This window comes from Lacticaseibacillus baoqingensis (assembly GCF_003946165.1).
Taxonomy (GTDB): Bacteria; Bacillota; Bacilli; order Lactobacillales; family Lactobacillaceae; genus Lacticaseibacillus; species Lacticaseibacillus baoqingensis.
Window position 1 is genome coordinate 57,012 of record NZ_RHOI01000001.1, and the last position, 110,331, is coordinate 167,342.

The 110,331-nt window shown below is 51.7% G+C and carries 101 protein-coding genes and 1 tRNA gene (1 of these 102 cut by a window edge); 82 read left to right on the forward strand and 20 right to left on the reverse strand.

Features of this window, described 5'->3' with window-relative positions; all coding sequences use genetic code 11:
* The 13 genes from ptsP to nrdG all read left to right on the forward strand — a co-directional run.
* Positions 1–160, forward strand: the end of a protein-coding gene (gene ptsP / locus EKM91_RS00270) for a phosphoenolpyruvate--protein phosphotransferase (RefSeq protein ID WP_125747913.1). The gene continues 1,562 nt to the left of window position 1, outside the view; the window shows 160 of its 1,722 coding nt (coding positions 1,563–1,722); the start codon falls outside the window, past its left edge; its stop codon occupies positions 158–160.
* Positions 161–594: 434 nt separating this feature from the next.
* Positions 595–1,080: a 5-(carboxyamino)imidazole ribonucleotide mutase gene (purE, locus tag EKM91_RS00275; RefSeq protein ID WP_379895945.1), complete on the forward strand. Its 486-nt coding sequence runs from the start codon at positions 595–597 to the stop codon at positions 1,078–1,080.
* Complete coding sequence (gene purK / locus EKM91_RS00280) at positions 1,073–2,191, forward strand: 5-(carboxyamino)imidazole ribonucleotide synthase (protein WP_125747916.1); 1,119 nt, start codon at positions 1,073–1,075, stop codon at positions 2,189–2,191. Before purE ends, purK begins: the two co-directional genes overlap by 8 nt.
* The gene (purC, locus tag EKM91_RS00285) at positions 2,191–2,910 is read left to right on the forward strand and encodes a phosphoribosylaminoimidazolesuccinocarboxamide synthase (protein ID WP_125747919.1); all 720 of its coding nucleotides are present in this window, start codon (positions 2,191–2,193) and stop codon (positions 2,908–2,910) included. Before purK ends, purC begins: the two co-directional genes overlap by 1 nt.
* 29 nt (positions 2,911–2,939) lie before the next feature.
* On the forward strand, positions 2,940–3,191 hold the full coding sequence (purS, locus tag EKM91_RS00290; RefSeq protein ID WP_125747921.1) for a phosphoribosylformylglycinamidine synthase subunit PurS: 252 nt from the start codon (positions 2,940–2,942) through the stop codon (positions 3,189–3,191).
* Complete coding sequence (gene purQ / locus EKM91_RS00295; RefSeq protein ID WP_125747924.1) at positions 3,188–3,871, forward strand: phosphoribosylformylglycinamidine synthase subunit PurQ; 684 nt, start codon at positions 3,188–3,190, stop codon at positions 3,869–3,871. Before purS ends, purQ begins: the two co-directional genes overlap by 4 nt.
* Positions 3,858–6,065 (forward strand): phosphoribosylformylglycinamidine synthase subunit PurL, encoded by a 2,208-nt coding sequence (purL, locus tag EKM91_RS00300; protein WP_125747928.1) that lies wholly within the window; start codon positions 3,858–3,860, stop codon positions 6,063–6,065. The genes purQ and purL overlap by 14 nt, the downstream gene beginning before the upstream one ends.
* Positions 6,050–7,504: an amidophosphoribosyltransferase gene (purF, locus tag EKM91_RS00305; protein ID WP_125747931.1), complete on the forward strand. Its 1,455-nt coding sequence runs from the start codon at positions 6,050–6,052 to the stop codon at positions 7,502–7,504. The genes purL and purF overlap by 16 nt, the downstream gene beginning before the upstream one ends.
* Positions 7,501–8,502 (forward strand): phosphoribosylformylglycinamidine cyclo-ligase, encoded by a 1,002-nt coding sequence (gene purM, locus EKM91_RS00310; RefSeq protein ID WP_125747934.1) that lies wholly within the window; start codon positions 7,501–7,503, stop codon positions 8,500–8,502. The genes purF and purM overlap by 4 nt, the downstream gene beginning before the upstream one ends.
* Before the next feature lie 3 nt (positions 8,503–8,505).
* Positions 8,506–9,078, forward strand: a complete 573-nt coding sequence (purN, locus tag EKM91_RS00315) for a phosphoribosylglycinamide formyltransferase (RefSeq protein WP_125747937.1) — start codon at positions 8,506–8,508, stop codon at positions 9,076–9,078.
* Positions 9,075–10,601, forward strand: coding sequence for a bifunctional phosphoribosylaminoimidazolecarboxamide formyltransferase/IMP cyclohydrolase (purH, locus tag EKM91_RS00320; protein ID WP_125747940.1), 1,527 nt, complete (start codon positions 9,075–9,077; stop codon positions 10,599–10,601). The genes purN and purH overlap by 4 nt, the downstream gene beginning before the upstream one ends.
* A gap of 33 nt (positions 10,602–10,634) precedes the next feature.
* Positions 10,635–11,870, forward strand: coding sequence for a phosphoribosylamine--glycine ligase (purD, locus tag EKM91_RS00325; RefSeq protein WP_125747943.1), 1,236 nt, complete (start codon positions 10,635–10,637; stop codon positions 11,868–11,870).
* Between the two features lie 95 nt (positions 11,871–11,965).
* Positions 11,966–12,574, forward strand: a complete 609-nt coding sequence (gene nrdG, locus EKM91_RS00330; protein ID WP_125747946.1) for an anaerobic ribonucleoside-triphosphate reductase activating protein — start codon at positions 11,966–11,968, stop codon at positions 12,572–12,574.
* Positions 12,575–12,646: 72 nt separating this feature from the next.
* Here nrdG and EKM91_RS00335 read toward each other — a convergent pair whose 3' ends face one another.
* Positions 12,647–13,708: a sensor histidine kinase gene (locus tag EKM91_RS00335; protein WP_125747949.1), complete on the reverse strand. Its 1,062-nt coding sequence runs from the start codon at positions 13,706–13,708 to the stop codon at positions 12,647–12,649.
* 13 nt (positions 13,709–13,721) lie between these two features.
* Entirely contained in the window at positions 13,722–14,396 is a 675-nt protein-coding gene (locus EKM91_RS00340) for a response regulator transcription factor (protein ID WP_125747952.1), read from the reverse strand.
* A gap of 106 nt (positions 14,397–14,502) precedes the next feature.
* On the opposite strand from EKM91_RS00340, the gene EKM91_RS00345 reads away from it, so the two are divergent.
* Both EKM91_RS00345 and EKM91_RS00350 read left to right on the forward strand, forming a co-directional pair.
* Positions 14,503–15,279, forward strand: a complete 777-nt coding sequence (locus EKM91_RS00345) for an ABC transporter ATP-binding protein (protein WP_125747955.1) — start codon at positions 14,503–14,505, stop codon at positions 15,277–15,279.
* Positions 15,257–17,287: an FtsX-like permease family protein gene (locus EKM91_RS00350; RefSeq protein WP_125747958.1), complete on the forward strand. Its 2,031-nt coding sequence runs from the start codon at positions 15,257–15,259 to the stop codon at positions 17,285–17,287. The genes EKM91_RS00345 and EKM91_RS00350 overlap by 23 nt, the downstream gene beginning before the upstream one ends.
* A gap of 77 nt (positions 17,288–17,364) precedes the next feature.
* Here EKM91_RS00350 and EKM91_RS00355 read toward each other — a convergent pair whose 3' ends face one another.
* Positions 17,365–17,907: a hypothetical protein gene (locus EKM91_RS00355; protein ID WP_125747961.1), complete on the reverse strand. Its 543-nt coding sequence runs from the start codon at positions 17,905–17,907 to the stop codon at positions 17,365–17,367.
* 58 nt (positions 17,908–17,965) lie between these two features.
* Here EKM91_RS00355 and EKM91_RS00360 point away from each other — a divergent pair, with 58 nt between their 5' ends.
* The 3 genes from EKM91_RS00360 to EKM91_RS00370 all read left to right on the forward strand — a co-directional run bounded on the left by EKM91_RS00360 (position 17,966) and on the right by EKM91_RS00370 (position 20,257).
* Positions 17,966–18,703: an MBL fold metallo-hydrolase gene (locus EKM91_RS00360; RefSeq protein WP_125747964.1), complete on the forward strand. Its 738-nt coding sequence runs from the start codon at positions 17,966–17,968 to the stop codon at positions 18,701–18,703.
* A gap of 263 nt (positions 18,704–18,966) precedes the next feature.
* On the forward strand, positions 18,967–19,368 hold the full coding sequence (gene spx / locus EKM91_RS00365) for a transcriptional regulator Spx (RefSeq protein WP_125747967.1): 402 nt from the start codon (positions 18,967–18,969) through the stop codon (positions 19,366–19,368).
* A 223-nt stretch (positions 19,369–19,591) separates the two neighbouring features.
* Positions 19,592–20,257 carry an adaptor protein MecA gene (locus tag EKM91_RS00370; RefSeq protein ID WP_125747970.1) on the forward strand — a complete coding sequence of 222 codons (666 nt, stop codon included), beginning with the start codon at positions 19,592–19,594 and terminating at the stop codon, positions 20,255–20,257.
* 62 nt (positions 20,258–20,319) lie between these two features.
* Here the strand turns inward: EKM91_RS00370 and EKM91_RS00375 are convergent, their stop codons facing one another.
* Positions 20,320–21,261, reverse strand: coding sequence for a dihydroorotate oxidase (locus EKM91_RS00375; RefSeq protein ID WP_125747973.1), 942 nt, complete (start codon positions 21,259–21,261; stop codon positions 20,320–20,322).
* A 159-nt stretch (positions 21,262–21,420) separates the two neighbouring features.
* Positions 21,421–21,822: a hypothetical protein gene (locus EKM91_RS00380; protein ID WP_125747977.1), complete on the reverse strand. Its 402-nt coding sequence runs from the start codon at positions 21,820–21,822 to the stop codon at positions 21,421–21,423.
* A gap of 240 nt (positions 21,823–22,062) precedes the next feature.
* Between EKM91_RS00380 and EKM91_RS00385 the strand changes: the two genes are divergently transcribed.
* From EKM91_RS00385 to EKM91_RS00395, 3 genes are all read left to right on the forward strand, one after another.
* Positions 22,063–22,133 (forward strand) — tRNA-Gly (locus tag EKM91_RS00385).
* A 304-nt stretch (positions 22,134–22,437) separates the two neighbouring features.
* Positions 22,438–24,120: an arginine--tRNA ligase gene (gene argS, locus EKM91_RS00390; protein ID WP_125747980.1), complete on the forward strand. Its 1,683-nt coding sequence runs from the start codon at positions 22,438–22,440 to the stop codon at positions 24,118–24,120.
* Positions 24,121–24,165: 45 nt separating this feature from the next.
* On the forward strand, positions 24,166–24,621 hold the full coding sequence (locus EKM91_RS00395) for an arginine repressor (RefSeq protein WP_125747983.1): 456 nt from the start codon (positions 24,166–24,168) through the stop codon (positions 24,619–24,621).
* An 84-nt stretch (positions 24,622–24,705) separates the two neighbouring features.
* Here the strand turns inward: EKM91_RS00395 and EKM91_RS00400 are convergent, their stop codons facing one another.
* Positions 24,706–25,542 (reverse strand): RluA family pseudouridine synthase, encoded by an 837-nt coding sequence (locus EKM91_RS00400; RefSeq protein WP_125747986.1) that lies wholly within the window; start codon positions 25,540–25,542, stop codon positions 24,706–24,708.
* 155 nt (positions 25,543–25,697) lie between these two features.
* Between EKM91_RS00400 and EKM91_RS00405 the strand changes: the two genes are divergently transcribed.
* From EKM91_RS00405 to EKM91_RS00415, 3 genes are all read left to right on the forward strand, one after another.
* On the forward strand, positions 25,698–27,719 hold the full coding sequence (locus EKM91_RS00405; RefSeq protein ID WP_191987977.1) for a PBP1A family penicillin-binding protein: 2,022 nt from the start codon (positions 25,698–25,700) through the stop codon (positions 27,717–27,719).
* Between the two features lie 32 nt (positions 27,720–27,751).
* Positions 27,752–28,096 (forward strand): YlbF family regulator, encoded by a 345-nt coding sequence (locus EKM91_RS00410; RefSeq protein WP_125747992.1) that lies wholly within the window; start codon positions 27,752–27,754, stop codon positions 28,094–28,096.
* Positions 28,097–28,208: 112 nt separating this feature from the next.
* Positions 28,209–29,177: a 3'-5' exoribonuclease YhaM family protein gene (locus tag EKM91_RS00415; RefSeq protein ID WP_125747995.1), complete on the forward strand. Its 969-nt coding sequence runs from the start codon at positions 28,209–28,211 to the stop codon at positions 29,175–29,177.
* A 60-nt stretch (positions 29,178–29,237) separates the two neighbouring features.
* Here EKM91_RS00415 and EKM91_RS00420 read toward each other — a convergent pair whose 3' ends face one another.
* The 3 genes from EKM91_RS00420 to EKM91_RS00430 form a co-directional block, all read right to left on the reverse strand.
* On the reverse strand, positions 29,238–30,158 hold the full coding sequence (locus EKM91_RS00420) for a peptidylprolyl isomerase (protein WP_125747998.1): 921 nt from the start codon (positions 30,156–30,158) through the stop codon (positions 29,238–29,240).
* A gap of 96 nt (positions 30,159–30,254) precedes the next feature.
* A complete protein-coding gene (locus tag EKM91_RS00425) occupies positions 30,255–30,605 on the reverse strand; it encodes a YtxH domain-containing protein (RefSeq protein WP_125748001.1) in 351 nt (116 codons plus the stop codon).
* A gap of 1 nt (position 30,606) precedes the next feature.
* Positions 30,607–31,035: an HIT family protein gene (locus EKM91_RS00430; RefSeq protein WP_125748005.1), complete on the reverse strand. Its 429-nt coding sequence runs from the start codon at positions 31,033–31,035 to the stop codon at positions 30,607–30,609.
* A gap of 125 nt (positions 31,036–31,160) precedes the next feature.
* On the opposite strand from EKM91_RS00430, the gene EKM91_RS00435 reads away from it, so the two are divergent.
* The 4 genes from EKM91_RS00435 (at position 31,161) to trmB (ending at position 34,721) form a co-directional block, all read left to right on the forward strand.
* The gene (locus EKM91_RS00435) at positions 31,161–31,892 is read left to right on the forward strand and encodes an ABC transporter ATP-binding protein (protein WP_125748008.1); all 732 of its coding nucleotides are present in this window, start codon (positions 31,161–31,163) and stop codon (positions 31,890–31,892) included.
* Positions 31,892–33,103, forward strand: coding sequence for an ABC transporter permease (locus EKM91_RS00440; protein WP_125748011.1), 1,212 nt, complete (start codon positions 31,892–31,894; stop codon positions 33,101–33,103). Before EKM91_RS00435 ends, EKM91_RS00440 begins: the two co-directional genes overlap by 1 nt.
* A gap of 134 nt (positions 33,104–33,237) precedes the next feature.
* Positions 33,238–34,014 carry a phosphotransferase family protein gene (locus EKM91_RS00445; RefSeq protein ID WP_125748014.1) on the forward strand — a complete coding sequence of 259 codons (777 nt, stop codon included), beginning with the start codon at positions 33,238–33,240 and terminating at the stop codon, positions 34,012–34,014.
* 47 nt (positions 34,015–34,061) lie between these two features.
* On the forward strand, positions 34,062–34,721 hold the full coding sequence (trmB, locus tag EKM91_RS00450; RefSeq protein ID WP_125748016.1) for a tRNA (guanosine(46)-N7)-methyltransferase TrmB: 660 nt from the start codon (positions 34,062–34,064) through the stop codon (positions 34,719–34,721).
* On the opposite strand, the gene EKM91_RS00455 is transcribed toward trmB, so the two are convergent.
* A complete protein-coding gene (locus EKM91_RS00455) occupies positions 34,683–34,985 on the reverse strand; it encodes a hypothetical protein (RefSeq protein ID WP_125748019.1) in 303 nt (100 codons plus the stop codon). The genes trmB and EKM91_RS00455 overlap by 39 nt on opposite strands.
* 116 nt (positions 34,986–35,101) lie before the next feature.
* On the opposite strand from EKM91_RS00455, the gene EKM91_RS00460 reads away from it, so the two are divergent.
* The 16 genes from EKM91_RS00460 to rplT all read left to right on the forward strand — a co-directional run bounded on the left by EKM91_RS00460 (position 35,102) and on the right by rplT (position 52,876).
* The gene (locus tag EKM91_RS00460) at positions 35,102–35,422 is read left to right on the forward strand and encodes a thioredoxin family protein (RefSeq protein ID WP_125748022.1); all 321 of its coding nucleotides are present in this window, start codon (positions 35,102–35,104) and stop codon (positions 35,420–35,422) included.
* A gap of 45 nt (positions 35,423–35,467) precedes the next feature.
* Complete coding sequence (gene ytpR / locus EKM91_RS00465; protein ID WP_125748221.1) at positions 35,468–36,109, forward strand: YtpR family tRNA-binding protein; 642 nt, start codon at positions 35,468–35,470, stop codon at positions 36,107–36,109.
* A 117-nt stretch (positions 36,110–36,226) separates the two neighbouring features.
* On the forward strand, positions 36,227–38,566 hold the full coding sequence (locus EKM91_RS00470; protein WP_125748025.1) for a DNA translocase FtsK: 2,340 nt from the start codon (positions 36,227–36,229) through the stop codon (positions 38,564–38,566).
* 36 nt (positions 38,567–38,602) lie between these two features.
* Entirely contained in the window at positions 38,603–39,928 is a 1,326-nt protein-coding gene (murC, locus tag EKM91_RS00475; protein ID WP_125748028.1) for a UDP-N-acetylmuramate--L-alanine ligase, read from the forward strand.
* Between the two features lie 59 nt (positions 39,929–39,987).
* Positions 39,988–40,695 carry a Bax inhibitor-1/YccA family protein gene (locus EKM91_RS00480; protein ID WP_125748031.1) on the forward strand — a complete coding sequence of 236 codons (708 nt, stop codon included), beginning with the start codon at positions 39,988–39,990 and terminating at the stop codon, positions 40,693–40,695.
* A 90-nt stretch (positions 40,696–40,785) separates the two neighbouring features.
* Entirely contained in the window at positions 40,786–43,425 is a 2,640-nt protein-coding gene (polA, locus tag EKM91_RS00485) for a DNA polymerase I (protein ID WP_125748034.1), read from the forward strand.
* An 11-nt stretch (positions 43,426–43,436) separates the two neighbouring features.
* Positions 43,437–44,285 (forward strand): DNA-formamidopyrimidine glycosylase, encoded by an 849-nt coding sequence (gene mutM, locus EKM91_RS00490; RefSeq protein ID WP_125748037.1) that lies wholly within the window; start codon positions 43,437–43,439, stop codon positions 44,283–44,285.
* On the forward strand, positions 44,282–44,878 hold the full coding sequence (coaE, locus tag EKM91_RS00495; RefSeq protein WP_125748040.1) for a dephospho-CoA kinase: 597 nt from the start codon (positions 44,282–44,284) through the stop codon (positions 44,876–44,878). Before mutM ends, coaE begins: the two co-directional genes overlap by 4 nt.
* Positions 44,879–44,933: 55 nt before the next feature.
* The gene (gene nrdR / locus EKM91_RS00500; RefSeq protein WP_125748043.1) at positions 44,934–45,407 is read left to right on the forward strand and encodes a transcriptional regulator NrdR; all 474 of its coding nucleotides are present in this window, start codon (positions 44,934–44,936) and stop codon (positions 45,405–45,407) included.
* Between the two features lie 45 nt (positions 45,408–45,452).
* Positions 45,453–46,817, forward strand: a complete 1,365-nt coding sequence (locus tag EKM91_RS00505; RefSeq protein WP_125748047.1) for a replication initiation and membrane attachment family protein — start codon at positions 45,453–45,455, stop codon at positions 46,815–46,817.
* On the forward strand, positions 46,814–47,734 hold the full coding sequence (gene dnaI / locus EKM91_RS00510) for a primosomal protein DnaI (protein WP_125748050.1): 921 nt from the start codon (positions 46,814–46,816) through the stop codon (positions 47,732–47,734). Before EKM91_RS00505 ends, dnaI begins: the two co-directional genes overlap by 4 nt.
* Before the next feature lie 313 nt (positions 47,735–48,047).
* Complete coding sequence (gene thrS / locus EKM91_RS00515; protein ID WP_125748053.1) at positions 48,048–50,018, forward strand: threonine--tRNA ligase; 1,971 nt, start codon at positions 48,048–48,050, stop codon at positions 50,016–50,018.
* Positions 50,019–50,132: 114 nt separating this feature from the next.
* Positions 50,133–51,470: a polysaccharide deacetylase family protein gene (locus tag EKM91_RS14040; protein WP_225419418.1), complete on the forward strand. Its 1,338-nt coding sequence runs from the start codon at positions 50,133–50,135 to the stop codon at positions 51,468–51,470.
* A 189-nt stretch (positions 51,471–51,659) separates the two neighbouring features.
* Positions 51,660–52,187 (forward strand): translation initiation factor IF-3, encoded by a 528-nt coding sequence (gene infC, locus EKM91_RS00525; RefSeq protein ID WP_164508403.1) that lies wholly within the window; start codon positions 51,660–51,662, stop codon positions 52,185–52,187.
* Between the two features lie 28 nt (positions 52,188–52,215).
* Positions 52,216–52,416 carry a 50S ribosomal protein L35 gene (gene rpmI, locus EKM91_RS00530; protein ID WP_054718570.1) on the forward strand — a complete coding sequence of 67 codons (201 nt, stop codon included), beginning with the start codon at positions 52,216–52,218 and terminating at the stop codon, positions 52,414–52,416.
* Between the two features lie 103 nt (positions 52,417–52,519).
* Entirely contained in the window at positions 52,520–52,876 is a 357-nt protein-coding gene (gene rplT / locus EKM91_RS00535) for a 50S ribosomal protein L20 (RefSeq protein ID WP_125748057.1), read from the forward strand.
* Positions 52,877–52,979: 103 nt separating this feature from the next.
* On the opposite strand, the gene EKM91_RS00540 is transcribed toward rplT, so the two are convergent.
* The 4 genes from EKM91_RS00540 to EKM91_RS00555 are packed head-to-tail and all read right to left on the reverse strand — an operon-like array spanning position 52,980 to position 56,309.
* The gene (locus EKM91_RS00540; RefSeq protein ID WP_125748060.1) at positions 52,980–53,924 is read right to left on the reverse strand and encodes an NADP-dependent oxidoreductase; all 945 of its coding nucleotides are present in this window, start codon (positions 53,922–53,924) and stop codon (positions 52,980–52,982) included.
* Between the two features lie 3 nt (positions 53,925–53,927).
* Positions 53,928–54,530, reverse strand: coding sequence for an alpha/beta hydrolase (locus tag EKM91_RS00545; protein WP_164508402.1), 603 nt, complete (start codon positions 54,528–54,530; stop codon positions 53,928–53,930).
* Positions 54,527–55,453: a VOC family protein gene (locus EKM91_RS00550; protein ID WP_125748066.1), complete on the reverse strand. Its 927-nt coding sequence runs from the start codon at positions 55,451–55,453 to the stop codon at positions 54,527–54,529. The genes EKM91_RS00545 and EKM91_RS00550 overlap by 4 nt, the downstream gene beginning before the upstream one ends.
* A complete protein-coding gene (locus EKM91_RS00555) occupies positions 55,446–56,309 on the reverse strand; it encodes a VOC family protein (protein ID WP_125748069.1) in 864 nt (287 codons plus the stop codon). Before EKM91_RS00555 ends, EKM91_RS00550 begins: the two co-directional genes overlap by 8 nt.
* A gap of 189 nt (positions 56,310–56,498) precedes the next feature.
* Here EKM91_RS00555 and EKM91_RS00560 point away from each other — a divergent pair, with 189 nt between their 5' ends.
* The 25 genes from EKM91_RS00560 to EKM91_RS00680 all read left to right on the forward strand — a co-directional run bounded on the left by EKM91_RS00560 (position 56,499) and on the right by EKM91_RS00680 (position 85,848).
* Positions 56,499–57,023: a YqeG family HAD IIIA-type phosphatase gene (locus EKM91_RS00560; RefSeq protein WP_125748073.1), complete on the forward strand. Its 525-nt coding sequence runs from the start codon at positions 56,499–56,501 to the stop codon at positions 57,021–57,023.
* Positions 57,016–58,143, forward strand: coding sequence for a ribosome biogenesis GTPase YqeH (yqeH, locus tag EKM91_RS00565; protein ID WP_125748076.1), 1,128 nt, complete (start codon positions 57,016–57,018; stop codon positions 58,141–58,143). The genes EKM91_RS00560 and yqeH overlap by 8 nt, the downstream gene beginning before the upstream one ends.
* A gap of 15 nt (positions 58,144–58,158) precedes the next feature.
* On the forward strand, positions 58,159–58,470 hold the full coding sequence (locus EKM91_RS00570; protein WP_125748079.1) for a YhbY family RNA-binding protein: 312 nt from the start codon (positions 58,159–58,161) through the stop codon (positions 58,468–58,470).
* Positions 58,471–58,484: 14 nt separating this feature from the next.
* Entirely contained in the window at positions 58,485–59,141 is a 657-nt protein-coding gene (locus tag EKM91_RS00575) for a nicotinate-nucleotide adenylyltransferase (protein ID WP_125748082.1), read from the forward strand.
* Positions 59,128–59,730 (forward strand): bis(5'-nucleosyl)-tetraphosphatase (symmetrical) YqeK, encoded by a 603-nt coding sequence (gene yqeK / locus EKM91_RS00580; protein ID WP_125748085.1) that lies wholly within the window; start codon positions 59,128–59,130, stop codon positions 59,728–59,730. The genes EKM91_RS00575 and yqeK overlap by 14 nt, the downstream gene beginning before the upstream one ends.
* On the forward strand, positions 59,731–60,090 hold the full coding sequence (rsfS, locus tag EKM91_RS00585) for a ribosome silencing factor (protein ID WP_125748088.1): 360 nt from the start codon (positions 59,731–59,733) through the stop codon (positions 60,088–60,090).
* Positions 60,090–60,827 carry a class I SAM-dependent DNA methyltransferase gene (locus EKM91_RS00590; RefSeq protein WP_125748091.1) on the forward strand — a complete coding sequence of 246 codons (738 nt, stop codon included), beginning with the start codon at positions 60,090–60,092 and terminating at the stop codon, positions 60,825–60,827. Before rsfS ends, EKM91_RS00590 begins: the two co-directional genes overlap by 1 nt.
* Before the next feature lies 1 nt (position 60,828).
* Positions 60,829–61,965: a nucleotidyltransferase gene (locus EKM91_RS00595; protein WP_125748094.1), complete on the forward strand. Its 1,137-nt coding sequence runs from the start codon at positions 60,829–60,831 to the stop codon at positions 61,963–61,965.
* 13 nt (positions 61,966–61,978) lie between these two features.
* Positions 61,979–62,533, forward strand: a complete 555-nt coding sequence (locus EKM91_RS00600) for a YceD family protein (RefSeq protein WP_125748098.1) — start codon at positions 61,979–61,981, stop codon at positions 62,531–62,533.
* 96 nt (positions 62,534–62,629) lie between these two features.
* On the forward strand, positions 62,630–64,054 hold the full coding sequence (gndA, locus tag EKM91_RS00605) for an NADP-dependent phosphogluconate dehydrogenase (protein ID WP_125748101.1): 1,425 nt from the start codon (positions 62,630–62,632) through the stop codon (positions 64,052–64,054).
* A gap of 425 nt (positions 64,055–64,479) precedes the next feature.
* On the forward strand, positions 64,480–65,166 hold the full coding sequence (locus EKM91_RS00610) for a response regulator transcription factor (protein WP_125748104.1): 687 nt from the start codon (positions 64,480–64,482) through the stop codon (positions 65,164–65,166).
* Positions 65,166–66,731, forward strand: a complete 1,566-nt coding sequence (locus EKM91_RS00615; RefSeq protein WP_125748107.1) for an ATP-binding protein — start codon at positions 65,166–65,168, stop codon at positions 66,729–66,731. The genes EKM91_RS00610 and EKM91_RS00615 overlap by 1 nt, the downstream gene beginning before the upstream one ends.
* A 189-nt stretch (positions 66,732–66,920) precedes the next feature.
* Complete coding sequence (locus EKM91_RS00620) at positions 66,921–70,295, forward strand: YhgE/Pip family protein (protein WP_125748110.1); 3,375 nt, start codon at positions 66,921–66,923, stop codon at positions 70,293–70,295.
* Positions 70,296–70,352: 57 nt separating this feature from the next.
* Positions 70,353–70,805, forward strand: a complete 453-nt coding sequence (locus tag EKM91_RS00625; protein WP_125748113.1) for a MarR family winged helix-turn-helix transcriptional regulator — start codon at positions 70,353–70,355, stop codon at positions 70,803–70,805.
* A gap of 585 nt (positions 70,806–71,390) precedes the next feature.
* Entirely contained in the window at positions 71,391–72,410 is a 1,020-nt protein-coding gene (gene trpD / locus EKM91_RS00630) for an anthranilate phosphoribosyltransferase (protein ID WP_125748116.1), read from the forward strand.
* Positions 72,407–73,189, forward strand: a complete 783-nt coding sequence (trpC, locus tag EKM91_RS00635) for an indole-3-glycerol phosphate synthase TrpC (protein ID WP_125748119.1) — start codon at positions 72,407–72,409, stop codon at positions 73,187–73,189. The genes trpD and trpC overlap by 4 nt, the downstream gene beginning before the upstream one ends.
* A complete protein-coding gene (locus EKM91_RS00640; protein WP_125748122.1) occupies positions 73,186–73,770 on the forward strand; it encodes a phosphoribosylanthranilate isomerase in 585 nt (194 codons plus the stop codon). The genes trpC and EKM91_RS00640 overlap by 4 nt, the downstream gene beginning before the upstream one ends.
* Positions 73,767–74,963 (forward strand): tryptophan synthase subunit beta, encoded by a 1,197-nt coding sequence (gene trpB, locus EKM91_RS00645; protein WP_125748125.1) that lies wholly within the window; start codon positions 73,767–73,769, stop codon positions 74,961–74,963. Before EKM91_RS00640 ends, trpB begins: the two co-directional genes overlap by 4 nt.
* A complete protein-coding gene (trpA, locus tag EKM91_RS00650) occupies positions 74,956–75,729 on the forward strand; it encodes a tryptophan synthase subunit alpha (protein ID WP_125748128.1) in 774 nt (257 codons plus the stop codon). Before trpB ends, trpA begins: the two co-directional genes overlap by 8 nt.
* Before the next feature lie 270 nt (positions 75,730–75,999).
* Positions 76,000–77,865 carry a 1,4-alpha-glucan branching protein GlgB gene (gene glgB, locus EKM91_RS00655; RefSeq protein ID WP_125748131.1) on the forward strand — a complete coding sequence of 622 codons (1,866 nt, stop codon included), beginning with the start codon at positions 76,000–76,002 and terminating at the stop codon, positions 77,863–77,865.
* Positions 77,866–77,868: 3 nt separating this feature from the next.
* Complete coding sequence (locus tag EKM91_RS00660; RefSeq protein ID WP_125748134.1) at positions 77,869–79,011, forward strand: glucose-1-phosphate adenylyltransferase; 1,143 nt, start codon at positions 77,869–77,871, stop codon at positions 79,009–79,011.
* A complete protein-coding gene (gene glgD / locus EKM91_RS00665; protein WP_125748136.1) occupies positions 79,008–80,177 on the forward strand; it encodes a glucose-1-phosphate adenylyltransferase subunit GlgD in 1,170 nt (389 codons plus the stop codon). Before EKM91_RS00660 ends, glgD begins: the two co-directional genes overlap by 4 nt.
* Positions 80,170–81,609, forward strand: a complete 1,440-nt coding sequence (gene glgA / locus EKM91_RS00670) for a glycogen synthase GlgA (protein ID WP_125748139.1) — start codon at positions 80,170–80,172, stop codon at positions 81,607–81,609. Before glgD ends, glgA begins: the two co-directional genes overlap by 8 nt.
* Before the next feature lie 67 nt (positions 81,610–81,676).
* Positions 81,677–84,064 (forward strand): glycogen/starch/alpha-glucan phosphorylase, encoded by a 2,388-nt coding sequence (locus EKM91_RS00675; protein ID WP_125748142.1) that lies wholly within the window; start codon positions 81,677–81,679, stop codon positions 84,062–84,064.
* A 17-nt stretch (positions 84,065–84,081) separates the two neighbouring features.
* Positions 84,082–85,848 (forward strand): alpha-amylase family glycosyl hydrolase, encoded by a 1,767-nt coding sequence (locus EKM91_RS00680; protein WP_125748145.1) that lies wholly within the window; start codon positions 84,082–84,084, stop codon positions 85,846–85,848.
* A 90-nt stretch (positions 85,849–85,938) separates the two neighbouring features.
* On the opposite strand, the gene EKM91_RS00685 is transcribed toward EKM91_RS00680, so the two are convergent.
* A complete protein-coding gene (locus tag EKM91_RS00685; protein ID WP_125748148.1) occupies positions 85,939–86,625 on the reverse strand; it encodes a beta/alpha barrel domain-containing protein in 687 nt (228 codons plus the stop codon).
* 184 nt (positions 86,626–86,809) lie between these two features.
* Between EKM91_RS00685 and tig the strand changes: the two genes are divergently transcribed.
* The 7 genes from tig to EKM91_RS00720 all read left to right on the forward strand — a co-directional run bounded on the left by tig (position 86,810) and on the right by EKM91_RS00720 (position 98,585).
* The gene (gene tig, locus EKM91_RS00690; RefSeq protein ID WP_125748152.1) at positions 86,810–88,093 is read left to right on the forward strand and encodes a trigger factor; all 1,284 of its coding nucleotides are present in this window, start codon (positions 86,810–86,812) and stop codon (positions 88,091–88,093) included.
* Between the two features lie 96 nt (positions 88,094–88,189).
* Positions 88,190–88,630 carry a GNAT family N-acetyltransferase gene (locus EKM91_RS00695; protein ID WP_125748155.1) on the forward strand — a complete coding sequence of 147 codons (441 nt, stop codon included), beginning with the start codon at positions 88,190–88,192 and terminating at the stop codon, positions 88,628–88,630.
* A 69-nt stretch (positions 88,631–88,699) separates the two neighbouring features.
* Positions 88,700–89,641, forward strand: coding sequence for a DMT family transporter (locus EKM91_RS00700; RefSeq protein ID WP_125748158.1), 942 nt, complete (start codon positions 88,700–88,702; stop codon positions 89,639–89,641).
* A 213-nt stretch (positions 89,642–89,854) separates the two neighbouring features.
* A complete protein-coding gene (locus tag EKM91_RS00705; RefSeq protein WP_125748161.1) occupies positions 89,855–95,503 on the forward strand; it encodes an LPXTG cell wall anchor domain-containing protein in 5,649 nt (1,882 codons plus the stop codon).
* A 327-nt stretch (positions 95,504–95,830) separates the two neighbouring features.
* Positions 95,831–97,087 (forward strand): ATP-dependent Clp protease ATP-binding subunit ClpX, encoded by a 1,257-nt coding sequence (gene clpX / locus EKM91_RS00710; RefSeq protein ID WP_125748165.1) that lies wholly within the window; start codon positions 95,831–95,833, stop codon positions 97,085–97,087.
* 614 nt (positions 97,088–97,701) lie between these two features.
* Positions 97,702–98,301: a ribosome biogenesis GTP-binding protein YihA/YsxC gene (gene yihA / locus EKM91_RS00715; protein ID WP_125748168.1), complete on the forward strand. Its 600-nt coding sequence runs from the start codon at positions 97,702–97,704 to the stop codon at positions 98,299–98,301.
* A complete protein-coding gene (locus tag EKM91_RS00720; RefSeq protein WP_125748171.1) occupies positions 98,301–98,585 on the forward strand; it encodes a nucleoside triphosphate pyrophosphohydrolase family protein in 285 nt (94 codons plus the stop codon). Before yihA ends, EKM91_RS00720 begins: the two co-directional genes overlap by 1 nt.
* Positions 98,586–98,644: 59 nt before the next feature.
* Here the strand turns inward: EKM91_RS00720 and EKM91_RS00725 are convergent, their stop codons facing one another.
* The 4 genes from EKM91_RS00725 to EKM91_RS00740 all read right to left on the reverse strand — a co-directional run bounded on the left by EKM91_RS00725 (position 98,645) and on the right by EKM91_RS00740 (position 102,851).
* Positions 98,645–99,790 carry a cation:proton antiporter gene (locus EKM91_RS00725; protein WP_125748174.1) on the reverse strand — a complete coding sequence of 382 codons (1,146 nt, stop codon included), beginning with the start codon at positions 99,788–99,790 and terminating at the stop codon, positions 98,645–98,647.
* A gap of 161 nt (positions 99,791–99,951) precedes the next feature.
* Positions 99,952–100,677: an SDR family NAD(P)-dependent oxidoreductase gene (locus EKM91_RS00730; RefSeq protein WP_125748178.1), complete on the reverse strand. Its 726-nt coding sequence runs from the start codon at positions 100,675–100,677 to the stop codon at positions 99,952–99,954.
* A 164-nt stretch (positions 100,678–100,841) separates the two neighbouring features.
* Positions 100,842–102,026: an RNA-guided endonuclease InsQ/TnpB family protein gene (locus EKM91_RS00735; protein WP_125748181.1), complete on the reverse strand. Its 1,185-nt coding sequence runs from the start codon at positions 102,024–102,026 to the stop codon at positions 100,842–100,844.
* A gap of 258 nt (positions 102,027–102,284) precedes the next feature.
* Positions 102,285–102,851 (reverse strand): cadmium resistance transporter, encoded by a 567-nt coding sequence (locus tag EKM91_RS00740; RefSeq protein WP_125748184.1) that lies wholly within the window; start codon positions 102,849–102,851, stop codon positions 102,285–102,287.
* A gap of 245 nt (positions 102,852–103,096) precedes the next feature.
* Here EKM91_RS00740 and nrdJ point away from each other — a divergent pair, with 245 nt between their 5' ends.
* The 6 genes from nrdJ (at position 103,097) to EKM91_RS00770 (ending at position 109,365) form a co-directional block, all read left to right on the forward strand.
* Entirely contained in the window at positions 103,097–105,304 is a 2,208-nt protein-coding gene (nrdJ, locus tag EKM91_RS00745; protein ID WP_125748187.1) for a ribonucleoside-triphosphate reductase, adenosylcobalamin-dependent, read from the forward strand.
* A 443-nt stretch (positions 105,305–105,747) separates the two neighbouring features.
* A complete protein-coding gene (locus tag EKM91_RS00750; protein WP_125748190.1) occupies positions 105,748–106,134 on the forward strand; it encodes a DUF4430 domain-containing protein in 387 nt (128 codons plus the stop codon).
* Positions 106,135–106,166: 32 nt separating this feature from the next.
* Positions 106,167–106,652, forward strand: a complete 486-nt coding sequence (locus EKM91_RS00755) for a hypothetical protein (RefSeq protein ID WP_225419419.1) — start codon at positions 106,167–106,169, stop codon at positions 106,650–106,652.
* Positions 106,646–107,236 carry a cob(I)yrinic acid a,c-diamide adenosyltransferase gene (locus EKM91_RS00760; protein ID WP_125748196.1) on the forward strand — a complete coding sequence of 197 codons (591 nt, stop codon included), beginning with the start codon at positions 106,646–106,648 and terminating at the stop codon, positions 107,234–107,236. The genes EKM91_RS00755 and EKM91_RS00760 overlap by 7 nt, the downstream gene beginning before the upstream one ends.
* 47 nt (positions 107,237–107,283) lie before the next feature.
* Positions 107,284–108,234, forward strand: a complete 951-nt coding sequence (locus tag EKM91_RS00765) for a diacylglycerol/lipid kinase family protein (RefSeq protein WP_125748199.1) — start codon at positions 107,284–107,286, stop codon at positions 108,232–108,234.
* A 48-nt stretch (positions 108,235–108,282) separates the two neighbouring features.
* Positions 108,283–109,365: a YncE family protein gene (locus EKM91_RS00770; RefSeq protein ID WP_125748202.1), complete on the forward strand. Its 1,083-nt coding sequence runs from the start codon at positions 108,283–108,285 to the stop codon at positions 109,363–109,365.
* Between the two features lie 66 nt (positions 109,366–109,431).
* On the opposite strand, the gene EKM91_RS00775 is transcribed toward EKM91_RS00770, so the two are convergent.
* Positions 109,432–110,331 (reverse strand): IS3 family transposase (locus EKM91_RS00775; RefSeq protein ID WP_125748205.1); only part of this gene is annotated, 900 nt, incomplete at its 5' end.

Here is a 110,331-nt window from a genome sequence, read left to right on the forward strand (position 1 = left end):
CTTGGATGAATATTCCATGTCTGCTACTTCTGTGTTGAAAGTACGCAGCCTCATGAAGAAGCTGTCCACCGCCGACATGAAGGCCTTAGCCGATAAGGCGATCACCGAATCTGTGACCAATGAAGATAATCAAAAGTTAGTCGCAGAATATACCAAGTAAGTCCTCAAAAGCTGAAGCGATCGCTTCAGCTTTTTTTGAGGCTGAGACATAAAGCGGTTTTAGCCAATAACGCAAGCGGCTTTGCGCCCCGATTCGGACTTTGAATCGCGGTGCAAAGCCGTTTGTGTTGTTTGGCGTTGCTTTATGGAACGCGATTATGTGACTTATGTCTCGCCCACTGTTTTTTGTTTCTCACGCCTGGTGCCTCACTGTCAGCTTCAGTGACCGCTAGGCGTTTTTTGGTGTCCGCCAAAAAGGCGAACGTTTTGCGCGCGTCAGCGCCTAGTGCAGCCGCGGAAAATCTGAAAATTCGCACAATATGCGTAAAACACGAACGATATAAAGATTTCAATTAGATTTCGTGCGTAAAACGGGTTGTTTTTCAAAAATTCCCGTGCTAGACTCAAGTTATCTTGAGAAAGCGGGTGACGAATTTGAAAGTCGCAATCGTGATGGGTTCCAGTTCAGATTGGCCGACGATGAAATTAGCAGCAGCGCAATTGACGGCATTAGCGATACCGTTTACAAAGCACGTCATTTCAGCACACCGGATGCCAGCTGAATTAACGCGGTTTGGGCAACAAGCACGAGCTGAAGGAGTTTCGGTGATCATTGCCGGAGCTGGCGGCGCGGCGCATTTGCCGGGGATGCTGGCCGCTAATACGACCTTGCCGGTAATTGGGGTGCCAATCAAAACCCGAACGTTAAACGGCGTCGATTCCTTGCTTTCGATCGTGCAAATGCCTGGCGGCGTGCCAGTGGGGACGATGGCCATTGGTGATGCTGGCGCCACCAATGCGGCTTTGTTTGCCGCTTCAATCTTGAGCATCGACTCACCGGCAGTCGCAGCAAAGCTTGCGGCTTTCCGTGACGCGCAAACGCACCAAGCAGAAGAAAGTGAGGCGCTGTTAGATGAGTGATCCCATCATCCCACCGGCAACCATCGGTATCGTCGGCGGCGGCCAGCTGGGGCGCATGTTGGCGCAAAGCGCCAAACAAATGGGCTACACGGTCGGTGTTTTAGATCCCACGCCTGACGCACCAGCGGCGCAAGTGGCTGATTTTCAGCTCCAAAGCGCCTATGCCGACACCGACGCCTTGATGCAATTGGCCAAGCGCAGTGATGTGTTGACATATGAGTTTGAAAATGTCGACCTTGACGCGCTGACTCAGGCCCAAGAATATGCGGCTTTGCCCCAAGGCACCCAGCTTTTGGCGTTGACGCGTGAGCGGATCACCGAAAAAACGTTTCTTCGCGATCACGGGATCCCCACCGCAAACTTTGCCGCGGTGGCAGACGCGCAAGCGGTGGTGCCTGCGATCCATGCAGTCGGCGTGCCAGCGATCTTAAAAACCACTACAGGCGGCTATGACGGCCATGGACAAGTGGATGTCAATGGTTTAGACGACGTCGCCAAAGCACAAGCGCTGGCAGCCAAAGGCCCGTGTATCTTAGAAGAGCGCTTGGCTTTTAGCCGCGAGCTGTCGGTCATGGTCACCCGCGATGGCAATGATGCGGTCAGGGTTTTCCCAGTCGTTGAAAATCGGCATCAAGACCATATCTTGCATACCACCATTGCTCCCGCGCCTCACTTGACGGCTGCCAGGCAGCAGCAGATCGACAGATTAGCGACCACGATCGCCAATGCCCTAGCACTGCGCGGGGTGTTGGGCATCGAGTTGTTTGAAACGGATCGCGGCATCGTGGTCAATGAACTGGCGCCGCGGCCGCATAATTCAGGACATTACTCGATCGAAGCCTGCAATTTTTCGCAGTTTGACGCCCATATCTTAAGTATTTGCGGCTTGCCGATCCCGCCGATCACGCAATTGACGCCGGCAGTGATGCGCAACTTGTTAGGCTCAGACCTCACCGCTGCGCGCGCTTTGTGGCCAGCACATCCTGAGTGGCATTTTCATGATTATGGCAAAGCGCAGATCCGCCCTCAACGCAAGCTGGGACATTTGACCGTGTGTGGACCGGACATCGCACAACTACTTCAACAAGTGCAATTGGAGGATGAAGACTAGTGGAAAAAACAACTGTATTGTATGCCGGCAAAGCCAAGCAAATGTTCAACACCGATGATCCCGATGTGTTATGGGTCGAATACAAGGATCAAGCCACGGCATTGAATGGGAAGAAAAAAGTCCAGATCGCAGGCAAAGGCGAATTGAACCGCAAAATTTCCAGTTTACTGTTTGCAGAGTTGAATGCCGCAGGGTTGCCAACGCATTATCTCAAGACCCTCGATGCCACGACCATGTTAGTCAAAAAATGCACGATGATCCCGCTGGAAGCTGTGGTCCGCAATTTTGCCTCAGGCAGTTTTGAACGCAAATTCCAAGTCGCGCACTTGCGCCCGCTAGTCCCAGCGGTGCATGAATTTTTCTACAAGAGTGACGCTTTAGACGATCCCTTCATCAATGATGAGCAAGCGATCGCCTTAGGATATGCCGATCAAGCGACGATCCAAGCGATCCATACCTTGTCAGATCAGGTGAATGCCTACTTGAAAGAACGCTTCGCCCAATTAGGCATCGATTTGGTGGACTTCAAGTTAGAATTTGGCCGGCTGAGCGATGGCACCTTGGTGTTGGCGGATGAATTGAGTCCGGATAACATGCGCCTGGTCGATCAAGAGTCTGGTAATTCCTTAGATAAAGACGTTTTCCGCAAAGATCAAGGCCCACTGACGCCGGTTTACGCGCAAGTGCTTGAACGGTTGCAAAGCGTCGTTAGCCGCTAGTCATTCACTATTCAAAAAGGAGCCCACACATGTATAAAGCCAAGATCTTCGTCAATTACAAGCAAAGCGTCTTAGATCCTAAAGCAGAAGTGATCAAGCATACCTTACACCGCTTGGGGCAAGATAACGTGCAAGACGTCACCGTCGGCAAATATTTCGAAGTGTTGCTTGAAGGCGCCCATGATGCCGTGGCAGCACAAGTCGATACGCTTTGTGATCAAATGTTAGCCAACGTCAACATGGAATCTTATCGGTTCACCCTTGAGGAGGTCAGCCAATGAAAGCTGCGGTGTTGACGTTTCCCGGTTCGAATTGTGATGCGGATCTGCTGTGGGCGGTGCAAGAGATCGCCGGCCAAGAAGCAGCCTTAGTATCTGCAAACACGGAAGATTTGACTGGTTTTGATCTGGTGTTGGTCCCAGGCGGGTTTTCTTATGGGGATTACTTGCGCAGCGGCGCGATCGCAAAGTTTGCCCCGGTGATGGGCGCATTAAAGACGTTTGCGGCCAATGGCGGCTATGTTTTAGGCATTTGCAATGGCTTTCAGATCCTGACTGAAGCCGGCTTGCTGCCAGGGGCGCTGCAAGTCAACACCAGCTTGGAATTCATTTGCGAACCGGAACCGCTGATCGTGGCCAACCACCAAACGGCGTTTTCCAATCAATATGCCGCCGGCCAAACCATTAGCTTGCCGATCGCGCATGGGGAAGGCAATTATTATGCCGACCCTGAGACTTTAGCCAGTATCGAAGCCCATCAGCAAGTGGTGTTCCGCTATGCCGAAAACCCCAATGGCAGCTTGAATGACATTGCCGGGCTGACCAATGAAGCCGGCAATGTGTTAGGGATGATGCCGCATCCGGAGCGCGCGGTGGAAGCCTTATTAGGCGGCACTGATGGCTTAGGGGTATTTGAATCATTGATCGCCGCGACGAAAGGAGCCGTCCATGTTGCAAACTGAACCAACGCCAGAACAGATCCGCGACCAAAAACCCTACTTGCAATTAGGGTTGACTGAAGCTGAATATGCGCTGTTTACCAAGCGTCTCGGCCGGCTTCCTAATTACACTGAAGTGGGCTTGCAGTCCGGCATGTGGAGTGAACATTGTGCGTATAAGTATTCCAAGCCGATCTTAAAGACCTTTTGGACCAAAAACGAGCGCGTCTTGATGGGACCTGGTGAAGGCGCCGGGGTGATCGCCATCGGTGAAGGCAAGGCCGTCGTGTTCAAGGCTGAAAGCCATAATCACCCCAGCGCCGTTGAGCCTTATGAAGGCGCAGCGACTGGTATCGGCGGGATCATCCGCGATATTTTCTCCATTGGGGCAAAGCCTGTGGCGAGCCTGGATTCATTGGCATTTGGCACGCGTTTTGATGCGCATAACCAAAACTTGATCGATCAAGTCGTCGCAGGCATTGGCGGTTATGGCAACGCCATTGGGATCCCAACGGTTGGCGGGGAGATCCAATTTGACGCGTCTTACCAAGATAATCCGCTGGTCAATGCGATGTGTGTGGGCGTGATGGATGAAAAAGACATCCAGCGCGGCCAAGCCGCCGGCGTTGGCAATGCAATCATCTATGTGGGCGCCAAGACTGGCCGTGACGGCATCAATGGGGCGTCGTTTGCTTCGGCGCAGTTTTCTAAAGAAGAAGATGCCGATCGCTCGGCGGTGCAAGTGGGCGATCCGTTCATGGAAAAATTGCTGACCGATGCATGCTTGGCAGTCACGCAAAAGCATCAAAAGGCTTTGGTGGGGATGCAAGACATGGGCGCTGCCGGCTTAGTGTCCAGTTCTGCGGAAATGGCCAGCAAAGCAGGGTTTGGCATGACGTTGGATCTGGATTTGATCCCGCAGCGCGAACCGGGGATGACGCCATTTGAGATCATGCTGAGTGAATCGCAAGAGCGGATGCTGTTATGTATTCGCACCGGTTTTGAACAAGAGATCTTAGACCTGTTTGCCGGGTATGATTTGGATGCAGTGGTTTGCGGCCGCGTCGAAGCCGGACACCAATACCGGCTGCTGCATCATGGCGCAGTGGTGTGCGACATTCCAGTAGGCCTATTGACCGACGCGGTGCCAACTTATACCACCACGCCTAAACAACCGGCCCGGCTGGCTCATCCGGCGCCCGATTTTACCCCAACGATCACCGACATCGACCAGACGCTGCGCGCATTGCTGGCTTTGCCGAATATTGCGTCTAAGCGGTCATTGTTCAAGCGTTATGATGCGCAAGTGCAAACCAATACCGTCATCGCCCCAGGCGGGGATGCCGGTGTGATCCGCGTGCGCGGCACCCACCGGGCGCTGGCGATGACGGCTGATTCTAATGGGCGGCTGTTGGCTTTAGATCCAGAAATCGGCGGGGCCATCACTGTTGCTGAAGCGGCGCGCAATCTCGTCGCCACTGGCGCAGAGCCATTAGGGATCACCGATTGTTTGAATTATGGCGACCCGAGCAAGCCAGAAGTCTATTATGAATTGCAAGCATCTGCCAAAGGGATCGTCGAAGCGACTAAAGTGTTCAACACGCCTGTCATTTCCGGGAATGTGTCGTTGTATAACGAAACTTCCGGCGTCGGGATTCACCCGACGCCAATGATCGGCATGGTCGGGTTGATCACTGATTTAGACGCGATCACCACCGTGGCATTTAAACAAGCGGGAGACGTCGTTTTCTTGGTCGGGGCGACCGGCGATGATTATAACGGCAGCAGCATCCAGTATTTACAAAACGGCGCTTATGCCGGCCGCTTGACCGGCTTTGATCTGACTCAGGAAAAAGCCATTCAAGACAAGATGTTAAAAGCAATCCAGGCGCATTTGGTCAATGCCTGTCATGACCTGGCAGATGGCGGTTTGGCGGCTGCTTTAGTCGAAATGGGCACCGCAAACCGCCTCGGTATCAAAGGCAGCACCGCGTTATCTGCGGCGCAGTTTTTTGCCGAGACCCAAGGCCGCTTTTTAGCCGCGGTGCCGCCAGCTCAGCAAGCGGCGTTTGCCGCGCAAATGGGCAAAGACGCCGTGGTATTAGGGACGGTGAGCGATGGGGAATTTGTCCTTGACTTGGCAGATGCCAAGCTCGACACCACGATCGCTGATCTAGCGGCGATCCAAGAGGAGGCGTTAGCATGGCAGCTGAAGTAAAGAGTCTGAATGAAGAATGCGGGGTTTTTGGGGTGTGGGGTGATCCGCATGCCGCTGTATTGACCCATTTAGGCTTGCATACCTTACAACATCGCGGCCAAGAAGGCGCCGGGATCGTCGGTTTGACGGATCATGGGCTGCATCGCCACAATGGCTTTGGCTTGGTGTCTGAAGTGTTTGCGGATCCGGAATCCTTGCGGCAATTGGCTGGCACGGCGGCTTTGGGCCATGTGCGCTATGCCACGGCAGGCGGCCGGATCTTAGAAAACATCCAGCCGTTGTTGTTCCGGTTTTCCAATGAATCGATCGCTTTGGCGCACAATGGGAATTTGACCAATGCCTTGAGCTTGCGGGCCAAATTAGAAGCCGATGGGGCGATTTTCCAGTCGACATCAGATACGGAAGTCTTGATGCATTTGATCCGGCGCAGTCATGCTGCCGGCTTTCAAGCGCAGTTATGTGAGGCTTTGAATCAAGTCCATGGCGGGTTTGCCTTTGCGCTGTTGACCGAACACGCGTTATATGCCGCCAGCGATCCTAATGGCTTCCGGCCGTTGGTGGTCGGCCAATTGCCCAGCGGCGGCTATGTGATCTGCAGTGAAACTGCCGGCTTGAATGCCGTCGGCGCTGATTTTATCCAAGATGTGCAACCGGGGCAGTTGGTAGTCGTCGATGAGTTGGGGCTGCATGTGAGTCAATACACCACTGATACGCAATTAGCGGTTTGTTCAATGGAATATGTCTATTTTGCCCGGCCGGACTCTGAGATCCATGGCGTTTCGGTCCATCAAGCACGGGTGCGCATGGGTGAGCGCTTGGCCAAGGAACAACCTGCCGCTGGGGACATCGTCGTCGGCGTCCCGAATTCGTCTTTATCGGCCGCTTTAGGGTATGCGCGTGCCAGCGGGATCCCTTATGAAATGGGCTTGATCAAATCCCAGTATGTGGCACGCACGTTTATCCAACCGACCCAAGCGCTGCGTGAGCGCAGTGTGCGCATGAAGCTGTCGCCGGTGCGGCCAGTGGTGGCCGGCAAACGGGTGATCTTAGTGGATGATTCGCTGGTGCGGGGCACCACGGCGATCCAGCTGGTTCAATTGCTCAAAGATGCAGGTGCTAAAGCAGTGCATTTGCGCATCGCCAGCCCGCCGCTGCGCTTCCCATGTTTTTATGGGATCGATATTCAAACCACCCATGAATTAATGGCCGCCAATCACAGTATCGCCGAGATGCGCGATTTGTTAGGGGCAGACAGTTTAGGCTTTTTGTCCACGCAAGGGCTTGAAGACAGTGTCGGCTTGCAAACCACTGCCCCCAATGGCGGCTTGTGTGTGGCGTATTTCACCGGGGAATACCCAACGGCACTTGATGACTATGAACAGACGCTAGAAGCTGAGTTGGCCAAATTACAGATCAATATTCCGGAGGTATCGGCATGAGTTTAGACTATAAAAGTGCCGGCGTCGACGTCGACGCCGGTAATGAAGTGGTCCGGCGCATCGCCCCAGTGGCTAAAGCCACCCAAAACGAGCGCGTCTTAGGCGACTTAGGCGGCTTTGCCGCTGCCTACCGCTTGCCTGCAGTGCCGCAGCCGGTGTTGGTTTCTGCTACCGATGGGGTGGGCACCAAGTTGTTGTTAGCTTTGCAATGTGACCAACATGATACGATCGGCATCGATCTGGTCGCCATGGTGGCCAATGACCTCGTGGCTGATGGCGCGACACCATTGTATTTTTTAGATTATTTAGCCACCGATGCGCTGGATCCAGCGCGGGTAGAAACGATCGTGCGCGGGATCGCGTATGGCTGCGCGCAAGCGGGCATGGCGTTGATCGGCGGCGAAACTGCTGAAATGCCTGGCATGTATCCGCAACATCACTATGACCTGGCAGGCTTTGCCGTGGGATTAGCCTCAGAAGACAAGCTGTTGCCCAAAGGGGTGCAAGCTGGGGATGTTTTGATCGGTTTGGCCAGTTCTGGCGTCCACTCTAACGGGTTTTCATTGGTGCGCCGCTTATTAGCGGAAACGAACCTGGGCAATACCCCGTTATCAGATGGCACGGAGATCACCACTGCGCTGCTCACGCCGACACGTATCTACGCTCAAGCGGTCTTGCCCTTGATTCAAGCCGGCTTGGTTCATGGGGCGGCGCATATCACCGGCGGCGGTTTTATCGACAATGTCCCACGGATGCTGCCTAAGCCGCTTGCGGCTGAAATCGATGCTGCCGCTTGGACTTGGCCGGAATTGTTTCAACGGCTGCAACAAGCAGGAGACTTGAGCTTAGAAACGATGCGGCGGACCTTTAACTTAGGTATCGGCATGGTCTTGGCGGTGGCGGCACAAGATGTCGATCAAGTGTTGGCGGCCACGCCGCACAGCAAAGTGATCGGCCGCGTGATCCCGCGCGAAACGGCTGCGATCAAATGGAGGTAGCACATGAAGCATATCGTTGTTTTTGCTTCTGGCAATGGCAGTAATTTTGCCGCGTTGGCGCGCTATTTTGAAGGCGGACGGCACGGGGTCGTGATCGATCTGCTGGTTTGTGATCACCCTGGTGCGTATGTGTTGACGCGCGCAGCGGAGTTTGGGATCGCGACTTTTGCGATCGATTATCATGCATATGCTGATAAACAAGCGGCGGAAACTGCGATCTTGGCGCAGCTGCCGCCTTGCGATATGATCGTCTTAGCGGGGTTCATGCGCATCATTGGCGCGACGTTATTAGCGGCGTTTCCTGAGCGCATCGTCAACTTGCATCCCGCGTTGCTGCCGAGTTTTCCTGGGCGCAGCGGGATCCAAGATGCCTATGCCTATGGGGTCAAAGTGACTGGGGTGACGGTGCATTATGTCGATGCCGGGATCGACTCTGGGCAGATCATTGCCCAAGAGCCGGTGCGGATCAACCCAGAGATGACATTGGCGGAATTGGAGACTGCGATCCATGCAGTCGAACATGACTTGTTACCTAAAACGGTAGCGGACTTATTGACAAAGGAGAAAATAGCTTGAAAAAACGGGCATTGCTAAGTGTATCGGATAAAACTGGATTGGTCGACTTTGCCAAAGGCTTAAGCGCTCGCGGTTTTGAATTGGTGTCCACTGGCGGCACCCACCGCGTGTTAGCAGATGCTGGGTTAGCCGTGACGGCAGTCGAAGCGGTCACTGGTTTTCCAGAAATGCTGGATGGACGGGTGAAGACGCTGCATCCTAAGATCCATGCCGGGATCTTGGCCAAGCGCGACGTGCCAGCGCATATGGACGCGTTAGCAGAACATGAGATCACCCCGATCTCAGTGGTGTGTGTCAATTTATACCCCTTTGCCGAAACCATCCAAAAACCCAATGTGACGCGTGCTGAAGCCATCGAACAAATCGATATTGGCGGACCCAGTGCGTTGCGCGCCGCGGCCAAAAACAGCGACAGCGTTTGGGCAGTGGTCGATCCAGCCGATTATGCGGCAGTTTTAGCAGGGATCGACGCCGATGATGCGGCATTGCGCCAAACATTAGCCGCCAAGATCTTTGCGACCACCGCCGCTTATGATGCGCAGATCGCCGCTTATTTGGATCCTGAACCATTTCCTGATCAATTTACCCCGACTTATACTAAGAAGCAGGCCTTGCGTTACGGGGAAAACTCCCATCAACAAGCCGCTTTTTATGCGGCACCAGACGCACCTGAGTCCAGTTTGGCCAATGCCAAACAGCTGCACGGCAAGGAATTGTCGTATAACAACTTGAAAGATGCCGATGCGGCGTTGACGATGGTCAATGAGTTCACCCAACCCACAGTGGTGGCAGTTAAGCATATGAACCCTTGCGGCATTGGCAGCGCCGACACCATTGAAGCGGCGTGGGATAAGGCGTATGCGGCAGATTCGACGTCGATTTTTGGTGGGATCATTGCGTTGAATCGGCCGGTTGATCTCGCCACGGCGACGAAGATGCACGCCTTGTTTTTGGAAATCGTCATGGCACCAAGTTTTGACGATGACGCGTATGCGATTTTAGCCAAAAAGAAGAATCTGCGCTTGTTGACGGTACCGTTGGCTGCCGCCACTGAAGTGCCGCATGTCGAAAGTGTTTCTTTGGTCGGCGGGCTGCTGCGGCAAACCAGCGACGACGCAGTTGAAACGGCTGCTGATTTGACTGTCGTGACCAAAGTCCAGCCGACTGCTGAGCAGATCGCGTCGTTATTATTCGCGCAGCAAGTGGTCAAACATGTTAAATCCAATGCCATTGTGATCGCTAAAAATGGTCAGACCTTAGGGATCGGGGCTGGGCAAATGAACCGGATCGGTTCAGTCGAAATCGCCTTGACCCAAGCCCAACAAAATTCAGAATTTGCCGGTGCGGTGATGGCTTCTGACGCCTTTTTCCCGATGGATGACTGTGTTGAGTATGCCGCCCAACACGGTATCCGGGCGATCATTCAACCAGGTGGGTCGATCCGCGATCAAGATTCGATCGCGATGGCCGATAAGTATGGCATTGCGATGGTCACCACTGGGGTGCGCCACTTCCGCCATTAAACCTGAAGACATGTTTGACCAAGGGAGGTTATTATGGGCAATGTTTTGATCATTGGCAATGGCGCACGTGAAAGTGCCTTAGGCCAAGCCTTTTTACGTTCGCCACAAGTCGATACCGTGTATGTGGCACCTGGCAATGCGGGGATGCCGTTATTAGGGTTGCAGGTGCTGCCGGTGGCTGAAGATGATTTTGCCAGCTTGCTGCAGTTTGCCCGGCAAAATGTGGCGTTAACGTTCATTGGCCCTGAAGCGCCGTTAGCGGCAGGGATCGTGGATACCTTTCAAAAAGCGCAACTGCCAGTATTTGGACCAACGCAAGCACTGGCCCAGCTGGAATCAAGCAAGCAATTCGCCAAAGCCTTCATGCAGCGTCATCATCTGCCCACTGCCAAAGCGCAAGTGGTTACTTCCCAAGCCCAAGCGCAAGCTGCCGTTGCTGAATTCGGCGTGCCGGTCGTGATCAAAGTCGATGGCCTGGCGGCAGGCAAAGGGGTGACTGTGGCCCAAACCCAAGCAGAAGCCACCGGTGCCATCACGCAGTTATACGCCCAGCAGCCGCACATGGCGGTGTTGATCGAAGAATGTTTAGTGGGCCAAGAAGCGTCAGTCATGGCCATGTTCAACGGGATCTCGCGGGTGGTGTTTCCATTATCCCAAGACCACAAGCGGCGTTTTGACCATGATGCCGGCCCTAACACCGGCGGTATGGGGGCATTTGCGCCAGCGCCCCAGTTTTCACCTGAGCAACAAGCCCAAGCGCAGGAATTGGTCGATCAAACCCTTGCCGGTATGGTCGTCGATGGGCTTTATGGCAACGGAGTCTTGTATATCGGCGTGATGTTTACAGCAGCTGGTCCCAAGATCCTTGAATATAACTTGCGCTTTGGCGATCCAGAGACTCAAGTGCTGCTGCCGCAAGTCCAAAATGATTTCTATCAGCTGGTTTTAGACCTGTTAGCCGGACAAGCGGTTGACTTACAGTTAGACGGCTTGACCTATTGCGGCGTGGTCGCAGCCAATCCAGGGTACCCGCAAGATACCAGTGCGAGTTTGCCGGTGATCATTCCAGATGAGACCCAGCGGCAATATTGGTATCCAGCTGGGATCGTGCAAGGCACGGATGGGTTGCGCTCACATGGGGGGCGGATCTTTACCATCGTCGGTGCCGGCGCAGACTTAAAGCAGGCGCAAGCCCAAGCTTATTTGCGGCTCAAGGCGCTTAGCGGGCGCTTGGCTTATCGTGAAGACATCGGTTGGCACGCATTATAAGCGGCAACAATGACTACCAGATATTGTAGGGTAGTCATTTTTTTTGCCCTATTTTGTGGTAGCATAGAGCTATCGCAAGAATGGAGTGAGTCTGAATGTCTGATCGATTACACCTTGACCAACAGCAGCTGCAAGCCGCTTTACCCAACGATCCAGCCCCGCAAGCATGGTTGGCCCAAGAGTTGTCCCAGCAGTATGTCGCCAGTTATAAGCCGTTTAATTTTGTGGATGGTGAAGGGGTGCGCTGCAGTTTGTATGTGTCTGGCTGCAAGTTTAATTGTCCAGGCTGTTACAACAAGGCTGCGCAGAATTTTCATTATGGCCACCCTTATACGCAAGCCTTGGAAGATCAGATCATGGCTGATCTGGCGCAGCCTTATGTGCAAGGCTTGACGCTTTTGGGAGGGGAACCGTTTTTGAATACCCAAGTCTGCTTGCGCTTGGCCAAGCGCATCCGCGCAGAATTTGGGCATGACAAAGACATTTGGAGCTGGAGCGGCTACACCTGGGCAGAGTTGCAGCAAGAGTCGGCAGACAAACTTGAATTGCTGCACCTGTTGGACATTTTAGTCGATGGACGTTTTTTAGCCGCCCAAAAAGACCTGACGCTGCAATTTCGCGGCAGTGCCAACCAGCGGATCATTGATGTGCAGGCCAGCTTGGCTGCCGGTCAGGTGAAGATCTGGCCAAAGTTGACGCATTGATGCGGCAAAAAAAGGGACCATGGCAAAGGTCATGATCCCTTTTTTTTTGGCCTGTCAGGCGGCTGCAGGCGCTTATTTAGCCAATGGTTGCGGTGTTAAGGTGGCGCCGCTGTCGCCATAATAGTCCAAATGGGTAAAATGGACGGTCACCGCAGTGCCTGCGCCGACGGTGGATGTTAAGGTCAAGTGGTGGCCGAGGCGTTGGGCCAATTGCGCGGCGAGATACAACCCCAAGCCCGTCGACTTTTGATTGGCATTGCGGCCATTGGTGCCGGTGAATCCCTTTTCAAACACGCGATGTTGTTCATCGGCCGGGATCCCAATGCCAGAATCTTGGATCGTCAGTGTTGCTTCATGCTCGCCATGGGCTAATAACGCCTTGATCGCACCGCCTGCAGGGGTATATTTGATCGCGTTGGCCACTAATTGCCGCAAGATAAAGCGCAGCCACTTGTCATCGGTGGTGACGGTGATCGCCGGGCCGACCACTTGAAAACTCAGCTGCTTGGCAATGAAACTGTTGCGCTGGTCGACGGCCACTGCATTCACGACTTGTTTGAGGTCATGATCGCGCAAGAGGTAATCGCGGCTAAAACTGTCGAGGCGTGAATAATATAAGACTTGTTCGACGTCGTGGTCGATCTTGTCCAGTTGCAAGCTCAGTTGCGTTAATTTTGTCTCATCGACTTGCCCATCTAAACTATCGACGATCAAGCTGATCGCCGCTAACGGGACTTTAGCTTCATGGACCCAGCTGTCCAAATAAGCGCGATAGTCTTGTTGCGTCGTCAACACTTGCGTCATCGCTTGGCGATGGGCTTGCAGCAGCTGGTTGACCGCTTGGGTGATCACAGCCTGTTCATGGTTTTGCGCTGGTGCCAGCGGCCAGTCAAGTGCATCGGCGCCGGCATTGATGCGTGCTTGCCAATCGGATAGCCAGCGTTTGCGCCGGCGATAAGCTAATGCCATGATGGCCATGGCAAACAAAGTGATCAAACTGGCCATATACAACAGCGTGTCGGCATGCACCCGGTGGCTTGGGTCCAGCCAAAGGCCGCCACAAAACAAGCACAAGCCGAATAAGTAGGCTGTGATCTGCAAGCGATGATCAAGTAAATACGCTTTAAGAGTCATCCAAACACCTCCGTCAAGGGATGATATAACCAAGGCCAACGCGAGTTTGAATATAATCCGGCAACCCCGCTTCGGTGATTTTTTTGCGCAGCCGGTTGATGTTGACGGTTAACGTATTGTCATCAACGAACCGTTCATCTTGCCACAGCGCTTTGAGCAGGTGGGTGCGGCTGACTACTTGGCCATGGGCACGGACTAAGATCTGCAGCAGTTTGTATTCGTTTTTCGATAAGTTGATCGCTTCATCGCCAACTTGTGCCATGCCGGTTTGCAGATCAAGGCTGAGACCGCCATGCTGCAATAATTGCGCATTTTGATCGGCATAATTATAGGTGCGGCGTAATAAGGCGTTGATTTTGGCCAGCAAGACTTCAGTGGCAAAAGGCTTGTTGACAAAATCATCCGCGCCGAGGTTCATTGCCATCACCATGTCCATGTTGGTATTGCGGCTGGAAATGAAGATCACTGGGACATGGCTGACAGTGCGGATCTGTTGGACCCAATGATACCCATCGTACACTGGCAAGTTGATATCTAACAGCACCAGGTGCGGTTGCGCCGTTTGAAACTGGGCAAAAACGTCGGCGAAATCTGTGACCACCAGCGGCTCAAGCTGCCACTTGCTTAACGCATCGGCAATCAGCGTGGCAATCGTGTGGTCGTCTTCAACGATCATGATCTTGAACATGTGCAAGCCTCCATTCCTTTGTATGGTAGCCAATTTTGGGTTTTGGCACAAGTACACGCGCCGAAACGCAAGAGATTTGTTATCATGACAGTAGCGGAGGTGTGATATGCGGATCGTGAATGTAGATCATTTGTCAAAAACTTACGGCCACCGGTTCAATCGGGTGGTGGCTTTAAATGATTTGAGTTTTGGCATCGATGCTGGGGAATTTGTTGGGGTCATGGGGCCTAGCGGGGCAGGGAAATCGACGTTGTTAAACTTATTGGCGACGTTTGATCAGCCGACCACAGGCGGGATTTGGATCGATCGCGTTGATTTGACCACGATGTCTGCTGCAGACAGTGCCCGGTTTCGGCGCGAAGACTTAGGGTTTATTTTTCAAGGCTTTGATTTGCTCAATGACTTGACGGTCAGCGCCAACATCACCATGCCTTTGACCTTTGTCCCGCCGGTACCAACTGATCTGGATGCGCGGTTGCAAACCGTCAGTGAGCTGCTGGGGCTGACGCAATTGTTGACGCGCTTTCCCTTGCAGCTTTCACAAGGTCAAAGGCAGCGGGTCGCAGCCGCGCGGGCGATCATCACCAAACCGAAGTTATTGTTAGCTGACGAACCGACAGGCAGCTTGGATTCTTTAGCCGCCACCGAATTGTTGCAATATCTGGCTAAAATCAATTTAGAAACCGATGTGACGATCATGATGGTGACTCATGATGCCTTTACAGCCAGTTTTTGCAATCGGATCATTTTCATCCGCGATGGGGCGTATTTTGCTGAAGTGACGCGCCAAGGCAGCCGCCAAGAATTTTTCAATCACATCATCGACATGGAAGCGACGATCAACGGAGGGAGGCGCCGCCGTGGGGGCATGGATCAAGCGTAGCTGGGCACAACACGCCAGCGTGTCGCGATTGATGGCAGTGGTTTTAGGCAGCTTACTGGCGGTAATGTACGCCGTCGCCGCTTTGATCGATGACCGGCCTTTGCTGCGGCAAGTCAGCCAAGGCGTGGGCAACACGACGGTTTTTCCGGCGGCCTTAGTGGTGTTGTTAGTGGTCATGATGTTGTTTAGCTTAACGTTTTTGTTGTATTTGAATCGGCTGCTGTTAACGCGCCGTGATGGGGAGTTGGGTTTATATCGCCGCTTAGGGATGCCAGCGTCGCGACTAGGGCGCGACTTGGGTGGTGAATTAGGCGTGATCTTTGCTGCCGGATTAGGGGCGGGGCTGCTCGGCGGGATCTTAGTGTCAAAACTTTTGGCAATGGTGTTGTTGCGCTTAGTGGATGTGGCCCAGCCGGTGGGCTTATTAGTGAGTCCGCCAGCGATCGGTGAATTGAGCGGGTATACCGTGGTGGTTTGGCTGTTGTTGGCAGCATTGAATGCTTGGTACGTCAAAGGCCATGAACTGTTGCTATATTCGACGCCAGATGCAGCCAAAACGCCGACTGCCCCTTTATCCGGGCTGGATCTGCTCGGGGGCTTGCTTGGCGCGGTGTTGCTCATCAGTGTGGTGTGGTTTGCCCAAGCCCCTACTTATTGGACCAGTCGTGCGGCGCAGCTTTTTGGCAATGTTTGGGGCCTGCTTGGCAGCTTGGTTTTTGGCCTGCTGGCCGCTATTGGCGGCGTGTATTTATTGTTTGCTTGTACCTTGCCGGTAGGGTTGGCCAAGCTGGCCAAGTTGCGGTGGGCACGGCCGGCTAGCCGGTATTTACCCTTGATGATCATCGTGCGCCGATTGCGGGCCAATCGGCATTCGTTATGGCTGACCACCGCATTGACGACGGTCACCTTGACGGTGATCGGCGGGGCGGCGGTGTTGTATCAATTTGGCCAAACCGTCGTGGCCCAAAACATCGCCCAACCGATCGTCGCGACGGCCAGCGGTCAGCGCTTGGTGGCGCAAACCTTGGCCAAAACCCCGGGGGTGACCACCACGCCATTGGCCACAAAACTGGTGGCCGGAAAAGTACGTTTGCGGCTGCGATCTGCCCATGATCGCTTGGAAAAAAACCTTTATCAAGTCATCGCCCAAAGTGATTATCAACGCATTCGCCGCCAACAATCACAGTTGCCTGCGATTGCCGTCCGCCAAGACCAAGCCGTATTGCTCACTACGGCAGAGCATTTGTATCAAGTGGGCGGGCTTGGCGGCTTTGATAATACTGGTCGCAGTTTGCGTTTGCCGCAAATCGGCAAGCGCTTAGTGATCAAAGCGATCACGGCTGATTTTCCGCTTGGCAGCAGCGGGTATTTTGATCGCGGCTTAGTGGTCAGCGACCAGCAATACGCCCAAATCACCGCGCCAGTCGTGATGATTTACGGCACACATGTCCGCGGCAAGCTTGCGCCTGCGCTGGAAAAGCCGCTGGCCAACAGTACTGCCATGGATTTTGTGGCGTTAGATCAAGCAACATTGGCCGGCAGCAAAGTGCCAACCGTCGTTGCCAAAGCGCCTGGTCAAGATTACCTCGGGCGGGATGCGATCAGCTTGCGGCGGCCGGCATTACACCAGATGAATGGGGTGTTTGGGTTTGTGTTATTCGTGATCTTGATGTTAGGGGCCGTCTTCATGGTGGCCACCGCCAGCATTTTGTTACTCAAACAATTGGCGGAAGCGCGTAATGAACGCGCGGCGCAAGTGACCTTGAGGCGGCTGGGCATGCCCCAACCGGTGTTGACCCGCGTGATCTACACGCAGATCATGGTGATTTTTGCTTTGCCGCTAGGCGTTGGGGCCGGTGGGGCGGCCTTGTTGATCAAAGGGTTGAAGGACGCTTTAGGCGGGCACCCCAGTCAAGTGGCAGGCGCCGTTTTTGGTGTTTACACGCTGGTGTATTTGGTGTTTGCTTGGGTGACGGCTGCCAGGATCGACCGCCAAGCTCGCCGGTGATCCTGGTCGCGAAAAAAAGCCTTGGCGCGATCACAAAGACCGATCCAAGGCTAAGACTTTTTGGACGCAATATTTTTTTAAGACTCGCCAACGAGCTGTGATTGATCGTCAGGTTCATCTTCGGCATCTGGCGAAACAATTTGATAGTAGGCTTCGTGGTACCCCAGACCCTTGGCTGCACGCTGAGTAAAATCTAAGATCGGTGCCATCAGCGGCGTTTTCTTGGAGGCAAAGAGATCTAACGTCTTCTCCCATTGTGATAATAAGACGTATTCTGGGGCTTTGGCATCGGTTTTGAACAAGTACAACGCCTGGTTGCCCCGAAGCCGTTCACGATGTTCAAACAGCTTTTTGGCTTTGGCAACGAACACTGGGGCTTCTTGTTCATTCAAGCGGAAATAACTCAACTGCAAGAAGCCTTGGTCAACCAACTGTCCGGCTTGTGCCAGGGGCTTAAACTTCATTGGCGCGACAAACGGCACCGCTGCCGTGTAGTCCAGTAACGCGTAATTGCTGCCTTCGTTCAAAGGCTTTAACAGCAACAATGGTGCATCGGTCTTTGTGAAGAATTGCTTCAGAAAATAGCGTGAACCCAAAATCATTTGCATGTTGTTGGACATGACTACCACCTCCAGGACTATTATACCGCGTTTTCGCGGCTGAAAGGATGAGATTGTGATGAAATTAACGATATTAGGATATTATGGCGGCTATCCGGACCATGGCGTCGGCACTAGCGGGTATTTGGTGCAAAGCGGCGGCTATAATTTATTGATGGATGCCGGCAGCGGCACCTTGTTGGCATTAGAAAAAGTACTGGATCCTTTGCAGTTGGACAGCGTGTTATTAACGCATTATCATCATGATCACATTGCGGATTTTGGGGTGCTGCAATATTATTACCAATTGCATTCTGGCGCCAAAAAGCACACCCCGTTACCGGTATATGGCCATACCAAAGACCCGTTGCATTTTGCGGCCTTGACTTTTGGCAGCTATACTCAAGCGCTAGGCTACACAGGCGACACCACGCTGCAATTAGGCCCGCTGACATTGACGTTTCTGGAAACGCAGCATCCGGTGCCGGCATTTGCCGTGCGGATCGCTGACCAAGCCACTGGCCATGTGCTGGTCAATACGAGCGATACGCGGTATTTTGAGGGGTTGAAGACATTCGCGCAAGGGGCAGATGTCTTGTTGGCCGATACAAATTTTTTGGCAGATCATCCCGCGCCGCTTTGGCACTTGACGGCTCGCCAAGCGGGGACGCTGGCCCAGGAGGCGGCGGTCAAACGGTTGGTGTTGACGCATTTGCCGCAAGAAGTGCCGCTTGACCAGTTAAAGGCGCAAGCCCAAACTGCGGCTTTAGCGATCCCAGTGAGCCTGGCCTCAGAAAATAAAATTATAGAAGTATAATTTAATATTATCGAATATTTTTATATAATCATTACATTAGAATTGGATAAGTTAGTCCCTTTACTGCAGACAAAATTCGGTTAAAACGGCGCCATAGAGACTTTGTGCTTTTTACACAAACTTTGAGCAATACGTTTTTGATACATTATCTTTACAAAACAAAATAAAAATTATTCTATTTTGATTGTTTTTTGACCCACTATTCAATTATAATTAAGAGGTCAAATCAAGAACGTTGTACACATAGCAAAGGAGTGAGTCTCATGGTCGTGACCTTATATACTGCTGGTAGCTGCACGTCAAGCCGGAAAGCACGCAACTGGTTGTTGACGAATCACATTCCGTTTGATGAACGGAATTTAGATAATGATAAGTTGTCGCGCGCGGAGGTCAAACGGTTATTACGAATGACAGAAACGGGTACGCAAGAATTGTTGTCAGTGCGTTCCAAGGCGTTTCTTGGCTTAGGGATCAAGTTGGATGACTTGACCACCGAGGCGTTGATCTCCTTGATCATTGCAGAACCGCGTCTCTTACGCCGACCGATCTTGATCGACGATAAACGAATGCAAGTGGGTTATCATGAAGACGAGATCCGCCGCTTTTTACCTCGCGGGGTGCGCGCTTTGGCGTTGCAACAAGCGCAATTGCTGGCAGGTTTTTAGTTTCATACAGACACCGGCGCCCTTGAGCCGCGATCAGTTTTGCTGATCACAGCTCAAGGGCGTTGGTGCGCTAAAAGTTGGAAAAGCTGGCGAAATTTTGCCCGATGAGCTTAATCAATTTGCAAAAAGTAATCATCTGTCGTAGAATGCCCATTTAGGTGAAGTCTGTTATAATGTTCATAGACTGATGGGGGTGTCCCATCAAAAGTGAGGTGCAGCAATCATGGAAATGGAACGCATCAACGACAATACGATTCGCGTCCTCTTAGGCAATGACGATCTGGCAGAGCGGGGAATCACTGTTTTAGATCTGCTTGGCAACCACCAGCAGATCGAGAGCTTTTTTTATAGCATCCTTGATGAAGTCGATAAGGATCACAGCTTCGCCACGAACGACGCGGTCACTTTTCAAGTGATGCCGAGCCAGTCCGGTTTAGAGCTGCTGATCAGCAAAAATGTCCCCCAAGATGATGCCGATGACCAAAATGATCACCAGCAGGCGCAAGATGTGCCTGACTTTATCAAGCGGCAGTTGATGGCTACAGATGATGATCATGATGCGGTGGATGAAGGTGGCTATATCGATGCCAATGGGGCGACGAAGACGGAAGTGGTCTTGAAGTTAGCCAGTTTTGAGGACTTGATCGCTTTGGCCAAGAATTTGCGCCTGGAAGGCGCCGCCAGCGACTTGTTCCATTATCAAGACGGGTACTATTTGGTGTTGACCTTCTATAGCAATCAAGTCTCTGAACAAGAGATCAAAGATCAATTGGCAGTGGCCTTAGAGTACGGCGATCGCAGCGGCGTTTCTGCTGCCAAATTGTCAGAATATGGGCAAAAGGTGATGGCAACAAGCGCTTTGGAAACCGCGCGTTACTATTTTAAATAAAGCGCCGCAAAAAACGGCACGAATCATTTTTGATTCGTGCCGTTTTCTTGCGTGAGGGGCAATTATGCGATGGTGTGGAGCTGGCCCTTAAAGTCGGCTAATTGCGTATACCCTTTAGTCGCCATGATGGCTTCAAGTTCTTGGCTCAAGCGGGCAAAAGCGGGGATCCCTTCTTCTTGTAAAACGGTGCCCAGCTGTACCATATCTGCACCGCATAAGATCAGATCGTAAACATCGCGGCCGGTATTCACGCCGCCAGTGCCGATGATCGCGATTTCAGCGCGCAACCGCTGGCGAAAAGCCCGCACATTAGCCAACGCGATCGGTTTGGCATATGCGCCGCCGATGCCGCCAAAGCCGCCTTTAGGCCGGATCACAGTCGTGTCAGTTGCCGGATCGATCATCAAGCCGTTGCCCAGTGAATTGATCGAATTGATGAATTGCAGCGGGTAGCGGTTTAATAAGGCGGCCATTTGGTCGAATTGTGCCAGGTCAAAAAATGGCGGCAGCTTCACGCCGGCAGGCTTTTTGAACAAGCGGAAAATATTGTCCAGGATCTGTTCTGTTGTTTCCAGATCATAAGCGATTTGCGGCTTGCCAGGGACGTTTGGACAACTGAGGTTGAATTCAGTCAAGCCGGTAAAATCGCTGTCTTGGATCTTTTGCGCAAGGGTCACATAATCGTCTGGCCCCATGCCGGCAACAGACATGAAGATCGGCTGTTGGGGATGTTTAACTTGAAAGGCTAACGCATAATCGAGATAATAATCCAGCCCCTTATTAGGCAACCCCATCGAATTGATGCTGCCCATGGTCAACGCTTGATAGCGTGGTTCCGGATTGCCTGGCCGGGCATTGGGGGTGCCTGATTTTGTCACCAAAGTGCCTGCTGGGCTGGCAGCCAGCTCGTCTAATTCTGCGGCAGTCATACAATGGACGCCACTTGCATTCATCAAGACATTCTTAAAGTGAAAATCACCAATTTGCGTCGCTAAACTCGTCAATTACGCCACTCCTTTTGTCAACTTGGTCCACCTGCCACTTTGGCGGGTGCAGACCCTGGCAACCATTAAACCATAGAATGGTGAGATTGACTAGAGGGGTTAGGGTGATTCGCGCATAAAAAAAGCCGCAACGGCAAAATCGTTCGGCTTCTTAGCAAATTATGATAACCCTGCGGCTTCACGTGCCTGGTTTTGATGATGCACGAGTTTCGCGAGTTCGCTCGCTTTTTTGCGGATCTCTTCAGGCGGTGCTTGCGGCAAGGTAAAGTGTGTGACCATCTTATGCGGATCAAAGTCTGGCGTGACGCTGACGAGTGAATAAAAGACATTGTCATCTGTGGTTTCTGGCAAAGTCTTCAGCGAATAAGCCGCTAAGGCAGCTTCATCGTCAGGCAAATGGCTTAAAAAATCAGCTAGCACACGATATGAATAATAGACGGTTTCTTCGTAAGTGGCACCAACAGCAGAAGCCTGCGGGATGTTGACGAAGTTGATCATGTAGCCATGGTCAGTTTTTTCATTACGCGCAGCGAAGTAGTAGCGCCGGGTCGTGCTTGCCATGCTGATCACTCCTTACAGGTGTGCCAATACTGGCATAACGACACACTGTTTTCTCTATATCATTATAACATGGTTAAAAATATGAGCAAGTATATGAGTAAATTTTAATTTGAAATAACAGTTGTTTCTAAATCGTAAACACGTGGCATGCTGCCCCAAAAAACGCCATACTTTCCGGAAAATATTCTCAAAATAGCCTTGCAAAGGCAGGCTGGGCTTGCTATACTAATTTCTGTTGTTGCGGTTGTAGTTTAGTGGTAAAACTCCAGCTTCCCAAGCTGGCGTCGCGAGTTCGATTCTCGTCAACCGCTGTCGAACTGGTACGAGTCTCGTACCAGTTTTTTAATAGGGTCAGAGGGCCTTTTTCGACCACCTGACCTGGCAAACACCCAGCTGTGTTTGCGACCCGTTGACAAAGAAGAAATCCAAATACCAGCTGCAGTGAGACTACGGTCGGTGCGAGTAGTCGCTGGTCAGGATGGCGCGCTTTTGAGGGTGAAACAAATAATGAAGTGGACCGATCGGTCAATTAGAGTGGTACCGCGGGGAAACTCGTCTCTTTCAGCAACAAGATGAAAGCGACGAGTTTTTTCGTGGTCAAATTAGGAGGAACTCATGGATTTCAAACAACAAGTCGTGGCAACCTTGCACAGCGCGTTACATGATCAACTAGATGACCAGCAATTGACACAATTATTGGAAACGCCGAAGACCTCAGACCTTGGGGATTATGCGTTTCCTACCTTTGCGTTAGCCAAGATCTATCATCAAGCCCCGAAGCAGATCGCCAGTGACTTAGCGGCACAATTAGATGCGACGCCTTATGAAAAGATCCAAGCGGTAGGCGGCTATGTCAACTTCTTCTTGGATAAAGTAAGCTTTGCACATGCTGTGTTGACCACTATTGCCAAAGACCCCCAGCATTATGGCGATGCGCAGCTTGGTCAAGGCAATGTGCCGATCGATATGTCCAGCCCCAATATTGCCAAACCCATGAGCATGGGCCACTTGCGGTCAACCGTGATCGGCAATGCGTTAGCGAACATTTTAGCCAAAGTCGGCTACAGCCCGATCAAGATCAATCATTTAGGCGATTGGGGCACCCAATTTGGCAAGTTGATCGTGGCTTATCGCAAGTGGGGGAGTGAAGCGGATGTCAAAAAAGACCCGATCCACTACTTAGTCCAATATTATGTGCAATTTCATGAAGAAGCGGAAACCGATCCGACCTTAGATGATGAAGCCCGTGCTGTGTTCAAGCAACTCGAAGATGGCGATCAAGAAGTTTACAAGTTGTGGTCTTGGTTCCGTGAAGAATCGCTGAAAGAATTCACGCGGATCTATGACTTATTAGGCGTGACGTTTGACTCTTATAATGGCGAAGCATTTTACAATGATAAGATGGACGCCGTAGTTGCGGATTTAGAGCAAAAACATTTGTTAAAAGCCAGCCAAGGTGCTGAAATCGTTGATTTATCCAAGTACGATCTCAATCCCGCCTTGATCAAAAAATCAGATGGGGCAACGCTTTATATGACGCGTGATCTGGCGGCAGCGTTTTACCGGCATGATCAGTATCACTTTGTGCAAAGCTTATATGTCGTTGGCAATGAACAACGCGAGCATTTCGATCAGCTCAAAGCGGTGATCAAAGAAATGGGCCATGATTGGGCCGATGACATTCACCACATTCCCTTTGGCTTGATCACGTCAGGCGGTAAGAAATTGTCCACTCGCAAAGGCAATATCATCTTATTGGAGCGCGTCTTAAACGATGCCATCGTGCTGGCCAAGCAGCAAATCGCTGAAAAGCACCCAGATCTGGCCAATGCTGATCAAGTGGCACATGATGTCGGCGTCGGTGCAGTGGTCTTTCATGATCTTAAGAATGAACGGCTCGACAGTTTTGACTTTAATTTGGAAGAAGTCGTGCGCTTTGAAGGTGAAACTGGTCCGTATGTCCAATATACCAACGCTCGGGCGAATAGTATCTTGCGCAAGACCACGATCCAACCAGCTGCTGAAGTGGCATTGACGGATCAAAATGCCTGGGATGTGCTCAAAGCTTTAGGCGACTTCCCGCATGTGGTGGTCCGCGCGGCGCAAGCTTATGAACCGTCGATCGTTGCCAAGTATGCGCTGCGCTTGGCCAAGGCGTTCAACAAGTATTATGCCAACACCAAGGTCTTAGTCGATGATGCCGAATTACCCGCACGTTTAGCGCTAGTCCAAGCAACTAGTCAAATTTTGACCGCGGCTTTGGCATTGTTAGGCGTGCAAGCGCCCGCAGAGATGTAGGATTATGCTATACTGTGAATAGATATTCACAGTTGAGGTGATCCCATGAATAAAACCGAGCGTCAAAACACATTAGCACGAATCATTAACCAAAAAGTGATCAGCACCCAAGACGAATTGTTGGCTGAGTTGAAACAAGCGGGGATCGAAGCCACGCAAGCCACGATCTCGCGGGATATCCGCGAATTGCGCATCGTTAAAGCCCAAGATGCGACTGGCACACTGCGGTACACGATCTTTCGCGGCGATTCAGAATCACAACTTGAACGACTGGGCAATTCGATCCGCGAAGTCGGGTTATCGATCACGCGGGTGCAATTCATGAATGTGATCAAGACGCTGCCGAGTAATGGGAACTTGTTAGCGGCGATCATTGACGATATCAAGTTTTCGCAAGTCGTCGGCACCTTAGCCGGCCATGATACGATCGTTGTGATCTCGCCGGATGAAGATAGTGCCATTTGGTTCAATCAGCAATATGATCGCGCCTTTAGCGATTAACGCCATCACCATGCAAACAAGCGGTGCTGCCTTGCGACTCAATCGAGTCAACTGGGCAGCACCGCTTATTTGCTCAGGCGGGCGTCAAAAAGGGGCTGGGCTTTTGACCGTGTGCCAGCGGTCGCCTAAAGGCTCTTGCCAAGTCAGTTCTGCCGCATGCAGCATCAAGCGCTTGGCATTAGTCACAGGCGCATACAGCGGGTCGCCAATGATGGCAAAGCCCAAATGGGCCAAGTGCACGCGCAGTTGATGGGTGCGCCCAGTCGCCAAGGTCAGCCAAACCCGGTCAAAAGCTTGTGAGCGCTGGATGACGCGATAATGGGTAATGGCAAATTCGCCATCTGCGCGTACTTGGCGTTTGCGTTTATCTGTTGGATCATGGCCGATCGGCGCATCGATCGTGCCGCTGGCCGCCAAGCCGTGCGGCACTAACGCCACATAGCTGCGCTGCATGGCTTTGGTGGCCAGCTGCTGATCGATCAAGGCTTGGGTGAGGGGATTTTTGGCGATCAGCGTTAAGCCGCTGGTGGCCATATCCAAGCGATGGGTGATGTAAGCCGGGTTTGGCGCTAGGTAATTGGCCACGGCATTCATCAAGGTGTGCCGTTCGCCAGGCTGATTCGGATGGGTCTTGATCCCGGCAGGCTTGTTGACCACGAGGACTTGCGCATCTTCATACACGATCGTCAACGGCGCATCATCTTTTTGATAAGTCGTCACCGGCGGGGTCGTTAAGTGGATGGTGACTTGCTCCCCAGCAGCAACAGGCAAGTTGGCATAGCGATATTGGCCATTGATCAAGATCGCTTGATGCTTGCGCAGCCAAAAACGGTAGCGCTTAGGCACGTGCCAAGCTTGCAGCAAAGCGGTGACTTGCGGATAAGCTTGGGTAATTTCAGTGTGCAGGGTAAATTCGGGCATAAGGCGGAGTCCTTTTCGTTGAGATTCGGTTAAAGTTATATCAGACCTCAAGGCTGTCGCAATGCGTATGCTACAATGTTGAGGACCATCATAGGAGGACTATTGTGACATACCTCAAGCAATTTTGGGCGTGGGTCGCCCCTTATCTAAAGCGCATCGGGCGCGCGATCGCTTGGGTCTTTCGGCGGTTTCAGTTGATCCGTTGGGGCGTGTTGATCGTGTTGACGGTGATTTTATGCGCCAGTGCCTTTTTTACGTATAAGGCTAAAACCGCTGATGTTCAAGACATCAAGTCGACCTTACAAACTAAAACGATCATTTATGATCGCAAGAACCAAGTTGCCGGCTCATTGTATGGGCAAAAAGGCACTTATGTCGAGTTGGAGCAGATCTCGCCAGCGATTCAAAATGCGGTGCTGTCGACGGAAGACCGGACATTTTACAGCAACTGGGGCTTTTCGATCAAAGGCATCTTGCGTTCGATGCTCAATTTGGTCATCCATCGCGGCGAGATCACTGGCGGCGGTTCGACCATCACCCAGCAGCTGGCCAAAAACACCTTGTTGACCCAACAGCAAAGCTACTTGCGCAAGGCGCAAGAACTGTTTTTGGCGGTGCAATTAACTAAAGTGTACTCTAAAAAAGACATCTTGACGATGTACCTCAACAACGCCTATTTCGGCAATGGCGTGTGGGGCGTAGAAGATGCTTCTGAGCGTTATTTTGGCAAGCATGCCAGCGAACTCGACGCTTCTGAAGGCGCCACTTTAGCCGCCATGCTGCGCAGTCCCAGCTACTACAATCCAGTCGAACACATGGATCACGCCATCGCTCGGCGCAATTTGATCTTAGGATTGATGGTGGACAACCACAAGCTGACGCAAACACAAGCGCAAGCCGCCAAAAGTGCCACGTTGGCGTTACAAGACAACTATTCTGCCAACAATGGTGAAAAATATCCCTACTTTTTTGATTCTGTGATCGAAGAAGCGCAAAAAGACGGGATCTCGCAAGATGATATTGTCAATAAAGGCTATAAAGTCTACACCACGCTAGATCCTGCTTATCAAACTGAAATGCAAACCGCTTTTGCCAATGATGCCAACTTCCCGGCCAATGCCGCAGACGGCACGCCGGCGCAAGCGGCCAGTATCGCCGTTGATCCGGATACTGGCGGGGTATTAGCAGTCGTCGGCGCGCGCGGGACGCATGTCTACTTAGGGTTCAATTACGCCACCCAATTGCAGCGCAGCCCGGGATCCACGATCAAACCGTTGATGGTGTATACGCCGGCGTTGGAGCATGGGTATGCGTATGACTCAACGCTGGTCGACAAGAAGCTCAGTTACGGGAAAAATGATTATACCCCAACGAATGCGACCGGGACTTACACCGACAGTTTGCCGATGTATTTGGCGCTGGCTAACTCCGTGAACACCAGTGCCGTGTGGCTGCTCAACAAGATCGGCGTGCAAACTGGCGTCAAGAGTTTGGCCCGCTTTGGCATCAGCTTGAAGAAGAAAGATCAGAATCTGGCGGCCGCATTAGGCGGGGTCACCACCGGCTTTTCACCGGAGATCATGGCGCGGGCTTATTCTGCGTTTGCCAATGGCGGCTATTTGCCGCAGACGCATTTTATCCGCAAAATCGTGGATGCGACCGGCAAAACAGTCGTGGATCATTCAGACTACTCAAAAAAGCGGATCATCAAAGCCAAAGTCGCCAAGTCAATGACCAGCATGATGCTTGGGACCTTCAAATATGGGACCGGCACGTCGGCAGCACCATCAGGTTACACCGTGGCAGGTAAAACCGGCTCGACTGAAGTGCCCGCCGACTGGGGTTATGGGACGCGCGATCAGTGGGTCGTTGGCTATACCCCAGATATCGTTGTGGCGACATGGACCGGTTTTGCTGCGACTAATAGCACGCATTTTCTGCAAGGTACCAGTGAGTCAGGGGTCGCGCCGATTTTCAAGGCAGAAATGGAAAACATCTTGCCAAGTACCCCGCAAACCAGCTTTGATACTAAAGATGCCAAACAGCTGGCAGAATTACAAACCCCAGACGCGACGAACAGCGGCGCTGATCTTTGGTCCAACGTGCAAAACGGACTCAATAGTGCTAAGCAGAAGGTCAATGAATGGTATAATGAGATCAAGGGTCTGTTCAACTGATCCAAATAAACCGAAATGAGGCGCCTGATTATATGGCAAACGTATACGATACCGCATCCCAAATGGCAAAGGATCTCCAAGAAAGCCAACAGTTCAAAGAGATGAAACATGCTTTTGATATGCTGAAGCTGGATGCCGTGGCTTACGCGCTGTTCCAACAGTTCCAAGATAAGCAAATGACGCTGCAACAAAAACAAATGAATGGGCAAGAAGTCACCAACGATGAGATCACAGATCTGCAAACGTTAGGTGAAAAGATGCAAAACATGCAGCCGATCACCGATTTGATGGTCAAAGAACAAGCTTTATCCCAAATGATGGATGAACTCAACCGGACGATCTCGCAACCGATCGTTGATATCTATCAAGGTAAATAAGCGATTAGCGGCGCTGAAAGGCGGCGCTTTTTTGATGCCTTGCGTTGCCTTTTAGCAATAAAATCGCTATCATCGAAGTAGTCCGAATGTGACTTAGAAAAGGTGAAGGTTTATGGCAAAACAATTATTCGATTTTCCCAATGGCGCTGATCTCACGCTGCCGGTTTTGGTCAAGTCTGCTGAAGTGCGCGTCGCAAAAAATGGTAAAAAATTCATTGCATTTAATTTTCAAGATGCCTCCGGCCATATTTCGGCGAAATTTTGGGATGCTAGTGCCGATGATATTGCGCAATTCAAAGCCGGCGAAGTCGTGTTGTTACACGGCAAGCGGGAGTTATATCAAGGCAATCCGCAGATCAAGATCTACAACTTGCGCTTAGCGACGCAAGAAGAAGGTAATGACCCCACTGCCTATCAAGAACGTGCCCCTGAAACTGCTGATGATATGGGGGAGGAGTTAAACAGCTTTATTTTTGAGATCACCAACCCCAACTGGAATCGCATCGTGCGCAAGTTATTGACTGATCATAAGCAGGCGTTTTTAACTTATCCCGCAGCCAAGTCGAACCATCACGCGTTCACTGGCGGGCTGGCATTTCATACGTTAAGCATTTTGCGCTTGGCGCAAAGCGTGGCTGAGCAATATGCCAGTGTGAATAAAGCGTTGCTATACGCAGGCGCGATCTTGCACGATCTCGGCAAAACGCTGGAATTGTCTGGACCGGTGTCAACGGAATACACGATGGAAGGCAATTTGATCGGCCACATCGTCTTGGTCGATGAAGCGGTGGTTCAAGCCGCCGCCGAATTGCGCATCGACATCCACAACGAAGACATGATCATGCTGCGGCATATGATCTTGAGCCATCACGGCTTGTTGGAATATGGGTCGCCGGTACGGCCGGCATTGCTGGAAGCGCAGATCTTGCACAATCTTGACGATATGGATGCGCAGATCAACATGCTGACCACAGCTTATCAGCACGTTGATCCAGGGACTTTTACCGAGCGCTTATTCGGGATGGATAATCGGCGCTTTTACCGGCCGGAAAATGGGAAAGGCTATCCTGATCCCCGTTAACAGATCACATCATGGCAAAAAAAGTACCAGCCCGCTAGCGGACTGGTACTTTTTTATTGCTTACTTGCTTGCAGAAGGGGTTGTCGAGGTCGTGCTGGAAGCGGAACTGTCTAAGTAAACAGACAAGACATTCTTCAAGTCGCTATCCTTGATGGTGACATTGGCCTTCTTCAAGACTTTCTTGATCACGCTGGTCATGACCGTGGTATCAGATTCCCAGCTGGTATAAAGCTGCTTGGTCAACTCAGCTTTGTGATCAGCTTCTTTGCCCTTAGGGTTGACCTTAACGGCGCGGATCACATGGTAGCCATAGCTGGTTTTGATCGGTGTCGTGGTGAATTGACCCTTCTTGGTCAGCTTGAAGGCCGCCTTTTTGAAGGTCGAATCTAAGCTCGTGTCGGTGTTGTCAAAAGCAGGCAGCTTGCCGGCGTTGCTAGAAGTGGCAGTATCCGTGCTGTACTTCTTAGCTAACGCTTTGAAGTTGGCATCGGTATTGTTGGCTGCGAGATTCTTGGCGATATCGTCAGCCGTTGATTTCTTGGCAACAAGGATATGCTGCACGGTGATCTTTGGCTGATATTTCTTCCATTGCGCATCGATTTGCTTTTGGGTTGGCTTTTTTAAGTCTTTAAGCGCCACTGCAGACAACAAGGAGGTTTGGATCTGTTCCTTGAAAGTCTTGGTGGTCAAGCCGTTTTGTTGCAATGCGGAACTAAAGCTGGAACCGTATTGTTTCTTGACCTTGTTGTATTGGGCGGTGACTTTCTTGCTGGAGACTTTGTCGCCGTATTGCTGCTGCAATGCCTTCAAGACGATCATGCTGCGTAAGGTCGATTGGCCGGCACTTGAAGATTTCAATTCTTCATAGTAGTCGTCCTTGGTGATCTTGGCGCCTTTCATGCTGGCAACAGTACTGTTGCCGCAACCAGCCAGTGTAGCAGCAAGCAGTAAGCCTGCGATGCCGACGATCCATTTCTTCATTCTGTACACACATCCTAATTAAAATATTTTGCAGATTTCGCACGTTGTCTAATATAACACAAGTATCCCATGCCTGTCTGGGGATTCACAGAACCTTCATAATTCAGGCGGGGTTTTCAGCTCGGTCGGCGCGGCGGCTTCCAGGTGGTCAAGCGATTGCGTGATTTGTTGCACATGAGGCTGTGCTTGGAACTCAAAATCCGCAGCCGCCGCTTGAATATCTGCCATCGCCGGTTTGAGCGTGTCGTCGAGTTCGTGTTTTAAATCGGTCGTCGCCGCTTTGAAGCGGGTGAGGGCGTGCTGCACATCAGTCGTGGCTGTCGTTAAAGAATCCAGGTAGGCGCTGATTTGGGCTTGCCGTTTTGGACCTGATTGTTTGGCAGTCAATAAGGCGTACACCGTGCCGGCGGCAGCCCCTAAAAACAAGCCGGTGGCAAATTTAGCCATCTTAATCGCCTACCTTGTCGCGGATCCGCTGGGCGATGGCTTCAAGTTGTGCGTTATCATATTGATCGGTATGATCACCGAAATGAATGCTGAAATCATCATCGGTGCCATAACGCGGCAGGAGATGAATGTGGGAATGGAAGACGCTTTGATAAGCGACTTCGCCATTATTATTCATAATATTCATCCCTTGGATCTTAGGATCGCTGGCTTTGATCGCCTTGGCGATCTTGGGAATACGGCTAAACACGGCTGCGGCCAGTTCTGGATCATAAGCAAAGATATCTGGGACATGCTTTTTAGGGACCACTAAGGTGTGGCCGGGAGTAACTTGAGAAATATCTAAGAATGCTTTGACCACGTCATCTTCGTACACGGTGACGCTAGGGATCTCGTTGTTGATGATCTTGCAAAAAATACAATCTGTCATGGTCAATTCCTCTTTCGTATAAGTTTTGGTTTGGTTTCATGCTATCATAGATTAAATCAAGAGAAAACGAAAATCACACACGTGCTTGAGCAGCATCGCTTAGGCTCGCTTTTTGGAGGCATTGCATGTTAGAGATCCAGCAATTAACTGGCGGTTATGGAACGGTACCAGTCTTAAAAAATGTATCCTTTACCGTGCCGGATGGGACGATCACCGGGTTGATCGGGCTCAACGGTGCCGGCAAATCCACCACGATCAAACACATTATTGGTTTATTGCACCCGCTGAAAGGGACCATCACAGTCGCAGGACACACGTTACAAGCCGATGCCCAAGCTTATCGGCAAGCTTTAGCCTATGTGCCTGAGACCCCGGTGTTATATCCTGAGCTGACCTTGAAAGAACACCTTGAGTTGACCATCATGGCCTATGACTTAGATGAAAAAGCCGCCTGGGCGCGCGCGCATGACATGCTGCGGCGGTTTCGATTGGACAATAAGCTGGATTGGTTTCCAGATAATTTCTCCAAAGGGATGAAGCAAAAAGTAATGATCGTGGCAGCTTTTATGACTGATGCGCAACTGTTCATCATTGACGAGCCCTTCACTGGGTTGGACCCGCTGGCTGTTCATGACTTGTTAGCTTTGGTCCAAGCGAAAAAAGCGGCTGGCGCTTCCGTTTTGATGTCGACTCATATCTTGGCGACAGCGCAGCAGTATGCCGATCAATTTGTCTTGTTAAAAGATGGCCAAGTGCGCGCCGATGGGACGCTGGCGCAGCTGAAACAGGAGTTTGGTTTGGCCGATGCCAGCTTAGATGATATCTATTTGGCGATGACCGCAGAAGGGAGCCGCTGATGAAACGTTTGTGGCGGCAACGCTTGAAGCAGCATGCCAAAGGACAATTCAAATATCTGCAACTCGTCTTTAATGATCACTTTGTGTTAGTGCTGGTGATTTTATTAGGGGCGTTATTATATGGGTATTCACAAGTCGTCAAAACATTAACCGCCAGTTGGTGGCTGGCGCCAGCAATGGCCTTGGTGTTCAGTGTTTTGTTAGCCTTGGGCCGGTTGGCGACGTTGACGGAGCCGGCAGACGCAACGTTTTTACTCCCTAAAAGTGCGGAATTCAGTCAATATTTGTTCAAAGCCCGGCGCTATAGCCTGCTTTTGCCTTGTGTTGTCTTGATCTTTGCCACGATCGCCGCTTTACCGCTGTTGCCGGTTTTGAAGCTTTCGGTGCTGACTGCCGCTTTGCCTTTAGGCGTGGCGTTGTTACTGTTTAAAGATAGCGATTTGTGGTTGCAGCTATTGGCGTTTTACCCGCAGCGCGTCCCGCGATGGTGTCGCCGCGAGCTGTTATTAGGTGTGGCCTTTTTGGCGCTGTGGGCGGGCTTTTGGTGGCATCCGGCGATTGCTTTAGCCGCAGCTTTGGTGATCGATTTGAGTTTGCGCTGGCGATTAGGCGATCTTTTGGCGGCAGCAGAGTTAATGTGGGTGCCTTTGATCGCCGCGGAATCGCGCCGCATGGGGCGGATCTATCGCTTTTATAACTTGTTTACAGATGTCCCTGGTTTAGGCGGCGGTGTCAAACGCCGGCGTTATTTGGATGGCTTGGCAAAACTGGTGCCGCGCGGGTTGCCGCACACCTGGCAGTGGCTGTTTGTGCGGGGATTTTTGCGCCGGACCGAGTTTTTCGGTTTGTATTTGCGCTTAGTGGTGATCGGCGCGCTGGTGATCGCATTGGTGGATCAATGGTGGCTGGTGGCATTGTTAGCCGCATTGTTTACTTATATGATCGGCTTTCAATTGCTGCCGTTGTATCAAGTTTATGATGAAATCGTTTTGACTTATCTTTACCCCTTGCCACAGCCGCAAAAACCACAAGCGTTCAAACACTTGTTGGCCGTTTTGTTAGTGATCGCGGCGGTGGTGTTGGCTGGCGGTGCCGTGGTCAGCGGACATTTTTTGGCGGCAGCCGGCGCATTGGCAGCTGGGCTGATCGTGGCTGTATTGGTGGCTTGGTGGTACTTGCCCATACGTTTGGCCAAGTTGGCGGCGCGTTAAAGGCGACGCTTTGGCTTGACGATGAGTCAGCGGCTTAGTACACTAATTTTTGGAAACTCATCCGGTTTTCACGGGTGATCGCGATCTGTGCCGTTTTGCGGCCAGTCCAGCGGCTGACGTAAGGAGTGATGCCTATGGATTTTGATTTAGATCCCGGATGGTCGCTGCAGCCTGTTGGTGGCACTACCGGAGGCGCCTTTATGGGCGTACATGCACACGAGAAATTCTTTTTAAAACGGAATGCGTCCCCATTTTTGGCGGCCTTATCGGTTGAAGGCATCACCCCGAAGCTGATTTGGACCAAACGCATGACGACCGGTGACGTCTTGACTGCTCAAGAGTGGTTGAATGGGCACACCTTGACTCGGGCACAAATGAATACCCCGATGGTCGCGCAATTATTAGCGCGGGTCCATCATTCACAGCTATTGCAGCGCATGTTGCAAAAAGTGGGCGGCCCTGGCAAAACTCCGGCGCAATTACGCGACCAATATGTGGCGGATCTGCCTTTGAGCCTGCGGCAGCACCCATTAGTCGCTCAAGTCGCCAAGCGATTGCAAACCGTCCCCATGACGCACGAAAAAACTGTGTGTCATGGCGATCTCAACCACAAAAACTGGCTGTTATCTGACCGGCAAAAGTTATATCTGGTCGATTGGGATCAAGCCAGCATCGGCGATCCGGCTTTTGACTTGTCGATCGTTTTGATCAACTATGTGCCGCAGCCGCAATGGGCCGCATGGCTAAAAGCGTATGGCTGTGTTTTGGATGCTGATTTGAGTGCCCGCCTATTGTGGTATGGGCAGTTGCATTTGCTTAGTGAGATTAAACGCGGTTTTGAAGCGCAACGCTACACCGAGATGAATCAAGCGATCCTCCAGTTGCAACAACTGGTGAAGCAAACAGACTGACCGGCGCTGACCTTGTCGCGCCGGCTTTTTATGACAGAGGAGAAAACATGCGTTTACGGAACAAACCATGGGCGGCACCATTGATCGCTGCTCATCCAGAATATATTTTGACTCGGCCGCAGAATATGCCCGGCCATTGGCAAGCCCGTTTTGATGCGGTGCGGCCGCTTTATTTAGAAGTCGGTTCAGGGAAGGGGCAATTCATCATTGCCATGGCGCAGCAACATCCGGAGCGCAATTTCATCGCTTTGGAGATCCAAGACGTGGCGATCGCATATATCTTGCGCAAGCAAGTCGAATTGGGGCTGCCCAACTTGCAACTGCTGCTAGGCGATGGCGCGGAGCTAACGGAATATTTTGCCCCAGGAGAAGTCACCGGCGTCTTTTTGAACTTTTCTGATCCTTGGCCGAAAACTAAGCATGAAAAACGCCGCCTGACTTATCAGACCTTCCTTGACCAATACAAGGCGATCATGCAAGTGGGCGGCACATTACAGTTCAAAACAGATAACCAAGGCTTTTTTGAATATTCATTGGTCAGCATGAACAATTATGGGATGCATTTTGACTTAGTGGCGCTGGATCTGCATCATGATCCGCGGGTGGTCGACAATGTTGAAACTGAATACGAACATAAATTCAGTTCTCAAGGCGGCCGCATCTATGAGCTAGTGGCGCGCTTTGACATCGTCACCCCAGCGCAATAAGCGGCCGTTTGCTGAAATCACAAATGCTTGAGGCTGACCATCCACGATCACGCCGCCGGCATAACCGGCTAACAACACGTCGCCGCCATTCATGGGCACCGGGGTGTGGGCGATCCACCCGCCGCTGACGGCACCTAATTGCGCTGCTTGGGTCTGGACTTGGGTCAAGCGGCGATTAGGCAAGGTTTGGTGCCAAAAGTGATGGTGCAGCCAGATGGTGGCGGCACCGCTGGCTAAGGCGAGGGCAAATGGGGTTTTTGACATGTGAGGCCTCCCGTTTTTAAAGTCAGTATAACGCAAAAAGGCGGCGGCTGGTTGCCAGGGCTTTAGATCACGCGTATAATGTACTTGTAAAATGTAAGTGAAAGGTGTGTTGAGACATGAAGCAATTTGATTCCGATGATAAGATCCGTGCTGAGATCCAAACGCCGGGTAAGAAAATGCTGTTTTTTAGTGCTGATTGGTGCCCTGATTGCCGCTTTATCAAGCCTGCAATGCCTGATATCGAAGCGGAATATGCGGATTATGAATTTATCGCCGTTGATCGCGATGATAACATTGCGATCGCTCAAGATATGGGTGTGATGGGGATCCCGAGCTTTATTGCCTATGAAGATGGCAAAGAGATCGGCCGCTTCGTCAACAAAGACCGCAAGACCAAACAGGAAGTGGAAAACTTCATCAACGGTTTACCGGCGTAGTTTTTAGAATGAAAGGAAGCCAGGCGTGGGCTTGGCATGGGAATAATGTTAATCACCACTTATAATGCACCAGCACTTGCGGATACTTTGATCGCCGTTTTAGGACCTGATCAAGCAACGCAAACCAGTCAACAACATGGCGATATCGTCGGGATCTATGGCGCAGATGGTCAAGCCATCGGGTTCAACTTTTTCAACTTGCATCAATGGCTGCCTGACTTTGATGGCAATGGGGCCGTTGTGTTGACCAAAGCGCAACGGGAAACGTTGAATCAAGCGATCCAAGCTGCTGGTTTGAAAGGCGCTTTGCCATTGACCTCCACGCCGCGGATCGTGATCGGTAAGATCGTTGAATTTGCCGACCATCCTGATTCTGATCATTTGCATGTGACCAAAGTCGACCTGGGTTTGGAAGGCGTTAAGCAAATCGTTTGCGGTGCGCCCAATGCGGCACTAGGCCAAACGGTGGTCGCCGCTTTGCCAGGCGCGATGATGCCAGATGGCAAGTTGATCTGGCCGGGCAAACTGCGCGGCGTTGATTCTTACGGGATGCTTTGTGCTGCGCGGGAGCTGGCGTTGCCAGATGCCCCGCAAGCCCGCGGTATTTTGATCATGCCAGATGACTTAAAAGCCGGTACCCCGTTTGATTTTGCCCAAGCGGCACAAGTGGTCGCGATGCAAGCTTAACATGAAACCATTTCACCGTGAATCTATGAAGATTCACGGTTTTTTTGTGGAAAAGGCTGAACCCCGCGCGGTCTATGCTAAAATAGAGGCTATTGAGATTCAGAAAGGAAGATCACTATGGCGCATTATGATGGGCCACCGTTCTTGCGTTCAGAACAACCCAAAGCGCAACCAGCCGCGTACCCGCTGCCTCCTAAACCGCAGCGGCATGCCAACCATCCTAGCCAACCTGTTACCGCAAAACCGCAGGTGCCGACCAAAACATCGATCGGACGGCATTCTGTTGATCCTTTAGCAGCGTTAGCCACCCCCAAAAGCGTGGTGCACCGCCCTGCCAAGCGGGCCCAAATCGATTATCACATACTGTTGAATGCGCTGATGCGGCCGGATGATGCCGTTTATTTATTTACCGATGAGGCGCCAGATGCGCAAACACTTGACGCAAATGCAACGCCACCAGTGTTAACGCAAGCCCCACAGCCAAAACCAGCAGATGCGCCAAACCCGCAGGAAACTGCGACGGCCAAGCCGGATGCAAAGCTAAAGGAGGCTGCACCAGGGCCTTCGCCGATGCCAAGCGTGGCAACAACAAGCAAGGCGGCGTCAACGCCAGCAACAGCTCAAACCGTCACGCCTGATCCAGCCCAAGATCACCCAGCAGCTGAGGTGCAAACCAAACCAGTTGCGCCAAGCGACCAGCTGCCGCTGTTAGATCCCCAACAACGGGCGCAACAAGCTAAGCTCCAAGCGGCATTGGCAAAACAGAAAAAAACCGTGTATGCCAACTGGCGGCCATTGCAGCTGCCTAACAGCGGGCAGCTTAAACAAGCGGTGACCAGCTATCGCCAGCGGCCCAAAACGGCCAAAACGCTGCCGCAACCGATCGCTGAGCGGCCAAAAGCGCAGGCACAAGTACCAGCTCAACCAGCCGCAAAAACGCCTGCCGCAAACCAGCCGGCAGCCCAACCAGCGGCTCAGCCAAGCGAGCGGGCAGCCCAACCAGCGGTTCAGCCAAGCGAGCCGGTCGACCAAGCGCAAGCGGCAGTGCTGCCTTATCAACTGCCGCCCTTGGACTTATTGCCGGAACCTGTGATCGAAGCTGCAGAAGCGCAGGATGAATGGGTCGTTGCGCAATCTGAACGGTTAGATAAAACGTTGACCGCATTTCATGTTGGGGCGCATGTCGTCGCCCATACGATCGGCCCCACGGTCACGCAATTTCAGGTGGCTTTAGCTGCGGGAGTCAAAGTCAATAAGATCACGAATCTGAATGATGACCTCAAATTGGCGCTGGCGGCTAAAGATATCCGCATCGAAGCCCCGATCCCTGGCAAAACCACTGTGGGCATCGAAATTCCCAACCTCAAAGCCCGCCCGGTGATGCTGCGAGAAGTCTTAGAGTCAGCAGCCTTTCAAACGGCGGCTTCGCCATTGACCATTGCGCTTGGCGTCGATTTGTTCGGTCAGCCGGTCGTGACCAATTTAGCCAAAATGCCGCATGGGCTGATCGCTGGTGCCACCGGGTCAGGCAAGTCGGTTTTTATCAATTCATTGCTGACGTCGCTGCTTTATAAAGCGACGCCAGAAGAAGTGCGCTTGCTTTTGATCGATCCTAAGGCGGTGGAGTTAGCCGCATACAATCAATTGCCGCACTTGGTATCACCGGTGATCTCCGAGCCTAAAGCGGCAGCGGCGGCGTTGAAGTGGGCCGTTGAGGAAATGGAAGAACGCTATCAAAAACTGGCCGCAGCCGGGGTCCGCAATCTTGAACAATTCAACGCCAAGGCCAAAGACCATGGCGATTATGGGATGGTGATGCCCTATGTGGTGATCATTATCGACGAGTTAGCTGATTTGATGATGGTCGCTGCCAGTGAAGTCCAAGACTATATCGCGCGGATCACCCAAAAGGCGCGAGCCGCGGGGATCCACTTGATTGTTGCCACTCAGCGGCCGTCGGTGGATGTGATCACCGGGACGATCAAAAACAATATCCCAACGCGGATCGCGTTTATGGTCGCCAGCCAAACAGACTCCCGGACGATCATCGATGCCAATGGGGCTGAACGCCTGCTTGGACGCGGGGATATGCTGTATTTAGGCAGTGGGGCCAGTCAGCCGATCCGCCTGCAAGGCACATTCATCGACGAAGATGTTGCCACAGTCGTCAATTTTGTGAAACAAGAGCGGCCGCCGCGTTATTTGTTCCAACCAGATGGATTGCTGGCTGAAGCTGAAGATGCGCAGGCCCAAGATGATTTATTTCCGCAAGTGTTGGAATACATTGCCGCAGAAAAGCATGTGTCCACCTCGAAGCTGCAACGGGTCTTTTCGATCGGCTACAACCGTGCCGCGAATTTGATCGATGAACTTGAGATGCGCCATTATATTTCGCCGGCCAACGGCTCCAAACCGCGCGATGTTTACTTGACTAAAGAAGATCTATCAGAGAATTAACGCAGGCCAAATGGCTTGCTTGAAAAGGGGAACACCATGACACAGACATATTATTTTATCGGGATCAAAGGTTCAGGGATGAGTGCATTAGCATTGATCTTGCACGACATGGGCAATCAGGTATTAGGCAGTGATATCACCCAATATACATTTACGCAACGCGGGTTGGCCGCAGCGGGTATCGAAATGCTGCCGTTTGCTGCTGAAAACATCAAACCAGGTTATACGGTGATCTGTGGCAATAGTTTCACGGATGAACATCCAGAAGTGGTCAAGGCTCACGAATTGGGGCTCAAGTTTTATCGGTATCACGAATTTTTGGGTGAGCTGATGAAACCTTATATCAGCATCGGCGTTGCCGGTGCTCATGGCAAGACCAGCACTACCGGGTTGTTGGCGCATACCTTAAGCGGCATCGATAAGACCAGTTACTTGATCGGTGATGGTACCGGCAAAGGCATGCCCGATTCGAAGTTCTTCGTGTTTGAAGCGGATGAATATCGCCGGCATTTCTTGGCTTATCATCCAGATTATGTGATCATGACCAACATCGATTTTGACCACCCAGATTATTACACCGGCATTGAAGATGTGTATTCGGCCTTTCAAACGGAAGCCTCACAAGTCCAAAAAGCAATTTTTGCCTGGGGGGATGACCCTTGGCTGCGTAAACTGGATGCCAAGGTGCCGATTTATTACTACGGGACCAAGGATACCGATGATTTTGTCGCGAAAAACGTCTCGCGGACAACCACCGGTTCAAGTTTTGATGCGTTCCATCACGGCCATTTGATCGGCCATTTCCAAGTGCCATTGTTCGGTGAGCACAGTGTCTTGAATGCCTTGGCCGTGGTAGCAGTGGCTTATACCGAGCATTTGAGCGCTGATTTGATCGCGCGCGAATTAGCTAGTTTTGCTGGGGTCAAGCGGCGCTTTTCTGAAAAGAAAATGGGCGATACCGTGATCATCGATGACTATGCCCATCATCCCAGCGAGATCAAGGCGACTTTGGATGCAGCCCGTCAAAAATATCCGGATCAACAGGTGATCGCCGTTTTCCAGCCGCACACGTTCTCCCGGACGATCGCGTATTTAGATGAGTTTGCCACCACGTTAAGTGCCGCTGACGCCGTATATGTAACGCCGATCTTCAGCTCTGCGCGTGAAACCAGCGGTTCCGTATCGGCAGCAGACTTAGTGGCCAAGATCACCAAACCAAGTGCCGAGATCCGCCTTGATGACATGTCTGCGTTGTTAGATTATCAACATGATGTCTTTGTTTTCATGGGTGCAGGTGATATTCAAAAATATGAAGTGGCCTTTGAGAATTTATTGAGCGATATCAGTCCTAAGTCCAACTGACAGCCAGAAAAAACCTGGTATAATGATCTTTAAAAGCAAAAGCGAAAGGAGACGATTCGATGCAAGAACGTCGTGTTGTCAATGATACCGGTCTCGCCACTTTCTTTGCGAAGGTGTATGGTACCATGGGCGGTGGTTTGTTGATCACCGCAGTCATTAGCTATCTCTTAGGAAATGTGTTCCGTGTCCAATATGGGAACTTTATCGTCCAAAATCGGATTCTCTTCATCGTCGCGACGTTTTTACCGTTGATCTTAAGCTTTTTGATCAGCGGGCGGCGCGGCCGGGAAAGTGCCAGTTATGCCCGCGCCATGTTTGGCTTGATGGCAGCCAGTTACGGCTTTACCTTAGCATCAGTTTGGCTGATCTACCCCGCAGCGAACATCGGCATTGCCTTAGTGGTCACTGCGATCGTCTTCTTCACCATGTCTGTTGTTGGTCGGGTGACGCGGCAAAACTTGTCTCCGGCAGCGAATATCATCATGGGCGTGTTGGTTGGCGTGATCATCTTGAGTGTCATCAACATGTTTATGGGCTCAAGCTTTCTTTCCTTGATCATTTCTTATGTGATCTTGATCGCCTTTATCATCATGACCGCAGCGGACACCCAAGCGTTGAAGCGTGTTTACATGACCGCTAGCGGCAATGGCGATTTTGCCGTGAACACGTCAAGCTTGGCGGTACAAGGGGCATTGATGCTTTATTTGGACTTCTTGAACCTGTTCTTAGTGATCTTGCAGATCTTCGGATTTTCTAACGATAACTAGGCCCAGTGAAGGCGGACAGCGCTTGTTGTCCGCCTTTTTTGTTGCGGTTAATCTGTTACAATAGAACTCAGAAGATTCAAGGAGGACATTATGGCCACTGAAAAGAATTTATTGTTGATCGACGGCAGCTCTATTGCATTTCGGGCATTTTATGCCATGTATAATCAGCTCGACCGCTTCACCAACGCGCAAGGCGTCCACACCAATGCGGTTTTGACGTTTAATAATATGCTGGACAGCTTGGTTGATACGATGCAGCCGGATAATATTTTGGTGGCGTTTGACCGCAGCGGCGGCACCTTTCGCACCAAGAAATTCAGTGACTACAAAGGCAATCGTGACCGGGCGCCAGAAGAGCTGCTCGAACAGCTTCCTTACATCAAGCGGCTGCTGGACGATCATGGGATGGCCCATTATGACTTGCAAGATTGGGAAGCTGATGACATCATTGGCACCTTAGCCAAACAAGCCGAAGCTGCTGGCTGGACCGTGACGATCGTGACCGGTGATCGCGACCTTACCCAATTAGCCACGGATAAGGTGACCGTGCAAGTGACTAAAAAAGGCGTTGGCGAATTAGAAGCCTATACGCCAGCGCATATCCAAGACAAATTCGGCCTCACGCCTAAGCAGATCATCGATATGAAAGGCTTGATGGGCGACACTTCAGATAATTACCCAGGGGTGAGCAAGGTCGGTGAAAAAACGGCCTTAAAGCTGTTATTACAATTCGGATCGATCGAGAACCTTTATGCGCATCTTGATGACCTGAAAAAAAGCAAGATGAAAGAAAATTTGATCAACGACCAAGCCAATGCTTTTTTAAGTAAAGACCTGGCGACGATCCGGCAAGATGCGCCGTTGACCATTGGGCTGGAGGATACGGCCTACACCGGGCCGGATATCGATAAATTGCGCGCATTGTATACCGAATTGGACATGCGCCAAGCCTTAAACAAGCTCAACAAGCAAGCCCCGCAAGTTCAGCCCGACTTGTCTTATGTGGTGTTGGATGATAGCAACTTGGCGCAGGTCACGGCGATCAGCGAACCGATCAGCTTTGAAATCGAAATGCTGACAGAAAATTATCACACGGCTGAACCAGTGGGCTTTTTTATTGGCACAGCAACGCAAACCTATGTCAGTACCGATGTCACCTTGTTGACGATGCCGGCAGTCAAGGCGTGGTTGGCCCAAAAGCAGGATATTGCGGTGTTTGATGCCAAGCGCAATATTGTTGCCGGCACGAAATTAGGGTTAGTGCTGGATCATATCGACTTTGACGTTTTATTAGCCTCTTACTTACTCAATCCAGACCAAAATTCCAATGATTTTGGCCAGATCGCCCAAGACCACGACTATCAGTTGGAATTTGATGTGGATGTTTATGGCAAAGGCGCCAAGCTTAAGCTGCCAGAAGAGTCGCAGCTATTCCAGCATTTTGCGCGCAAATCAGCGGCGATCTTGGCATTGAAGCCGCACTTGTTGCAAGATCTTGATGATCAAGATCAAACCAGCTTATTCACGCAAATGGAGCTGCCGCTGGCGAAAGTCTTGGCGCGCATGGAAAGCACTGGGATCACGTTGCACCAAGCGACGTTGACACAAATGGGGGCGCAATATGCACAGACGATCAAGGTGTTAGAAGAAAAGATCTATGCTGAAGCGGGCCTGGAGTTCAATTTGAATTCCCCCAAGCAACTCGGGGAAGTGTTATTTGAAAAACTCAATTTGCCGGTGATCAAAAAAACCAAGACTGGCTATTCGACCAGTGTAGAAGTGCTGGAGCAATTACGCACTGCCAGTCCGATCGTCCAAGACATCCTCGATTATCGTGCGGTGTCCAAGTTGCAATCGACTTATGTCAAAGGGCTGTTGAAGGCTGTCTTGCCAGATAACAAGATCCATACGCGCTACTTGCAGACCTTGACGCAAACCGGCCGGCTGTCAAGTGTTGACCCGAACATGCAAAATATCCCTGCGCGTGGGGATGGCAAGCTGATCCGCAAGGCGTTTGTCCCGTCACAACCCGGCTGGCAGATTTTTTCATCGGATTATTCGCAAATCGAATTGCGCGTGTTAGCCCATATTTCTGGGGATGCCAACATGCAGGAGGCGTTCAAAGAAGATCGCGACATCCATGCCAATACCGCGATGAAGATCTTTAAACTCGACTCGCCAGACCAAGTGACGCCGGACATGCGTCGACAAGCGAAGGCGACTAATTTCGGGATCGTGTATGGGATCTCTGATTTTGGGTTAGCCAAAAACATTGGCATCACCCGCCGGCAGGCTAAGGCATTTATTGATGGATACTTTGAGCAATATCCGCAAGTGCATGATTATATGGACAAAATGGTGGCGTTAGCGCGTGAACAAGGGTATGTTGAAACCTTGTTCCATCGGCGCCGTTACTTGGCGCAGATCCATTCACGCAACTTCAATCAACGGCAATTTGCCGAGCGGACGGCGATGAATACCCCGATCCAAGGCAGTGCTGCAGATATTATCAAAGTGGCCATGATCCGGATGCAACAGATGTTAGCCGACCATCATTTGCAAAGCCGCATGTTGCTGCAAGTGCATGATGAACTGATTTTTGAAGGGCCTGAAGCAGAAATGGCCACCTTAGCTGAATTGGTGCCTAAGGTGATGGATTCCGCTGTCGCCTTGGCTGTGCCGCTGAAAGTGGAAAGTTCTTTTGGCCCGACTTGGTATGACGCGAAGTAGAAGGGGTTTGTATGCCTGAATTACCTGAAGTTGAAAATGTCCGGCGCAGTTTGAGTCAACTCGTGGTGGGAAAAACCATCACCCATGTCGGGACGGATTGGGAGAAGATCTTAGTCGGCGGGCAAGACTTATTTGATGACGCCTTGTCTGGCAAGACCATCAAGCGCATCGATCGGCGAGGCAAGTATTTGCTGCTGCGCGTTGAACAACAGCTCACGGTGGTTTCGCATTTGCGCATGGAAGGCAAATATCAACTGGTGCCCAGTGCCGATACGCCTAAGCACCGCTTTGTGCATGTTTGGTTTGATTTCAGTGATGGCAGCCAATTGCGTTATTTAGATATGCGCAAATTTGGCCGCATGCAGCTTTGTGAAACCGGCACGGTGGCGCAACATGTTGCCGGGATCGCGAAGATGGGTCCGGAGCCCACGGCGGCGGATTTTGACGCCGCTGCGTTTTATCAAACCCTAAAAAAGCACAAGAAGCCGATCAAATCCGTGATCTTAGATCAAAGCGTCGTCGCCGGCGTGGGCAATATCTATGCGGATGAAACGCTGTGGCGGGCAAAAATCAATCCAGAACAGCCTGCCTGCACGCTGTTGCGTCAGGAAGCTGAGCGCTTGCATGACCAGATCATTGCGGTTTTAGCGGAATCGATCGCGTTAGGCGGGACGTCAGTGCATACGTTCGTTGATGCCAACGGAAATCCCGGCGGCTATCAAGAACGGTTAGCCGTCTATGGCCGTGCCGGGCAGCCTTGCTTAGTTTGTCAAACGCCGATCGTGAAAATCAAAGTGGGCCAGCGCGGGACCCATTATTGCCCACACTGTCAACCCTTAAGGAAGCGAAAATTATCATGACGTATTTGTTAGGCTTGACTGGCGGCATTGCCACTGGCAAAAGCACGGTGGCAGCGGCTTTTAAAGCGGCTGGCTTTCCCGTGGTTTCGGCGGACGTAATCGCGCGCAAGATCGTTGAACCGGGGCAGCCGGCTTTGGCAGCGATCGTGGCGGAATTTGGGCCGGAAACGTTATTGCCGGATGGCCACTTGAATCGCCGGGTGCTAGGGCAGCGGGTCTTTGCGGATCCACAAGCATTGGCCAAGCTCAATGCCATTGATCAGCCGTACCTGCGAGAGGCGATCATTCAAGCTTTGCAAGCGGCTAAAGCCAGCGGCAAGGCGATCGTGGTCGGCGAGATCCCGCTGTTGTTTGAAAGCCATTTTGAATCTGTGTTTGATGGTGTCGCGGTGGTCACCTTGCCACCGCACTTGCAGCGCCAGCGTTTGATGGCGCGCGATGGGCTGGATGAAATTGAAGCTCAGCAACGGATCGATGCGCAAATGCCATTGGCCGAAAAAATTGCCAAGGCGGATTTTTTGATCGATAACAGTCAAGGACCTGCCGTACGCCTTGCGCAAGTCACGGCGCTGATCGCCCATTTAACGCGGTGAAAACGGGTCCGCGAATATGCTATAATGACTAAAACGACTAGAAGAAGGTGTTGGTTTGCAGTGTCCACATTGTCACCACAATAGTTCCCGCGTTGTTGACTCCCGACCGACTGATGGCGGCAAGGCGATCCGGCGGCGGCGTGAATGCGAGAATTGTGGGTTTCGTTTCACGACTTTTGAACGCGTGGAACAAACGCCGTTGCTTGTGATCAAGAAAAACGGGACGCGTGAAGAGTTCAACCGGGAAAAGATCTTGAAAGGGTTGATCCGGGCGGCTGAAAAACGTCCAGTTACGATGGAACAAATGCAAGGCATCGTTGAAAAAGTCGAAAACAAGTTGCGCGCGATCGGCGAAAATGAAGTGTCCAGTCAAGCCATCGGTGAATATGTGATGACGTTGTTGGCGGAAGTCGATGATGTTGCGTATATTCGCTTTGCGAGTGTTTATCGCCAGTTTAAAGACATGTCCGTGTTCATGCAGGAGCTTCAAGACATGATGAAAAAAGGCAAACAGTCGCCAAAAGACTGATCAGGGGCCGTTTAGCCCCTGTTTTTGCTTGAAAGGAGGGGTGACATGGAGCGCCCTCAAAGTTTTATGGCTCAAGATGACTACATCGTCACCCAAGCCACCTATTTCACTGATCATGATCAACAAGTGGCAGTCGCTTTGTATCAACCCTTAGTCGGACCGGTGGCGCTGGCCCTTTATCTGAGCTTATGGCAAGAAGCCGCCCCGCGCCCAGTGTTGACTGATCGGCGATCGCAAACCCGCTTGTTGGACTTGTTGAATATCAACGTGGAAACTTTATATCAAGCGCGGATCAAACTGGAAGCGGTGGGGTTATTGAAGACGTATACGGCTACTGATGCGATCAGCCGCTATTACGCCTATGAGTTGTATGCCCCAGTCACCCCGCCGGAGTTTTTTGCCGACGATCTGTTAGGCATGCTGTTGTATGATCGCGTCGGCCAAAGCCGCTATGATGAGCTGGCGCAACAGTTCACGCTGCATCCAGTCCGGCGAGAAGACTGGCAAGATGTGTCGCAAAACTTCTTGAGTGTCTTTGAACTGACCAATGTGTTAGATCAGCCTGCCGCAGTGGCAAAAGCGCAACGCCAGCTGGCACAAAAGCCGCACCCGGAAGTGTCGTTAGGAACTGGCGATGGTTATGACTGGGTGCTGCTGACACAATTGACTCAGCGCACCAATCTTAAAGCAGGGGCGATCGACGCCAATCGGGAGGCGTTGTATCAAGTCGCCCGGTTTTATGGGTTGAATCCGCCGCAATTAGCGACGCTGATCACCGCGGCAACCGATGTGATGACGGGTGAATTGCACCTCAAGCAATTGCGTGAGTTTGCCGAGCAGAAATATTCGCAACCGCAAAAAGCGGCTTTCACCACGGGCCGCCAGTCGCCGCCAGCAGCCAGCGAGCCGGCTAAACCGGCGCTTGCTTTGACCCCGGCGGAAACGGCATTATTAAAAAAAGCCACCAGCATGGCGCCGCGGGCTTTTTTGGAAGCGGCCAAAAAGGCCAAAAATGCGCGGGCATTTGCTGCGCCTAATGAGACATATGCCGTGCGCGATTTGGTACAGCGGCGGACGTTTCCAGAGGCAACAGTGAATATTTTGGTGGATTATGTCTTACGTTCGTATGACAGTTTGAGCCAAGCGCTGCTCAATGGGTATGTCAGCCGCTGGGTCAATGCTAACGTCGATTCACCGCAAAGTGCTTTGGCCCAGATCCGCAAAGAAACGCAGGCCAAGGCTAAGCCGCGTGCGAATTCGCAGCGACCGTCTCGGCAAGAAGAAACGCCCGCTTGGATGCAGCCGGGCTATACCCCGAAAACCCAACCGGTTAGTGCCGAGCGCAAAGATAAGATCGCCGCGCGCCTGGCCAAGTTGAAGGCCCTTGAAGAAGGAGGTCGCCAAGAGTGAAAGACATGCAAGCAGAATTACGCAAACTGATGGATCAACGCCACATGACTGGCGCCTATCGGCAAACCATTGCCAAAGCAGTTGCTGATCCTGAAGTCCAAGCCTTTTTAGCGGCCAATCAAGCGGCCTTGGCCCCGGATGCAGTGGATCGCGGCGCCGCTAAGATCTATGAATTTGTCAATGAACGCAATAAACGCGCGGCTGGTGAAGCGAGTTTTGCCCCAGGGTATCAGCCGCAGTTAGTGGTGGCTAACGGCCAATTAGATTTGGCCTATGAACCTACGCAAGCACGGGTGGCAGCTGAAGCCAAAGCGGCTCAGCGGGCATTGGTCAAGGCAATCAATATGCCTAAAGCAATCGCGACGGCTAGTTTGGCCAATTATGATCCGACTGGCCGCGATGAAGCGTTGGATGCGGCGACAGATTTTACCTTGGCCGTGGCCCAAGCACCGCATGCTTATCACCAAGGGCTTTATTTAACCGGGCCGTTTGGCGTCGGCAAAACCTATCTGCTAGGCGCCATCGCCAATCAACTGGCCAAACAAGGGATCGCTTCGACGCTGTTGCATGTGCCGACTTATGCCGTTGAGATGAAAGGGGCCATTCAAACCAATTCGGTTTTAGCGAAGATCAACGCGATCAAAAAAGCACCGGTATTGATGTTGGATGATATTGGCGCTGAGGCTTTGAGCCCATGGTTTCGCGATGAGGTGTTGGGGATCATCTTGCAATATCGCATGCAAGAAGAAATGCCGACACTTTTTTCGAGCAATAAAACAATGGCAGAATTAACGCGCTATTTGGCCGGTTCCGAGCGCGGCGATAACGAAGCGCTCAAGGCTTCGCGGCTGATGGAGCGGATCAAATTTTTGGCCAAAGAGATCGCGGTTGGCGGCAATGATCGGCGCAACGGCTGAAAAAAAACTTGCATGCGCCAAGCGCCTGTGCTTTAATCAAAGTATCGAAGACGGAAGTTACAAGGATCATTCACAGAGAGCACACGCCTTGGCTGCAAGCGTGTCACGACCTGATCCGCACCACTTCTCGAGATGCCGTTAGGCCCCTGCTCGGGTTATCAGCATCGAGAGGAAAGCAGTGCTTTCAAGTCGGGTGGAACCGCGAGTGATCGTCCCGGATACCAGTGATGGTATCCGGGATTTTTGTTTACTTTCGGTTTTATCAAGCCTTGCAAGCCGCTTCCGAATATAAAACATAAGGGGATCATCAGATATGTCAATCGCAATCACATTACCAGATAACAGCGTCAAGCACTGCGACGCTGGCGTGAGTGTTTTAGATGTTGCTAAGAGCATTGCTACCAGTTTGGCTAAAAAGGCCGTGGCTGGGAAAGTCGATGGCCAATTGGTCAGCCTCGATACCCAATTGAACGCCGATGCAAAGCTTGAAATCGTCACGAAAGATTCTGCTGACGGGCTTGCGGTCTTACGGCAAACAGCCACTTTTGTTTTGGCTGCTGCGATCAAGGAATTATACCCAGACGTGCGTTTGGGCCAAGGCGAAGCCCAAGCAGACGGCTTCTTTTACGACACCGACAAAGATGATGGTCAACTGACTGTCGATCAGCTGCCAGAGATCAAAGCCAAGATGGCAGAAATCGTCAAAGCAGATCAAAAGATCGCTGCTAAGACCTTGAGCCAAGCCGAAGCGCTGACTTATTTTGCCAACGAACCCTTCAAAAAGCAATTGGTTCAAGCTCAAGCAGGCGAGATCAAAGGGTTTCAACTCGGCGACTTCTTTGATTTTGAAGAAGCAGCCTTGTTGCCAAGTTTGAAGGAGCTCAAGCATTTCTCCTTGCTTTCTGTTGCCGGGGCTTATTGGGAAGGCAAGTCTTCTAATCCGATGCTCCAACGGATCTATGGGACCGCTTATTACAAAGAAGCCGATCTTGAAGATGATGCGAAGCGGCGTCAAGAAGCGAAAGAACGCGACCACCGTAACATTGGCCGGGATCTGGACTTATTCTTCGTCGATCCTAAAGCCGGGGCTGGCTTGCCTTACTGGATGCCTAATGGCGCAACCATTCGCCGTGTGATCGAACGCTACATCATCGACAAGGAACTTGCCGATGGCTATCAACATGTTTACACCCCAGTGCTAGCTAACCTGGATATGTACAAGACTTCTGGTCACTGGGATCACTACCGCGAAGATATGTTCCCGCCAATGGACATGGGCGATGGCGAAATGCTTGAATTGCGGCCAATGAACTGCCCATCGCATATCCAGATCTACAAGCATCACATCCGTTCGTACCGGGACCTGCCATTGCGGATCGCTGAATTAGGGATGATGCATCGTTATGAAAAATCTGGCGCCTTATCTGGTCTGCAACGGGTCCGGGAAATGACCTTAAACGACGGTCACACCTTTGTGGCGTTAGACCAGATCCAAGAAGAATTCAAGAAGATCCTGCGCTTGATCATGGATGTTTACGAAGACTTCAACATCAATGATTACTCGTTCCGCTTATCTTATCGTGATCCGAAGAACACTGAAAAGTACTTCGATGACGAAGAAATGTGGACCCGCAGCCAAGCGATGCTCAAAGGCGCCATGGATGATTTGGGCTTGGATTATTATGAAGCAGAAGGCGAAGCCGCCTTTTATGGGCCAAAGCTGGATATCCAAACCAAGACCGCACTTGGCAATGACGAAACCATGTCCACCATTCAATTGGACTTCATGCTGCCAGAACGGTTCGAATTGACCTACGTGGGCAACGATGGTCAAGAACATCGTCCAGTCATGATCCATCGCGGCGTGGTGGGGACCATGGAACGGTTCATCGCTTATCTGACCGAGATCTACAAAGGGGCTTTCCCAACTTGGTTAGCGCCTACGCAAGCAATTTTGATCCCAGTGGCCGATGTGCATGATGACTATGTTCAAGAACTCAAGCGCAAGATGTTGGCAGCCGGCTTACGCGTCGAAGTGGATAACCGCAACGAGAAGATGGGCTATAAGATCCGCGAAGCTCAAACCCGCAAGGTGCCATACACCGTGGTGGTCGGCGACAAGGAAGTTGCCGATGCCGGCGTTTCAGTTCGCCGTTATGGTGAAGAACATGCTGAAGAAGAATCGATCAAGATGTTTGTCGAAGCCATGCAAGCGGAAGTCCGCAACTACTCCCGTGATGGCAAACGCAAGCCTAGCGAAATCGATAAAGTCTTAGGCGACTAGTATTATATAGAAGCAAAACGATCGGCGCTTTAAGTGCCGATCGTTTTTTGATGCAATAAGTTATATAATGACGTCACGGGAGTTGGGGAATATTTAACGAGGAGTGAAAATTTTATGGGATCAGTCAGATATCGCAAGCCGATAGTGCTGGGGGCAGCCTTGTTGATCTTGTTAGTCGCAGGATTAGGGTGGTGGTTGCTGATGAAGCATCAACAACAAGCGGCTCAACAGCGCATTGATCAGGTAATTGTGCATGCAAAGCACAACCATCACGGGCGCGTCATCATTGAACACCATGCAGGCGGACGATTGGTGTATTTGTTACCACAAAAGATGCATAAGATCGCCCCTGCCGTGCGCCAGCGCGTCACGGCAGCGCTGCCTCAGTCCGGCAGTCAGCCGATGGTCCTTGCTAAAGTGACCACGACGACTAGCGGGGTAGCTGCAGTTGCACAACAGCAGCTGCGCATGACCACTTATCGCGTACAAGGTCGGCAAATGCAGCGCCATCAATTGCCGCAACAGCCACTGGGGTTGGTGCAGGCGCAAACTGGCAAAGCGGCAACCGTGGGTGATCTTGTGCCTGATGACGGCAGCCGGCGGGCGATCAATTATCTGGCTAAGCAGATCATGGTCAAAAAGCATCGGCAAACGGCAGTTAGTTTAGAAAAAATATTGGCGCAGCCGTTATTGGCCAGCCTGCAGGCGAAAAATTTCAGCCTCGCAAAACGCCAGCTGCAGATCAATGACACTAAGGGCAAACCGCTTGTCAGCGTGCCGTTGGCCAAGCTCAAAGGGTACTTGAAAGGGCAGCGGGTACCGGTGGAGGCAGGCAAAGTCATCGCGTTGACGTTTGATGATGGGCCCAATGACAAGACGACGCCGCAGATCCTCAAAACCTTGGCTGCTGCCAAAGTCAAAGCCACCTTTTTCATGGTCGGTACCGGTTTGCGGGAGTATCCCCAAACTGCCCGGGCAGTGGCCCAAGCAGGCCATGAAATCGGGATCCATACATATGATCATCCGTACTTACCCAAGCTGACGCCGACTGCTGCCAAAGATGAGATCTATGGCAAAATGGCGTTGACGTACTACCAAGTGCTTGGTCAGCTGCCAACGCTTTTGCGGCCGCCATTTGGGGCAATATCTGCACCGATCGCTCAAGTTGAGGACCTGCCGGCGATCCAATGGTCGATCGATTCTCAAGATTGGCGTTCCCGCAACGCAGCGGCGATCATTGCCCGCGTCAACGCGACTGCCACTAACGGCGGGATCGTCTTGATGCATGACATTCAACCGGCAACCGTCCAGGCGCTGCCGACAGTGATTTCACAACTGAAAGCGCAAGGCTATCGGTTTGTGACGGTCAGTGAGCTTTTCGGCGGGCACTTGCTGCCTGGCCAGCAATATTTTGGGCGCGGGGATGAACGGGCCGTGACCACCGCTTCTTAGTCAATAAAAAGGCTTGACGGTCACAAAGTTGTCCTGTATAGTTGAACACGTTGAGAAAACAAGCAGAAGTTCCCGCTTCTCGCCCACGTCATTGTGACCGCTAGGCTAAAACGTACGGATATATATTCGCGGCGGGGACCCATGTGGTCTCGGCCGCTTTGCTTTTTTCTCGAAATTATTTGGAGGTGAATTGCCATAGCTAGAGATATGATGGTCAACTCGGGGATTCGTTCACGTGAAGTACGCTTGATCTCCCAAACTGGAGAACAACTCGGTGTGAAGTCTACCCGCGATGCCCTTGCGTTAGCTGAACAAGCTAACCTGGATCTTGTCCTTGTGTCACCGAACGCCAAGCCGCCTGTTGCCCGCATCATGGACTTCGGAAAGTTCCGCTTCGAACTGCAAAAGAAGCAGCGTGAAGCGCGCAAGAAACAAAAAACCATCAGCATCAAGGAAATTCGCTTGAGCCCAACGATCGGCGAGGCTGACTTCAACACCCGTTTGAAGAATGCGACCAAGTTCCTCGAAAAAGGGGACAAGGTCAAGGTCTCGGTTCGATTCCGTGGTCGGGCGATCACCCATAAGGACTTAGGTCAAAAAGTCCTTGAACAGATGGCAGAGGCGACTAAAGACCTCGCCGTCGTCGAATCTCGTCCCAAGATGGACGGGCGGAGCATGTTCTTGATGCTCGCACCAAAACCTGACAACAAAAAGTAGTCAGAACGTTATTTAGGAGGAAATCGTCATGCCAAAATTCAAGACTCACCGCGCTTCTGCTAAGCGCTTCAAGAAGACCGCTAGCGGTGCTTTGAAGCGGGGCCACGCCTACACGTCTCACCGTTTCCACGGTAAGACCAAGAAGCAGCGTCGTCAACTGCGCAAGTCCGGCTTGGTATCCCATTCCGATATGAAGCGGATCCGCCAGATGCTCAGCCAAATGAAGTAAAGCGCGTCCAGTGGCGTCGCTTGATGCCACGCGAAAGCGCGTTTAAGTTGAGCACGGATCGCGCGCTCGAAGTTTTTCGTTAATGATTTGAGGAGGAATTCTAATGCCACGTGTTAAAGGTGGAACCGTAACTCGCAAACGCCGCAAGAAGGTACTGAAGCTCGCTAAGGGTTATCGCGGTGCCAAGCACTTACTGTTTAAGTCCGCAAATGCTCAAGTGATGGTTTCTTATCGCTATGCATTCCGTGATCGTCGTGCTAAAAAGCGTGACTTCCGGCGTCTTTGGATCGCGCGGATCAACGCAGCCGCACGTTTGAACGACATTTCTTATAGCAAGCTGATGCATGGCTTAAAGTTGGCCAACATCGATATGAACCGTAAGATGTTAGCAGACATTGCGATTTCTGACCCAGAAAGCTTCACGGCTTTGGCAGATACCGCTAAGAAAGCTTTAGCATAAGCACTAAGTTGACTGAAACATAAACGGTGACAGTCAGCAAAATAACACCCCGCCATCGCGATATTCTCGCGATGGCGGGGTGTTTGTGTTTAACCGCAGCTGCTCACAACTGCGTCAGATCCTGATGGGCTTGCGCCAGCACCGGATCCGGCTGCATCACCACCAGCTTGCCGGAGACATTTCCGGCGTCTAAGCGCGCATGTCCGGCTTGGACGCCGGCTAGGTTAAATGGCAGGCGTTTGGCGATCCGCATGGTCAACCCCCAAGTGCGCGCGACGGTCACTAAGGCATTTAATGCCGCTTGAGTGGGGGCCATTTTTGTCAGTGACAAAGCTGTAAAGGGACCCGCAGGCAGCTCCACGGCAGCAGTGGTCACGACCACGCCGCCAGGCACGACCAGTTTGGCTGGCAAGGTGCGATCGCCGCCGCCATTGATCGCATCGACAACAAAATCACTGCGAAACTCAGCGTCGGCATAAGTGGTGATCGTATCAGCCCCAAGTTGTGAAAGCCAGGCGTGTTGTTTAGCGCTAGCCACGGCGTGCACGATCACCCCATGCGCTTGCGCAAATTGCAGCAAGACTGAACCGATACCGCCACCTGCGCCTAAGATCGTGAGGCTTTGGCCTGCATGCGCATTCAACATGGTAAACACCGTATAAGCGGCGATCCCCACTTGGGGTAAAGCGGCGGCATCCATGAAACTTAAGGCACTGGGTTTATGGATCACTTTAGTTTCACTGGCCGTGACATACTCGCTGTAGCCGCCAAGCGGACGATAGTTGATCACCAAATCACCGATCGCAAAATCAGTGATCGCTGCGCCAATTGCGGTGACTTGCCCCACCACATCGGTGCCTGGGACAATGGGAAATTGCATTGGGCGGCTCGCCGCTTGATCGCCGCGGCGTAAGCTGGCATCATAAGGATTCAACCCAAACCCCAAGACCTTGAGTTGGACTTGATCGGCCTTAGGGACCGGCCGTTGGGTGGTCAAGGTGGTGAACACGTCAGGTCCGCCGAAGCGTTCAAAGCCAAAACGTTGCATCACTTACACTCCTTTCAAAATTCGTTGCAGCCAATCACGTGCAGCTAACAACTCAGCGTGGGTCAAGCGATGACCGTGAGCGTGGCGGTAAATCGTCAAAGGCGCATGGTTTTGTTGCAAGCGTGCGCTTAAGGCGGTAAAAGCCGCTGGCGACACATACGGATCGTTCGTCCCAAAAGACAGCCAAGTCGGGATCGCGGGTAAACTGGGGTCATTTTGCGCACTCACAGTGGTGGCATGAAATAAAATGGCGCTTGCAAAAGGCGTGGCCCGATGCAAGAGCGCATACGCGGCGATATTGGCACCATTGGAATAACCCACCACGGTGATTGGTCGTTTTGCTAAGCCGTGGTCGGCCAAAGCGGCCATGGCGGTCGTCAATAACCATGTGGTTTGGTGCTCAAGGTCGCTTTGATCAAAAGCGCCATTGGCAGTATGCCGGAAATAACGGGATTGACCATTTTCGACGACGCGACCGCCGATCGCCAACAGTGGGGCAGCTGGGTCCAGCAAGCGCCCGATCGGCAATAAATCGCGCTCACTGCCGCCAGTACCGTGCAATAACAATAATGGCTGGCGGTTTTGCCCAGGCCTAAAAATCGTCACGACCATCCCTCCAACGATAAGGGCAGCTGCGCGGTGATTTCTGCGCGCCGCGGCTCTAAACTTGCCGGCAGTGTCAGGCCGGTTGCGCGAGTGGGCCAATGAGTGCGTGTGGCGAGTTCAAAGCGCATCCGTGGGGTGACGCGAAAATAGATCGACTTGAAGCCGTTGCGGTCAAGGATCGCCGAATGCGCCCAGCCATGTGCGCTGAAAGCAGCCGCAGCGGCAGGCAGGCTTGATTCATCGGCAACCGCAAAAGCGGCATGATGACCCATATCAGTGCCTGGGATCGTTAACGGCAAGTCGCTGCGCTGTTCCACCCAAACCAGGTGACCGGCAGGGTCTTGGAATTGGTGCCAGTTGCCAGTGATCTGATGGTGGTGATACGGCAATACTTGCGTCATCAAGGTGATCAAAGGGGCTGGGTTCAGTGCGCGAATCGTCAATGGGCCCAAGCCGATGATCCGAAATGCGGCAGGAATGGTTGAGGCGGTGGGCGTGGTGGGGATCATAGCGCTGGGCGCAGCGGGTGGGCAGACCAATTGAAAGCGCAGCCCTTGCCTGGTGGTAAAGGTAAAGCCGGCATGGCCAAAGCGGTGCTGAACCATTTCTACCGCGAGGCCTTGTGCGTCTAAGCGAGTTTGCCAAAATGGCAAGGCGTCTGCGCTGGCAACAGCCAAGCTGATCGGCGTCAAGAGATTGGTCCCACGATACGCTGGGGTTTGCCCAGGCTGACAAAACACAGTCAACGCGGCAGCGGTTGCCGCTAAATCAGCCGTGAAAATCAAATGTTCGCTGCTTGGATCGTCAAGGTTCACGGTTTGTTGGCGTAAGTGCAGCCCGAGGGTCTTTGTCATCAACGTGAAGAACGCTTGTGGGGCACTGGTGGTGACCGTGATGTGGTGAAGGCCTTGAGTTTCAATCATCAAACGTCACCCCTTTAGCAGCGAAATCAGCTAATATGGCTTGGCGCTGTGCCGCCAGGTGAGGCGGCAGCCCCAAGCCGCGGCCTAAATCAGCTAACGGCTCATCTAAAGTAAATCCAGGCGTCGTAGTGGCAAATTCGACGCGGTTGCCTGCCGGAGTCAAAATATAAAGGCTTTGAAACCAGCCGCGATCGGCAAAACGTTCGATGGTGTAGCCATGGTCGTGCGCGCGTTGGCGCAAGGTAGCAAACATTGAAGCGTCAGGGATGGCCAAGGCGACATGATCGATACTGCCGCGGCCGAAGCGATGCGTGCCAGGCTGGGCTTGGCGAAAAATCAGCCTTTGGTCGTCGCCAAAGCGCACTTGTTGCCCGTCATTGGGAGCAGCCAGCATGGTGGCAAAAAACTCAGCGGTTTGCTGCGGCTTTAAGCTGGCCAGTGTGCTGCCCCACCAGCCAAGGATCTGGGCGTTGGCCGGGATGTCGTTGGCAACCACTTTGCTTTTGGCCAGTTGTCCGGCATGCGGGCGTAAGGTGATGGCCACACCGTTGGGATCTTGCACGGATAAGCTGCCCAAGCGCTGCTGCCAAAAAGCGGTGCTGGCGGCGGGAATGGCAAACACCAGCTCAGCCATAAAGTGATCTTGGTCATACCGCGGCCCTAACCGGGGAACTTCAAAAAACGTGATCACGCTGCCAGGTGAGCCGGCAAAATCGCCATAAAAAAGATGCCGCATATGCAGGTTTTCTTGGTTCACGGTGTTTTTGACTAACCGCAGTCCGAGCTGATCACGATAAAACGCGGTGGTTGCCGCAATATCGCCAGTCAAAAGAGAGACATGATGTAAGTTAAACATGAGCACACCTTCTATTCACTTATTAAAAATAAGCATAACACGTCACACGCTTCTGGCAAGTCTTTTCTATGCATAATGATAGCGCAATCACGCCCAGTTAGCGATCTTAACGCTTCGGCGCAGTCGCATTGCCAAGCGTTATGAGATATAATGAATTAGATATGCTTAGAAGAAAGAGGAGGCGGACATGTGGCAGTTTTTAAACCGACTTGGCTAGTTAAAGCCGTGTATGGCCTAACGCCTGAGCGTTTACACCAACAAGGGATCAAGGCGATCCTGACAGATTTGGATAATACCTTGATCGCATGGGACAACCCTGATGGGACGCAGGCATTGCATGATTGGTTACACACGATGAAGGCAGCGGGGATCACAGTGATGGTGGTATCTAACAATAACCATGACCGGATCGCACGCGCTTTGGCTAAGCTAGAGCTGCCGTTTGTTTCGCGAGCACTGAAGCCATTGCCGGTGGGGATCAATCGAGCCGTTTCGCGGCTGGGCCTGCCAAAGTCGGCAGTGGTCATGATCGGGGATCAATTGCTGACCGACGTGATGGCAGGCAATGCGGCTGGCGTGCGCACGATCTTAGTGCAGCCGCTGGTAGAAACTGATGCCTGGAATACCCGGATCAACCGTTTTTTTGAACGATTTGTCTTTAAACTGCTCGGGGGCAAGGCGCATTTGACTTATAAGGAGGATCTGCATGGCTGAAGAAGAAACACAAGCATTGCATTGTATTGGGTGTGGGGCACGCTTACAAACCACTGAACCACAAAAAGCAGGGTATTTGCCGGCTGCGACTTTGGCGAAAATGCAAGCGGACCCTGATGCAGATCTATATTGTCAACGGTGTTTTCGCTTGCGGCACTACAATGAAGTCCAAGACGTGGAATTGACGGATGACGATTTTTTGCGGCTGTTGACCGCATTAGGCGATAGCGACGCGTTGATCGTGAATGTCGTGGATATTTTTGATTTCAATGGCAGCGTGATCCCTGGCTTGCATCGGTTCGTTGGCGACAATCCAGTGATCTTAGTCGGCAATAAAGCTGATGTATTGCCCAAGTCGATCAATCCCAAAAAGCTCACCAATTGGCTTACCCAAGCGGCGCATGCGCAAGGCTTGCGGCCAGTGGCAACGTTATTGACCAGTGCTAAAAAAGGCCAACAAGTCGATGAATTGCTGGCGATGATCGAGCACTACCGCAACGGCCGAGATGTTTATGTGGTAGGTGTGACCAACACCGGTAAGTCGACGTTGATCAATCAGATCATTCGCCAACTGACTGGCGTGCGTGAATTGATCACGACATCACGTTTTCCTGGCACGACCTTGGATCGTATCGAGATCCCATTAGATGACGGCCAGGCCTTGATCGATACCCCAGGGATCATTCATCACGGGCAAATGGCCCATTATGTGGATCAGCGCGACTTGAATTTGGTCGCGCCCACCAAGCCTATCCGCCCGAAAGTCTATCAGTTGAACCCAGGCCAGACGATTTTTCTGGCGGGGTTGGCGCGGTTTGACTTTGTTCGCGGGCAGCGCAGCGGCTTTACGGTTTATGCAGATAATCAGCTCTTGTTGCACCGGACCAAGTTGGTCAATGCCGATGATTTTTATGCGCGGCATGTCGGTGAATTACTGCAGCCGCCGCGTGCAGAACAGCTGCCAGATTTCCCGCCTTTTGTGCGGTTTGAGTTCACCCCGAAGGTGAAATCGGATCTGGTATTCGCCGGGTTAGGGTGGATCGTGATCCCTGCTGGCCAAACCGTTGCCGGTTATGCGCCAAAAGGCGTCGATGTGCTCTTACGCAAGGCGTTGATTTAAACTAAAGGAGAAACCATGTTAACTGGAAAACAAAAGCGGTACTTGCGCAGCCAAGCCATGACCATGAAGCCATTGATCAACTTAGGTAAAAATGGCGTCACGGAGACCTTCATTGAAGGGGTGAAAGCGGCGATCGAAGCGCGTGAACTGATCAAGATCAGTTTACTGCCGGCCACCGATGAAACGCCCAAAGCTGTGGGTCAAGCCCTGGTCGCAGCGATCCCAGGCTTGAGCGTCGCGCAAACGATCGGGCGGACCGTCGTGGTGTATAAACGGGCGTTTGATCCAGAAAACCGCAAGCTTTCGGCAATTATCGCGAAACTATAAAAGGGGTTTTAGGCATGAACGTGAGCAATCAAACGATCACGTTATCGCATCCGGTGATCACTGAAGAAGTCTCAGAAGCGATCTTAGGGCCGCGGCGCAAGCAAGTCGGCTTGTTCGGCGGCACCTTCAATCCGATCCATAATGGCCATTTGATCATGGCAGAAGCGGTTGGCACGCAATTAGGGCTCAAGCAAGTCTGCTTTATGCCTGATAATCAACCGCCGCATGTCGACCATAAAGCGGCGATCCCTGCCAAGCACCGCTTGGCGATGCTTGAAGCGGCGATCCATGATAATCCGCTGTTTGGCTTGGAGCTGTGTGAATTGCAGCGCGGCGGGGTCAGTTATAGTTATGACACCTTGGTTGCGTTGAAGAAATTACATCCAGACACCGATTATTATTTCATCATTGGCGCCGACATGGTCAATTACCTGCCGAAGTGGTATCGAATCGATGACTTGGTCAAGTTGGTGACGTTTGTTGGGGTGAAGCGGCGCGGGTATGCGCCGCAAAGCCCGTATCCGATCTTGTGGGTCGACGCCCCATTGATCGAGATCTCTTCAACAGAGATCCGCCAGCGAGTCGCGGCTGGACAAAGTATTCGTTACTTGGTGCCAGAACCGGTCCGCGCTTATATTGAGAAAGAAGGATTGTATCTTGACGCAAATTGAGTATCCAGCGGCCTTAACCAATGGTCGTCAGCGCTCAGAGATCTTAGCACTGATGCAAAATCGGTTAGATGACCAACGCTATCAACATTGTTTGCGGGTCGAAAAAACCGCGCGTGAATTGGCCAAGCGCTTCGGCCAAGACGTTGACCGCGCCGGTTTGGCGGGGCTGTTGCACGATTATGCCAAGCAGATCCCTAACAACACGTACATCGATGTCATCAAGCGAAACGGCTTTGATCTTGATTTGCTCAATTACAATCGCGGCGTGTGGCATGGGTTAGTGGGCACTTGGTTTATCAAACAAGAAGTCGGGGTCACGGACCACTTGGTGATCCAAGCCATTGAACGTCACACGACTGGTGATCCTGACATGAGCACGTTGGATCAGATCATTTTTGTCGCCGACTTTATCGAGCCTGCCAGAGAACTGCCGATCGAAGCCAAAGCCCGCGTTGCAGCGCAAACCAATATGCGCGAAGCGACTTTGATTGAACTGGAAAATACGCTGCAATATCTGATCGGTCAACGCAAAGTCGTTTACCCTAAAACATTATTGACGTATAACGCATTTATCCAAATCAAGGAGTGAATTATGGATTCTAAACAATTATTGGAAACAATCGTAAAAGCCGCTGATGACAAGCGGGCTGAAGATATCGTGGCACTAGACATGCAAGGGGTCAGCTTATTAGCAGATTATTTTGTGATCATGAACGGGAATTCTGAACGTCAGGTCCAAGCGCTAGTCGATGCGATTGAAGACCAAGTCGAAGCCGCCGGCGGTAACCAGCCCCGGATCGAAGGCCAAAAAGGCTCTAAGTGGATGCTGATGGATTTCCATGATGTCGTGGTCCATGTGTTTGTCCCCGAAGAACGAGAATTTTATAACTTGGAAAAGCTTTGGAGTGAAGCACCGCTAGTTGATGTGCAAGCGTGGGTCACAGAATAATGATTTACAGCTCATTTGCCCAAGTTTACGACACGTTGATGGATGACAGCCTTTATCTTAAGTGGCGCGATTACGTCACCCAACAAGTGCCGGCTTCACAGCAGCCGCTGTTGGAGTTGGCAGGTGGTTCCGGGAGCTTGGCCGTGTTGTTGGCACAAGCAGGCTATGTGGTCAGTGATTTGGATTTAAGTGCTGAAATGCTGGCATTGGCAGAACAAAAGATCGCCGCAGCCGGCTTAACGATCCCCTTATTACAAGGTGACATGCAAGACTTAAGCGGCTTGCCAGAGTATGCGCTGGTGACCTGCTTTGATGATTCGCTTTGTTATATGCCTGATCTTTCAGCGGTCCAAACAGTGTTTGAGCAAGTCTATGCGCATTTGCAGCCAGGCGGCGATTTCTTTTTTGATGCGCATTCGCTTTATCAAATGGATCAAGTCTTCCCCGGGTATATGTATAATTACCAGACGCAAGACTATGCCTTCATGTGGCAAAGTTACGCCGGAAAGCTGCCGCATACGATCGAGCATGATTTGACGTTTTTTGTTTATGATGAAGCCATCGATGCCTATCATCCCATGATCGAAACGCATCATGAACGAACTTATCCGGTCGCTGATTGGCTCAAGGCGCTGGCAGCGGCTGGTTTCAGCGATGTTTCGGTCACCGCCGATTTTGGGCAAAATCCGGTGCAAGAAACTAGCACCCGCTGGTTTTTCCACGCCAAGAGGGCCTAAGATGCAAGCAGTCGCAATGATCGCAGAATTTAATCCTTTGCATAATGGCCATGTTCATGCGCTTGCCCAAGCCAAACGCGCCAGTGGTGCAGATGTCGTTGTGGTCGCATTGGCGGGTAATTATGTCCAGCGCGGTGAACCGGCGATCGTTGACAAATGGGCGCGGGCAAAAGCGGCGTTAACCGCAGGCGCAGATGTGGTCGTGGAATTGCCCACGGCTTGTGCCAATCAAGCGGCCCCGGGATTTGCCGCTGGCGGCGTGGGCCTTTTGGCAGCGTTAGGGGTGCAAACACTCGCTTTTGGAACGGAAGCGCCTCAGCTTGATTATATGCAAGCGGCCAGCCAGTTGGCTGCATTGCCGCCAGCGACGGCCCATCTGAAAGATTTCACCCAAACCTATGCCACCCAGCTGAATCGCTATTATCAAGCGAGCGTGGGTATCGACATGTCGGCTCCAAACTTATTGTTAGGCATGAGTTATGCCCAAGCCAATCTCGCCTTAGGGGCGCCGTTGCAGTTGTTGCCGATCGCGCGCGTAGGAGTCGATCATGACGCTTGCGGCAGTGTCGATACTTTTGCCAGTGCCAGCCAGATCCGGCAGTTGATCCAAAAAGATGCGGATGTTCAAGCCTTTGTACCCACGGCCACACGCATCGCCCTTAACGCGCGGCACCAAAGCTGGCAAGATCTGTTTCCTTGGTTGAAATATCGCTTGCAAACCGCGGATCTTGGCGCATTGCGCGAAATCGATGCCATGGCAGAAGGCTTAGAATATCGCTTAACCCAAAATATCGATGCCGCCGGTGATTTCAGCCAATTCATGGCTGCGATCAAATCCAAGCGATACACTTACGCCCGTTTGCGGCGCTTGTGCTTGGCGGTGGTTTTGAACCAAACCCAAGCGCTGGTGGCAGCGGCTAAAACCCAGCCGTATATTCACGTGTTGGGATTCACCCACGCAGGGCAGGCGTATTTGCATGCGGTGAAAAAAACGGTGGCGTGGCCATTGATCACCAAAGTCAGTGCTGCGATGCTCATGCCTGGCGGTTGTTTATATTGGCAACAGCGCGCGGATCGGTTGATCGAGACGCTGACGGGGCAGACCCAAAATTATGGTCGGCCCCCGATCATGATATGAAAGAGGAGAGAGAATGCTCAAATTTACGGTGGCTGAATTAGCCAAATATAAGCACGAGCCGCTACATGTCACAGAGACGTTAGACGTCAAAGAAGCGTTGATGACGCGTGATCCCGAGATCCTCGACGTGAGTGCGATCCAACTTGATGCCTATATCAGTGCCGATGATGGGGACTTTTTGTTATCTGCAACCCTCGCCGGGAGCTTGACCGTGCCTTCTACGCGCAGCCTTGAGCCGGTCAGTTTGCCATTGGACTTTTCTTTCAGTGAAGTTTATGTCCAAGCAGATGATCGCAAAGACAAGTATGAAAATGGCGAGTTGGTCATCACCATGGAAGATGATGAATTAGACCTGCAAGCAGCAGTGCTTGACCACATTTTGTTGAGTATCCCGATGCAAGTGCTGACGCCACAAGAAGCTGCTGGCACCGCGATGCCAAGTGGTGAAGACTGGGAAGTGGTCGCAGAAGACGATTTTAAAGCCTTGCAGCAAGATGAAAAAGCCGCAGATTCGCCTTTTGCCAAGTTACAAGGGCTGTTTGATGCAGATTCGGACAAAAAAGACTGACGAAACTTTTAATCGGTCGTTCATTCTGCTACCATGAAACGGTAACGGAACACAAACGAAGGCGAGCCAAACTCGTCTTTTGTAGGAGGCAATTGAATGGATAAACCAACAATCGGCGTCATTGGGATGGCCGTGATGGGCAAGAACTTAGCCCTTAACATCGAAAGCCGCGGCTATACCGTCGCCATTTACAACCGGACTGGCAGCAAAACCGAAACAGTCGCCAAAGACCATGCGGATAAGCGCTTGGTCCCAAGTTATACGATCGCAGATTTTGTCGCTTCTTTGGAGAAGCCGCGCCGCATCATCTTGATGGTCAAAGCTGGTGCCGGGACCGATGCCGTGATCAGTGAGCTCGTGCCATTGTTGGATCAAGGCGATGTCTTGATCGATGGTGGGAACACGAATTTCCATGATACCCGCCGGCGGAACAAAGACCTGGCCGACTCTGGGATCAATTTCATTGGGATGGGGGTTTCCGGTGGCGAACTCGGTGCCTTGCAAGGGCCTTCATTGATGCCTGGCGGCCAACGTGATGCCTATGACTTAGTCGCCCCGATCTTGGAACAGATCTCTGCAAAAGCTGAAGAAGATGGCGCCCCATGTGTCAGCTATATCGGCCCAGATGGTGCCGGACATTATGTCAAAATGGTCCACAATGGGATCGAATACGGTGATATGGAACTGATCGCCGAATCCTATAACCTCTTGCGCAACTTGTTAGGTTTGGATATGGATGAAATTGCCAAAGTCTTTGCTGACTGGTCCAAAGGCGAATTACATTCCTACCTGATCGACATTACTGCTGAGATCTTAACGCGCAAGGATGATCTTGGTTCCGGCAAGCCGATCGTTGACGTGATCTTAGACCGCGCCGGCAATAAGGGAACTGGTAAGTGGAGCACGCAATCAGCTGCAGAGCTGGGCGTGCCGCAAAGTGTGATCACAGAATCTTTGTACGCCCGTTATATCTCGGCGATGAAAGACGAACGTGTTGCTGCCAGCAAGGTTTTGCCAAAGCCAGTTGGTAAAGTCGACTTGCCGGATAAGGCCGCTGCGATCGAATTGATCCGCAAGGCATTGTACTTCTCTAAGGTCATGAGCTATGCGCAAGGCTTCGAGCAGATGCGGGTCGCTTCTGAACATTATGATTGGGACTTAAATTACGGTGAGATCGCCTCGATCTGGCGTGCCGGCTGTATCATCCGCGCCCAATTCCTCCAAAACATCACCAATGCCTATGAAAAAGATCCAGCTTTGAAGAACTTATTGTTGGATGATTACTTCTTAGACATTACCAAGAACTATCAAGAAGCAGTGCGCGACTTGGTGGCTTTGGCCACTAAAGCCGGGGTCCCTGTCCCTGGTTTCATGGGTGCGATCAGCTACTTTGATTCGTATCGCAGCGAAGTCTTGCCAGCGAACATGATCCAAGCACAGCGGGATTACTTCGGTGCGCATACCTACGAGCGCAACGACCGCGAAGGGATCTTCCACTATACCTGGTATATCGAACAATAAGCAATTAGCTTAGCAAAACAGCCTTCATCCGCAACCACTCCGTTTTTGGTTGTTGGCAGAAGGCTGTTTTGTTGCGAATTGGCGTCCATGACGCCTGTCATGCCTGCATACAGATTTTGACAGCGGCTGATCGACCCGCGAAGAAAGGGCTTTATTAACCACGATATAGGTATATACCGCTGGCAAAATATTCTTTGAAAAATAAATTTACCAATAACTGGACTATACCTCTGCTAAAATCTCTCATCTTTTCAATTTGGCCTATTTTTGGCGGGTTAAGAATACCTGTGATAGTCAAGTGGTACAGACTATGTTACAATAGGCAAAGCAACATGTCACATGAGAAAAAAACGCTACCGTCCACTTGTGAAATGAGAGTTTTGCCAGAGGGACGCTTCAAGTAAAAATGATAAAGGAGTCCGATCATGAGTCGTATTTTAATTATTGAAGATGAGAAAAACTTGGCCCGCTTCGTTGAATTGGAACTAAAGCATGAAGGGTATGAAACCGCTGTCCACTTTAATGGGCGTACCGGGTTAGACGCCGCTTTGAGTGAAGATTGGGATGCGATCTTGCTGGACTTGATGTTACCAGAACTCAACGGCTTAGAAGTTTGCCGGCGAGTACGCCAAACCAAGAATACGCCGATCATCATGATGACCGCGCGCGATTCGGTGATCGATCGGGTCAGCGGCTTAGACCATGGGGCGGATGATTATATCGTGAAGCCTTTTGCGATCGAAGAATTGTTGGCGCGGTTGCGCGCCTTACTGCGGCGTATCAGCATCGAAGGCGAACACAATGCGGCTAAACAAACCACGCTGACTTATCGCGACTTGACGATCGAAAAAGAAAACCGGGTCGTCCGTCGCGGGGATGACATCATTGAATTGACCAAACGTGAATATGAATTGTTATTGACATTGATGGAAAATATCAACGTGGTTTTGGCGCGCGACGTTTTGTTATCTAAAGTTTGGGGTTACAACTCGGATGTTGAAACCAATGTGGTGGATGTTTATGTGCGTTACATCCGCAACAAGATCGATCGCCAAGGCGAACCCAGCTATATCCAAACCGTTCGGGGAACCGGTTATGTGATGCGCTCGTAATGGTTTCCAAAGAACCAAGGACTAAAAGGCGGCTGTCGCTTGCATTTAAGTGGACAGCCGTCGTTGGCGTTGGCATTTTTGTGACGTTTTTGGTGTTCTCATTAGTCCTATATGGTGCTACTGGCAGCATTTTGGCGAGCCAAGAACGCAGCACATTGCGAGATACGCTCAATGCCGTCGAGCAGCGATTGTCCCCGATCGCCACCAAGCTCACAGATAAGAACGTCTCGCCCTTGCTCGAAGTTGATGGCAGCGACTATCAAACCAGCGCTGGTACAGGCGTTTCTTTGGTGGGCGGCAATGATGAAAGTGTTTTTGCCGATTCTGTGATCCAAAAACTTTCTCGAGCAGATGTTAGCGTCGCCGTTTACAATAATCAAAGCGAGCAGATCTTTAGTTCGCGTAATCAAGATCAACCCTTGAAAAAAACATCGACGACCACGATCAAACAAGTCAAAACCAAAGATTTTAATGGCATGATCGTCACCGCCCCGATCGTGTCGAGTACGACAAGCAAACATTTAGGGTACGTCCAGATCACCGATCGCATGCAAGCTATCCATGCCACCATGCGCCGGGTGTTCAACATGATCTTGATCTTGAGTGGGATCGCCTTGCTCGTCTCATTGTTAGTCGGGTATGTCATGGCTCGGCGCTTCTTGCAGCCGATCCATTCGATCACGAAGACGATCAATGTCGTCAATGATGAACCGCAATCCAGCGTGCGTATTCCTGAGTTGAAGCAAAACGATGAACTTGGTGATTTGGTCAATGAGTTCAACGGCATGCTTGATCGCATCCAGCGCTTTATCGATCAACAAAGCGATTTTGTTCAAGATGTCTCTCATGAATTGCGGACGCCAGTTGCGATCCTTGAAGGCCACTTGCAGCTGTTGAATCGGTGGGGCAAAGATGATCCGGAAGTCTTAGCGGAGTCTTTGAGTGCCAGCTTGCAAGAGATCGCGCGCATGAAGTCGTTGATCCAAGAAATGCTGGACTTGACGCGTGCTGATCAAGTAGATGTCCAATTTCCTAATGCCGTGTGTGATCTTAATCAGATCATGGAGCAAGTGGTCAATGACTTTAAGATGATCCATCCAGACTTTGTGTTTATCTTGGACAATGATCTGGAAGGACCCGTGTATGTGCGCATGTACCGCAACCATTTGGAACAAGTGTTGATCATTTTACTCGACAATGCGGTCAAGTATTCGCTGACGCGCAAGGAGATCCATGTTTCTGCGGCCAGAAATTCTGATGGGGTCGCTTTAGTCGTACAAGACTTCGGTGAAGGGTTGTCCAACGTTGATCGCGAGCGCGTCTTTAACCGTTTCTATCGCGTTGACAAAGCTCGCAGCCGCGAAAAAGGCGGCAATGGGTTAGGCTTATCCATCGCGCAACAATTGGTTGAAAGCTATCACGGTGAGATCACGGTGGACTCTGCTTTAGGGCACGGTTCAGCTTTTCGTATCGATCTGCCGACGATCACGGCTGAAGAAGCGGCCCATTTGCGGGAGCAAGCGGATAAGCTGCCAGATGATCCGTTGGCCAACAGCAATTTGTAAAGGATGATCATGACGATGATTTCGGAGGTTAAATCCGGGATCATCGTTTTTTTGTACTCAACCAGGCTTCAAAAAGACAAAATAGTTGACATTCCCTTGATTTAGCGGCATATTAAACAACATGTTAATGGCATGAATGTTATATGGGATTACATATCTTGCTAATTATTTTTAAGGAGTTGACGTAACTTGATCAAGCGGGAGTTTGAACAGATCAGACGGCATAAGGGGCTTTGGGTGACAATGATCGCGATCATTTTGATCCCGTTCGTTTACTCATTTTGCTTTTTGACGAGTGCCTGGGATCCATATGGGAATACGGGTAAAATTCCGGTGGCCGTGGTAAACCTCGATCAACCAGCCAGCTTGTCTGGCAAAAAGATTCAAGCCGGGGCTGATACAGTCAAGCAATTGCATGATGACGATCAACTGGAGTGGCACTTCGTTTCGGCCAAACAAGCCGCACAAGGGCTCAAAGATAATAAATTCTATACGGTGGTCACGATCCCTCGTGATTTTTCGCAAGATGCGGCAACGGTTTTAGATCCTAAGCCCAAGCAAATGAAGCTGACGTATCAAACGAATGGGTCATTGAACTATGTTTCTGAGATCATCAGCCAAGTGGGTGCTGACAAGTTAAACAGTCAGATCAAAGAAAAGGTGACGACGGCTTTCGTCAATGAATTGTTTGCCAATATCAATACCATCGGCAAGCAGCTGAAGACCGCTTCAAACGGGGCGGCCCAATTAAAAGATGGCGTCGTGCAATATACCGGTGGCGTCGTGCAAGTCGATAACGGCTTGACCACGCTGAACGGCAAGGTCCCAGAATTGTCCAGCGGCGTCCAGCAATTAGCTGATGGCGGCAATACGCTGAATAGTAAAGTCAACCAAGGCTCACCGACTTTGACCAATGCGGTCGGTCAATTGACTAACGGAGCCGGCACTTTAGCCGGCGGGTTAGGTCAGTTGAACAGCAAAGTACCAGCCTTAGCCGGTGGGGTGGATCAATTGGCTAATGGCGGTGCGGCTTTGCACAGCGGTTTAGGCCAATTAAATGGCAAAGTGCCGGCTTTAGCCAGCGGGGTCAATCAATTACAAGCTGGCAGCAGCGTGTTGTATCAAGGCTTGGGAGAATTGAACGGCAAAGTACCGGCTTTGGCTGACGGGGTTGATCAGTTGGCTGATGGCGGCAACTCCTTGTATGCCGGCTTAGGGGAATTGAATGGCAAAGTCCCTGCTTTAGCTGATGGCGTCAATCAACTCGCCACCGGCGGGACGTCTTTGTACAATGGCTTGGGAGAATTGAATAGCAAGATCCCAGCATTATCCGATGGGGTCGTGAAATTAAACGATGGCGGCGCGACCTTAAATACCGGGCTTTCGCAGATCAATGGTGAAGTCAATGGCACGACAGACGATACCGATTTAGTCGCCAGTGTTCAAAAGCTGACCACTGGCATGAACCAACTTTATCAAGCCGTCACCACCACCTCAACCGATGCAGCGGGGACAACGTATCCTGCCATGACAGATGGCGTGCAACAGCTGCAAGACGGGTTAACGGCATTGCAATCGTCGACGGCGCAGCTGCCTGCCGGGACGGCAAAGCTGAGTGCGGCGATGACGAAACTGCAAAAAACGGTCATGTCTCAAATTGGCTTATTCAAAACGTTTTATAATGATGCCAAGTATCCAGCAGTCGCCAATATGTTAGGTACCGGCAGCGGGTTTGATACGGAGAAAAAGCAGTTACAAGCTAATCAAACCGCGGCAGATACGACGATGCAAACGGCGATCAATGCCGTTGATGATCCAACGCAAAAAGCCGCGCTTGAAGCCGCATTCAAGGCTGAAAAAACCGCTTCTGGTGCCACCCAAGGCAAGCTCAATACGGCTTACATGGTCTTAAACACGGTGAAGTATAACTTGACTACCGCCGATCGGGAGGCGACATTTAACGATGCGACTGGCGAAAACGATCCGAAAGGTTTGCTGACGGCAGTGTCGGAGATCAATTCTGGGTTGACTCAAGTCAGCACCGGTTTGAATACCCCTCAAGCCAGCGGCGAAAGTACCAACAAGCAAACCTTTGCTCAAGGACTGGCCGCTTTGGTCGCCGGGGTCAAGCATTTGAATGCGAATGTACCAGCCTTAGTTGATGGGGCGCAACAACTCAGTGATGGCTTGAATAAGCTGAATGCCAAAGCGCCGAAGCTGGCTAGCGGGATCTCAGCATTATATTCCGGCTCCACGCAATTAAGTACCGGCTTAGGATCATTGAACCAGCAAGTTCCAGCCTTGACGACTGGCGTTTCCCAACTATATTCCGGCTCCGATCAGCTGGTCGGCGGCTTGTCTCAGCTTAAAGGGCAAGTGCCTGCTTTGACCAGTGGTGTGGCGCAACTGTACACCGGTTCTGGCCAGTTAGTCGGCGGCTTGTCTCAGCTTAAAGGGCAAGTGCCTGCTTTGACCAGTGGTGTGGCGCAATTGTATACCGGTTCTGGGCAGTTGGCTGGCGGCTTGACGCAACTCAAAGGTCAAGTTCCTGCATTAACGTCTGGGGTCAGCCAATTGTATACCGGCTCCGGTCAATTGAATGGCGGGTTATCGCAACTCAAAGGCCAAGTGCCGGCGTTAACGTCTGGGGTCAGCCAGCTTTTTGCTGGGGAACAGCAAGAATATGCCGGCTTGTTGACCTTGAATGGCCAAACGCCTGCGTTAAGTGCTGGTATCAGTCAGTTATCGGCTGGTTTGAATCAGCTGAATGGCCAAGTGCCAGCGTTGACGTCTGGGGTCCAACAACTCAAAGACGGCACTAAGCAGTTAACGGCCAACAATGACAAGCTCAATGCCGGTTCGCAACAGCTTGCTGATGGGCTCAGCGATGGTTACCAACAAGTCGCCGGACAGCGGTTGACGAAGCTGACGGCGAAGATGTTTGCCAACCCGTCACAAGATGTCCAACAAAAATACACCAATGTGCAAAACTATGGTGCTGCATTAGCCCCATATGTTTTGGCATTAGCGTTGTTCATTGCGATCATTATCTTCAACTTCGCTTATCCAATGAAGCGCACTAAAGATGACGACCGGACCATAGGCCAATGGTTAGGCAGCAAGATCATTGTTGGCACGATCGTCGCTGTGGCGGCTGCGTTAGTGGAAGCGACCTTGATCTTGTTGGTCGGGTTGCCAGTGGCACACATCGTTGGGTTTTATGCGATGACGATCCTGTTTGCCCTGGCGGCAATGTATCTGACCCAGATGTTGAATCTGGCCTTTAATGGCGTTGGACTCTTCATTGCCTTAGGATTATTGACACTGAGCGGTTCTGGCGGTTTGTTCCCAGCAGAAACCATCAGTCCGTTATACGAATCGACGCAGAAGTTCTTACCGATGACTTATGCGATCAACGGTTATCGGGATGCGATCTCTGGCGGGATCGCAAATGGGACGGTGTTAACCAGCGTGATCGTGTTGATCGTGATCGCCGTATTAGCCTTAGTCTTGATGATCCCGGCGACGATGGCGCAAAATCGGTCGGCGGCTAAAGAAGATTAATCTTGGTATCTTCGCGATGGCGAATGTGGTACGCTATCTCTGGGAGGATGATGCGATATGGCCGACACTGACTTGTTAGAGGCGTATATTGAGGTTTATTTCCACGCGTTCAAATACGTTGGGGAGTTGATCTCTGAGCCGATGAAAGCCGATGGGATCTCGTTTGAGCAGTTTTTGATCATGCGGGACTTAGCCGCAGGACATCAACTTGGGCTGTCTGAAATCGCCAAAAAACGCGGGGTGACCCGCGCGGCGATTTCTCGGCAGATTAAGACCTTGTTAGAAAAAGAGACGATCGTTCAAGAACGTGATGCCGTAGATCGCCGGCGCTTGTATTTGCGCTTGACGCCTCATGGTGAAGAAGTGACCAGCCGCGTCAACAAAGTGATCCATAAGCGCTTTTACGATTGGGTCAGCGCCTTGGGCGAAAAAGACGCCAAAGAGCTGTTGCGGATCATGCGCAAAGTCGGCACCAACATCATTGCCAAAGATAAATCTGCCTTAAAATAACTAGCGTCAAACCAGCAGCTGAGACCCTAAGCGTTTTTAGCCGATGTCACAAGCGTCTTGGGGCCGCGATTCGGTTTAGGATCGCGGTACCAAGGCGCTTTTGTCGCTGGGCGCAGCTTGGCAGACGGACTTTTGATAAAAAGATTAAAAAACCGTTGACAAAGAATGAGAAAGAATTTATATTAGTCACAACAAAACAAGTTCGTCCATAAACCGATGAGGTGGAGATCAAGATCATTGTGCACGCACAGAGAGCGGCCGTTGCTGGGAATGCCGTCGAACGCAGATGATTAAATGGACCACCGAGGGACAGGCCAAAAAAGCGTCAGATGGCGCTTGAGTCAGTTTGTACGTCAGGCATACGTCAGTTGCCGGGAGGGTGTTAGCCCTTCGCTGAGTGGGGGTAGTGTTGTTTGCATTACCCAATTAAGGTGGCACCGCGGAATGATCCGTCCTTAAACAGTATGACTGTTTATGGGCGGATTTTTTGTATTCTGTGGAAACGAGGTCAACGCGATGATCATGATAAAACGATGGCGAAACTAATTAGTTGGCTGACACAACCGCTTTTTAGGAGGACGACTCATGTTAAACGATACGATCAACACTTTAATTAAGCATACCGATCTCACTTTTGACCAAACCAAAGCTGCCCATGATGAATTGTTGCAAGGCCAAGTGCCTGATGGCTTGATCGCCAGTTACTTGACCGCAATGGCGGCCAAAGGGGCGACGGCTACCGAAATCGCTGGGGCGGCTGAATCCATGCGCGCCAATGCCTTGGCCTTTGAGCCGCATGAACCAGTCCTTGAAATCGTCGGCACCGGCGGCGATCATGCTAACACGTTCAATATTTCCACGACCAGCATGTTCGTGATCGCCGCAGCCGGCGTGCCGATCGCCAAGCATGGCAACCGCGCCGCAAGTTCTAAATCCGGCGCCGCTGATGTGTTGGAAGCATTGGGTTATAACATCAATGCCTCTGTAGCAGAAAGCGAAGCGCTATTGGCAAAATACAATGCTTGCTTCTTGTTTGCACAAAAATATCATGCATCGATGCGCTTTGTTGGACCAACGCGCAAGCTGCTTGGGTTTCCCACGATCTTCAACTTGATCGGCCCGCTGGCTAACCCGGCGAAGCCGACGTTCCAATTGCTCGGCGTTTATCGCGAAGAATTGATGCAGCCAATGGCAGACGCCTTGATCCAACTCGGCGTCAAACGCGGGATGGTCGTGCATGGTGAAGACGGGTTAGATGAAGTGACCGCTACGGGTAAGACTGACGCGTTAATGATCGTTGACGGCCAGATCACGCCATTGACGATCGATCCGGCAGATTATGGGATCGCTTATGCTGATCCAGCTGCGCTGGTTGGCGGCACACCGGCAGAAAATGCCGCGATCACCCGCCAGATCCTTGGCGGGGCCCTTGGGCCAAAAACCGATGCGGTGTTATTGAATGCCGGCGTCGCGTTATATATCGCCAACAAAGCGGCCACGATTGCTGATGGGATCGCTGCGGCACGGACTATTTTAACCGAGAAAAAAGCTTTGACGTTATTAGAACACCTAGTCGCTGACAGTACCCAAGAGGTGAGTGCATGATCTTAGATGACTTGGTTGCCGCAACCACTAGACGGATCGCTCAAGAAATCGCCGCGGTTCCATTGGCCACGGTGCAAGCTCAGGCGCAAGCGTTCAGCGGTCCAGAGAAACCGAGTTTTATTGCCGGCTTAGCGGATCATTTTGGCATCATTGCTGAAGTCAAACAAGCGTCACCGTCTAAAGGCGTGATCGCCGAAGATTTTCCTTATCAAGCGATCGCAGCCGATTATACCGCTGCTGGCGTGGATGCGATCTCGGTGTTGACCGAGCCGGATTATTTTCATGGCGACCTCAAGTATCTGCAAACCATTGCCGCAGCGTCAACCAAACCGGTGTTGCGCAAAGATTTCGTGATCGATCCTTACATGTTGTATCAAGCTAAAGCAGCTGGTGCCAGCCTCGTCTTGCTGATCGTGGCGATCTTATCCGATGCACAGCTACATGATTATTATCAGCTGGCCACTAAATTGGGCTTGGAAGTCTTGGTGGAATGCCATGATGCGCGTGAAGTGCAGCGGGCATTGGCCATCAAGCCGCAGCTGATCGGTGTCAATAACCGCAACTTAAAAGACTTTACCGTGGATCTTAAAACCAGTGAACGCCTGCGCGAAGTGATCCCTGCAGACATCAAGGTGATCGCAGAAAGCGGGATCAAAAAGCCCAAGCAGTTAGCTGAGCTGCAAGCAGCCGGGATCAATGGCGTCTTGATCGGTGAGACCTTCATGCGCGCACCTGATCGTCAGGCCATGATCCATGCCTATCAGGCGGTGGTTTCATGACCCAAGTAAAGGTTTGCGGGCTGATGACCCTGGGCGACATCGCCATCGTTAATGCTGAGCATCCTGATTATGCCGGGTTCGTCTTGGCCGGCGGCCGGCATCATGTGAGCGATGAGACTTTGCAAACTTTAACCGCTTCACTTGATCCGCAGATCTGCAAGGTCGCAGTGGTGGTCGAACCAGATATTCGCCACTTGTTGCGCCTCCACGCTCAAGGGCTGATCGATGCCGTCCAATTGCACCGCGTCAGCCGCAAACGGACGATCAACGCGCTGCAACAAGCCGGCTTGATGGTGATCTCGCGCGTGGACTTATCCGCTCCCAGCACGGTTGCTGACATTGCATTGCTTGATGCTGGCGATGGTTCCGGGCAGACGCTGCCTTGGGACCAATTACCGCCAGTGGCGCAGCCATTGATGCTGGCCGGCGGACTGGATGCGACTAACGTGCGCCAAGCGATCCAAGCGGTCGCCCCACAAATCGTTGATGCTTCCAGTCGCTTAGAAACTAATGGACATAAAGATGCCGCAAAGGTCAAAGCCTTTGTCGAGGCAGTTCGTCAAACGAAAGAGGAAAAATGATGGCAGAAGAAAATACGAATCGCTACGGCGAATTTGGGGGCCAATATGTCCCAGAAACTTTAATGGCAGCGCTAGACCAGTTAAATATCGCCTTTGCAGCAGCCAAAAAAGATCCGAGCTTTTATGCAGAATTCCACCGCTTATTGAATGATTATGCCAATCGGCCTTCATTGCTTTATTATGCCAAGCGCATGACCGAAGACTTAGGTGGTGCGAAGATCTATTTGAAACGCGAAGACTTGAATCATACCGGGGCGCATAAGATCAATAATGTGATCGGGCAAGTCTTGTTGGCTCGCCGCCTGGGCAAGACCCGCTTGATCGCAGAAACGGGTGCCGGCCAGCATGGTGTGGCGACTGCGACGATCGCGGCATTGTTTGGCATGAAGTGTGAAGTGTTCATGGGCAAAGAAGACACCGAACGCCAAAAGCTCAATGTCTATCGGATGGAATTATTAGGGACTAAAGTCAACGCGGTCACTTCGGGCCAAGGGCTGCTTAAAGATGCCGTCAACGCGGCTTTACAAGACTGGGCCGCGCATCCTGATGACACCTTTTATGTGATCGGTTCCGCCATGGGTCCGGCACCATATCCGGCCATGGTGCATGAATTCCAAAGCGTGATCTCAAAAGAAGCCAAAGCGCAGATCATGGACGCAGAAGGCAAGCTGCCGGATGCGGTGGTTGCTTGTGTCGGCGGCGGCTCCAACGCGATCGGCTCGTTTGCAGAATTTATCGATGACCCGCAAGTCGGCTTGTACGGGGTCGAAGCGGCTGGTGAAGGCGTGGGCACAGGCCATACTGCCGCCACCTTGGAAACCGGGACACCAGGGATCTTTCATGGGATGAAGTCGGTGTTCATGCAAAATGCTGAAGGACAAATCGCCAAAGTCTATTCGATCTCAGCTGGGTTAGACTATCCTGGCGTGGGTCCAGAACATGCGGCATTAGATGCGTCTGGCCGCGCTCATTACGTCGGGATCACCGATGATGAATCCGTGGCGGCGTTTGAATACATTGCCAAGATGGAAGGGATCATTGCGGCCATCGAGTCTTGTCACGCGGTCGCCTATGTGCAAAAACTGGCACCTACCATGCGCAAAGACCAAGTGATCATATGCACCTTGTCTGGGCGTGGGGATAAAGACGTTGCCCAAGTGGCAGATTATCGGGGGATTGATATCAATGAGTAAATTAAAAGACGTATTTACCGATCACAAAGCCTTCATTCCGTTTGTTACGGCTGGAGATCCGACGGCTGCTGACACGGTGGCTGAAGTGGTCGCCTTGGCTGAAAACGGTGCGGATATCGTGGAGCTTGGCGTCCCGTTTTCTGACCCGATCGCTGACGGTCCAGTGATCCAAGCGGCAGGCTTGCGGGCTTTTGCCGGTGGGATCACCGTCGATGGTGTGTTTAAGATCGTCCAAGAGATCCGTGAACACACCCAAGTCCCCTTAGTGTTTTTGACTTATGCCAACATCCCGTTCAAATACGGCTATGAAGCGTTTTGTGCGCGCTGTGAAGAACTTGGCGTCAATGGCTTAGTGATCCCAGATCTGCCTGCAGAAGAAGCCGGCGAGATCTTGCCGTTTACCAAGACCCATCAGCTGGATCTGATCCCATTGGTCAGCCCCACTTCCGGTCCGCGTTTGGCGAAGCTGGTCACCCATGCCACTGGCTTTGTCTACATTGTGTCCGCACTTGGCGTGACGGGCCAGCGTGAAGGGTTTGCCCAAAACCTGGATGACTTGATCGCTGATCTGCGCCAAGTGACTGATGCGCCGTTATGTGTGGGCTTTGGGGTCCATACACCGGCGCAAGCCAAGGAATTGGCGCAAGTGGCAGATGGGGTGATCGTGGGCAGCGCGATCGTCGAACTGGCCGCTGAAAGCGACGACGCGCCGAAAGCCGTCGGCGAATATACCAAGTCCATGGTGGCTGCGATCGCTGAAGCCTAGACACTAAACTTAAACCAACCAGCATACCGCTGAAACACAATTTGTGTTTCAGCGGTTTTTTTGTGTTGACCGTGGCGGTTTCACGCGGTCCCAAATTAAGCGGATGCGCGGATTGTGATAGGGTGTCACCCAGCAAATACGTATGAAAACACCCCACAAATACCGACCACTTTCACGTCAAAAAATATCTTGAACACTATCTTCGGAATATTGCAGAAGACGTGTTATACTGCGTATGAAAGCGGTATCAAAATGGAGGAGGCGACCGGGATGAAAGAAACACAATCACCGTGGCTCTATCTGTTCAACCGTGGTGAAGAGTATCAAGCTTATCGGCGCTTCGGGGCACATGAGATCGCTCCGGGGCGATGGCAAATTTTGGTGTGGGCACCGCATGCGCAAGCGGTGGCCGTCGTCGGGGATTTTTCACAATGGGAAGCGGTGCCGCTAAAGGCGATCGCAGCCACTGGTTGTTGGCAAGGCGACTTTGCGGCAACAGCAGGGCAGCTTTACAAGCTGCAGATCACGACCCCAACTGGTGCGGTGGTTGAAAAAATCGATCCTTTTGCATTTGCCTTTGAGCCCAAACCAGGCACCGCGGCGAAATTATGGGACTTGCCGCAACATGACTGGCAAGATGCCCCTTGGCAAGCGCAAATGCAAGCAGAACCGGTATATTCGCGGCCGTTAAATATTTATGAGCTGCATTTGGGATCATTTAAGCGCAACCCAGATGGGAGTTACTTAAGTTATCGCCAGATGATCCCGCAAATATTGCCTTACGTGAAGCAAATGGGTTACACGCATATCGAATTGATGCCGTTGATGGAACATTTGCTTGATGCCTCTTGGGGCTATCAGTTAATGGGCTATTTTGCAGCGACCAGCCGCTTTGGTCCGCCGGAAGATTTCTTAGCCTTCGTGGATGCCGCGCACCGTTTAGGGCTCGGGGTGATCATGGACTGGGTGCCGGGGCATTTTATTCGCAATACTGATACTTTGGCACAATTTGACGGGACGGCCACATTTGAATATCAAGATCCGCATCGCGCCGACAATGTGCGGTGGGGCACTTGGAATTTCGATCTCGGCAAGACACAAGTCCAAAGTTTCTTGATCTCCAGTGCCATGTATTGGTTGGATTATTGTCACCTCGACGGCCTGCGGGTGGATGCGGTGTCGAATATGTTATATATGGATTACGACGCCGGCAAAGAAAACGACCGCAACCAAGACGGCGGCCGCGACAACTTGGAAGGGCTCGCTTTCTTGAAGAAGTTGAATACGGCTGTATTTGCGGCTCATCCAGAAGCGTTGATGATCGCCGAAGAATCATCCGCTTATCCGCAAGTGTCAGCGCCGATCGACACTGGCGGTTTAGGGTTCAACTACAAATGGAACATGGGCTGGATGAATGATACGTTGAAGTATTTTGCAATGGATCCATATGCGCGGCGCGAACATTTGGACTTATTGACTTTTTCTTGGGTCTATATGTATGACGAACAATTTATCTTACCGTTTTCACATGATGAAGTGGTGCATGGCAAAAAATCGTTGATGCACAAAATGACCGGGGATCGCTACAATCAATTTGCAAATTTACGCGTGATGTTTGTGTGGCTGATGACCCATCCGGGCAAGAAACTATTATTTATGGGCGGCGAATGGGGCCAATTTCTGGAGTGGCGTGATTACACCCAATTAGAATGGGTCGATTTAGAAGATCCGATGAATGCCGGCATGCAAACTTTTACGCGCACCTTGAATAAGCTGTATGCCAAGACGCCTAGTTTGTGGACGCAAGATCATGATCCGGCCGGCATGCAAGTCACCTTGGGCAGCGGACCGGAGCAATTGAGTTATATTCGCTGGGGGCAAGCTGAAGCGGATTGTACGATCGTGGTTTTGAATCTGATGCCGCTGGAAGTCCAACACTTCCGCGTGCCAGTACCCGCTGCTGGGGTGTATACGATCGTCTTGAATACGGAAAGTCAGCATTTCGGTGGGACTTGGCGGCGCTTGCAGCGCACCTTAAAAACAACAGGGGTGCCGGCTGCTGGCCAACCCGACAGCGTGGAAGTCGTGCTGCCGGCCATGGGCGCTTTGTTGATCGAACCGAAGCTAAGGAGGTAGCAGATGAGCACTGAGATGTTAGGAATGATCCTCGCCGGCGGTCAAGGCACACGGTTGGGGAAATTGACGAAAAACACCGCAAAGCCGTCCGTGCCATTCGGCGGACGCTATCGCATCATTGATTTTACCTTGAGTAATTTGTCGAATTCAGGTGTTAACACCGTGGGCGTGATCACCCAATATCAGCCTTTAGAGCTGAATCGCCACGTGCAAAATGGGGCCAGCTGGGGGTTGAACGAGCGCGGCGCCGGGGTGACGATCTTACAGCCGTATGCGTCCAGTGAAGGCGAGAAGTTTTTTGAAGGCACGGCGCATGCGATTTATCAAAACATGGCTTATATCGATTCATATAATCCGCAATATGTCTTGATCTTATCTGGTGACCATATCTACAAAATGGACTATGAGCGGATGTTAGCGTTCCACAAAGCCAAAAAAGCCACGTTGACCGTTGCCGTGATGCCGGTATCAATGGAAGAGGCGACCCGTTTTGGGATCATGAACACGGATGATACTGACCGCATCATCGCCTTTGAAGAAAAACCGGAAAAGCCCAAATCGGATCTGGCGTCAATGGGGATCTATATCTTTGATTGGGCACCATTAAAGAAATACCTCTCAGATTCTTACGCCACTGATGGCAAAATGGAAGACTTCGGCAAAGACGTGATCCCAGCTTATTTAGCGCATAATGAACCGACCTTTGCTTATGCCTTCCATGGCTATTGGAAAGACGTCGGGACGATCCAGTCGCTGTGGGAAGCCAACATGGAGTTTTTGTCACCGAACAATCCATTGAATATCACCAATCGCAACTGGCGGATCTATTCGCAAACAGAAGCCTTACCGCCGATGTTTTTCACGCAAACGGCGAAGGTCCACCGCTCAATGGTCACTGATGGGTCATATGTTGCCGGGACAGTCGAGCATAGTATTCTCAGTCAAAACGTCAAGATCGGCGCCGGCAGTATCGTCAAGGATTCAATGATCATGCCGAATGCGGTGATCGGCAGAAATGTCACCATCGACCATGCGATCATCGGCGAAGATGCCGTGGTCGGCGATAATGGCGAAGTGATCGGCACCCCAGAAGACATTGCCGTAGTGGGTTATGGCGAGGTCGTTGGGCGAAAGGAGAAAGCATGAGACAAGGAGAAATGGCGGCTGTCATTGATTTGAATGAAGATGTGCATACCTTATTGCCTTTGACAGAACACCGCCCGATCGGCACACTGCCTTTTGCCGGGCGCTATCGCTTGTTAGATTTTCCGCTTTCGGCGATCACCGCGGCTGACATCCATTCCGTTGGTTTGTTCATGCCAGAATCGGAGCGCAGTGTCCAAGATCATATTCGCAGCGGTGCCGCTTGGAATTTGGATCTGATCCAAGGCGGGGTGTTCTTGTTCCCGTATGTGGCAACGCGGGATTACAATGATCAAACTTTACGCGATCGCTATTATGAAAATTACACGCAGTTTTTGCGCGGATCTGGCTCGAAATACACGGTGGTCATGGGCGCTAAAAATGTCGCGAATGTGAATTTGACGGTGATCTTGGATTATCACAAAGCCAGCGACTTGCGCATCACCACGGTTTATAAACAATTGACCCCAGAGCGGATCCAGCCTGATGATTGGACGTTGAGTCTGTCGGAACAAGGCACGGCTAATTCTGTGATCCAGGCCAAGGAGCGTTCTGGAGATCCAGAAGGGGCGGCGATCCCTAGTTTCATGGACATGTATGTCTTGGCCACGAGTGATTTGATCGAGCTGCTTGAAGATGCCGCGATGCATCAAGTCTTCCGCCGCCTGCCAGAGTTATTGCGCGATTATGTCTTGGCCAATAACGCCAATGCCTTTGAATACACCGGGTATTTGGCCCGGATCGATTCGATCCCGCGGTATTATTTGGCCAATATGGAAATGCTTGATGATGCCAGCTTCCAGTCCCTGCTGTTGTCGAATGTGCCGATCTTGACCAAGAGCAAAAATGAAGTCCCGAGTTTCTTTGCTAAAGATGCGACGGTCTTAAATTCGCTGTTAGGCACTGGCACTTATATAGAAGGCACCGTGCAAGATTCGGTGATCTTCCGCAATGTTGTGGTGCATCGGGATGCCACTGTCGAGCATAGTGTGATCATGCAAGGCGCGAAGATCTCCACTGGCTCGACGGTGCAATATGCCATCTTGGATAAAGGCGTCGTGATCGGCCCAAACCTGAATATTGTGGGGACGCCAGAAAAGCCGATCGTGTTGCGTAAGAATCAAACCATTTTCCGGGAAAGTGAGTTGGAGGTTGACGCCGATGCTTAAAGTGTTATTTGCCGCCGCAGAAGGGGCCCCATTTTATAAAACCGGGGGCCTCGGGGATGTGGCTTATGCCTTGCCCAAGGCATTGCGGCAAGCAGGGGTGGATATTCGGGTCGTATTGCCATTTTATCCGCGGCTGTTTCCGCAACAATATCGAGATGCGTTGAAACCTAAAGCGCGTTTTTCGGTCAAAGTCGGCCAACAAGAGCAATATGTTGGGGTTTTGACGATGACGTTAGGCGACGTGCCTTATTACTTTATTGACAACGAAGCGTTTTTTGCCCGGGAACAGCCTTATGGCTATTGGGATGATGGAGGACGCTTCGGCTTTTTCCAAATGGCGATCATCGAAATGCTGCAAGTGATCGATTTCATCCCGGATATCTTACACGTCAATGATTGGCATACGGCGTTCATTCCGGTGCTGCTCAAAGATAAATATCAGTGGATCGAGCCTTATCGGCAGATCAAGACGCAATTGACGATCCACAATTTGCAGTTTCAAGGTTGGTTTCCGCCGTCGGTATTAGATGATGTGTTTGGGATCGGGCGCCAATATTTTCACGATGACGGTTTTGCCCAAGAAGGGTCGGTGAATTATCTCAAAGGCGGGATCAACTTCGCCGATTTGATCACGACTGTCAGTCCCAGTTATGCCGGCGAGATCCAGACGCCGGAATTTGGCGAACATCTGGATGGCACCTTGCGCAAGCAAAATTGGAAGCTGCGCGGCATCTTAAATGGGATCGATACTGCCTTGTATGATCCGCAAACGGATGCGCAATTGTATGCCAATTACAGTGCTGCTGACTTAAGCGGCAAAGCCCAAGACAAGCGGGCCATTCAGCGCGAACTGGGGTTGCCGGAAGCTGATGTGTCGCTGTTTGGGGTGGTGTCGCGGCTCACGCGGCAAAAAGGGATGGATCTGTTGGCGTCGGCGTTGGATCAGCTTTTGCCGGATACTGATCTGCAAGTGGTGTTATTAGGGACCGGCGATGCGGATCTAGAAGCCCAATTTGACGCGCTGCATGTGCATTATGCCGGCAAGATCGCAGCGGTGATCGGATTTGATACGGCTTTGGCGCAGCGTATTTATGCCGGCGCCGACTATTTCGTGATGCCGTCTGCCTTTGAGCCCAGCGGTTTGGCCCAAATGATGGCCATGCGGTATGGCACTTTGCCTGTCGTGCATGAAACTGGGGGCTTGCGTGATTCCGTTTTGCCATACGATGCGACCAATGGCAGCGGTGACGGCTTTACCTTCTGGGAATTTTCCCAAGATGTCTTAGCGGCGACCATCCAGCGTGCGGCCTTGATCTATCAAGCAGAGCCAGCAGTTTATGCGCAATTACAACAACATGCCATGGCCAAGGACTTCGATTGGGTCCATGCGGCCCAAGATTACCTCAGCGGGTATCAAGGCCTGCTGGGCTAGGCATGCCAGATGAAAGGACACTTTGAGCTTGCAGTTAGGCATTTGGTGAGCTCATAGGAGGGATCGTATGACACTAAGCAAGAAACGATTTATGGCGGATTATCAAGCCGAGGCACTGCATTTATTTGCCGACAAATTAGAACACTTATCGACGCTGCAGCAATACCAAGCATTGGCATTTTTGATTAAGGGGTATTATTCCACTAATTGGGCCCAAACCAAGGCGACTTATGATCGGCAGCAACAAAAACAACTGTATTATTTCTCCATTGAATTCATGCCAGGGCGCTTATTAGGGTCGAATTTACTGAACCTCGGCATCAAAGATACCGTCGAAGCCGGGTTGAGTGAGCTGGGGTTGGATCCGGAAACCGTTTATGCTGCGGAAGTCGATCCAGGCTTAGGCAATGGCGGCCTTGGCCGGCTGGCCAGTGCCTTTTTGGATGCGATGGCCAGTGTGGGCATGGCAGGCAATGGCAATGGGATCCGGTATCAATATGGCTTGTTTCAACAGCGTTTTGTCGACGGCTACCAAGTGGAACTGCCTGATGATTGGCTGCGCAATCCGTATGCATGGGAAACACGCAAAGAAAATCGCGCGGTGATCGTCCGCTTTGGCGGGACTGTCAACTTGATGTCGCGGCCTGATGGCAGTCTTGAAGCCGTTTATCACGATACCGATGATGTCTTGGCGGTCCCATATGACACGGCGATGGTCGGCTACCACAATCAAGTGGTCAACACCATGCGCTTGTGGAGTGCTGAGCCGGTGCCTGGTGGCGCACACAGCTTAGAGGAAAAAGCGCGGGTGAATGCGATCACGCAGATCTTATATCCAGATGATTCCGATACGGCTGGCCGGGAATTACGGTTGCGCCAAGAGTATTTTTTCACCTCTGCCGGGGTCCAAAGTATCATCACGCATTTTCGCCGCTATCATCACGATCTGCGGTTATTGCCGCAATTTGTGGCGATCCATATCAATGATACGCATCCGGCAATGGCGGTGTTGGAGTTGATGCGCGTCTTGTTGGATGATGCGGGGATGGATTGGGATACCGCTTGGCAGATCACCGTCAAAACGTTGAGCTACACGAATCATACGTTGATGGCTGAAGCTTTGGAGACGTGGCCGCAAAGCATGTTTTCCCAGCTGTTGCCGCGGCTGGCGCAAATCGCCGGCGAAGTTGATCGCCGTTTTCGTGCTGCTTATACCCGCCGATTTGGCGAATTGCTGGTGGATCGCTGTGCGCCGATCGCCGATGGCCAGCTGCGCATGGCGTATTTAGCCGTGATCGGCAGCCATGCAGTTAATGGCGTCGCCAAGCTGCATTCAAAGCTGCTTCAACAAAGTTTGTTAAAAGACTTGTATATGATCTTCCCGGAACGCTTCAATAACAAGACCAACGGCATTACCCCGAGACGCTGGGTCCAAATCGCCAATCCTGATTTAAGTGCTTTGATCGACACTACGATCGGGACGAATTGGCGCCGCGATCCCAGAGAGTTGGTGCCGTTAGTGGCGCAGTTAGAAGATCCCCAGTTCTTGACGCAACTGCAAGCCGCTAAGCGGGTCAACAAACAACGGCTGGCCGCCTTGGTGCACACTGAGTTGGGCTTGGAGATGCCATTGGATGCGATCTACGATGTTCAAATCAAGCGCCTGCACGCTTATAAACGCCAACTTTTGCATGTGTTTGGCATCTTAGAAGCTTACTTGGCGATTAAAAATGGCGAAAGCCGCCCGCCGCGCATGCATATTTTCGGGGCTAAAGCGGCGCCGAGTTATCGATATGCCAAGGCGGTGATCCGCTTGATCAATGGCGTTGCCGAGTTGATCAACCATGATCCGGAAATGGCTGGCAAGCTGCAAGTCGTTTTCATTCCGAATTACGGCGTCAGCTTGGCCGAACAGATCATCCCGGCTGCCGATATTTCTGAACAGATCTCTTTGGCCGGCACCGAAGCGTCAGGCACCAGTAATATGAAGCTGATGAGTAATGGCGCGCTGACGCTGGCGACGTTAGATGGGGCCAACATCGAGATCCAAGAAGCCGCCGGCGCAGATGCCATGGTCACTTTTGGGTTAACGACCAGCGAAGTGGCCCAACTGCAAGCCAGCCATGCTTATTCGGCTAAGGCCTTGTATGCGGCCAACCCGACGCTGCACCGGATCGTGGATATGCTCACCGATGGGAGTATCCCGGGCATCGCCAGTGAAGGACGCGAGATCGCGTCGGAATTGCTTGAATATAACGACACGTATCTGGTGCTGGCAGACTTTGCCAGCTACATTGCGGCCAGCAAGCGCCTGGACGCGTTATGGCAAAAACCGCAACAATGGGCGCAAGCAGCGCTGAAAAACATTGCCGCTTCAGGCCAGTTTTCCGCCGACTTTACGGTGCAGCGCTATGGGCGCGATGTGTGGGATGTGCTGCCGACCACTGGGATCTAACCAAAGGAGGTGGCAGCATGCCTTATGATTCATTTCTTGACCGCACGCCCAAAGGCCCCGTGGTGGTCAATACGCCAGTCACTTGGCGGCTAACAGCGCCAGAAGCACGCGTGGTCACCTTGTTATTGTCCGCCCCTGATCAAAGCATGCACGCGGTGGTCATGACGGCTTCGGCCAATGGGTGGACGGCGACTTTTGAGCCGCCGCAAGTAGGTGCTTGGTATTATGCCTTTCGGTTGGAAACAGATACTGGCCAAATGACGCTGGCCGCAGTGGCCGGCGGCTTTGGCGGTCGGGCCCAGCGCTATCATGATCCCAATACCGCGCCTTGGTATCAATTAAGTGTCGTCGCGAAGTTGGAAACGGTGCCGACTTGGTATCAAGATGCCAGGATCTATCATATTTTTGTGGATCGGTTCAATAATGGCAATGCTGATGGTCATGTGAATGCGCCTAAACCCAACAGCTTCTTGTATGGACAGCTCAGCGATCAGCCGTATTATGTTAAAGATGCCGCCGGGGAAGTGGTGCGTTGGGATTTTTACGGAGGCAACTTGCAAGGGATCATTGCCAAGCTAGATTGGCTCTTACAGCAAGGGTTTACGGCGTTGTATCTCAGCCCGATCTTTGAGGCGCGCAGTAATCATCGTTATGATACCGGCGATTATCTAAAAATCGACCCTATGTTAGGGACTTTGGCTGACTTTCAGGCGTTAGTGTCTGGTTTGCATGAGCGCGGGATGCATTTGATCTTAGATGGGGTGTTTAATCATGTCGGGCGCGATTCGCGCTATTTCAACGCGTTGGGGACTTATGCGGAGGTCGGCGCCGCGCAAAGCCAAGACAGTCCTTATGCGGATTGGTTCGCGTTCAAACATTTTCCAGATGATTACGACAGTTGGTGGGGTGTCAAAGACCTCCCGGCGATCCGCAAAGCATCGCAAAGCTTTCACGATTTCATTGCTGGCGGCCCAGATTCAGTGATCGGCTATTGGACGGCATTAGGCGTTGACGGGTGGCGTTTGGATGTGGTCGATGAGCTGGACATTGCCTTTGTCGATCAGATCCGCGCATTGCTGGCGACGTATCCCGACCGGGTTTTGATCGGTGAAGTTTGGGAAGACGCCTCGCATAAAGTCGCATACGGCAAGCGGCGGCCGTATTTTGACGGCGCCCAGCTGCAAGCGGTGATGAATTATCCCCAGCGCCAATTGCTTTTGGATTATGTCCAAGGGCAGCTGACGCCGGCGCAGCTAGGGCGGCGGCTGCTGACGCTGCAAGAAAATTACCCGCCGCAAGTCTTTGCCTATAATTTCACCAGCCTTTCCACCCATGACACTGCACGCGTGTTGACCGTGTTAGACCATGACTTGGCCAAGTTAAAACAAGCCTTGATGTTGTGGGCAGTGTTGCCAGGGAATTTGGTACAGTTTTATGGGGATGAAGCCGGACTTGACGGCGGCCCTGATCCGCAAAATCGCAAATATTATCCTTGGGAGCACGTTGATGCAGCCGTTTCAGCGTTATATCAGCAGCTTGGTCAATGGCGCCAGCTGCCGGCCTTGGCTGGGGCGGTAGGGTTTGCGCCGTTTTGGGATGGTGATTTATTTGGGGTGGTGCGCTTTACCCAAGCACAAGTCGTGGTGGCGGTGTTTAATGCAGGCGAGCAGGCGGCAACGTTAGATCCGGCTTCCGCAGACCTGCGCTATGTGCCGGCTTGGCTGCATAGTGCCGTGCGCCCATTAACGGTGGCGGCGCATGATTGTACGCTGGCGGTGCGCTGAGCCGTGCATGATGGCCAAAACAAAAACGTTCTGGTTGACGATTCAGATGAATCGCGGCACCAGGACGTTTTTTGGTGGGCGTCGGTAAAGCTACTGAGGGGCGTGTTCGCTGCGATACTGCGCCATTTTAGCTTGGAACGTTTTTTCGGTCATCCCGTAAGCGGTGTAGGTGATCGCATTAGCACCAGCGGCAATGGTGGCTTGGATCTGGTCGTCAGTTTTACCGCCAGACGCAATGATCGCAAAATCGGCTGGCACCTGTGTGCGTGCCCAGCTGACTAGTGCTGGCGTCTCTTTGCCGCCGGCGATGTTCAACGCATTGACCCCGGCGTTGACATAGGCGTGCAGGTCGGCTGAGCGGTTGACGACGGTATAAAAAATCGGCACATCGACGACTTGGCGGACACTTTTGAGCGTCTCCAGTCCAGTGGGCGCGTTCAAGACGACGGCTTGGGCGCCGTTTTCTTCGGCAAACCGGGCCACGGTAGCGGCCCGCAGGCCCTTAGTCAAGCCGCCGCCGACACCGGCTAAGATCGGCACGTTGGCCACTTTGCTGATCGCATCAAGAATGCGGGTGTTCGGCGTCCATGGGTATACGGCTAAAATCGCATCGGCATCGCAATTGGCGATCAGCGCGACGTCGGTGGAGTAAACGATCGTCTTGATCCGCTTGCCAAACAAGCGAATGCCAGAAGCATGCCGGATCACATCAGGGGATTCGACAATACTGGTGCGCAAGGCTGACGTCAGGTTGGGAATATTAGATTTGTTTGGCATAATAACCCTCCTTATCAAGTTGACCATAGCACCGTTAACTGGGGAAATGTAGTCTGTTATTCCAGAAAATGCAAAAATGGACCCAAAAGCGCTATTGTCTGGCTGGCTTGCGTTTACAAATCGCGTCGATTCGGGTATCATGGTCAGGTATGCAATAAGAAAATGACTATGTCGGAGGTACAGCATGGCTGCAAAATGGGAAAAGCAAGGCGCAAATGACGGCGCATTGACTTTTGAAATCGCACAAGACAAGATCAAAGAAGGGTTGGACGTTGCGTTCAACCGCGTGAAGAAGAACCTCAACGTTCCTGGTTTCCGTAAGGGTCACGTGTCCCGGACCGTGTTCAACCGGATGTACGGTGAAGCGGCATTATATGAAGATGCCTTGAACGTCTTATTACCAGACGCTTATCAAGCTGCCGTTGACGAAACCGGGATCGACCCAGTGGACCAACCTAAGATCGACGTTGAAAAAATGGATGAAGGCGAAGCTTGGGTCATCAAAGCGACAGTAACCGTTAAGCCAGAAGTTAAGCTTGGCGAATACAAGAACTTAGAAGTCGACAAGCAAGAACGGACGGTCAGCGATGCTGACGTCGCTGAAGAACTGCAAAAGCGGCGCGAAGGCCAAGCTGAACTGGTCCTTAAAGAAGACGCAGCTGCTGAAAAAGGCGACACCGTCACGATCGACTATGCCGGTACCGTTGATGGCGTGGCATTTGATGGCGGCACCGCCAAGAATTACAGCCTTGAATTAGGTTCTGGTTCCTTCATTCCTGGTTTTGAAGATCAATTGGTTGGCCACAAGGCTGGCGAAGAAGTCACCGTCAAGGTCACCTTCCCAGAAGACTACCAAGCTGAAGACCTCAAAGGTAAAGACGCAGAATTCAAGACGATCATTCACGAAGTCAAGACCAAGGAATTACCTGACTTGGATGATGATTTTGCCAAAGATCTTGATGAAGACGTGGATACCTTAGACGAGCTGAAGGCTAAGATCAAAGAAGAACTTGAAGGCAAAAAAGCCGAAGCAGCTGACAACGCAGTGCAAGAACAAGCCATTGGCAAAGCCGTCGAAAATGCGACTATTGCGGAGATCCCTCAAGCAATGATCGATACCGAAGTGCAAAACCAAATGGATCAGTTCATGGGCAACATGCAGCAACAAGGTATCAACCCAGATATGTACTATCAACTGACCGGTACCAAAGAAGCCGATTTGAAGAAGCAATTCGCTGCTGACGCTGAAACTCGCGTAAAGACGAACTTAGTCCTTGAAGCCGTCGTAGCTGCTGAAAAGATCGTCCCAACTGAAAAAGAGATCGAAGCTGAAGTCAAAGACTTAGCCGGCGAATACAACATGGAAGAAAAGGCAGTACGTCAAGCCTTGACTGACGACATGTTGAAGCATGATATTGGCGTGAAGTCTGCGATCCGTGTGATCACAGAATCCGCTAAAGAAGTTTGATCGCATAACAGATCAACGCTGAACAAGCAAAAATAGGTGTGGTAGTATGTCAGCTTTGGCATGCTGCGGCACCTTTTTTGGTGAAAGGAGACGTTTATGGAAATCGTGATCAAAGCCACGACGGAATTAACGACCACTGAGTTATTGACAGTGTTAGCTGCTCGCGTGCGGGTCTTTGTCGTTGAGCAACAATGTGCCTATCAAGAAGTCGATGCCAGCGACTTTGCTGCGCAACATGTGATGTTGATGCAAGCGGGGCAATTGGTCGCGTATGCACGGATCATTCCTCATGCAGATGGGCAGCATATCAGTTTTGGCCGGGTGTTGGTAGTGAAAGAATACCGCGGTCGGCATTATGGCCGGCAACTTGTCGCGGCGGTATTGGCGGAAATTCACCGCACCCATCCGCAAGCGGCCATCAAGATCCAGGCGCAAAATTATTTGCGGGATTTTTATGCCAGTTTCGGATTCCAACCAGTATCGGCGGTGTATCTTGATGATGGGATCCCGCATATTGATATGCTTTTGCCTGCTTAAAAACTTGCTTATCCTCGCGTCTTCGTGTAGCTTATTTAATGTAAGTGATGCTTGGAGAGAAGGGATAACATGGCAATTTTGATCGGCTTGATTATTGGGTTTGGGATCCCGGTGCAAACCGCGATCAACTCTCGTTTGCGCGATGCTGTAGGGTCGCCGTTTTGGTCGTCATTGATCTCGTTTGCGATCGGCACGATCGGCTTGGCGATCGCCACTGCCTTAAGCGGTGCGGCGTTATTCCCATCCGCGGCAGTCATTGCGACTCAGCCTTGGTGGTTATGGCTGGGCGGCGTGTTTGGGGTCGTGTATCTGACCAGCAATATCTTGTTGTTTCCTAAGCTTGGCAGTGTGCAAACCGTGATCTTTCCGGTGACTGGACAGATCTTGATGGGGTTGCTGATCGATAATGGCGGTTGGTTTGCGGCACCGGTGCAACCCTTGACGCTGATGCGCGGGATCGGCGCCTTGTTGGTGGTCGGCGGCGTGTTGATCACGGTGGCGTTGCCTGGGATCTTGGCACGGGAGCACGATTTTGGCGGCGGGTCTGAGTTAGTGCCGCATGGTGCTGATTTATGGTTATGGCGTTTGTTAGGGGTGGTCGCGGGGATGTTGTCTGCCAGCCAAACCGCCGTCAATGGCCATCTCGGCGTGGTTTTACAGTCGACGGCGCAAAGTGCCTTGATTTCATTTGCGATTGGCACTGTGGTGTTGGTGGTGATCGTGGCGCTGTTGCACCCGCATTTCACCTATGCACAAACGCGGTCGACGCACCGCTGGTGGATGTGGCTGGGCGGCTTGCTGGGGGCCACTTTTGTTTTGGGCAATGCTTACTTGGCCCCTACGATCGGCACTGGCTTAGCTGTGGTGATCGTGCTTGTGGGGTTGATGGTCGGCAGTTTGGCGATCGATCAATTCGGTTGGCTTGCGGCGCCGCGCAGTCCAGTTTCGCGGATCCAATTATTGGGATTGTTCGTGATGATCTTAGGCGTCGTGGCGATCAGATTATTATAAATTAGTTAGCGGCTAGTCAACATTGACTAGCCGTTTATTGTATTTATATGGCAGAATATAGAAAATTAATAGTGAAAATATTCTAATTTTGTAATAAACTTAATTTGATTAGTTTGGGGGAACGAATCTGGGGCATACGTGCGCGTATTTTTAGCCAGTCTTTTTAGTGTGGGTGACTACCTGATTCACGGTAAAGGGGAAGGATGGTTCCAGATGACAGAAACGAAAGAACACTATAAATTACATAAATCCGGAAAGCGCTGGGTCGCGATCTTGGTGACTACCGTTAGCGTTGGTGTCGGCCTCGCCAGTCAGTCGCACTTTGTGAGTGCAGCGGTGACAGGAGATGCCACTGGCGAGCCGCAAGTGACGGCCACTGATCAAGATTCGCCTGCCGCTGCTGCAGCGACGGCAGCTGATCAGGCAAAATCAACAACGACGCCAGCGGCATCAACTAGCCAAGCGCCGGCGCAAACGACGGCAACCAGTCAAGCTGCCACGCAGGCAGCGGCAAATGCACCGGTGGGCACGCCGGCAACAGCAACGGTGCCGGCAGCCACTGGTCAAGCTGATACACGACCGCAAAATACTGGTGAAACTGCCGCTTCTGAGGTCCAACGGACGGCGGTTTCACCAATTGCTGCGCCGACACCAGCACCGGAGCCAACGCCGACCACTAGTGCGACTGCGGCTAATTTAAGCATTAATCGCACAACGGTGGGTTATGGACAATCCACTGATCCGCTGAAGATCACGGTCAACATGACAGCAAATGCCGGGGATGTGTTCAAGATCACGGTTCCGCAGTCGACGGTGACGTTATCCGGCGTCGTAGCGGATAAATTCAGTTCCACGGCGATCGGTACCGTGAGCCAGGTGACCAATGCTGATGGCACCGTCACGATCACGGATACGATCAATCAAACCGGTAACTGGACGCAAGCTTTAGTCTATACCCCGCTGAATAATGCCCAGGCGTTAAAAAATGCCACGAAAAAAACGATCACGGCGCCAGATAATAAGCCCTATACCGCTACTGTGACTGTCAATGGGGTGGCGCAAACCAGTACGGTCAGTTTCACCGAAGATGTCGCACCAAAAGCGACGATCACTCCGATCACGCGGTTGTATCCTGATCCGACAGCCACCGCGACGGTGCAAGCCAATACGAATTATGTCTATCAATTTCAAGTCGATCAAACTAACGGGGTCCGCAATGATGACGCTGCCACGAAGCGGGTCAATGCGACCTTTAATCAAGCCGGTACGACGATCACGATCCCTGTACCCGCAGATTTTCAATTGGATGCGGTACTCACCCGCGAGCTCAACAGTTTTGGCCCGGATGATCATACCACGATCACCCAGCCAAACGGCAAAGGCGGCAATATCGTCATCACGGTACCAGCCGGTTCAACGGTGGATAATGCCGATCAACCGTACCGGCTGGCAGGCCAATACGTATTGCCAACTGGCGGGACTTTAGCGGATACCAAGGTGACCACACCGATCACGTTGACCCAAGATATGGGGTCGAGTGTTTTTAAAGCGCAATCGCCAACTGGGTACACCTGGTCAGATAACGTGGTCGCTTCAACAGCCGACCCTAACGCCAACACCCATGGGGTCACAGGCTATGCGATCAGTGCCGGCGGTAACAGCGGCAGCGATCCAAAACAATTAGTGCTGGATGATGATACGAGTGATGATCCAGCGCTGGTGGCAACGTTTGGGTTTAGCAGCATTTCTGCAGCTAATGATCCTGCCCCTACGCCGCTAGCGATCACGGTGCCAGATGGACTGGCGGTCACCGGGGTCAAGCTGCCGGATGCAGGAACGACGCTGACCCAATATTTGCCTGGGACGACGAGTTATCATTATGTGTTGACGTTAGCGGATGGCACCACTGAAGCAGGGGACCAAGCGGCTGGAGAAACGATCACGGCCGCTAATGGTGCGCTGATCACCAGTTTTACTTTGACGCCGAATTATCTGGCTGCCGGGGCAATTTCAGAACCCACTGGGATCGGTTTGGTCGGTAAATTGGCGGCTGCCTATCAAAACGGGGACGCGGTCAAAATTGGCGATAAGTTGGAAACGGCCATCAGTATCTTCGGCGGTGCGGCGAAAACCAGCTTTGTCCAAACGGTGAGCGAAGAGATCAATCAACCGGCGTTATATAATGCCCGCGGCAGTAACCAGCCTGGTGCCGTGGCGGATACCGAAGCGGTCAGCACCCAATCCGGCTCTGCTGGGAATGTCAATCAGATCTGGGAACCGATTTTCTATTGGGTCGTGGATAAGGCTTATACAGTCAAAGTAAACGCCCCAGGTGCTAAAGTGTCCAGCACGGATACGAATGATGGCACCAAGACGGTGGTGAAAATTGATTATACTGGAACGGGTTATTACAACACGAATGGTCAAGGCAACTTGGTCACCATCACGAATGCGCCAGATGCCTTAAACGGCACCTACCCGATCTTAGCCTATGTATCATCGTCGCGGACCAAGTTCCCAACGACGATTCCTGGCAGTTATACCGTGGTGCCAGCAGATTCACTTGATCAAACGGATGGCGATGCCAAAGCGGTCGCATTCGGGTATCGGCAGTGGGATATTTCGACGATTTCTGGTACCTATGCGGCGTATTTGGCCCAAGGTGATGATGCGACGGCTCAACAAACTGGAACCACAGACAAAAACAGTACCAAGCCGATGACGTTTTTCGCCAACGTGATCAATACCGCTGACGATACCGATAATACAGCGGTACTGGTCAATTTGCCGCAAACTGGTGACCGCCAAGGGTCGCAATATACGTTTAAACTCACAGGCCCAATCAGCTTGCCAGCAGAATTGCAACCAGCAGCCGCTGGCGGGGTCACGATTCCGCTTGATCATGCGCAAGTATTGTACTCAACGACAGCGACCGCGATCGACACCAGCAGCACCACCATTCCGACCACTGGTTTTGTGACCGCAGATCAAGTCACCAATTGGGATGACGTCAAGTCAGTGCTGTTGATGATCGGCACGATGCCTGCTAATACCACCACCGGTCGGATCGCACTGACTGGGACGGTTGACGCCAAAAACTTGCAAGCTGGTAAAACCGGCTATCTGCAAGCAGCGCTATATACTGCTGGGAGTACGCCAAATGTCACGGATAAAGCCAGTGCCATTACCATTACTGGCAGCTCGACCATCAAAGCCAAAGTACATTATCAAGATGCAACTGGTGATCATCTTGTCGACTTACCTGATTTGAAGCAAACCTTAGTGGACAATCAAGACACCCTCCCAAGTTTCCCAGATACGCTGCCAAGTGCTGACATTCCAGATGGCTATCAACAATCCGGCACCCCAACGTTTTACAACGAGGCCGGTGTCGCCCAAACGGGTATTCCGGTTGGCCAAACCATCACCGATGCTTTTGATGGCAGTTACGTCCAATACGAACTGACCGCCATCGCGACGAGTGTCACCGTGAAATTGGTAGATGTTGATACCGGGACACAGCTGGCGCAAACCGAAGCGACTGGCACGCCTGGGGATGCTGTTCCAACGACACAAGTCGCGATCCCTACTGGTTATCAACTGGTCAAAACAGTGGGCGATACGACCTTCCCGCAGTCTGGCCAGACTGGTGTGCTGACGCTTTATGTTGGCAAGGTGAACACGGATGGCTTTAAGCCAAAGACGGCCAATGTCGCCGTTGAATACACCGACATTGATACCGGCAAGATCGTGCGCGGCTTGATCAAAACTGGCAAGCCAGGCGAAACAGTGCCGCTGAACGCTGCCGATGTGCCGGCCGATTATCAAGTGATCAAGCAAACTGGGGATACGACCTTCCCAGCAGCCGGCGATGCCGGCAAGTTGATCATTTACATTGGCAAGGTGAACACGGATGGCTTTAAGCCAAAGACGGCCAATGTTGCGGTTGAATACACCGACATTGATACCGGCAAGATCGTGCGCGGCTTGATCAAAACTGGCAAGCCAGGCGAAACAGTGCCGCTGAACGCTGCCGATGTGCCGGCCGATTATCAAGTGATCAAGCAAACTGGGGATACGACCTTCCCAGCAGCCGGCGATGCCGGCAAGTTGATCATTTACATTGGCAAGGTGAACACGGATGGCTTTAAGCCAAAGACGGCCAATGTTGCGGTTGAATACACCGACATCGATACCGGCAAGATCGTGCGCGGTTTGATCAAGACTGGGAAACCAGGCGAAACCGTACCGCTGAACGCTGCCGATGTGCCAGCCGATTATCAAGTGATCAAGCAAACTGGGGATACGACCTTCCCAGCAGCCGGCGATGCTGGCAAGTTGATCATCTACATTGGCAAGGTGAACACGGATGGCTTTAAGCCAAAGACGGCCAATGTTGCTGTTGAATACACCGACATTGATACCGGCAAGATCGTGCGCGGTTTGATCAAAACTGGGAAGCCAGGCGAAACAGTACCGCTGTCTGATGCCGATGTGCCGGCCGATTATCAAGTGATCAAGCAAACTGGAGATACGAGCTTCCCAGCAGCGGGCGATGCCGGTAAGTTGATCATCTACATTGGCAAGGTGAACACGGATGGCTTTAAGCCAAAGACGGCTAATGTCGCCGTTGAATACACCGATATTGATACCGGCAAGATCGTACGCGGTTTGATTAAGACTGGGAAACCAGGCGAAACAGTGCCGCTGAACGATGCCGATGTGCCGGCCGATTATCAAGTGATCAAACAAACTGGGGATACGACCTTCCCAGCAGCCGGCGATGCCGGCAAGTTGATCATTTACATTGGCAAGGTCAATCCAGACGGGTTCAAGCGTCAAACCGTCAATGTGGCGGTTGAATATGTCGATGTCGATACAGGCGCTTTAGTCAAGGGCTTGATCAAAGCAGGTAAACCCGGCGCAACGGTGCCGTTGGACCCTGCAGATATTCCGGCAACCTATCATCAAGTTGGAATGTCAGGCAGTACCATTTTTACAGATGTCGATAGCAAGCTGACGATTTACATCAAGCAAGAGCACAGTACCTTGACGATTCGGTTCGTTGACATGAGCGGGCGTGAGTTGAAAACCGCAACGACTCAAGTCGGAGTGGTTGGCGAAGCGTTCAAAGTTGTGCCACCGGCTAATATCCGCGTCTACAAGTATGTCGGCTGGGGCTATGGGGCATGGCCGCTTGCCAATCTGAAAAATGATACACAAGTCGTCGGCACATGGACCGCTGAAGATCAGACGCTCACTTTTGTTTATGAAGGTAAGGCAGGAATTCCTGATGGCGGCAACCCGACAGGCAATCCAACTGGTAATCCGACCGGTAACCCGACAGGCAATCCAACCGGTAACCCAACCGGTAACCCGACTGGTAATCCGACAGGTAATCCGACAGGTGAACCGACAGGTAACCCGACTGGTAATCCGACAGGTAACCCAACCGGTAACCCGACTGGTAATCCGACAGGTGAACCGACAGGTAACCCAACCGGTAACCCGACTGGCAACCCGACAGGTGAGCCGACTGGCAATCCAACCGGTAACCCGACTGGTAATCCGACAGGCAACCCAACCGGCAACCCAACTGGTAATCCGACAGGCAACCCAACCGGGAATCCGACTGGCAACCCGCAACAATTGCCTCAGACAACGGTTGCTGATGAGACTGATCAGCAATCGTCTGGTCAGCCTTTGGCGCAACCGGCAAATCCTGCAGCGGCTGCTGGGTCGAAAGCCTTGCCGCAAACCGGCGAAGGCCAGGCAACTCAGGCGCTTTCGGCATTCGGGGTATTGCAGTCATTGTTAGGTTTGTCTGGTTTGATCGGGCGTAAGCGTCGCGAGGAGAAATAGAAATGGTCAAAAAGGTTGTCTCTTGACAGCCTTTTTGTTTGGTCTGATTCGCACTTACTAATCACTAGCAGTATACTAAACTCATGTCCACGAAAACATCGCGGCAGCGGCTCATAAGGCGCGTTTGAGCCGCCACGTGTGCAGTCAAAACTGCCTGCTTAGGCAAAAATCGATGACCAGTTTGTCACCGACCTATACCGTGGTCGTGCGCGTCTGGATCAGAGGATTGCAACCAAGTTTTCACTATGGTAGGCTAGACCAAGTCACGACCTATGCAGGGCCGCCCTGTTTTGGTATGATGATGTTAACAAGAAGGGGTTGAATAATATGTTTGACAACGTTGAGACCACTGGTCCAGTGACCTGCAGTTTCTGCGGGAAGTCCCAAGACCAAGTGAAGAAGATCGTTGCTGGCCCTGGCGTATATATTTGTAACGAATGTATCGAGTTATGCAAGCAAATCATCGATGAAGAGTTCAAAGAAGATGCGTACCAGAACCTGTTAGAGGTCCCGAAGCCAGCCGAGATCTTGAAGATCTTGAATGACTACGTGATCGGCCAAGATGCTGCTAAGCGGGCCTTGTCGGTGGCGGTTTATAACCACTACAAGCGGGTCAACCAGATGGAAGTTGCGGATAAAGATGATACTGAACTGCAAAAGTCCAATATTGCCTTAATCGGGCCAACCGGTTCTGGGAAGACTTTCTTGGCCCAAAGCCTCGCGCGGATCTTAAATGTCCCGTTTGCGATCGCTGATGCCACGACACTTACTGAAGCCGGGTATGTCGGCGAAGATGTTGAAAATATCTTGTTGAAGCTGCTGCAAAGTGCCGACTATGATGTTGAGCGCGCCCAAAAAGGGATCATTTATATCGATGAAATCGATAAGATCGCCAAGAAGTCAGAAAACGTTTCGATCACCCGAGATGTTTCTGGTGAAGGGGTGCAACAAGCATTGCTGAAGATCTTGGAAGGCACGATCGCCAATGTGCCACCTCAAGGCGGACGCAAGCATCCGCAACAAGAATTTATCCAGATCGACACGACGAACATCTTGTTCATTGTTGGTGGGGCCTTTGACGGCATCGAACAGATCGTCAAGAATCGGATGGGCGAAAAAGTCATCGGATTCGGCGCGAACTCTGATGAAGCCAAGGGCTATGATCCTTCCAAGTCGGTCATGCAACAGATCGTGCCTGAAGACTTGATGAAATTTGGGATCATTCCTGAATTCATCGGCCGGATCCCGATCATTGCCGCACTGGAGAAATTGACCGAAGACGACTTGGTCCGCATTTTGACCGAACCAAAGAACGCATTGGTCAAGCAATACCAAAAGCTGCTGTCGCTGGATGATACCGAACTGGAATTCACCAAGCCGGCCTTGCATGCGATCGCGCATCAAGCAATCGAACGCGATACCGGTGCGCGTGGCTTACGGTCGATCATTGAAGCGGTAATGCAAGACCTGATGTTTGATCTGCCAAGCCGCCCAGAAGTGGCTAAAGCAGTGGTGACTAAAGCCGCCGTTGAAGGCAAGGGGAAACCTGAAATGATCCTAGAAGACGGTCAAGAAGCCTCATAACCGCAAAAGCCAGCCGCTTGGGCTGGCTTTTTTCGTGCATCAAAAAAGCGTTGCGACAAAATGCATCGCAACGCCTCCGGACAGGTTCAGGCAACCATAATTGCTGGCTGAACTGTGTCACCACCAGGTTCACACTTGGACCCTCTGGTGTGCCTCTCGGCAGGCCAGGTCCTGTTGTGGAAGCCGATGGGATAGCCCTGCATGATTGCCACAGGGGTGCAAGCGTACCATCGCACCGGCGCCTCACTATCACCCACGTTCTAGAACCGTGGGGACATCGTAAGCCTGCGTCGTAAAGCACGATGACCGGTACTTGCCTGCCAGCTTCAACACACGCTGGCGTTATCGATTTCCACAACTTTAGTATAGCAGTTTTGCCACTGATTGCAAGCGTTTTCTTAACAAAAAATAACCGTAAGGGATCAATTAAACATCCTTATTATCGTATTAATAATTGCAGCGACACTGATCCTTGTCAGATCGTGCATTTTGCTAAATGTGAGTCAGATCTAACCAATCGAACATTGATTTTTTGATGTTGCGTTACGTGTTTGTAACTAGGTGCGGCTGGTGAGGTATGCTAAACTAGAACGGTGAGATTGGAGTTGAACCGAGTGAAAGTAAACAACGTAGAACTAACGATCAGTGCGGTGAGCGCCAAGCAGTATCCAGATACCGGCTTTCCTGAGATCGCTTTTGTCGGGCGCAGTAACGTCGGCAAGTCGAGTTTGATCAACAAGTTGATCGATCGCAAGGCCATGGCGCGGACGTCCAGTGTTCCTGGGAAAACCCAAACCCTGAATTTCTATTTACTCGAAGACATGTTGTACTTCGTGGACGTGCCAGGATATGGGTTTGCCAAGGTCTCTAAAGCAGATCGTGCCAAGTTTGCTGCGATGATCGAAGAATATCTGACCACCCGCGGTCAGCTGCGCGGGGCGGTCCAGCTCGTCGATGCGCGGCATGCGCCGAGTGCCGATGATGTCAGCATGTATCAATACCTCAAGTATTATCATGTAAAGACTTTAGTGGTAGGCACCAAAGTCGACAAGACTAGCCGCGCCAAACGCGCCAGTGTGATCAAGACGATCAAACAGACGCTTGATCTCAATCAAACCGATGAATTGATCTTATTTTCAGCAGAGACCGGTGAAGGCAAAGCGCAAGTCTGGAAGTGGCTGGAGCAAACGGCAGGCATTGGGGGAGAAGTTTAATGGAACTCAACGATTATCAAAAAGAAGCCAACAAGACGCTTGCTGGCAATGAGCATGTGTTGACGAATTTGGCGCTAGGGTTGAGCAGTGACGCCGGGCAAGTCGTTGACTCGATCAAGCGCTACACGTTCCAAGGACAAGACCTCAACAAAGAGAAGCTGCAACATGAACTCGGTGATGTGCTGTGGTATTTGTCGCAGATCGCGTTGTGGGCGGATATTGATTTTGAAGCCGTGGGCCAAGCAAATCTTGAGGCGTTGGCGAAGCGCTATCCGCAAGACTGATCAAAAAGGTGCCGCTGCCAGTTTTTGGCAAGCGGCACCTTTTTTGTGTCAAGCGTTGGCTACGCAGGCGTATTCGCGGCGTGTTTGAGTAAAAATGGCGCCAACAGCGTCGTGACGATGATCACGGTGATCATCACTGAATAGTCTTGCCGGCCTAGCAGGTGCGCTTGATAGCCGATTTGGGCGATGATCAAGGCCATTTCACCGCGAGAAACCATGCCGGCACCGACAAAGTACGCCTCTGACGGCGAAAAGCCAGCCAAGCGCGCGCCACCGCCAGCCCCCAGCAGCTTGCTGACGATCGCCGCGATGGTCAAGACGGCGATGAAACCAATTTGGCTGCCCATCCCCGCCAGCGACAGGCTCAAGCCGATGCTAACAAAGAATACCGGGATAAACACCGCGTAACCGATCGGCTCCAAGTGAGCGGCAACGGTATGGCGGGCAGTGGTTTGGCCGATTGCGATCCCGGCAAAAAATGCACCCACTGCCGCACTTAACCCCACGAGATCAGCGACATACGCCATGCCAAAGCACAAGATCAAGGCAATCAAGGTTTCGCCCACTGGCAAAAGCAGCGCCGCGCCAAGTTTAGCTAAGCTTGGCGCGATAAAGCGCACCACCAAAAACGTCCCCACAAAATACAGGGCTTGCGCGCCAAAGCGCAGGACTAAGGGGATGCTGGTGGCGGTTTCTGCGCCTAATGTCCCGACCATGAGGCTTAATAACACTACCGCTAACACATCATCGACCACCGCTGCGCCTAAGATCGTCGCACCGCCTTTGCCATCTAATCGGCCTAGTTCTTTCATCACCGCCACCGAGATCGACACCGACGTGGCTGCGAAGATGATGCCGACAAACAGGCTTTCTTGCCATGGCAGCCCAAAGGCTAACGCCACCAAACCAGTCAGTGCGATCGGGGCCATAATGCCGATCACGGCGACTAAGACACTGGGGCGCAAGTACTTTTTTAACAAGCCCAAGTCGCTTTCGATACCGGCCAAAAACATCAAGCAGATCACGCCGATCTCGGCAAAATCATGAATGAACGCAGTGGGCTGCAACCAGTTCAATAGTGCCGGCCCCAGCACGATCCCGACCACTAGCTGGCCGAGCACCGCGGGGATCCCTATGCGTGCACTCAGGTGGCCCACTAACGTCGTTGCCAGCAAGATCAAAACCAAGTTTCCTAAAAATGTCATTAAAGTCCTCCAGAATGCACGAAAAAGCGCCAAGAAAAATCTCTTTTCCGCCCCGAAAAGAGAAGTCCTTGGCGCTTTGCCAACCGCATCAATTTTAAATTGTACCCATAAGTATACCAATCACCACACGACTTGTCCAGAATGCGGGTCATCACGGACAGTCAGTGCTGGAACAGTAGGCGTTTTAAGCCGGGAAGCAAGCCGTAGTTTGTGACGATCTGGCCTTGATGATGCCTTGGATCGACGACGACTTTGATGACGGCGCTGGCACCTTCTGCCACGGGTCGGATAAAGGGACTTTGCCTGTGACCATTTAAGTCAGTTGAGACGCCGCCTGGCATCATCCCACAGATCTCAACGGGGAGCCGTTGTGCCTTAAAGCTTTGCGCAAAGAGCTTGATCATTTTGTTGAGCGCGGTTTTGCTGATGACATAACTGAACGGATGGAAAAAGCGGGTGGCGTTGACGGGGATGGTCAGGTTCACGATGCGGCCAGAATTGCGCTGCAATATTGGCGTGAACGCCTTGATCATGGCGAAAGTGCCGACAACATTGACTTGTAAGGCAGCTTGTAAGTCGTTGATCGCAGTGGCAAGCGGCGCTGCTTGCATGTCTGCGGCAATGCCGGCATTGTTGACCAATACCTTTAACTCAGGGTGCGCCTGGGCGACCGTCATTGCCGCAGTGTGGATCGTTTCAGGATCGTTGAGGTCGATCTTGATCCATTCAGCGATGATGCCTGCTGCTTGCAGTTGGGCGACCGCCGCTTGTCCGCGGCCTTGATCGCGAGCGCCTAAAAGGATCGTCCACCCTTTTTCACCAAGCTGTTGGGCGACCGCAAAACCGATGCCGCGATTGGCACCGGTGATCAAAACAGTATTTGCCATGTGTGCTTACCTGCTATATAAAATGTGGAAGAATGTCTAATGACACTAGTAAAGGATTGTATTTTTCCTTTCTTAGTTGTACATTCATTATTCTATTTGGTCCCGTTAACACCAGTATGCTTACGTCGGTAGTCACCTTGCAACATTGACTGGCTCTTGAACCTTTAGGACATAGCCTGCCCTTGAGCATATTGAATCAAGTTCTGTACGGCATTCTCGTCACGCTCAAGTTGAGCACCACAGCCGTAACAATGAAACTCGTGATGTTTCGTGCCGTGAAAGGCGTTACCTGTTAAGGTCAGTTTATCGTCACCGGTTTTCACCAACCCACACTGACTGCATCGCTGTGTGCTAGGGTAGAACCGATCAACTATAATCAGCTGGCGGCCGTACCATTGCGCCTTGTCTTTCATCAGCACTTTGAAACGTCCAAACAACGAGCGATGTAAATTCTTCGCCAATCGCTTGTTCATCTTCATATGCTTAACGTCCAAGTCCTCAATGGCAAGCGTGCCGTTGGCTTTCACCAACATCGTCGTAAACTTTTGCAAGAGGTCGTCTTGAATCCGTGTCACTTTCTGATAGGTTCGCTGCAACTTGGTTTTCGTTACGCGGTAATTGTTAGAGCGAAAGTGCTTGGGATTCGCCTGACGTTTACGGGCGAGACGCCGCTGGTACAAGGACACGCGGTGATACAAACTGACCAGTTGCTCGGTCAATCCGCGAATTGCAGACATTGCCTCACCATCGTTATAGACGAATTGACCAATGTTGGCATCAACGCCACATATGCGTGGGCTTTCCGGTAACGGCTCGGGTTTGGCCACATCGATGCTGAGACAAGCGTAATAGCCGTCAGCTTCTTTGACGATAGCAGCGAGTTTAATAGTCCCTGGCCAGCGTGGTTTCTCAGCCAAGCGGATGTCGTACCATCGATTACGATAGCCATGCGGTTTATCCAACCGCAACTTATCATTAACGACCATTGCTCTGTCGGTCTTAAAGCTGCAGCGACTACGCTTCTTCGACTTAAACCGTGGCTTACGATGGTCTGGCATCTCAGGGTTAAAGAAATTCGCCCAGGCATGCGCCAGGTCATGTACCGCCAATTGCAAGATCCGTGCTGAACGACTGTATTGCCAGTCTGCTTTGTTGTTAACTAACTCATTGCGGACTTGACGTTCGTTAGGCCGCGCCGTCTTATCTGCCAGCACTAGTGACGCGTCATACATGTCATTCCACGTGGCAAGCGCCTGATTGTAACAATAGCGGCGATAATCGCATGCTTGATCCAATACGCGGCGCATCGTCGCGTTCGGGTAGCACCGGATCTTGTGCGTTCTCAACATGTTTTCACCTCCAACTTGCTTATGGATATCATAGCAAATTAAGATAAGGAGGCCCTGTAAAGACATGATGAAAACCGTCATCATCTGTCCATGCATCGGTCAGCGATTTTTCACGAGTTTATCATTTCGCAGCACTTGGTCATTCTGCCTCCCACTTGATTACCGCAGAACGGCTAATTGCCACAAATTAACACATTACTCTACATTATCGATTACAGTTAATAACCTCCAAGAACCGCGCCAAAATGCGAGTCAAAATCATACCCAACTTAACAAATGCGTGAGCAAGCCGCTATCCCAAAAGACATAGATCCCGATCAGAATATAGCAAACCTTCATCAGCGGCGTACCGTAGCGATCCATCACTTGCGTCACCACAGGGATGTCCGCGATCAACTTCAGGATCAACACAACAAGAACGGTCAAGACGCCGATGAAGATCAAGGTCAAGCCAAAATGGGCAAGCGACTCACCGGCAAGCACTGGGAGAAAAATCGACAAGTTGCAGCCGGCACAAACGGACAAATAAGTCACCAACACAGTGACTATTGGCCCACCATGGCCTTTGGCAGCATCGTCATCATCATCGTCAGCACGCAGCGCCATGTAAATCGGCAAGATGCCTAACACCCCTAGGAGCCATTCTGGTAAGAAGGCGGCCAGTACCTTGCCAACCGTGAAACTTAAGGTCAACAAAATCAAGGTCCCCAGCAGATAGCCGAGCATCACCTGCTGGACACGGTATTTTTTTAATAGAAATAAGAGCATGAAGAAGAAATCTAAGTTGACACTGATAAAAGTCAACGTTAATAGCCAAAAATGCATGGTATCCCAACTTTCTGATTGCACAGCTGATTGTAGGCGATTGTGGCGGCACTGGCAAGTCACGCAAAAAAGCAGTGACTGAAAGTGAGCAAAAAGCGTTTTAAGAGCAGCCGCTTGTGCGCAGCCAACGAGATCCTTGTGCGTGTGGCTAGTATTACCATCCCTATATATAGATGTCAAGCCTACACATACACAAGATGTGGTGTAGGATGAAGGATGTAGTTTAAGAGATGGGGGAACGAGTTATGAGTATGACAATTAAATTATCACCGCAAGCAGTGGCCGCTGCCACCGCCACGCTCACACCGCACTGGGGACCATTGGGGTGGGTGACTTATAAGCGCACCTATGCGCGTTGGCGCGAGCCAGAAAAGCGCAGCGAAGAATGGGCCGAAACCGTGCAGCGCGTAGTAGAAGGCAATATCAACTTGGACCCGCGGTTGCAACAAGCGACCCCAGACTCCCCAGTGGTGGTGGAATTACAAGCCGAGGCTATGCAGCTATTCAAATTGATCTATGGCTTAGCGGCTACGCCAAGCGGGCGCAACTTATGGATCTCAGGCTCTGAGTATCAACAGCGCAACGGCGATGCCTTAAACAACTGCTGGTTTATCGCAGTGCGGCCGCAAGCTTACGGAGATAGTCATATTCAACCGTTTTATTTGCATCAAGACACCGTCGCACCATCGATGCCGTTTGCCTTTTTGTTTGATCAGTTGATGAAAGGCGGCGGCGTCGGATTTTCAGTCGCAAAGGCGAATGTGGCCCAAATGCCGGTGGTCGATCAGCGCATCGACTTGGCGATCACGATCAAGCATGATGCCAAAGCCTATGCTGAAGCTTTGCCAGCAGGCGCGGTTGATGCAAGCGATTATGAGGCTGCGCATGGCACTGAAGCAGCGTTGCGCTATGCGCTGCCAGATACCCGTGAAGGCTGGGTCGTGGCTTTAGCCGCATTGATCGATGCACATTTTCATCAGGTCAATCAAGCTCAAACAGCGCGCGTGGTGCTGGATGTTTCCAATATCCGCGAACGCGGGACGCGGATCCATGGCTTTGGCGGGACTGCTTCTGGCCCAGCACCATTGATCGAAATGCTGCTGGATGTCAATGATATCTTGAATCGGCGGGCCGGCACGCAACTTTCAGCTGTCGACTGCACGGATATTGGCAATTTAGTCGGCAAAGCCGTGGTCGCCGGCAACGTGCGTCGTTCCGCAGAGATCGCGCTAGGAGACAGCACCAATGACGACTTCATCACGATGAAGCAAGACAAAGAACAGTTGTATCACCATCGCTGGGCGTCTAACAATTCGGTGATCGTCACCAGTGCCTTTACCACTTATGAAGAAGTGGCCCAAGCCGTGGCGCAAAATGGCGAACCCGGCATGTTCAACTTGGAACTGTCGCGCAATTATGGGCGGCTGGTCGATGGTCAGCAGCCTGGCATCGATGGCGCTGTTGAAGGCACCAATCCTTGCGGTGAGATCTCATTGGCAAACGGTGAGCCGTGCAACTTGTTTGAAGTCTTCCCGACGATCGCCACTGCCCAAGGTTGGGATCTCAAGGAAGTCATGGCACTTGCTGCACGTTATACCAAGCGCGTGACGTTTTCGGCGTATGACTGGGAAGTCTCTCGCCGCGTGATCGCCCACAACCGTCGCATCGGCGTGTCTTTGTCTGGTTTGCAAGACTGGCTGTTGGCGCAATTCGGCCATCGAGTCGTCACCGGTTTTGATGCCCAAGGCCAAGCGCAATACGATCCTGAGATCATTCAAGCAGTCGATGGCCTTTATCACGCGGTCGTGGCAGCAGATGACGCTTATTCGCAACTGCTGCATTGCCGGCCATCTTTGAAGCACACGACAGTCAAGCCAAGCGGGACGGTTTCAAAACTGGCAGGCGTGTCTGAAGGTATGCATTTTCACTACAGCAATTATTTGCTCCAGCGGATCCGTTTCCAAGATACCGATCCGCTTTTGCCAGCACTAAAAGCTTGCGGCTATACGATCGAACCGGACATCTATACGAAAAATACCATGTGCGTGGCTTTCCCAGTGCAAGCGGCAAATGCCGATGACCCGTTGTTTGCCAGCGCAGGGAATGTGGCGATCGAAGAACAATTTGCCACTCAGGCATTTTTGCAAACTTATTGGTCTGACAATGCGGTTTCGTGCACGATCACGTTCCAGTCAGCAGAAGCTGACAAAATCGCCGGCTTGCTGCGGCAATACCGCCATACGATCAAGTCGACCTCACTGTTGCCATATGCAGGCGACGTTTATGAACAAGCGCCAAAACAGCCGATCACTAAAGCTCAATATTTTGCTGAAGTCGCTAAGATCACGGATGATGTTCAAGCCGTCTATGCCCGTTTGCATGGGCAAGAAGTCAAAGACCTGGAATTGGTCGGTCAAGAAGACTGTGCCACCGGCGCCTGCCCCATCAAATAACCAAAGCGAAGCAAGCCGCATTTAGGGGAGCGGGTAAGGCAGCGTGGCGCGTGATGGCGCCAGCCATCGCGTGACGCGATGACTTATCAGCCTCCCCGTTGGCTTGAGCAGCTAGAGGAGCCAAAGTAAAGCACCGCGGGTGCGGCATGTGACCAAGGCGGCCTAGGTGCGACTCGGCACGCGGCGTGACTGGGACGACTTAGACGCAATGCCGCAGCGGTGAGCAGCTAGAGGAAACCAAAGCGAAGGAAGCCGTATTTAGGGGAGCAGATAAGAGATGGCGCCAGCCCAAGCAAAACGCGTCCACAAGCACACCAAAAGGCGGGGTCGAGCGTGATGGCGGCCGCCGTCTTTTGCGTTGCCAGCCATTAGGGGCTGAAGCGCTGCACCGGACGTGGTAAGCTTAATCACAAATCAAACCATTATTGAAGGAGTATTAACTGATGACAAAATCACTGACACGCGGCTTGACCACTATCGCCGCAGTTTTCACATTGAGTGCCGGCTTAGCCGCTTGCGGCAGCCAAACCAAAGCCACCGCCAAGCCTGCTGCTAAGGCCAAGATCAAGCTGGTCGTGGGTAAAAAAACCCTCAGCGAGCAAAAGATCACCATCACCAAAAAAGAAACCGTGATGCAGGCCATGCAAAAACATTATCAGGTGAAAGTGAAAAAAGGCTTCATCACCTCAATTAACGGGCACCAACAAGACCCTGCCACGCAAACGTATTGGATGTATCGCGTCAATGGCAAAATGGCGGCTAAAGGCGCCAACCAGCTGACCGTGAAGAAAGGGGATCAGATCACATGGACCCTCGCTGCGACCAAGTAAGTCCGACTAGACGCATCGCGTTTTTGGCGGTAATGACGGCTTTGTGTGTGGTTGGCCGCTTCTTGTTTCAGTTCATTCCCAATGTGCAGCCGGTCACGGCGATCGTGATTTTTTTGACCCTGACTTATGGCGTCAGCACAGGGTTGATCGTGGCGATATTGAGCATGTTGATCACCAACTTATTTATGGGGATGGGGATCTGGACGCTGGCGCAGCTTGGCGCTTATGCGGCGGTGGTGGTGTTGACGGCCATGTTGGGGAAGCTTCCCGTGGTGCAGCACAAATTGCTTTGGCAAACCGGATTGGCTGCGGGGATGGGCTTTGTGTACGGCTTTTTTGTGAGCATCTTGCAAGCACCACTGTTAGGCGGCTTATGGCCGGCGATCGCTTATTGGCTCAGCGGCTTGTCATTTGACGCGCTGCATGCAGGTGGGAACTTGATCCTTTATCCCTTATTGGCGCCGGCATTGACGGCTGTCGTGCAACGCAAGGCAGTGTTTGGAGGCAAATCATGGTAAAAATCTACACGAAGCGCGGCGATGCCGGTCAGACGATGCAAACGACTGGCAAAATGGTTTCAAAAACCGATCCGCAGATCCAAGCACTCGGGGCGATCGATGAATGTCAATCATATCTGGGCGTCGTGGTGGCGCAATTAGTGCCAAAGCACAGCGCAAAACTGGCCCCGGAATTGCAAAACGTGCAGCGGACTTTGTATCACCTGCAAGCGGATATTGCCGTGCCTAGAGAGCACCAGATCACGCTGGCAGCCGTTACCCAGTTGGAGACTCGTATCGATGAAATCATGGCGCATACCCCGCGGATCAAAGGCTTCATCTTGCCAGGCGGCGGACCTGCAGGTGCGGGCTTGCAGTATGCCCGCACCTTGGCCCGCAAGGCGGAACGGGCGGTGGTGGCGTTAAGCGCTGGGCAAACACTGGCACCAGTGTTGCTGCAATACCTGAACCGGTTGTCCGATTACCTTTTTGCCTTAGCACTGCGGGCGAATTTTCTCGATGGGGTCCAAGAAGTGCCCAGCAAACCCAGTGATGCCACTCGGATCACTACGGTCACGCCAGAGTCGGCAGGGCAGTTTCGCTGATTTAGTCGACGGCATCTCCGTGGTAAACTGGAGTTAGAGGTGGCGCCATGAAGAAAACATATACTCTGATCTATAATCCTCATGCAGGCAAAAATGGCGCGACGGTGGCGGCGGATAGGATCGCCAAGCGGATCATCGCAGCTGGCTATCAAGTGCAAAAAGCGCCGACCACCCGTCCCGGAGATGCCACCGCGCTGGCGTTGGCCGCTCAAAGTGAAGTGGTGGTCGCCATTGGCGGTGATGGCACGATCAATCAAGTGGTCGCGGGCTTAGTCAAGCGCCAACACCCGCCGTTATTAGGAATCATTCCGCAAGGGACCGTCAACAACCTGGCCAAAGTGCTGCACATTCCGTTGTTGCCAGCGTTGGCGGTAGATGACCTATTAAATGGGCGGCCGCAGCCGCTTGATGTCGGGTTGGTCAATGACCGCGTGATGATCTCCACTTTAGCGCTTGGTGTTTTGGCCAACGCCGCGGTATCGGTCACGCAACAAGCTAAGCAGCGCCTGGGGCCGGTGGTGTATTTGACGCATGGGATGCAAAGTTTGGCCAAAAAACAGCACTGGCAATTAAAAATCACCGGTGGGGGGCAGACTTGGGAGCAAGACGCCGCTTTTTTGCTGGTCACGATGACCAATTCAGTCGGCGGTTTTCGCAACTTTGCCCCGCAAGCGCGCCCAGACGATGGGTTGTTTCATGTCTTTGTCGCGCCGCGGCTGACCTGGCAAAAGACGCTGCTGTTAGCGCCATATTTTCTCACCGGCAACTTCAGCAAACTGCCAGGCATGACTTATTTGCAAGCGTCAGCCTTGACCATCACCAGTGCTGATGCGCGTTTGCGCAGTCGCATCGACGGCGATCCCAGCGTGCGCTTGCCTTTGCATTTGCAAGTGGTGCCTGATAAAGTGCAGGTCTTAACGAAGCCGCAACTAACTGAACGCTTGGCCGATGCGGCCGGCAAGCTTGGACCGCATCTTGGATCGACTTCTGGCCACTAGGTTGGAGAAAGTTGATCATGGCTGTTTGCAAATATTGGAGGGAGATCAATGCGACACAAAACGCGGTGGCTGCTGGTGCTGGCAGCAGGGGTGCTGGTGCTTAGCCTCGGGTGGTATGGGTATTTTCATACCGGGCGCCGGGCCAATTTAGACGGCACCAATACGCAGGCGGCTTTAACGACGCAAAAGCAGTTTGACCAGCGGATCACGACGCTTTATCCGCATTTAAAACCCGCTTTAGATCACGATGCCAAGCCTGATACTTCTGTGATCCCGGGTCTGTTAGCGACTAAGACCTTGACGCTTGGTGCCCATGCGCATGTGGGGATCAGCAAGACGATGGATCCGCAAGGGTTGGCGTTGACCCCAAATTATTTGGTGATCTCAGCATACAGTCGCGACAAGCACTATCATTCCGTCTTATACTTTCTGGATAAACATACCGGCCGCTTGGTCAAGCAAATCGTGCTGCCGAGCAACTCACATGTTGGCGGGTTGGCTTTTGACCCTGTCAGCAAGCGCTTATGGATCACGACGGAAACAGTGGCGAAAAAAGCGTCGTTATCTGCCTATGATGCCGCCACTTGGCAGCAAGCTGACTTTGCTCAGCACCATACGGCGACCAAGTTCGACCATGTGATCACCATGCCGAATGTTTTGCGGGCATCGTTTATCACATACCACAACAATGCCTTATATTTAGGCTTTTTTGATAAAAATGCGCAAGGCAACTTCTTAGCTTTGCCGATGACCAAGCGCGGATTGCCGGAAAATCGCGGCGGGCGCAATGTGGTGCTGCGCGGCGACAATCAGCTTGGCCATTTTGCCACGTCCAAGCGTTTGCAAGGGGCGACGTTCTATCATGGGGAGCTGTTGTTTTCGCAGTCGTATGGGCCGAATCCTTCTAATTTGCTGGTGTTTGATAACGATGGGCAGCGTACCTGGCTGGATTTTGATGGGGATGACACGCTCAAAACGGTCACCATGCCACCGTATATGGAGCAAATCGCAGCTGATGGTGAGGATCTGTATGTGTTGTTCGAATCGGCATCGGCTAAGTATCGGCAGGCGGACTTAGAATTTCACGCTGATCGCGTGGTGAAACTGGATTTAGGCCAATTGCTGCATTAACCAGATGCCAAAAAGCGGCTGAGTCAATGAAGTGCAATAGAAAAGTTAGACAATTTAGATTTTGAATTATGCAACTATGGCTTGTTCCCGGTATTCTACTGGGGTCAAGCCATTTTTGTTTCTTGAAATTCTGACATTGTTGAACCAGTCTACGTAATCATTCACCAATTCACGCAGATCTGAAAGCGTGTTGATCTGATACCGATTTAGGCACTCACGTTTCATGAGGCTGAAGAAGCTTTCGATAGGCGCGTTGTCATGGCAATTTCCTTTGCGAGACATACTTTGCGTAATGTTCATGTCTTTGAGGCGTTGCTGGTAATCGGCCATTTGATACTGCCAACCCTGATCTGAGTGCAGAAGTGGTTTGATCCCATCTTTGAGATGATGCTCTAATTCGTCAAGTGATGCTTGAATCAAGGCCTTGTTTGGAGAAGCGCTAACGATGGACGCAAGCACTTCACGGCTAGCTTCGTCGGTGATTGATGAGATATATCCCCATTCACCATTGTAGAGTCGTACTTGCGTTACATCGGTATGGAACACTGTGAGTGGCTGTGTCGCTTCAAACTTCTGCTTCAAGATATTTGGCGCAATTAAGCCAACGTTGCCTTTGTAGGAGTGATATTTGGAAGTGTGTTTGGAGTAAATCACACATTTCAATCCCATGTCACTCATGAGGTGTCTAATTGTTTCTTCCGCGTAGTGCAAGCCGACTTTATCGGCTTCATCATGAATTCGGCGATACCCATAAGTCTCCTTAGAATCGTAAAAGCACTTTTTGATGAAGGCTTTGAGTTCGGCGTACTTATCAGGTTTCTTATCGCGTTTGAGCCGATCGTAATAAGTCGCTCGTGGTAAGCGGAGAGATTTAAGCAACTCGTTGAGGTCATATTGCGACCTTAACGAAGTCACGATACCAGCCTTTACTTTCGTAGAGAGTGTTTTTGTGAATTCTTCGTCAGG

Bases quoted from the DNA above. Each gene is read 5' to 3' on its own strand.
- EKM91_RS00680 (WP_125748145.1), top strand. From the start codon at position 84,082: ATGCCTTATGATTCATTTCTTGACCGCACGCCCAAAGGCCCCGTGGTG.
- EKM91_RS00740 (WP_125748184.1), bottom strand. From the start codon at position 102,851: ATGCATTTTTGGCTATTAACGTTGACTTTTATCAGTGTCAACTTAGAT.
- EKM91_RS00700 (WP_125748158.1), top strand. From the start codon at position 88,700: ATGGCAATTTTGATCGGCTTGATTATTGGGTTTGGGATCCCGGTGCAA.
- EKM91_RS00695 (WP_125748155.1), top strand. From the start codon at position 88,190: ATGGAAATCGTGATCAAAGCCACGACGGAATTAACGACCACTGAGTTA.
- gndA (WP_125748101.1), top strand. From the start codon at position 62,630: ATGGATAAACCAACAATCGGCGTCATTGGGATGGCCGTGATGGGCAAG.
- EKM91_RS00460 (WP_125748022.1), top strand. From the start codon at position 35,102: ATGAAGCAATTTGATTCCGATGATAAGATCCGTGCTGAGATCCAAACG.
- EKM91_RS00425 (WP_125748001.1), bottom strand. From the start codon at position 30,605: ATGGCTAAATTTGCCACCGGCTTGTTTTTAGGGGCTGCCGCCGGCACG.
- clpX (WP_125748165.1), top strand. From the start codon at position 95,831: ATGTTTGACAACGTTGAGACCACTGGTCCAGTGACCTGCAGTTTCTGC.
- trpA (WP_125748128.1), top strand. From the start codon at position 74,956: ATGAGTAAATTAAAAGACGTATTTACCGATCACAAAGCCTTCATTCCG.
- tig (WP_125748152.1), top strand. From the start codon at position 86,810: ATGGCTGCAAAATGGGAAAAGCAAGGCGCAAATGACGGCGCATTGACT.
- EKM91_RS00625 (WP_125748113.1), top strand. From the start codon at position 70,353: ATGGCCGACACTGACTTGTTAGAGGCGTATATTGAGGTTTATTTCCAC.
- EKM91_RS00555 (WP_125748069.1), bottom strand. From the start codon at position 56,309: ATGTTTAACTTACATCATGTCTCTCTTTTGACTGGCGATATTGCGGCA.
- EKM91_RS00345 (WP_125747955.1), top strand. From the start codon at position 14,503: ATGCGGATCGTGAATGTAGATCATTTGTCAAAAACTTACGGCCACCGG.
- nrdJ (WP_125748187.1), top strand. From the start codon at position 103,097: ATGAGTATGACAATTAAATTATCACCGCAAGCAGTGGCCGCTGCCACC.
- EKM91_RS00675 (WP_125748142.1), top strand. From the start codon at position 81,677: ATGACACTAAGCAAGAAACGATTTATGGCGGATTATCAAGCCGAGGCA.
- purM (WP_125747934.1), top strand. From the start codon at position 7,501: ATGAGTTTAGACTATAAAAGTGCCGGCGTCGACGTCGACGCCGGTAAT.
- EKM91_RS00380 (WP_125747977.1), bottom strand. From the start codon at position 21,822: ATGGCAAGCACGACCCGGCGCTACTACTTCGCTGCGCGTAATGAAAAA.
- argS (WP_125747980.1), top strand. From the start codon at position 22,438: ATGGATTTCAAACAACAAGTCGTGGCAACCTTGCACAGCGCGTTACAT.
- trmB (WP_125748016.1), top strand. From the start codon at position 34,062: ATGCGTTTACGGAACAAACCATGGGCGGCACCATTGATCGCTGCTCAT.
- EKM91_RS00440 (WP_125748011.1), top strand. From the start codon at position 31,892: ATGAAACGTTTGTGGCGGCAACGCTTGAAGCAGCATGCCAAAGGACAA.
- EKM91_RS00600 (WP_125748098.1), top strand. From the start codon at position 61,979: ATGCTCAAATTTACGGTGGCTGAATTAGCCAAATATAAGCACGAGCCG.
- EKM91_RS00470 (WP_125748025.1), top strand. From the start codon at position 36,227: ATGGCGCATTATGATGGGCCACCGTTCTTGCGTTCAGAACAACCCAAA.
- EKM91_RS00590 (WP_125748091.1), top strand. From the start codon at position 60,090: ATGATTTACAGCTCATTTGCCCAAGTTTACGACACGTTGATGGATGAC.
- trpC (WP_125748119.1), top strand. From the start codon at position 72,407: ATGATCTTAGATGACTTGGTTGCCGCAACCACTAGACGGATCGCTCAA.
- EKM91_RS00435 (WP_125748008.1), top strand. From the start codon at position 31,161: ATGTTAGAGATCCAGCAATTAACTGGCGGTTATGGAACGGTACCAGTC.
- purQ (WP_125747924.1), top strand. From the start codon at position 3,188: ATGAAAGCTGCGGTGTTGACGTTTCCCGGTTCGAATTGTGATGCGGAT.
- EKM91_RS00430 (WP_125748005.1), bottom strand. From the start codon at position 31,035: ATGACAGATTGTATTTTTTGCAAGATCATCAACAACGAGATCCCTAGC.
- EKM91_RS00355 (WP_125747961.1), bottom strand. From the start codon at position 17,907: ATGTCCAACAACATGCAAATGATTTTGGGTTCACGCTATTTTCTGAAG.
- EKM91_RS00550 (WP_125748066.1), bottom strand. From the start codon at position 55,453: ATGATTGAAACTCAAGGCCTTCACCACATCACGGTCACCACCAGTGCC.
- trpB (WP_125748125.1), top strand. From the start codon at position 73,767: ATGATGGCAGAAGAAAATACGAATCGCTACGGCGAATTTGGGGGCCAA.
- rpmI (WP_054718570.1), top strand. From the start codon at position 52,216: ATGCCAAAATTCAAGACTCACCGCGCTTCTGCTAAGCGCTTCAAGAAG.
- EKM91_RS00455 (WP_125748019.1), bottom strand. From the start codon at position 34,985: ATGTCAAAAACCCCATTTGCCCTCGCCTTAGCCAGCGGTGCCGCCACC.
- EKM91_RS00360 (WP_125747964.1), top strand. From the start codon at position 17,966: ATGAAATTAACGATATTAGGATATTATGGCGGCTATCCGGACCATGGC.
- nrdG (WP_125747946.1), top strand. From the start codon at position 11,966: ATGTCTGATCGATTACACCTTGACCAACAGCAGCTGCAAGCCGCTTTA.
- glgB (WP_125748131.1), top strand. From the start codon at position 76,000: ATGAAAGAAACACAATCACCGTGGCTCTATCTGTTCAACCGTGGTGAA.
- murC (WP_125748028.1), top strand. From the start codon at position 38,603: ATGACACAGACATATTATTTTATCGGGATCAAAGGTTCAGGGATGAGT.
- purD (WP_125747943.1), top strand. From the start codon at position 10,635: ATGGGCAATGTTTTGATCATTGGCAATGGCGCACGTGAAAGTGCCTTA.
- EKM91_RS00770 (WP_125748202.1), top strand. From the start codon at position 108,283: ATGCGACACAAAACGCGGTGGCTGCTGGTGCTGGCAGCAGGGGTGCTG.
- purN (WP_125747937.1), top strand. From the start codon at position 8,506: ATGAAGCATATCGTTGTTTTTGCTTCTGGCAATGGCAGTAATTTTGCC.
- EKM91_RS00595 (WP_125748094.1), top strand. From the start codon at position 60,829: ATGCAAGCAGTCGCAATGATCGCAGAATTTAATCCTTTGCATAATGGC.
- glgD (WP_125748136.1), top strand. From the start codon at position 79,008: ATGAGACAAGGAGAAATGGCGGCTGTCATTGATTTGAATGAAGATGTG.
- EKM91_RS00445 (WP_125748014.1), top strand. From the start codon at position 33,238: ATGGATTTTGATTTAGATCCCGGATGGTCGCTGCAGCCTGTTGGTGGC.
- EKM91_RS00720 (WP_125748171.1), top strand. From the start codon at position 98,301: ATGGAACTCAACGATTATCAAAAAGAAGCCAACAAGACGCTTGCTGGC.
- EKM91_RS00420 (WP_125747998.1), bottom strand. From the start codon at position 30,158: ATGAAGAAATGGATCGTCGGCATCGCAGGCTTACTGCTTGCTGCTACA.
- purF (WP_125747931.1), top strand. From the start codon at position 6,050: ATGGCAGCTGAAGTAAAGAGTCTGAATGAAGAATGCGGGGTTTTTGGG.
- EKM91_RS14040 (WP_225419418.1), top strand. From the start codon at position 50,133: ATGGGATCAGTCAGATATCGCAAGCCGATAGTGCTGGGGGCAGCCTTG.
- EKM91_RS00340 (WP_125747952.1), bottom strand. From the start codon at position 14,396: ATGTTCAAGATCATGATCGTTGAAGACGACCACACGATTGCCACGCTG.
- EKM91_RS00750 (WP_125748190.1), top strand. From the start codon at position 105,748: ATGACAAAATCACTGACACGCGGCTTGACCACTATCGCCGCAGTTTTC.
- EKM91_RS00705 (WP_125748161.1), top strand. From the start codon at position 89,855: ATGACAGAAACGAAAGAACACTATAAATTACATAAATCCGGAAAGCGC.
- EKM91_RS00610 (WP_125748104.1), top strand. From the start codon at position 64,480: ATGAGTCGTATTTTAATTATTGAAGATGAGAAAAACTTGGCCCGCTTC.
- thrS (WP_125748053.1), top strand. From the start codon at position 48,048: ATGTCAATCGCAATCACATTACCAGATAACAGCGTCAAGCACTGCGAC.
- purK (WP_125747916.1), top strand. From the start codon at position 1,073: ATGAGTGATCCCATCATCCCACCGGCAACCATCGGTATCGTCGGCGGC.
- purS (WP_125747921.1), top strand. From the start codon at position 2,940: ATGTATAAAGCCAAGATCTTCGTCAATTACAAGCAAAGCGTCTTAGAT.
- EKM91_RS00725 (WP_125748174.1), bottom strand. From the start codon at position 99,790: ATGACATTTTTAGGAAACTTGGTTTTGATCTTGCTGGCAACGACGTTA.
- mutM (WP_125748037.1), top strand. From the start codon at position 43,437: ATGCCTGAATTACCTGAAGTTGAAAATGTCCGGCGCAGTTTGAGTCAA.
- ytpR (WP_125748221.1), top strand. From the start codon at position 35,468: ATGTTAATCACCACTTATAATGCACCAGCACTTGCGGATACTTTGATC.
- EKM91_RS00755 (WP_225419419.1), top strand. From the start codon at position 106,167: ATGACGGCTTTGTGTGTGGTTGGCCGCTTCTTGTTTCAGTTCATTCCC.
- EKM91_RS00615 (WP_125748107.1), top strand. From the start codon at position 65,166: ATGGTTTCCAAAGAACCAAGGACTAAAAGGCGGCTGTCGCTTGCATTT.
- EKM91_RS00370 (WP_125747970.1), top strand. From the start codon at position 19,592: ATGGAAATGGAACGCATCAACGACAATACGATTCGCGTCCTCTTAGGC.
- EKM91_RS00505 (WP_125748047.1), top strand. From the start codon at position 45,453: ATGGAGCGCCCTCAAAGTTTTATGGCTCAAGATGACTACATCGTCACC.
- yqeH (WP_125748076.1), top strand. From the start codon at position 57,016: ATGGCTGAAGAAGAAACACAAGCATTGCATTGTATTGGGTGTGGGGCA.
- EKM91_RS00480 (WP_125748031.1), top strand. From the start codon at position 39,988: ATGCAAGAACGTCGTGTTGTCAATGATACCGGTCTCGCCACTTTCTTT.
- EKM91_RS00575 (WP_125748082.1), top strand. From the start codon at position 58,485: ATGAACGTGAGCAATCAAACGATCACGTTATCGCATCCGGTGATCACT.
- EKM91_RS00400 (WP_125747986.1), bottom strand. From the start codon at position 25,542: ATGCCCGAATTTACCCTGCACACTGAAATTACCCAAGCTTATCCGCAA.
- EKM91_RS00765 (WP_125748199.1), top strand. From the start codon at position 107,284: ATGAAGAAAACATATACTCTGATCTATAATCCTCATGCAGGCAAAAAT.
- purL (WP_125747928.1), top strand. From the start codon at position 3,858: ATGTTGCAAACTGAACCAACGCCAGAACAGATCCGCGACCAAAAACCC.
- rplT (WP_125748057.1), top strand. From the start codon at position 52,520: ATGCCACGTGTTAAAGGTGGAACCGTAACTCGCAAACGCCGCAAGAAG.
- EKM91_RS00570 (WP_125748079.1), top strand. From the start codon at position 58,159: ATGTTAACTGGAAAACAAAAGCGGTACTTGCGCAGCCAAGCCATGACC.
- EKM91_RS00760 (WP_125748196.1), top strand. From the start codon at position 106,646: ATGGTAAAAATCTACACGAAGCGCGGCGATGCCGGTCAGACGATGCAA.
- coaE (WP_125748040.1), top strand. From the start codon at position 44,282: ATGACGTATTTGTTAGGCTTGACTGGCGGCATTGCCACTGGCAAAAGC.
- EKM91_RS00415 (WP_125747995.1), top strand. From the start codon at position 28,209: ATGGCAAAACAATTATTCGATTTTCCCAATGGCGCTGATCTCACGCTG.
- EKM91_RS00640 (WP_125748122.1), top strand. From the start codon at position 73,186: ATGACCCAAGTAAAGGTTTGCGGGCTGATGACCCTGGGCGACATCGCC.
- EKM91_RS00660 (WP_125748134.1), top strand. From the start codon at position 77,869: ATGAGCACTGAGATGTTAGGAATGATCCTCGCCGGCGGTCAAGGCACA.
- EKM91_RS00395 (WP_125747983.1), top strand. From the start codon at position 24,166: ATGAATAAAACCGAGCGTCAAAACACATTAGCACGAATCATTAACCAA.
- EKM91_RS00540 (WP_125748060.1), bottom strand. From the start codon at position 53,924: ATGCAACGTTTTGGCTTTGAACGCTTCGGCGGACCTGACGTGTTCACC.
- spx (WP_125747967.1), top strand. From the start codon at position 18,967: ATGGTCGTGACCTTATATACTGCTGGTAGCTGCACGTCAAGCCGGAAA.
- EKM91_RS00685 (WP_125748148.1), bottom strand. From the start codon at position 86,625: ATGCCAAACAAATCTAATATTCCCAACCTGACGTCAGCCTTGCGCACC.
- EKM91_RS00735 (WP_125748181.1), bottom strand. From the start codon at position 102,026: ATGTTGAGAACGCACAAGATCCGGTGCTACCCGAACGCGACGATGCGC.
- EKM91_RS00410 (WP_125747992.1), top strand. From the start codon at position 27,752: ATGGCAAACGTATACGATACCGCATCCCAAATGGCAAAGGATCTCCAA.
- glgA (WP_125748139.1), top strand. From the start codon at position 80,170: ATGCTTAAAGTGTTATTTGCCGCCGCAGAAGGGGCCCCATTTTATAAA.
- polA (WP_125748034.1), top strand. From the start codon at position 40,786: ATGGCCACTGAAAAGAATTTATTGTTGATCGACGGCAGCTCTATTGCA.
- EKM91_RS00335 (WP_125747949.1), bottom strand. From the start codon at position 13,708: ATGACTCTTAAAGCGTATTTACTTGATCATCGCTTGCAGATCACAGCC.
- trpD (WP_125748116.1), top strand. From the start codon at position 71,391: ATGTTAAACGATACGATCAACACTTTAATTAAGCATACCGATCTCACT.
- EKM91_RS00730 (WP_125748178.1), bottom strand. From the start codon at position 100,677: ATGGCAAATACTGTTTTGATCACCGGTGCCAATCGCGGCATCGGTTTT.